Source organism: Orlajensenia flava, from assembly GCF_004801905.1.
Taxonomy (GTDB): Bacteria; Actinomycetota; Actinomycetes; order Actinomycetales; family Microbacteriaceae; genus Orlajensenia; species Orlajensenia flava.
Genome location: NZ_SSSN01000011.1, coordinates 1 through 111,757, shown reverse-complemented (window position 1 = coordinate 111,757; position 111,757 = coordinate 1). Strand labels below are relative to the sequence as shown.

The following is a 111,757-nucleotide window of genomic DNA, read 5'->3' as shown; positions in this document are numbered from 1 at the left end:
GGGCCTTCGGCACCACTCGTGGGTCGGCCGTGAAGACGCCGTCGACATCCGTGTAGATCTCGCAGACGTCGGCGCCGAGGGCCGCGGCGAGCGCGACGGCGGTGGTGTCGGATCCGCCGCGACCGAGCGTGGTGATGTCACGAGACTCGCGACTGAAGCCCTGGAAGCCGGCCACGATCGCGATGGCGCCTTGGTCGAGCGCCTCCCGCAGCCGGCCCGGCGTCACGTCGACGATGCGGGCGGCGCCATGCTGGGCATCCGTGATCATGCCGGCCTGGCTGCCGGTGAACGAGCGCGCGTCGTAGCCGAGCGAGCGGATCGCCATGGCCAGCAGGGCCATCGAGATGCGCTCACCGGCAGTCAGCAGCATGTCCAGCTCGCGCGGCGCGGGGATGGGGGTCACCTCATGGGCGAGGTCGAGCAATTCATCCGTCGTGTCACCCATGGCGGAGACGGCCACGACCACCTCGTTGCCCGCACGGCGGGTCTCGACGATGCGCTTGGCGACGCGCTTGATGCTCTCGGCGTCGGCGACGGACGACCCGCCGAACTTCTGCACGATCAAGCTCACGTGTACTCCTGAGGGGTGGGGGCAGCAGATGCCCGAATGCCCATCATAATTCGGGGTGCATGCGGATTACGGCACGTGCGCCGCCGCCTCCGCCGTGCGGGACGGCGCCTCCTCCCGGCGCCGCAACCAACGCAACTGGACGAATCGCACCACCTCGATGCAGGCACAACCGATCCCCGCGACGACCAGCGTCGTCGTCAACAGGGCGGCATCCGGCGTCACGAGCACGAAGAAGTCCCGGGCCAGTGGGACGACGAAGAGCAGGCCGAGACCCGCGTACATGGCGGCGACGACTGCCGCCTTGAGCCACGTGAACGGTCGGCTGAGCACCACCAGGACCCACAGTCCGATGATGGCCAGCGCGATGGTGGATGCGGTGCGATACTCGGCCGGATCGGCACCGAGGGTGCGCGCGTAGCCGTTCACGACGACGAGTGCCAGTGCCACCACGACGCCGGCGGGGACGGCGAAGCTGAGCGAACGGCGGAGGAAGCCCGGCACGTAGCGTCGGGTGTTGGGCATGAGGGCCAGGAAGAACGCCGGGATGCCGATGGTGAGGCCATCCGTCGCCGAGAGCTGGCGGGGGAGGAAGGGGAAGCCCCACAGCAGCACGCCGAAGACCACCGACAGCGCGATGGCGTAGGCGGTCTTGGTGAGGAAGAGCATGGAGACGCGCTCGATGTTGGCGATCACCTGGCGCCCCTCGTCGACGACCCCGGGCAGGTGCGAGAAGCGGCCGTCGAGCAGCACCAGCCGGGCGACCGCCTTAGTCGCCGCTGAGCCGGACTCCATGGCGATGCCGATGTCCGCCGTCTTGATGGCGAGAGCGTCGTTCACCCCATCGCCCGTCATCGCCACCGTGTGCCCTCTGCTCTGAAGTGCGAGCACGATGGACTTCTTCTGCGTGGGGGTGACCCGGCCGAGGACGAACTCGCGATCGAGTACCTCCGCCATCCCCTCGATGTCGTCGGGCAGCTGCCGGGCGTCGTAACCGGCTGCGTCCACTCCGGCGTCGCGGGCCACGGCAGCGACGGTGAGGGGATTGTCGCCCGAGATGATGCGGATGCCGACGCCCTGCGCGGTGAAGTAGGCGAGGGTCTCGGCGGCATCCGGCCGGAGGTTCTCGCGGAAGGTCAGCAGCACCACGGGGACTAGTGCATCCGGCCGGTCGCCGGCCTCCGCCTGCGCGTCGGTCAACACCGTGTCGGCATGGGCCAGGACCAGCGTGCGCCTGCCCTGTGCGGCGAGCGCGGCGGCTCGGGAGAGGACGGGCGACGACGGGTCGTCGAGCACCATCTCGGGAGCGCCGAGCACCCACGTTCCGCGGGCTTGGTGCTCGAAGGCGATGGCGCTCCACTTGCGGGCGGAGGAGAACTCCACGCTCGCGACGGGCGCCTCGCTCGGCGGTTCGGTGAACCGGGCGGTGAGGCAGCGAGCGGTGGCGTTGGCCCGCGGATCGGCGCCGCACGCCGCGAGCACGCTCTGCCAGCCGGGCTGCGGCGCATCCGTCACCGAGTGCACGTCGTCGAACACGATCTCGCCGTCGGTGAGGGTTCCGGTCTTGTCGAGACAGATCACGTCGACGCGGGCGAGACCCTCGACGGCGGGCAGTTCCTGCACGAGCACCTGACGGCGGGCGAGCTTCACGGCGCCGACGGCGAAGGCGATGCTCGTCATGAGCACGAGGCCGAGCGGGATCATCGCGATGACCGCCGCGACGGCGCCGACGGCAGCCTGACGCCACGACCCCGACTCGATCGCCTTCTGCCAGCCGCCGACGACCTGGATCTGCGAGTTCACGACCAGCAGCATGATGGGGAAGATGGCCCAGGTGATCCACTTCAGGATGCGGTTGACGGATGCGCGCAGTTCGCTCGAGACCAGCGAGAAGCGGCGGGCCTCGCCGGTCAGGCGGTTGGCGAACGAGTCGGCTCCGACGTTCGTGACGCGTGCGCGCCCCTCGCCGCCCACCACGATGGAGCCCGACAGGACGTGATCGTCCACGCCCTTCTCCACCGGATCGGACTCGCCGGTCAGCAGCGACTCGTCCACCTCCATGCGGCGGGCGTCGACGAGAGTCCCATCCGCCGTCACCTGATCGCCGGCCACGAGCACGAGGAGGTCGCCCTGCACGACGCCTGCCACCTCGATGAGCTGCTCGGAGCCGTCGCGCAGTACGCGCGCTCGAGGAGCGTGCAGCAGCGCGAGCCTGTCGAGTGCCCGCTTGGCGCGGTACTCCTGAACGGTGCCGATGACCGCGTTGGCAATGGCGGTGAGACCGAACAGGGCGTCCTGCCACTGGCCGAGGAGGAGCAGCAGCAGGAAGGCGCCGAGGACGATCGCGTTGAACAGCGTCAGCACGTTGGCGCGAACGATGCTCCAGATGCTGCGGCTGGAACTGTCATCGACGCGATTACTGAGACCGCGGCGCGTCAGGTCCGCCACGTCCGCCGCGGTGAGCCCCTGTTCGGATGCCACCGTGTCCGTCATCGCCGCCCCGTCATGTCGATCCGCCTGTCAGTCACGCTAGTGCAGCACTAGAGTGCGGCCTATGGGTCTCGAGGGATGGAGCGACTTCAATGTCGCCACTGCGGGGGCGACTGCCGCCCTGGCCGGACTGATCATCGTCGCGATGTCGGTCAACATCAAGGAGGCGATCCAAGCGGAGACCATCCCATCGCGCGTCGCCGCGGCCATCGCCGGACTCGTGCTGGCGCTGGTCGCGAGCCTCGCTGCGCTCGCTCCCGCACAGCCGGTATGGGCGCTCGGACTCGAGCTGCTGGTGCCCACGCTGGCGGCCGGTACCCTTCAGTGGCGGGCGAGCGGGCACATCATGGCCGAGACGACGGCGCCCCCCGGGTGGCGACTGCCGAAGGTGGCGCTCGGATGGTTGCCGATCGCCGCGTACCTGGTGGCCTCCGTCACGCTGATGGCCGGCGCCCCGTGGGGCTACGGGTTCGCCGCTGCCGGGGGCATCCTGGCGATCATCAGTTCGGTGCTGCTCGCGTGGGTGGTGCTGGTCGAGATCCTGCGCTGAGGCGCGCAGGCGCGCGCAGCTCAGCCTCAGCCGACGACGCGGCGCCCCTCGAACGCGCGGCCGAGGGTGACCTCATCGGCGTACTCGAGGTCGCCGCCGACCGGGAGGCCGGAGGCGAGCCGGGTCACCCGGATCTCGAGGGTGGTCAGCATTCGCGAGAGGTAGGTGGCGGTGGCCTCGCCCTCGAGGTTCGGATCGGTGGCGATGATCACCTCCTGAACGGTCCCGTCAGCGAGACGCTGCATGAGCTGACGGATGCGCAGCTGGTCGGGGCCGATGCCGTCGATGGGCGAGATGGCGCCGCCGAGCACGTGGTAGAGGCCCCGGAACTCGCGCGTGCGCTCGATGGCGACGACATCCTTGGCCTCCTCGACCACGCAGATGAGCGCGGGATCGCGTCGCGGGTCGCGGCAGATGCTGCAGGTCTCCTGTTCGCTGATGTTGCCGCAGATGCTGCAGAACCTCACGCGCTCGCGCACTGTGGTGAGGATCTCGGCGAGCCGGGCGACATCGAACGACTCGGTCTGCAGGATGTGGAACGCGATGCGCTGGGCCGACTTGGGCCCGATGCCCGGCAGGCGACCGAGTTCGTCGATGAGGTCTTGAACGATTCCTTCGTACATGGGCTAGGGCCGGAACCCCGTCTTCGGCGTATGCGGCTGCTCCTCGAGGAACGTCGCGCCGAGTACCTCGCGCACGACGGATTCGCCGTAGCGCTGCGGGCCGCCGGATGCCGTCGCAGTGCGTGGAACCGGTCGCCGGGCCGGCTGCGAGCGCTCCGGCGCGCCTCCCTGAGGTTCGGGCGACGTGGTCGGCGTGGTCTGGGCGGTCAGGCTGCCCGTCGTCGAAGGGCGCGCAGGTGCCGATCGCTGGCCCCGCGGGAGCTGGGACCCGGACGTCGCACGCTCACGTGCCGGCGGTGGGCCGGACGCGGCGGGATCGCGACGGTCGGGTGGCTCGGGCGGCGCATCGTCGGGCGGCGGAGCGTCGTCGTCCGACGGGATGCCGAAGTCGTCAGGCTCGGCATCCTGCACGACACTCCGCGTGGCCTCGGGCCCGGAGTCGAGCGAAGCAGATCCCTCGACATCGGGTGCGGCAGCCGCTGTGCCAGCTGACACGGGGTTCTCCGCGACACCGGGTGCGGCGTTCGTCTCCGGCGCGGCAGCCTCGTCCTCCACGGCGGTCGAGCCATCGTCGGCGGGACCGCCCGGGATCGTGATGGTCGCCCATCCGTCGTACTTCTCTGGGGCGTTCTGCACCGCGGCATTCTGCCCGGGAGCATTGCCCGACCCGCGCGGCGACGAGGAACGTGCGGCTGACGACGGTCCACGGCCGACGCCGGCCGCTGCCCCCGTCGACCGGGCTGGAGCAGGCTCCTCTGCCCGGGCGGAGGCGGTCTCGCCCGCCGCAGCCGAGGGGGCTTCGCGGCTCGATTCGGTCGCTCCCTGCGGCGTATCGACGCGGGCGACGAGCTTGGGCGTGAACCCGAGGATGTCGGAGACGGCGCGCTTGAGGATGTCGCCGACGCCCTGCCCGGGGGCAGCCTGCTGCTTGAGGTCGGCGACGTCCTTCTGGCTCGGGAAGCCGAGCACGAGCACGTCCCCATCGCGCAGTTCGCGGACCTGGGCCGTGAAGACGACCATCCAGGCGTTCATCTTGGCGGCCCGCACGGCCTCGAGCACCTCGGGCCAGGCGTCCTTCACCTGTTGCAGGCTGACGGGGCCGACGGGAAGCACGCGTGCGGCGGGCGCGGCCGGCGCGGACTCTGTTGAAGCGTTCGGCGCCGTGCGGGACGACCCGGCAGGAGCATCCGGCGCATGCGGGGCGGATTCCGCGGACGCGTCGGGTGAGGAAGCCGAAGACGCTCGCGTCTGCGTCGGCGCCCCAGACGCCGCCCCGCCGGCGGGTGCGGCGGGGGATGACTCCTTCGGCCGCGTCGATGTCACGGGCGCAGATCCGCCGGAGGGTGCGGACGCTGCAGGCGCGGGTTCGCGGGCCGGAGTTGCCTTCTGCCCGGAGACCTCCGTCGGCGCTCCGGCGGCGGCGGCTGGGGAGGTCGCGACGGGCGCTGCGCCGATGCCGCCCGCGACATCCGTCACGCCGACGCGGCGCTCGAGCCGTTCGACGCGGGCGAGCGCGCCACGATCGGTGGTGTCGGCGGATGGCACGAGCGCCCGCGCAACGAGGAGTTCGAGGTGCAGACGCGGCGACGTGGCACCGGTCATCTCGGTGAGCGCGGTGTTGACGATGTCGGCGGTGCGCGACAGCTCGGCCTGGCCGAAGCTTGCGGCCTGCTGCGCCATCCGGTCTATCTCGTCCTGGGGAACTCCCCGCAGCACTGCAGCGGCACCCTGAGCCGACGTCGCGCCGACGACGATGAGGTCGCGCAGCCGCTCGAGCAGGTCCTCCACGAAACGGCGGGGGTCCTGCCCGGTCTGAATCACCCGGTCGACGCCGGCGAAGGCGGCCGAGGCATCGCGGATGGCGATCGCGTCGATCACCTCGTCGAGCAGAGCGCCATGCGTGTAGCCCAGCAGCGAGACGGCGCGCTCGTAGTCGACCGTCGAGTCCTCCGAGCCGGCCATGAGCTGGTCGAGCAGGCTGAGGGTGTCTCGCGGCGACCCTCCTCCGGCGCGGACGACGAGCGGCAGGACGCCGGGTGCGACCGACACGCCCTCGGCGTCGCACAGCTGCTGAACGTATTCGAGCATCTGGCCGGGCGGGACGAGGCGGAACGGGTAGTGGTGCGTGCGCGAGCGGATGGTGCCGAGCACCTTCTCGGGCTCCGTCGTGGCGAAGATGAACTTGACGTGGTCGGGCGGCTCCTCCACGAGCTTGAGCAACGCGTTGAACCCCTGCGGGGTGACCATGTGCGCCTCGTCGAGGATGAAGATCTTGTAGCGGTCGCGTGCCGGGGCGAAGATGGCGCGCTCGCGCAGGTCGCGGGCATCGTCGACACCGTTGTGGCTCGCGGCGTCGATCTCCACGACGTCGAGCGATCCTCCGCCGCCGCGCCCGAGCTCGATGCAGCTGTCGCACTTTCCACATGGCGTGTCGGTGGGGCCTTCGGCGCAGTTGAGGCAGCGGGCGAGGATGCGGGCGCTCGTGGTCTTGCCGCAGCCGCGCGGGCCGCTGAACAGGTAGGCGTGATTCACCCGGTCGGCGCGCAGGGCCGTCATGAGCGGATCGGTCACCTGCGACTGGCCGATCATCTCGGCGAACGACTCGGGCCGATAACGGCGATAGAGGGCTGTGACCACGCACCAATCGTAATGGCCGCCCCTGACACGATCGCCCTCTCGCGCAGGGCCACGACCGCGGCTCAGGCGATGGTGCGCTGGTCAGGACGGAACCCGGGATTCGCGCCTGAATCCACGCCGATCGCCTGAGCGGCGCGCTATCGCCCGGGCGCGTGCTGTCGCCCGGGCGCGTGTTGTCACCCAGGCGCGTGCTGTCGCCCCGGCGCGTGCTGGCACCCGGGCGCGTGCTGTCACCCGAGCCGCACCCTATGTCGTACGCCGCGCTACCGATTCACACCGAGCCCAGCACGCTCAGGCCGGCGCGGGCGTGCCGGGCGAGCGTGCCTCGGAGAGCTGTTGGAACGACCGGTCGAGGAGCGGCGTGAGGGTGAGGCATCCGTACAGCACGGCGGCTCCGACCAGCGTCAAGTGGAGGCCGACCGCCGAGACGGCCAGCCCCGCCAGCAGGGCGCCCAGCGGCATCGACGCCGCGGTGCCGGCGAAGGTCGCGCCCAGGACGCGCGCGCGCATCCGCTCGGGAACCTGCCCGTACATGACGGTCGCGATCATCGGGTTGAGCGCTCCCGCCGCGAACCCCGACACCACCAGCCCGCCGACGAGCGCCGCGAAGGGAACAGCGAGCGCCATCGCCGCATACGGAAGCACCCCAGCGAGCACGAAGCAGGCGACGAACATCGCCCGGCCCGAGAAGCGGTGGCCGATGCCGGCGAAGATCACGGACCCGGTGAGGGCTCCCCCGGCGAAGCAGGCGACCATCGCGCCGAGCGCCGACGGATCGCCCACGACGCTGGTCGCATAGACCGGCTTGAGTACGCTCATGCCGGCCGCGTCGATGGCGTTCGTCGCGGTCACGAGCAGCACGATGCCGCGCAACAGGCGGTTGTTCCAGACGTAGCGGATGCCGGCCGCGAGACCGGCGAAGTAGTGCTCCGGCTGGGCCTCGACGGATGCGCGCGGCGCCCGCCGGGGCACGAACAGCGCGATGACGATCGCCGATATCCCGAACGTGGCAGCGTCGACGACGAGCGCGGCGATCGGCCCGGTGAGTGCGACGAGGCCACCTGCAATGGCGGCACCGAGCATGCCGGCCGACCTGCTGATCGCGGCCTGCGCCCCGGCAGCACGGGCGAGCGGAGTGCGGGCCAGCTCGGCGAGGTCGGGCACGAAAGCCGCACGCGCGGTGTCGCCGGGAGTGTCGAGGAGTCCGCTCACGAAGACGAGCAGCAGCAGCGCCCAGAACGGGAGGCCGACCGTGGCGGCGAGCACCGGGATGGCGAGCACGGTGACGCAGCTCGCGAGGTCGGCGATGATGCTCGACGTCCGGTAGCCCAGCCGGTCGACGATCACTCCCCCGAGGGCGCCGCCGATGACCACCGGAACGGTCGCGAACACGCCCGCGACACCGGCGGCGAGCGGCGAGCGGGTCGTCGCGAGCACGTAGAGGGGAACCGCGATCAGCGTGATCGCGTTGCCGGCGAGCGAAATCAGCTGCGCGGTCAGCAGGGCGACGAGGGGCATCCGTCGACGTTCGACCACCTCAGCAGGCGCGCCGTCCATCACGGCCTCGGGAAGCTGCTGAACAGGACCCGGGTGACACGCGTCCCCTCGCGCGGCTCCCGGCGATCGGTCGTCCACTTCTCGACGAGCGCTTCGAGCTCCTCCCCGAACCGAGCGAACTCCTCGAGCGTGAGGTGGGCGAACGCATCGCCGCCCGTCGATGCGCCCAGCCAGGCGGCGTCGAGCGTCGACTCCGCGTCGAGTGCCGCGAGCTGCTCGGCCAGGTAGGACTGCAGGATCGACTGCCTCAGAGCGACGGATGCGCCGCGTCGCGCCGGGTCGTCGCGCAGCTCGGCGGGGTCGAAGTGCGTCTGCTCGTGAGCGGCCCGCCACCAGCGCTCCCGTCCGTCGTTGGCGAGCTCGGGTGCCTCGACGACGAAGCCGGACTTCGCGAGCGTGCCGAGGTGGTAGCTCACGGTTCCGGGCGCCTCGTCCACCAGATCGGCGAGCTGCCCCACCGATCGCGGACCCTCGACGCGGAGAAGGCCGAGCAACTTGAGCCTCAGCGGGTGCGCGAGCGCGCGGAGGGAGGTGGGCTCGGTGACCGTGACGCTGCGCGCCTGGGCGGTGCTTTCGTCGTGTGGCATGTCTCGAGCGTATATACACAATAGTTGTTGTGCAATAACCCTTGTGCTCCTGAGCGAGGCGACCCGATCTCGTTTACAGGACCAGCGCCTAGCCGGCCTCCCCACAGAGGCTGGCGACGCTCTCGTCCTGTGAACGAAGAGGGGAGAGGGTCCAGGAAACGAAAGCGGGAAGGCGAAGAGCGGGGAGGGCGAAGATTGGGTAGGGGCGAAGAGAAGGGGTGGGGCGAAGAGAAGGGGTGGGGCGAAGAGAAGGCGTGGGGCGAAGAGAGGATCAGGCGCGCGTGACAGCCAGCGTCTGCCGGGCGATCTCGAGCTCCTCGTTCGTCGGAACCACGAGCACGGTGACGCGCGAGGCATCCGTCGAGATCACCCGCGCCTCCCGCGAACGCTCGGCATTGCGGGCCTCGTCGAGTTCGATGCCGAGGCCCTCCATACCGACGAGCGCGCGGGACCGCACCATCGCGTCGTTCTCCCCCACCCCGGCGGTGAAGACGATCGTGTCGACCCGTCCCAGCCCGACGTAGTAGGCGCCGATGTAACTCCGCAGCCGATGCGTGTAGACGTCCAACGCGAGCGCCGCGGCGGCATCCCCGTGTTCCGCCGCCTTCTCGACGTCGCGCATGTCGGACTGTCCGGCGAGGCCGAGCATGCCGCTGCGCTTGTTGAGCAGCGCGTCGACATCGTCGACCGAGAGGGATGCCCGGCGTTGCAGGTGCAGCAGTACGGCGGGGTCGATGTCGCCCGACCGGGTGCCCATCACCAGCCCTTCGAGCGGCGTCATGCCCATCGAGGTGTCGACCGACCGACCCCCGGCCACGGCGCACGCCGATGCCCCATTGCCTAGGTGCAAGATGATCTGGTTCAGTTCCTCGACCGGCCGACCGAGGAACTCCGCGGTCGCTCGCGACACGAACCGGTGCGAGGTGCCGTGGAATCCGTACCGCCGCACTCGATGCTTGGCGGCCAGTTCAGCGTCGATCGCGTACGTGTACGCCGCCGGTGGCAGTGTCTGATGGAACGCCGTGTCGAAGACCGCGACGTGCGGCACGTCGGGGAACGCCTTCTGAGCAGCGACGATGCCCTCGAGGTTGGCGGGATTGTGCAGCGGCGCCAGCGACGAGAGCTCGTCGATGTTGATGCGCACGAGGTCGGTGATGATGGTCGGCTCGAAGAAGCGCGCGCCGCCCTGCACGACCCGGTGGCCGACGGCGATGACCGGATGCTTCTCGAGCGACGGGCCGGACGCCGCGAACGCGTCGAGCATGACCTGGAAGCCCGCGGTGTGATCGGCGATCGGCAGGGTGCGCTCGGTCGTGTCACCGTGGACGGTGTGGCTGGCGCGGCCCTCCGGCTCGCCGATGCGTTCCACGACGCCGGCTGCGAGCATCTGTTCGCTGTCGGAATCGATCAGCTGGTACTTGAACGACGACGATCCGGAGTTGACGACGAGCACGGAGCTCATGGGCGCCTTTCGATTCGGTGGCGGATGCGCGGAGCTCAGGCTCCGGCCGCTTGGATGGCGGTGATGGCGATGGTGTTCACGATGTCCTGTACCGTCGCACCGCGGGAGAGGTCGTTGATGGGCTTGTTGAGACCCTGCAGCACGGGGCCGATGGCCACGGCGCCCGCCGAGCGCTGCACCGCCTTATACGTGTTGTTGCCGGTGTTGAGGTCGGGGAAGATGAACACCGTCGCCCGGCCCGCCACCGCAGAGCCGGGCGCCTTGGCTGCCCCGACTGCAGCATCCGCGGCCGCGTCGTACTGGATCGGACCTTCGACCGGCAGCTCGGGACGACGCTCCCGGACGAGCGCCGTGGCCGCGCGCACCTTCTCGACCTCGGCGCCAGAGCCCGACGTCCCGGTGGAGTAGGAGAGCATGGCCACGCGCGGGTCGATTCCGAACTGCTCGGCGGTCTCCGCCGACGACACTGCGATGTCCGCCAGCTGCGTCTCGGTCGGCTCGGGGATGACGGCGCAGTCGCCGTAGACCAGCACGCGGTCGGCGAGCGCCATGAGGAACACGCTCGACACGACCGACACCTGGGGGCGCGTCTTGATGATCTCGAAGGCGGGACGGATGGTGTGCGCCGTCGTGTGGGCAGCGCCCGAGACCATGCCGTCGGCGAGTCCCGAGTGCACCATCATCGTGCCGAAGTAGGACACGTCGGTCACGGTGTCGCGCGCCTGCTCGATGGTCGGCGCCGCCTTGCCCTTGTAGGCGCGCAAGGCCGCGTAGGCGTCGGCGAACTTGAACCGCAGCACATCGTCGAAGGGGCTGATGACGTCGGCGGCCTGGATGTCGAGCCCGAGCTCGATGGCCCGGGCGCGCACCTCGAACGGCTCGCCGAGGATGGTGATGTCGGCGATGCCTCGCGTCAGGGCGGTCGCAGCGGCGCGAAGGATGCGATCGTCATCGCCCTCGGGGAGCACGATGCGACGCCGGTCGGCCCGGGCACGCTCGATGAGCTGGTACTCGAACATGAGCGGCGTCACCACGGACGTGGTGCCGAGCTCGAGCAGTCCGATGAGCTCGTCGGCGTCGACGTACTGGTCGAACAGGGCTCGCGCGGTGTCGAACTTGCGGGTCGACTCGGCGGCGAGCCGCCCCCGGGTGTGCGTGATGCGCACCGCGGTCTCGAACGTCGAGAGCCCCGTCTGCACGATGGGCAGCGGCGAGCGCAGACCGTCGAGCAGGCGCTCGACCTGCTCGGGCAGCTCGAACCCGCCGTTGATGATGAGGCCCGTGAGCGAGGGGAAGGTGCCCGACGCGTTCGCCATCAGCACGGCGAGCAGCACCTCGGTGCGGTCGCCGGGCACGATGACCACTCCGCTCTCGACGAGGCGGGTCAGCACGTTGTCCATGCTCATCGCCGCGACGACGACTCCGAGAGCCTCGCGGGTGAGCAGTTCGGCGTCGCCCTTGATGAGCGTCGCCTCGGTGGCCTCCATGATCGCGCCCATAGTGGGGGCGACGAGCACCGGGTCCTCGGGGATCGACCAGACGGGAACAGGATCGCCCGACCGGGCGACGGATGCCGCGACCGCCGCCGTGATCTCGTCGAGAGCGGACGGGTCGGCGCGGTTGACGATGACGGCCAGCAGGCTGGCGTGCTCGCGACGCAGTTCGCTGAGGGTGAGGTCGGCGAACTCGTGCATGTCCTCCGGCGTGCGCGGCTCCCCCTGCCCGAGCCGCTCCCCCTCGCCGGTGGTGAGGCGTCCGCCGAGGGCGAGGATGACGGGCGCTCCGAGGTTGGCGGCGATGCGGGCGTTGTACGCCAGCTCGGTCGGGCTGCCGACATCCGTGTAATCGCTGCCGATGATGACAACAGCGTCGCAGGCGGCCTCGACCGCCTTGAAACGCTCGACGATGCGGGAGAGGGCGGCATCCGGGTCCTCGTGCACGTCGTCGTAGCTGACGCCGATGCAGTCGTCGTAGTCGAGCTTGGCTGTCGCGGAACCGAGCAGCAGGTCGAGCACGTAGTCGCGCTCGTTGACGGAGCGGGCGATGGGGCGGAACACACCCACCCGCGCCGCGTTGCGCGTGAGAGTGGCGATCAGCCCGAGGGCGATGCTCGACTTGCCGGTATGCCCCTCCGCGGAGCTGAGATAGATGCTGCGCGCCACACGTCCAGCCTATGGGCACGGGATGAGCATTCGCCCGGTTCTTCCCTGCGGCGCTTCCCGCCCGGCGCTGCTGCCAGCGGCGTGCGACCGCGGGCTCCTCCGACATGACGAAAACTGTCGGCACCGGCCCGGACCGCCGACCGTTTGCGTCATCTCGACGGCGAACCACGCTGCGGCGAGCCGATGCAATGCCGGTTAACGACGAGGACCCCTCGCGCACCCGCCAGAGCCCGGTTACCCTTGCTGCGTTTCCGCCCTGGGGGAGTTGGCCTGGATGGCGCCACGCGAGGAGCCGTCGATCAGTTTACGCGACGAACGGATGCGCCCCGACCACCGCGTGCGCGCGGCCCGACGGCGGCGCGGCGTGCGGCAGTCGATCCGTCGGGTAGGATTCTCTAGGTCCTGCCAGTGATGGCATCCAGGAGAATTCGCCTAGTGGCCTATGGCGCACGCTTGGAAAGCGTGTTGGGTGAAAGCCCTCGGGGGTTCGAATCCCCCATTCTCCGCCGATTTCTCATCCCGATGGTGCCCGTACGGTGTTGCCCGCACTCGATCTCGAGCGGCTCAGCCGGCGGGACGCGAGAACAGGTTGACAAGATTTCCGTCTGGGTCACGGAACAGGGTCGACCGGTTTCCCCACGGCATCGTGGTCGGTTCGAGCACGACGTCGTCCAGGGCGTCGCGGAGGCGTGCGAACTCGGCATCGACGTCTTCGACGAGGAACTCGATGATGACCGAGTCGTTCATGCCGGGCTTCGGCGCGCGGTCGCCCAGCATTGCGACGGTGGCCGTGCTTCCGATCGCCAAGACGCCTGCCGTGGTGCGGACCTCCGCGAACACGGGCGCCGGCCTCACGGCGATCGTACCGGTGACGGTCTCGTAGAACCGGGCGAGCCGGTCGACGTCGTCGGTGATGATGCGGATGGACGCGAATTCCATGGTGCTCCGATCTGTCGGGCTCCTGCCTCGACGGATCCATCTTCGGCCGACCTACCGACATTGTCGGCCGGGTCGCGTGCGGCTCGCCTGCGCCGGGCTCTGGGGGCCCCGTTCGAACTAGTGCAGGACCCGGTAGTGGAGGTGGGTGACGCCGCCCCCGCCGAGAAGGACCCGAGTGCGTTCGAGGGGGATCTGCTCCGGGGAGAGGTTGTCGAACAGACGCCGCCCCTGCCCCAGCAGGACCGGGACGACATGCAGTTCGAGTTCGTCGAGGATTCCGGCCGTCAGTGCCAGTTGCGCGACCGCCGCGCCATGAACGAGGACGTTCTTGTCACCCGCGGCCTCCTTCGCGTTCCGGAAGGCGACGTCGACGTCGTCGACGTATGTGACGAGGGGCCAGGAATCGATGTCGATCGAGGGCGCTTCGCGACTGAGGATGAAGATGGGAACCCCGTCGTGGTGGTCCCCGCCCCATCCGTTCGCCGGTTCGAAGGTCCCTCGACCGGCGACAACCGCTCCTGTCGCCATGAACTCCGAGATGACTTCGCTGTTGACGCCGGTCGACACCATCGGCCTGCTGCGATCGGGATCGTGCTCCTCATCCGTCCAGAGCCAGTCGTGGAGCAGTTCGCCGCCATCACCGAGGGCATTGGCGGGGCCCTCGTTAGGTCCGGCGATGAACCCGTCGAGGGACAGTGACATGTAGAGGACGGTGGCGCTCATTCTTGCTCCGCTTCTTTCGGTGTCGTGGCACGAGAGGCTCAGTGAATCTCCTGAGCCTGGCCACGCGTGAGAAATGCGAGTTCCGTCTCCCAGCGGGTCTTGCGCGGCTCGGTGCGGGGGTCGGTGATGTAGATCTCGAGGCGTCCTGCCCAGGCGGCTCCCGCATCCGTCTCCGAGACGTCGAAGTCGATCTGCTGCTCATCCTCCCAGCCGAACAGGAGTCGGTGAGCACGCATGGAGTGGTTGATGTAGCGCAGGACGACGTAGCTGCCTGCGGGCACGACGCCCTCGGTCACCATCCCGTCGCCGGTCCCTGTCGCGAAGACGCCGACTTCGATGTCCATGTCGCCGGCCATGTCCACGGTGTGCAGCCGGAGGAAGAAGGGCCCGTCGGGCTCGACGCGGTTGTCCCGCATCCAGTCGATGAGCGATTCGAGCAGCCGATCGCGTTCGGCGAGCATCCCGCGAAAGGGCGTGCGCTCACGGATGCCGAGCGTCGAGCGCGAATCGCGATACTCGACCCGCGGGCCGTCGATCACCTCCATGTTGCGTCCTTCCCGATCGAACGCCCCAAGATCACCAGCACGCCCGCGAGAAGGAATTCCATGTGCTGCACGCTATCGGCTGTCGGGTGTCCGGCGGATCGCCGCTTGGATCGCGCGGATGTTCGCGCCGAGCTGCCCTGACGCGAGGAGACCGGCGCCCAGCGGACCAGACGAGTCCTCACCGAGCTGAGGCAGGCGGGCGAGCGCCTGCCGGACAGGCTCGCTCATCTGCGCGAGCTGCCAGTCGATCTCCTCGGCGGAAGATCTCCCGTGGGTGGCCGACGCAACAGCCTTGGCCGCATAAGCAGCCGCGCCGAGCGCGTGAGCTCCCATGTGCGCCACCCCTGCAGCCTGACCGGCGGACCGCGCCGCCGCTCGGGCAGCCGGTGAATGAACAGCCTGCGCGGCCCGTCCCGCAACGAATCGCCTGCGAATCTCCCCTGCCGCCTCGAGTTCACCCCGCGCGAAGGCACGGGCACGGGCGATACCGTCCCTCGGCCGGTCGTCGGTGGGTGCTTCCGCCTCGAAGATCGGCAGCACCCTCTCGGCGCAATCCGCAGCCCACGCGGCCGTCAGCCGGCGGTCTTCGATGCTGAGGGTCTGCGGCGAGAGCATGACGTCAACCCTCCCACGGCCCGCGCTCATCCGCTTCGTGGTCCGGCGCCGACCGTCGACCCGAGCAGCCCTCGTCGATAGTCTGGCGACGAATGGAGGCGGCAGTGGCGACCACCGATCAACGAATTCCGACTCTGGCCTGGGACCAGCGCCGCAATTGGGCTGCGCTCGGCATCGCCACGATCGTCTCGCTCATCGCGTTCTTCACCTACAACGCGTTCATCCCCATCCGGTTCACCTTCGACAGCGTGATCGTGACCGCCTTCGTGTTCTGGATCGGGTATTCGCTCGGGCACATGATCCTCACCCAAGTCGTGTTCGGACGCCGGGACACCGAGACGCTCCGGCGCTGGATCACCGCCACCACTCCGAGGCGGCGGGTGGCGAAGATCGAAGCCGTCATCGCCGGGGCCGGGCCCACCGCGAACGCCCAGTGGTCGGTTCTGGCGATCGCAGCGGTCGGGCTCGTGCTCATCTCGCCGGGTCTGCTCGACAGCCCGCTGGCGAATGCGCTGAGCTTCGGCGTCGTCGTCTCGGCATGGGCGGTCACCGTGTCCGCCTACGCGGTGCACTATGCCCGACTGGACGCCGGGGAGCCGAGCCTGGCCTTTCCCGGCACCGCGGCCGGGCCCGTCTTCATGGACTACATCTACCTCTCGGCGCAGATCGCCACGACGTTCTCGTCGTCGGATGTGTCCATCCTCACGACCCGCGCTCGCGCCGTGGTGACGGGCCAGACGATCATCGCGTTCGTCTTCAGCACCTTCATCATCGCGATGCTCATCTCGGTGCTCTTCCTCACCACCGGTGCGGCCGGGAACTGAGCGCGACAACGCGAGCCAGGCAACGGATGCCGGCGCCCGACGCCACGAGCGCTCAGCGGCGCTTGCGGGTTCCGAAGATGCCCGCGAGCACGCCCGTCAGGATGGTGCGGGTGGCGCGCGAACCGAGCACGTCGGTGATGACCTTCGTGTTCGACTTGGACCGCGCAGCAGCCTCGCGCTGATCGCGCCCTGCCGCGGCATCCGCCTCCTTGCGCGCCTTCTGACGCGCCTTCTCCTCGGCATCGAGCTGCTTCTGAACGGCGGCCTGCTGCTTGGCCAGCTCGGCGTCCGCCTTCTTCTGCGCCTCGGCGGCGTCGGCCGCCTGCACGACGGCAGCGGCAGCGTTCATCTTGGCGGTGAGGATCTCGGAGGCGGACTCCCGGTCGATGGCGGTGCCGTAGGTCGCGAGCAAAGGCGATGCCGCGACGGTCGCGTCGATAGAGGCATCGGACGACGGCGACATCAGGCCTTGAGGAGCGCGCAGGCGCGTCCACGCGACGGGACTCGGCGCACCCTTCTCGTTCATCACCGTGACGATGGCCTCGCCGGTACCGAGAGTCGTCAGCACCTCCTCGAGCTCGTAACCCGAGTTGGGGAACGTCGACACGGTCGCCCGCAGCGCCTTGGCGTCGTCGGGGGTGAAGGCGCGCAGCTGGTGCTGCACGCGCGAGCCGAGCTGGGCGAGCACGTCGCCGGGCACGTCCTTCGGCGTCTGGGTGACGAAGAAGATGCCGACGCCCTTGGAACGGATGAGGCGCACCGTCCGCACGATCTGGGCCAGGAAGTCCTTCGATGCATCGGCGAACAGCAGGTGAGCCTCGTCGAAGAAGAACACCAGCTTGGGCTTGTCGAGGTCGCCGACCTCGGGCAGGTCGTTGAACAGGTCGGCGAGCAGCCACATCAGGAAGGTGGAGTAGAGCGCCGGCTTGTCGGCGACGCCGGGGACCTCGAGCAGGCTGATGATGCCGCGACCGTCGGATGCGGTGCGCAGGAACTCGGCGGTGTCGATCTCGGGCTCGCCGAAGAACACGTCGGCTCCCCCGTCGGCGAAGACGATGAGCTCGCGGAGGATGACGCCGACCGTCGAACTCGAGAGGCCGCCGAGGTTGACCAGCTCGGCCTTGCCCTCGTCGCCGATGAGGTAGGTCAGCACGCTGCGGAGGTCGGCCAGGTCGAGCAGTGCGAGCCCCTGCTGCTCGGCGAAGTGGAAGACCAGGCCGAGGCTGGACTCCTGGGTGGGGTTGAGGCCCAGCGCCTTGGACAGCAGCAGCGGTCCGAAACCGGCGAGGGTGGCACGGATGGGCACGCCCTTGCCCACGCCGCCGAGGGAGTAGTACTCCACCGGGAAGCTGGCCGGCGTCCAATCCTGGCCGATGCCGGCGGTGCGCTTCAGCAGCTTGTCATTGCCCTCGCCGGGGGTGGCGACACCCGAGAGGTCGCCCTTGATGTCGGCGGCGAACACCGCGACACCGTTGGCGCTGAGCTGCTCGGCGAGTCCCTGCAGGGTGCGCGTCTTGCCGGTTCCCGTGGCTCCTGCGACGAGGCCGTGCCGGTTGGTCATGGCCAGGGGAATGCGGATCTGCACGTCGGGCACGGGGTCGCCGTTGACGAGAGCGCCCATCTCGAGAGCGGCGCCATCCATCTGGTAGCCGACGCGGATGGCGTCGACATGCTTCTGGTCCAGCGGACCGGCGGCAGGCGCAGCCTCGGCGGCCGGCGGAGCCTCGGCCGGAGGAGCCTCGGCTGGCGGAGCCGCGGCTGGCGCGGCAGCGGTCGGCGGGGCAGCGGGGGTCTCGGACGGTGCGGATGCCGGCGTCTCGGCGGCTGCGGCATCCGTCACGGGAACGGATGCGGCCTGAGCCGCTGCCACCGCCTTCTCGGCGGCCTCCTGTGCCCGAAGCACGGCCGCCTGCGCCTCGGCCTGCAGCCGCTCGGCCTCGGCGGCCGCCGCGCTCGCCGCTGCCGTCGCCTGAGCGGCCGCATCCTGAGCACTCTGAACCGATCCATCGCTCATGGCTCGATCCTAGCCACGGCCGACACCGGAGGGCGGGGTATGCCGATGACCCCGCACTGTCCCCCTTAATGCGGATGCCCGCGCGCAGACGTACCCGACACAATGGACATCGGGGGATGACAGATGGTGATGGTGCGGGAGCAGGTGGGGGTGACGCTCCGACCACGGGGTCACCTGTTCGCCCGCTCCCTCACCGCTGTCGCCATCGCGGTGCTGCCGGTCTTCGGGGTGCTCTACTGGCTCTCGCTCGGCAGCGGACTGTGGCCGCTGGTGGCGTTGGCCCAGCTCATCGTCATCGCGCTCTATATCGTCGCTTTGCTGGCCACGCGCAGCGTGTTCTTCCGCCAGCACCCGTGGGGCGTCGAGGACCACGTGCCGTTCGGACTGACCAGGCACATCCGCAGCGACGACGTCGACACCGTGCTGTTGATCGACCTGTACTCGGGATCGGGCATGGAGAGTTGGCCTCACCTGTTCGCCGTCGATGCCGAGGACCGGCTGCTGCTGCGCATGCACGGCCAGATCTGGAGTCGCTCCTCCATCCAGCAGGTGGCGTCCCGACTGCAGGCACCCGTGGTGCACGCACCGACGCCGATGACCTTGACGGAGTTCACGAGCATCGAGCCGCAACTGCTCGCCTGGTGGGAACGCCGTCCGTTCTGGCGGCGCGTCGCACGCTGAGCGGACGCGCGACCTCGGCGGCGGAATACTGGAGGGGTGCTGAACCCTCTATGCTCCGCGTCGGCGCGATGACACCGGATGCCGGCCCGGTCGACCCCGGTCACGCCGCCGAGTCGGAATGGCTGCCGCGCTGGGGGCTGACCCCCGTCGGCGACGCTGTCACGACGGCATCGAGCACCCTGACTCCCGTTCGGACGCGCGACGGGGCTCCCGCGATGATCAAGCTCTCGCACTCGGAGGAGGAGACCCGAGGCGCCGCCCTGCTCGATGCCTGGGACGGCCACGGCGCGGTGCGAGTGCTTCGGCGTCAGGGCGACGCCGTGCTCATCGAACGCGCAGAGGATCCGTATGCTCTCGTGACGCTCGTCGAGACCGGCGATGATGACGCGGCGACGCGCATTCTGTGCCGCACAGCCGACACACTGCACGCGGCGTCCGATGCGGTGATGATCACCGACGCCCGTCTTCGTCCCGTGCCGCTCGAGCAGTGGTTCCGCGACCTGTTCGCGCACGAGGACGACAGCGACCTGCAACGGCGCGGCGCGACCATCGCACGGCGCCTGCTGGGAGAACAGCGCGAGGTTCGCGTGCTGCACGGGGACCTGCATCACGGCAACGTGCTGCACTTCGGCGACCGCGGCTGGCTCGCGATCGACCCCAAGGGACTCGTCGGCGACCGGGCGTTCGACTTCTGCAACCTGCTGTGCAATCCGTCGCACGAGGTGGCGCTGCGGCCGGGCCGGCTCGAGCGGCAATTCCGCGTGGTGACGGAGGCGGCGAGCCTGGACGCGAAGCGCCTCGCCGACTGGCTCGTGGCCTGGTGCGCGCTGTCGTCGACGTGGTTCGCGATCGACGGCGCGGACGCCCTCGCTGCATCCGCGGCACGCATCGGCGAGCGCGCCATGACCCTCGTGCCCTGACGCTCGCAACCTCCTCACGCGGTGGGATGGATCGCCACCTCGGCGGCCTTGACGGCCAGCCAGACAGGAGATCCGACCGCGAGGCTTAGCTCAGCCACGGTGGCGGGGGTCACGTCGGCGGCGACCGGGATCGGACCCGTCCTCACACGGATGCCCGACTCCGTCGGCTCGAGCGCCTCGATGACGGCCTGCCACTGGTTGCGCACGCTCGAACCCTCGGCGCGGGTCAGCGAGACGATGACCGAGGACGGACGGAACACCGCGGCCGACGGGCCACCGTCGAGGATCGGCGTGGCATCCGCCGGCGCGGAGAACAGCACGTCGGCGACGCGCACCCGCCCCCGGTCGCCCACGCCGATCACGAGGTTGACGCCCGCGATCCGCGCGGTGAACGGCGTGGTCGGCGCGCTCAGCAGCTGGGCGGTCGTGCCCTCCTGCGCGATGCGCCCGGACTCGAGCACGGCCGTGCGCCCGGCCAGGACGATGGCGTCGAGCACGTCGTGGGTGACGATGACGGCGGTCGTTCCCGCCTCGCGGAGGGTGGTGCGCAGCAGCTCGCGGATGGCCGGGGCCGTCTGCACGTCGAGCGAGGCGAGCGGCTCATCGAGCAGCAGCACCTCTGGCCGGGCGGCGAGGGCGCGGGCGATGGCCGCCCGCTGCTGCTGACCACCCGAGAGCTGGGCCGGCATCCGTCCGCCAGCGTCTGCCAACCCGACCCGCTCGAGCCACTCCCGCGCGGTATCGGCGGCCTGAACGGCCGACGCGCCCTGCGAGCGCGGACCGAACGCGACATTCGCGGCGACGTCGAGGTGCGGGAACAGGCGCGGGTCCTGCCCGAGCAGGCCGATGCCGCGCTTCTCGGGCGGCACGACGATCGACCTCTCTCCGGGACGGATGCGGGTGAGCGTTCGATCCCCCACCTGCACGTAGCCCAATTCCGGAGCGCGCAGACCGGCCAGGAGGGCCAGCACGGTCGACTTGCCAGCGCCGTTCGGTCCGAGGAGCGCGAGCACCTCGCCGTCTCGGACGTTCAGCGCCGCGTCGAGCGTGAAGCTGCCGCGAACGGCTCGCAGGCTCGCGGCCAGAGCGCTCATCGGGTCGCACCCGGTCGCCATCCGCGCACGAAGACGAGCAGCAGGAGCGCGACGATGAGGAGGAGCAGCGAGAGCGCGATCGCACTGCCCTGGCTCACGCCTGCTCCGTTGAATGCCGTGTAGATGGCCAGCGGCATCGTGCGCGTCACCCCCTCCGCGTTGCCGGCGAAGATCGCGGTGGCGCCGAACTCGCCGAGAGCGCGCGCGAAGCACAGCACGGTTCCGGCGACGAGTCCGGGAGCCGCCAGTGGGAGGGTCACACGCCGGAACGTCGTCCAGCGGCCGGCGCCGAGGGTTCCGGCCACCTGCTCGTAGTCGGTGCCGACGGAGCGCATCGTGCCCTCGATCGTCAGCACCAGGAAGGGGAGGGCGACGAACGCCTGCGCGATGACCACGGCCGCCGTCGTGAACGGGAGCTGGATGCCGAGGGCGGTGAGCGCTCCTCCGAGGGCCCCGTTCCGGCCGAGCAGGAAGAGCAGGGCGATCCCGCCGACCATGGGCGGCAGCACGAGGGGCACCGTCACGACCGCTCGCAGCGCCCCGGCGAGACGCGGTCCGGACCGGGCGATGACGAGAGCCAGCGGCACGCCCACCAGCAGGCACACCGCGGTGGCGACGGTCGCGGTCAGCAGCGAGAGCCCGAGCGCGGACAGGGCGGAGGGGGAGGTGGCATCCGTCACCACCGTGCCCCATTGCACGCGCGCGACGAGCCCGACCAGCGGCAGCACGAGCAGGGCGATCGCGAGCGCCGCCGCGACGTAGAGCGCCCGAGGCACCCGAGCTGGGCTCACGGCGCCTCGAAGCCCGCGGCCTTCAGCACCGCCTGACCCCGGTCGCCGACCACGAACGCGATGAACGCCGTCGCGACCTCCGGGCTCGTCGAGCTCTTGAGGGCGACGATCGGGTAGGTGTTCACCACGGCGTCAGCCCCGTCGGGCTTGATGGAGGCGACGGCATCGCCTGCGGCCTGGACGTCGGTCACGTAGACGAGGCCCGCATCCGCCTCACCCGATTCGACCTTGGTGAGCACGGCGGTCACGTTCTGCTCCTGGCTGACCGGCGTGACGGAGATCTTGGCGTTGCTCAGCAGGGTCGCCGACGCGGCGCCGCAGGGAACCTCGGGCGCACACACCACCACCTTGAGCCCCGGCTTGGCGAGGTCGGCGAGCGTCTTGATGCCGCCAGGATTGCTCGGCGGCGTGACGATGCGCAGCGTGTTGGTCGCGAAGTCCTTCGGCGTGCCGTCGACGAGGCCGGCATCGACGACCTTCTGCATGTTCTTCTCGTCGGCGGAGGCGAACACGTCGGCGGGGGCACCGGCGATGATCTGGGTCGCCAGCACGCTCGAGCCGTCGTAGACGGCCGGCTTGACGTCGACGTCAGGATGCTGCGCCTCGAACTCGGTGGCGAGCTCGTCGAACGCGAGCTTGAGGGACGCGGCGGCGTAGACCGTGAGCGAGCCCTTGAGCGCGGGGGCGATGCTGGCCGTCGGTGTCGGAGACGACGCGCTCCCTCCGGATGCGCAGCCGGCCAAGGCTGCGGCGAGTGCCATGGCGACGGCGGCTGCGACGAGGCGGGCGCGAGGGGCAGGACGATTCATCGAGGGGTCTCCACAATCACGTTGGTGGCTTTGACGACGGCGACGGCGAGAGAGCCGATCTGTAGGTCGAGTTCTCGGACGGCCTCGCTGGATAGCAGCGACACGACCCGATGCGGCCCGGCCTGGATCTCGACCTGCGCCATGACGGTGTCGGTAATGACGTTCGTCACGATGCCCACGAAACGGTTCCGGGCGCTGCGGCCGACGGTGCTCGGGTCATCCGGCGCACTGGCCAGAGCGACCGCGTGAGCGGCGAGGACGTCGCCGGCGACGACCTGCCGGCCGCTGCCATCCAGCGCCACGGGCACGTTCTCGGCCTCGATCCACCGGCGCACGGTGTCGTCGCTGACTCCGAGCAGGGAGGCTGCCTCCGAGATCCGATACTGCGTCATGGATCGGAGACTATCACCGCATCTGCGGCGATGCGCCGGAGACAGCGAAAGGCCCGCCGCACCGGGTTCGGTGCGACGGGCCTGTCGTCCGGTCGTTACTTGGCGACCTGGGCGGTGATGGTGGCAACGCCCACGAGGAGGCCTTCCTTGACCGCATCGGTCTTGAAGGTCTGGTTCAGCAGACCGGCGGCGTCAGCCGAGATGTGCACGGTGGTGCCGGTGAGGATGGCGTTGTTTCCGTCCATCGACAGGGGCTTGAGGGTCTTGCCGTGCAGTTCGAAGATGTACGCCTGCGTGGCAGCGACCTGGCCGTTGACCGAGACGTCACCGTAGAGCTTGGAGTTGCCCGGGTTGACGGTGAAGTTGCTCAGCGTGACGGTGGTGTCGCCGGCGGTCAGGTTCAGGCCCGATCCGTCGTGCTCGAGGATGCCCTGAACGTAGGGACGGTACTTGGCCTTCGGGTCCCAGTAGGCGACGCTTCCACCGGTGATCGGGAAGTGCAGCGATCCGTCGGTGAGGGTGGCGGTGCCGTAGGTCGAGGGGGTCAGGCCGAGCGTGGTCAGCGCGTCCGTGAATCCGCTGTCCAGAGCGACGCCGGTGTTGCCACCGAAGACCTCGGGGACGGCCGCGAGAGGGCCGGGGATCTTGGTCGACGTCGCGGTGGCGACGTGTGCCGGTGCCGCGTTGGTCGCGGTGTCGGCGTTGGCGGCGGATGCTCCGACGCCGGCAATGCCGACGACGAGGAGTCCCGCTGCCGCGAGGCTGATGCTGGCTGTGGAGAACTTGCGCATGATGTGATCCTTATCTGGATGATGGTTTGGGCTCTCGCCCGTTGTGAGGTGTTCGCTCCCCTCGCCCGAACGGATTGGTGCCCGCGCTCGATTGCCCACGAGGAGCGGTTAGTTTGGTCGCATGCCCCTTCCTCCGCTCGTGGACGTCGGCCCGGAACTGACGCCAGACGAGGTGCGTCGCACGTCTCGGCAATGGATGCTCTCCGAGCTCGGTGAGGCCGGCCAGCGCCGGCTCGCGGCCGCCCGCGTCCTCGTGATCGGAGCCGGCGGCATCGGCTCGCCCGTGCTGCTCTACCTCGCGGCAGCCGGGGTCGGAACCATCGGCATCGTCGACGACGACCGGGTGGAGCCGAGCAACCTGCAGCGTCAGGTGATCCACGCGATGGCGGATGTCGGCGCGCTCAAGGTCGACAGCGCCGCGTCGACGCTCGCGGGGCTGCATCCCCACGTCTCGGTGCAGACGCACCCCGTCCGCTTCGACGTCGTCAACGGTGAGAGCATCGCCGCCGGGTACGACCTCGTCATCGACGGCAGCGACAACTTCGACACCCGCTACGCCGCCGACGACGTCTGTGCGGCTCTCGGCATCCCCCTCATCTGGGGAGCGGTGCTGCGCTTCGATGCCCAGGTCTCGGTGTTCTGGGCGCATCCGCCCGTCGGCGTCGGCGTACGCCTGCGCGACCTCTTTCCTGTTCCCCCTGCGCCCGGCGAGGTCCCGTCGTGCAGCGAGGCCGGAGTGCTCGGCGCCCTCTGCGGCCAGGCGGGGTCGATCATGGCCGCGGAGGCCGTCAAGCTCATCACGGGCGTCGGCGAGAGCCTGCTCGGCCGCGTGCTCGTGATCGACGCCCTCAGCGCCCGGACCCGAGAGGTCGCGCTCACCGCGTCACCGGTCGGTGCGGGGCGACCACGGGCGGAGGCGCCAGCATCGACGAGTGCGCACATCGACACGGATGCGCTCGCCGCGCGGTTGGCGGCTCGCGACCGCGGCGAGGACTCCTTCCTGCTGCTCGACGTTCGCGAACCCTCCGAGCACGCCGAGCGCGCCATCCCGGGTTCCGTGCTCCATCCGCTCGGCGAGGTCCTGCGCGACCCGTCGACGATCGACATCGCTCTGCCCGTCATCGTGCACTGCCTCGTCGAAGCGCGTGCCGAACGCGCTGCGGCCGTCCTTTCGGCCGCCGGAGCCGACGTGACCGTGCTCCGCGGCGGCATCACCGCGTGGGGACAACGGTCGTGACCGCGCCTGCCATGATCACAGTCGAGGAGCACCTGGCGCATGTCCTCGACACCGTCGCTCCCCTCCCGTCGCAGACCCTGCCGCTGGCCGAAGCCCTGGGCGCGACGCTCGCCGAGGACGCCGCCGGTCGCCACGACATCCCCGTGTTCGACAACTCCGGGATGGACGGCTACGCGGTTCGCGGAGTCGATGTGGCGACGGCATCGACGAGCTCGCCCGTGACGCTCCGGGTGGTCGCCGACATCCCCGCCGGCTCCCCGGAGGATCCGCCACTCGCGCCGGGCGAGGCCGCCCGCATCATGACCGGGGCGCCGCTGCCCACGGATGCCGACACCATCGTTCCGGTCGAGCAGACCGTCGGAGGCGGCTGGAGCGACTCCCCCGAGGTCGTCGTGCTCGACGCGCCCCTTCCCGGAGCCCATGTGCGTCGGGCCGCGGCGGATCTCGCTGCCGGGGACACCGTGCTGTCGGCCGGCGAACGCCTGACCGCGCGCCACCTCGCCGCCGCGGCCGCGGCCGGCATCACGGAGCTCGTCGTCCGTCGAGCGCCGCGCGTGGCGATCATCTCCACTGGAACCGAACTCGTCGCGCCCGGGCACCCGCTCGAACGCGGCCAGATCCCCGAGTCGAACAGTGTGCTGCTGGCGGGCCTCGTGGCCGAGACGGATGCGCGGGTGGCGAGCGTCGAGACCGTGCCGGACGACGCAGACGCTCTCCGTGCCGCTCTCGGTCGCGCCGAGCACATCGCAGACCTCGTCGTGCTCTCGGGTGGGGTGAGCGTCGGAGCGTACGACGTCGTGAAGGAAGTGCTGGCGGGAACGGTCGACACCGTCTCCGTCGCGATGCAGCCCGGCAAGCCGCAGGCGTTCGGGGTGCTCGCGGGTGGCACCCCCGTCTTCGGCCTGCCCGGCAACCCCGTGAGTGTGGCCGTGTCGTTCGAGGTGTTCGTGCGGCCGGCGCTGCTGCGCATGCTCGGTCGCACCGGGGTCATCCGCCCGGAGCAGAACGCGATCGTGGCCATGGGCTGGCGGACGCCGCCCGGTCGTCGCCAGTACATGCCCGTCGCGGTCGATCACACGGATGGCGCGCTGAGCATATCGCCGGCCACCCGCGGCGGCTCGGGCTCGCACCTGGCCGGTGGCCTCGCCCGCGCGCACGGCTACGCGGTGGTCGCGGCGGACGTCGACGAGGTGCGCCCCGGCGACGTGCTGCCTGTCATGCTGGTGTGATGGAGCAGCCCTTCACGCACCTCGACGACGCCGGTCAGGCGCGCATGGTCGACGTCACCCTCAAGCTTCCGACCGTGCGCAGCGCGACCGCCACCGGGTTCGTGCGCTGCTCCCCCGAGGTCATCGCGGCCCTCCGGAGCGGCTCCGCGCCGAAGGGCGACGTGCTCGCCGTCGCGCGCATCGCGGGCATCCAAGCCGCCAAGCGGACCGCCGAGTTGATTCCCCTCGCGCACGTGATCGGTGTGCACGGGGCATCCGTCGACCTGGCCGTGCGCGATGAGGGCATCGACGTGAGCGCCACGGTGCGCACCGCCGACCGGACCGGCGTCGAGATGGAGGCCTTCACGGCTGTCTCGGTGGCCGCGCTCGCGATCGTGGACATGGTCAAGGGCATCGACAAGGCGGTCACGATCACCGACATCCGGCTCGTCGCGAAGTCGGGCGGGAAGTCCGGCGACTGGTTGCGGGCGTGACGTGGCGCTCGACGCGCTGATCCTCGCTGGCGGCCGGGCCACCCGGCTCGACGGGTTCGACAAGGCCGAGCTGTCGATCGAGGGGTCGAGCCTGCTCGCGATCGCGCTGCGGGCTACGGATGCCGCCGACGCCCGCACCCGGGTGGTGGTGGGGCCGGATCGCGCTCTTCCGGCATCCGTTCGACGCGCGCGGGAGGATCCGCCGTTCGGTGGACCGGTCGCCGCCATCGCAGCGGGTCTGGCCGCGCTCGACCCCGCGACGGATGATGCCGCAGGAGCCGACCTCGTGCTGGTGCTCGCCGCCGACATGCCTCGGGCCGAGGATGCCGTCCGTCTGCTGCTGACGGGTTGGTCGGGTGCCGGCGACGGCGCCCATCTCATCGACGCCGATGGACGCGAGCAGTGGTTGTGCGGCGTCTACCGTCGCGCGCCCCTCGGGGCCGCCGTCGCCGTGGTCGCCGACACGAGCGGCGACATCGAGCGTGGCGAGACACGGGGACTCTCGGTGCGCCGGCTGCTGGCGCCCCTCACACTGGAGAGGGTGGACGACCCCGACGGCGTCGCCGCCGATATCGACACCTGGAGCGACGTCGAGTGCGCTCGAGCGAAGGGAACGCCATGACCGCCGACCGAGACCCGCTGCCTCCGGAGGCGCTCGATGAATGGTCGGCGGCACTCGCCGACGCCCTCCACCTCGAGCCGGCCGACATCCGCACCGCCCTCGTGCTCGACCTCGCACGCGACGTCGCCCATGGCGTCGCCCGTCCGGCGGCACCGCTGAGCGCCTTCCTCGCCGGCCTCGCGGCAGGGAAGACCGGCGGTGACGCGGCATCCGTCGACGCGGCCATCCGCACCACCGTCGCCCTGGCCGCCGACTGGGCGGAGCACTGATGGCCACGGTGCGCTACTTCGCCGCTGCCGCCGAGGCCGCCGGAGCCGACGAGGAGGTCGTCGACGCCACATCCGTGGGCGCGCTGCTCGACGCGGTGACCTCCGCTCACGGCGCCGCCCTCGAACGCGTCATCGCGCGCTGCTCACTCGTGCTGCGCGGCCAACGAGTCGACGATCTGACAACGCCGCTGACGGATGCCGACACCCTCGACGTGCTCCCGCCGTTCGCCGGCGGTTGAGTGCGCCGACTCGGCTCGTTGTTCGGCGCCACCGCCACCTCACGGTTCACGCCGCCGCCTCGCCGTTCACGCCCCCCCGCCGCCTCGCGGTTCACGCCGCCTCGCCGTTTACGCCGCCGCCGCCTCGCCGTTTACAGGACGAGAGGCGAGCGAGGCCCCCCACGGCGGGCCGGTCGCCTCTCATCCTGTGAACGACGGACAGAATCTCACGACGGACAGAATCCACGACGGCCGGCGTCGATGGAGGTCAGCGATGGAGGTCAACGCAGAACGACAGACCGCGCCGGACGCCCGACAGCGCCAGAACGGCGGACCGCGCCCTACGACCAATAGCGGCGAACGATCGAAGCACCGCCGAGCGTCAGCCGCCGATGGCGCTCATCGGCCGGTCGGGCTGCAGGAAGCCCTCGTCGTCGATGCCGTGCCCGGCGCGCTTGCCCGTGATGCACAGCCGCAGCATCGCCTCGATGGCGTCGTCGTCGGCTCCCCCGCGCAGCAAGGCGAGCAGGTCGGACTCCTCGCGCGCGAACAGGCAGTTGCGCAACTGGCCGTCGGCCGTGAGACGCACGCGATCGCAGGCACCGCAGAACGGAGCGGTGACGGATGCGATCACGCCCACCGTCGCCGGTCCGCCGTCGATCGCCCAGATCTCGGCCGGGGCAGCGCCGCGCTCACCCACCGGGGTGAGGTCGAACACCTCGCGCAGCCGGTCGAGGATCTCCTCGCCGCGCACCATCTGCACGCGCGACCAGACGTGTCCGGCATCGAGCGGCATCTGCTCGATGAACCGCATCTGGGCGTCGTTGTCGACGGCGAAGCGCACGAGGTCGACGATCTCGTCCTCGTTGGTGCCGCGCATGGCGACCGCGTTGATCTTGATGGGGTCGAACCCCGCAGCGCGCGAGGCCGCGATTCCCGCGAGCACGTCGTCGAGGCGGTCACGGCGCGTGAGTTCGAGGAAGCGGTCGGGCCGCAGGGTGTCGAGGCTGATGTTGACGCGGGTGAGGCCCGCTGCGGCGAGGGGCGCGGCCAGTTCCGGCATCCGCAGCCCGTTGGTGGTCATGGAGATCTCGAGCGGTCCCTGCTCGCCCTCGATGCGGGCGAGGCGCCCGACCAGGTCGACGACGTCGCGCCGCAGCAGCGGCTCTCCTCCCGTGAGGCGGACCTCGACGATGCCCACGGATGCGGCCACCCGCGCCACCCGCTCGATCTCGGCGCTCGTGAGGATGTTGTCCTTCGCGAGCCAGGGAACGCCCTCCGCGGGCATGCAGTACGTGCAGCGCAACGAGCACCGGTCGGTCAGTGAGATGCGGAGGTCGCGGTGCACGCGGCCGAAGGCGTCGACGAGCGGCTCGCCCCTCATGCGATACCCACCCAGCTGTGCGATCCGTCGCGTTCGAGCTGTCGCTTCCAGACCGGCAGCTCGGCCTTGACGGCCTCCACCAGCGCGCGGCAGACGTCGAACGCCTCGGCCCGGTGAGCTGTCGACACGCACGCGACGAGCGCGACGCCGCCCACCTCGAGGTGGCCGATGCGGTGGCTGACGGCGATGCGCACCCCGTCGCCGTCAAATCGCTCGGCGATGGCGCCGAGAGCGACGATGGCATCCGGATGGGCGGTGTAATCGAGGGCGACGACCTCGCCGTCTGCGCCGGGATCGTGGTCGCGCACCCGGCCGATGAAGCTCGCGACGGCGCCGGCGGACGGATGCTCGACCGCCGCGAGGTGCTCCGCCACGTCGATGGGGCGATCGGAGAGATCGGCGATGACGACCGGCATCAGTGGTCCCGTCCGTCGAGCTGGTCGATGACGTGGGCCGCGAGTGGAAGCATGACGGCGATGCCCTCCTCGACGGCATCCACCGAGCCGGGGAGGTTGACGACGAGCGCCTCACCGGCCGATCCCGCGGCGATGCCCGCGAGTCCGCGGGAGAGCACGGCCGTCGGAACGGTCTCGGCGCCCCGCCGGCGGAGCTCCTCGGCGATTCCCGGCAGCTCGCGAACGAGCAGAGGGCGGGTGCCTTCCGGGGTCTCATCGCGCGGCGCGATGCCGGTTCCGCCGGACGTCACGATCAGCCGGGCACCGTCGGCGAGCGCCGCAGAGAGCGCTTCGCGGACGGATGCCTCACCATCGGGCACCACCCGCGGCTCATCGGCCATCCATCCGGCCGCCCGCAGCAGTTCGACGGCACGCGGCCCGGAGACATCCGCCCGCCGTCCGCGGGCGCTGCGATCCGACACCGTGATGACCACGGCGCGTCGCTCGCGCTCTGCGTCCATGCGTCCAGCCTAGGCGTCGCGCTGTCGGCATCTGCCGCGCGCGGCATCCCTTCGCCACGGGTCAGAGTCCCAGCACGCGCTCCAGGTAGCGGTTGACGAACACCCGACGCGGGTCGAACTGCCGGGTCAGAGCACGCGCGTCGTCGAAGCGCGGGTAGAGCCCGGAGATCGTGTCGACATCCGCGGCGAACAGCTTGCCCCAGTGCGGACGGGCGTCCATCGGCGCCAGTGCCTGCTCGAGCACGGGGAGCAGAGCCTCGACCGCGGGCTGGTCGGGCTTCCAGGTGAAGTGGATGGCGACGACGTCCCGCCCGAATGCCGGGCTGAGCCACAGGGAATCCGCAGCGACCGTGCGGATCTCGCTCACCATGACCAGCGGATGGATGCGCGACGCGAGGTCGCGCATCGTGTTCAGCGCATCCGTCGCCCGAGCTCGGGGAACGAGGTACTCCGTCTGCAGCTCGTCCCCATTGGACGGCGTGAAGCCGAGCTTGAAGTGCGGCAGCCGATCCAGCCACAAGCCGACGCGGCCGCCCTGCTGGGTGGCGTTATCGGGCGGAGCCTCGGCCAGCGGATGCCCGTCGTCGACGCGAGCCGGCGAACCCAGCAGGGTATCGGGCGGCACGTCGTGCTCGGTGCGCCGCTTCACCCAGGCGGCGTCGACGCGGTCGGCATCCGCCCAGCTCGTGAACATGCTGACGCTGTAGCCCGCACCGGTGACGGCCGAGAGGTCGGCGAGCACCTCGTCGAAGGCGAGGTCGGGATAGGCGGTCTGCGCGACGCTGTAGCGGGGCTCGATGTCCAGCTCGACCGCTGTGACCACCCCGAGGCTGCCGAGCGCCACGACGGCGCCGTCGAAGGTCGCGTCCCCCCGGGCGAGGCGCACCTCGTCTCCGTCCGCGGTGACCAGCTCGATTGCGCGGACGGATGCGGCGAGCGACCCGACGCGATCGCCCGAACCGTGGGTTCCCGTCGCGACGCCTCCCGCCACGGAGATGTGCGGGAGCGACGCGAGGTTCGCCAGCGCCCAGCCCGCGGCATCCAGGCGCTGGGCGACATCGCCGTACCGCAGGCCGGAGGCGACACGGGCGACCCGTTCGCCGGAATCGATCGACACCTCGGCGGGAAGCGCTGCCGTGGTGATCAGGACGCCGGGCGTGTCGGCGATGTCGTTGAAGGAGTGCCTCGTGCCCAGCGCGCGCACCCGGTCTGCGCCGCGGAGGATGCCGCGCAGGTCGTCGATGGACCGCGGCGCAGCGACCTCGCGCGCCGAGAACGCGAGGTTGCCCGCCCAGTTGGTTCCGGCATCCGTCGTCATCAGCGCTCCGTGGGCTCGGTCGTGGCGGTCTCGGCTTGCGTGGTGTGGGCATCCGTCGTCTCGGCGCCCGTCCCGGTCGACGGCGGCCCCCGTCGCTCCGCCGTCAGCGACGCGGCGAACGGCAGCCACAGCAGCAGGGCGACGCCGATTCCGACGAGCGCGCCGCCGAGCGTGTCGGTGAGCCAGTGCGCGCCCAGGTAGGTGCGGCTGAGCGCCATCATGATGCTCCAGGCCGCGCCGGCGATCCACACCCACACGACCGGGAAGATCACGGACAGGGTGACGGCCATCGTCACCGCGTTGGCCACGTGGCCGGACGGGAACGAGCCGAAGTCCGACGTGACGAGCATGTCCTCGGGTCGGGCTCGGCCGAACAGGTGCTTCAGGATCTGCACACCGAGGGCGCTCGCGAGCGTCGTGACGAGAAAGTAGAACGCCGCCCAGCGGCGCTTGAACACGAACAGAAGGATGGTGATGACCGCCGGAACGACATACGTTCCGACGAGGTGGCCTCCCGCCGTGTCGAAGAACAACGCGAGGGCCGTGCCGACCGGCCCCCGGATGTCGAGCATCTCCTCGGCCCATTCCTCGTCGAGGCCGATGAGCCCGGACTGCTGCCGCACCACGATGAGAACCCCGAGAAGAACGGCGAGAACCAGCGCGCCGCCGCCGAGATACAGCGGCCACCGGCGCAGGACGGCACGGGGAGGCTCGATTGATGCGGGACGGTGCATCCGTCAACGCTAGCGTCAGCCCTCTTCCCACTCGACAAATAGCGAACTAGGTTAGGCGAACGGGCACCTCGGCGCCCCGCTGCATCCACCAGGGTCTCCCGCTCGTCGGGGGACCCTCACCCGGAGGGGACGGCGCATGAGCAGACGCGTTCGATCCTTCCTCGCGGCCATCGCGGCGCTGGCGACGGCCCTCGTCCTCGTGGGGCTGACCCAGTCGGCCACCGGCCTGTCGATCACGCCGTTCGGCGTGCGTTTCCAGACCAATGACAACGGTGCGATAGCGGTGATCGGCAACCAGCTGCAGACCTGCCCGACGGATGCCCCGAACTGCGTGGGCGCTCGAGCGGGTTCGGCGCGTTACAACAACAACTCGTTCGTCATGACGAACCTCGACGTCGACGCTGACCCGACCACGTTCAACTCGTCCAGCGCTCAGCTCGATGTTCCTTCGGGCGGAACGGTGTTGTGGGCGGGCCTTTACTGGGGCGCACGGCTCTCGGCGGGCACCGGCGGCACGGCAGCCACAGGTGACCGGCGGACGATGTCGTTCAAGGTGCCGGGGGCCGCCGGCTACCAGTCGATTTCATCGCAGGTGACGTTCGGGCCGACGACATCCTCCGACCGGGCCTATCAGGAGTTCGCCGATGTGACAGCGCTGGTGCGCGGTGGAGGTGGTGGGGACTACTGGGGCGCGAACGTGCGCGGCGGAACAGGCGAGGACCGCTATGCCGGCTGGTCGCTCGCCGTCGTCTACCGCTCGCCCGACCTGCCGCTGCGCAACCTCACCGTGTTCGACGGCTTCGCGGATGTCGGCCAGGGCGAACCGCAGACGGTCACCGCGAGTGGATTCCTGGCGCCGCTCTCCGGCCCGGTCGACACCCAGATCGGCATGGTGGCCTACGAGGGCGACTTCTCGGCGTCGGGAGACAGCGTCGCCCTGAACACGACGCAGCTCGGCACGGCGATCTCTCCCGGGACCAACTTCTTCAACGGCTCGAACGACCGGAACGGCGTCTCGGTCACCACGCGCAATCCGGCGGACCGCAACATGCTCGGCTTCGACGTGAAGCAGCTCGGTGCATCGGGGGTCATCCCGAACGGGGCAACCTCGGCGGACTTCCGCTTCACGAGCAGCGGCGACCGCTACTTCCCGGGTGTCCTGACGACCGCGATCAACCTGTTCGCCCCCGATTTCACGCCGTCGAGCAAGTCGGTCGTCGACCTCACCGGCAACTCACCCGCGCAGCCCGGCGACCGGCTGCAGTACACCGTGAACGTCACGAACGTCGGCCAGGATCCGGCCGATCGGTCGGTGCTCTCCGATCCGCTCCCGCCGAACATCACCTATGTTCCAGGCAGCCTGCAAGTGCTCTCGGGCGCGGGGACGGGTCGGAAGACGGATGCCGCGGGTGACGACCAAGCCGAGTACGACCCGGGCGGCCGACTCGTGCGCTTCCGGGTCGGAACCGGCGCGACCAGCGCGCGCGGCGGCGTGCTCGCGCCCAACGGGCTGGCGACCGTGCGATTCGAAGCCACGGTCGATGCCGCCGCCGGTGGCGCCACGGTGACGAACGGGGCGCAGCTCGACTACGTCGCGCAGACGACGGGCAGCGCCCTGACCTACCAGGTGCGGCCCGTCTCGACGCCCGTCACCGCGCTCGCCGACCTCGCCATCACCAAGACGGTGGCACCCGACCCGGCGCTCGCCGGGGGCCCGACGACGTTCACCATCACCGTGGTCAACAACGGCCCCAACGCCGCGAGCAACGTCGTCGTCGCCGATCCGACACCCGCCGGCGTGACGGTGAGCGGAGCCACCTCCACACAGGGCGACTGCGCGATCAGTACCACCCCGGACCGGGTGAACTGCGCCATCGGCACTCTCGCCAACGGCGCCTCCGCGACGATCACCGTCTCCGGAAGCACCGACCCGAGCTCGACGGACCCCTCCGTGACGGATATCGCCACGGTCGGCTCGGACACCGCGGATCCGCGCCCGGGCGATAACACCGCGGGAGCCACCGCCCAGCTGATGCAGTCGGCCGACCTCGTCGTGACCAAGACCGCGGATCCGACGACGGTGGTGCCGGGCGGAACGACTGCCTACACCGTCACGGTGAGCAACCGCGGCCCATCCACGGCCACCAACGTGACGGTGAACGATGCGGTGTCCGACCCGTCGACGCTCGTGCTCACCGGCGCCTCGACGGTGACACCGGGCGCGACCTGCGCGCCCCCTAGTCCGAACGCCACGTGCGCGCTGCCCCAGCTGCTGCCCGGCCAGTCCATGACGGTCGACCTGACGGCACTGCTCTCCTCTGCCGCCACGCCGGGATCGTCCATCGACAACGTCGCGACGGTGAGCTCGGCGACCCCCGATCCGAGGCCGGACGACGATCGGGCGGTCGCGCCGATCACCGTGGCCGCCGCTCAGGTCGACCTCGTCGTGAGCAAGGCGGCGCCCGCGACCGTCGTCGCCGGCCGCACTCTCGCCTACTCCATCACCGTCGCCAACGCCGGTCTGTCCGACGCGACGGACGTCGTCGTCTCCGACAAGCTGCCGGCCGGGATAGTCGCGACCTCGGTCGCGAGCACGCGCGGCTCGTGCACCAGCGGCGCCACCGTCACGTGCAGCATCGACGCTCTCCCTGCGGGGATCGCCGGGTCGCCCGGCGCATCCGTCACCGTCACCATCCAGGCGACCGTCGACGGCGATGTCCCGGCCGGCCCGATCGAGAACACAGCCAGTGCCACCGCCTCGCAGACGGATGTCAACGCCTCGAACAACGCGGACACCGCCACCACAACGGTGTCCGCCGTCGCCGATCTCGCCGTGACCAAGACTGCGACGCCGAACCCGGCTGTCGCCGGTCGATCGATCACCTACACCGTCACCGTGGGCAACGACGGGCCATCGACTGCGAGGGGCGTCACCCTCCGCGACCTCCTCCCGCCTCAATTCGCCTTCACGTCGGCGACACCCAGCACCGGAACGTGCTCGCCCGCGGACGCGACCGGGCTCGATTGCGCCTTGGGCGACGTGCCGAACGGCGAGACGCGCACGCTCGTCGTCGTCATGCGCGTACCGCCGGGCTACTCGGGCACTCCAGCCGCCGTTGAGACCGTCACCGTCGCGAGCACCACCGATGACCCCAACGGTACGAACAACACCGCATCGTGGACGGCGACCACTCGAGCATCGGCCGACCTCTCGCTCGACAAGGACGCTCCCGCGTCGGCAGCTTCGGGCTCGCAGTTCTCGTACACGATCCACCCGACCAACCTCGGCCCGTCCAGCGCGTCCGACGTGGTGGTGACCGATCCGCTGCCGAGCGGGGTCACGTTCGTTTCGGCGAGCCCACTGTGCACCGAGAATGCAGGCACCGTCACGTGCCCCCTCGGCGTGCTCGCCCCCGGTGCGGCGCCGGAGATCACCATCACGGTCCGGGTCGGAGGCAACGTCGACATCGGCACGCTGCTCACCAACACCGCCACGGTCGCGTCGAGCACGCCGGACCCCACCCTCGCCGACAACTCGGCGACGGCGGTGACGGAGACCACGGCGCTCGTCGACCTCTCGGTGACGAAGGCAGCCACGCTCGGATCCACCGCACCCGGAGGCGAGGAGCTGTTCACCATCACGGTCGGCAACGCCGGGCCGTCCACCGCGAGGGCGGTCTCCATCGTCGACTCGTTCGAAGCCTCCGCGCTGGTCGCCTACATCGACGGCGCCGATTGCTCCGGATCCAGCGGCGACCTGACCTGCACGCTGCCCGCCGCATTAGGACCGGGACAGAGCGCGACCATCCAGATCGGTGTCATCGTCTCGTCCTCCCTGCAGCCCGGGTCCTACGCCAACACCGTCCAGGTCTCGACATCCACTCCGGAGTCGGACCCCGACAACAACGTCGCAAGCATCACCGAGACGATCACCGCGCCGACAGCCGACCTCGCGATCGCCAAGACCAGCCTCACCGATCCGCTCGTCGCCGGAGCTCCGTTCTCGTACCGAATCGACGTCACCAACACCCCGCAGACCTTCTTCGGCTCCGACGCGTCGGACGTGGTCGTCACCGACCGCGTCCCCGCGGGCCTCACGGTCACCTCCGCCTCCCCGAGCCAGGGCACCTGCACGGTGACCGCAGGGGAGGTGCGCTGCGACCTCGGCGTCGTGCGGGGACTGGTGTCCACCGATGAACCGCCTCCCGTCGTCATCACCATCAACGGCATGGTCGCCTCGAACGGCAGCCAGCCGATCACGAACAGCGCGTCGGTGAAGAGCACGACGAACGACCCAGAGCTCGCCAACAACACGGCCGAGGTCACCACGAGGGTCGAGCAGCAGGCCGCCCTCTCCATCGTGAAGACGGCGGACACCGACCCGATCGTGGCGGGCAGCACGGCGGGGTACACCATCGCGGTCACCAACAGCGGGCCATCGGATGCCGCCGGCGTCGTGGTCGCCGACCTGCTCGACCCGGCGATCGCCTTCCGCGCGGGCGACTCCGATCCGTCCTGCACGCCCGGAGCGACCGGACCCTCGTGCACCCTGGGCACCGTCCCGGCCGGCCAGACCGTGACCGTGCGAGTCGCCGGCATCCTCAGCGCGGCATCGACCATCACCGCGCTGACCAATACGGCCTCGGTCACCTCCGAGACGACGGACCCCGACCCCGGCGACAACTCCTCGACGATCTCCACGGCCGTCGTACGGAACGCCGACCTCCGATTGAGCAAGACGTCGGACAGCAGCACGCCGTCGGCGGGCACCGAGGTGACCTACGCTCTCACCCTGACGAACGCCGGCCCCTCCGACGCCGCGAACACGACCATCGTCGATCCGCTCCCCGCCGGCGTCGACCTCGTCGGCCTGCAGCCATTCGGCGTGACGTGCACGTCCTCGCCCGCGCCCGTCGTGGTCACCTGCGCCGCGAGCGGGCTGGTGGCCGGCCGCGCTCAGGGCGTCGCGATCACGGTGCGGCTGCCCGACGGCCTGTCCCCGGGCCCCGTCCTGAACACCGCGACCGCGGCATCCGCCACTCCCGATTCGAACCCGGCCGACGACACCGCATCCAACACGGTCGACGTGCAGGTGGTGGCCGACACTGCCATCACGAAGTCGGTCGTCACGGACGACCCGCGCGCGGGACAGCCGGTGGCCTTCCTGCTGCAGGCCGTCAACAACGGTCCGGCGACGGCGCCCGACACCGTGTTCACCGACACGCTCCCCGTTGGCACGCGCCTGATCTCGGCCGAGGTCACCGGCGGAGGCGCGAAATGCACCACGACCGAGCAGGAGGGCAACATCGTGGTGGACTGCCCGGTCGGCCCGCTCGCGGTGGGCGCGTCGGCGAGTGTCGTGATCACGCTCGACACGTCGGCGCTGACCGTCACCGCCTTCAGCAACACCGGCTACGTCGGCTCGGGCGCGCTCGACGACTCGTTGTCGGACAACGACGCCACGGCAAGGGTCGAGCTCGGGCCTCCCCTCGTGTCTCCGCCCCCACCCCCGCCGCCCGGTGGCGGAGTCCTGCCCGGTGGTGGAGTCGTGCCCGGCGGTGGGGCGAGTCCGGCCGCCCCGTCCCCCGCCGGCACTGGCTCGAGCGGGCTGAGTGAGACCGGGGTGGACGTCGGCGTCTCGGTGCTGGCGGCACTGGCCGCCGTCCTGCTGGGCGCCTGGGCGTTGATCGAGGCGCGCCGGCGACGTCTCGTCAGTGTGCCAGGGCGGGCACGGTCCTCGGCCGCACGACGAACCAGAGCAGAACGATGGAGATGAGTGCCGTCGTCGCCATGACGCCGGCCATCGGCAGGGCGCTGCCGACGCCGAGCACGCCGACGATGGGCGAGAGAACGCCCGCGAGACCGAAGTTGAGGGCTCCCAGAACGGATGCGGCCGTGCCGGCCTCCTTGCCGTGGTTGGCGAGCGCGAGCACCTGGATGCAGGGGAAAGTGAACCCGCACGCGGTGATGAAGAACCAGAGCGGCACGATGGTGCCCCAGAGCCCGGCGCCGGTGACGGAGAGCACACCGATGGTGGTCGCCAAGCAGACCAGCGCAATGGTGGTCGTCGCGATGATCCACTGAGGTCCGACGCCGCGGCGCATCAGGAGCGAGCTGGTCTGCACGCCGATGATGATGCCGACGGAGTTGACGGCGAACAGCAGCCCGAACTGCTGCGCCGTGAAGCCGTACACCTCCTGGAACAGGAACGAGGAGCTGGAGAGGTAGGCGAACAGGCCCGTGAAGGTCATTCCTCCGATGAGGGCGACGCCGACGAAGACGCGGTCGCTGAACAACGCTCGGTAGCGCTGGCCGACGGTGCTGTGGCCGGCCACCCGGCGGTCGACGGCGGGCAGGGTCTCGACGATGAAGAGGGCGACGGCGGCGATGACGAGCGCTCCGTAGGCCGCCAGCACCCAGAAGATGCCGCGCCAGTCGACGACGCGCAGGAGCTGCGAGCCGATCACCGGGGCGAGCACGGGCGCAAGACCGCTGATGAGCGCCAACCTCGAGAGCATCTTGACGAGCGGCCGGCCGCCGAACAGGTCGCGCACCATGGCCATCGCCACCACGCCGCCTGCGGCTGCCCCGAAGCCCATGAGCACGCGGAACGCGCCGAGCCAGTAGATGTCGGGAGACAGGGCCGCTCCGATACACGAGGCGATGTGCATGCTCGTCGCGAGCATCAGGGGGAGGCGACGTCCGACCTTGTCGCTCCACGGGCCGACGATGAGCTGACCGAGGCCGAAGCCGACCATGGTTCCCGTCAGGGTGAGCTGGATGACGGCCGGGCTCACGTCGAACTCGCTTTGCAGCGCCGGAAAGGCCGGCAGGTAGGTGTCGATCGTGAACGGCCCGAGCGCGGTCAGCGCGCCGAGCACGACGATGTACACCAGCCGCTGGCGCGCGGTTAGTCGGTCACCGGGGTGGGTGTGGCTGACGGCGGCGTCGGGAGTGATGGCGGGAATGGAGCCGGTGTACGTCACGAGGGGTCCTTCGAAAGTGGGGCGGCGCGGAGGGCGCACGGGTGCCCGGTCCGACGGATGCAGGCGCGTCGCATCACGGGAGAACCGAGCAGGGGCCGACGAGCGATCGGCCGACGGGATCGAATCGATTCGAACCCGTACATCCAGCTTAGCGCGTCACGCGCGCCGAGCCTGCTCCCAGGCTGAGAAGGCACCCGGATCGGCGAGCAGAGGCTCGAAGGCGAGTTCTGCGGCGCCGATCATGAGCAGGTCGCCGCCGAGCTCCGCCGTCGTGATGCGCGTATTCCGCCACGGCGCATCGAGTGTCTGCCGGGCGACCCGCTTCTCGAGGTAGTCGGGGTCGGCTGAGTGGATCGACGCGAGGAAGCCGCCGAGCACCACCAACTGCGGGTTGAGCACATCGATCGCGTTGCGCAGGGCGACGGCCAGATGGTCGAGTTGGCGGTGCACGAGAGCAGAGAGCGCATCCGGCCGCTCCTGTGGATCGCACGATACAGGAGCGGAGTCGTGTCGAGCCGGCGTCCGCGTGGGCGATGGAGGCCTGACGCGCGCCGACTCCGCAGTTCTCGTGGGTGCAGAGCCGCGCGCACCCGCGAAAACTGCGGCGTGGGGAGAAGGTGGCGGCGGTCTCGCCGACGCGGCAGGCAGCGTCAGCCGTGCACGACATCGTCGAACCCGCAACAATTGCGGGTGCAGAGCCGCGCATACCCGCAAAAGCTGCGACCTCGCGTCATGTCGCTCTCGAACCGGTCAGATGCGCGCGTCGCGGGCCAGCCGAGCGCCCGCCTCGCGCAGCCACCGTGCGGGATGAGTCATCGCCTCGGCGGTGCCCCCGGCTAGATCGGTGAGGGCGATCGTCAGGGCGAAATCATCCACATCTGCGGCGATCGAGCCAGCCACGAGGGCGACCGGAACCGACCCGGCCCCCTCGAGCACGGAGGACGGAACCTTCCCGACGCGTGACTGATCGTCGAACCGACCCTCGCCGGTGATGACGAGCGACGCCCAGGCGAACGCCTCTCGCGCCCCCACTGCCTCTCCGACGGCGCGCGAACCTGCCTCGATCGTCGCGCCCCACGCCAGCATCCCGAATCCGGTACCGCCGGCCGCCCCTGCCCCCGCCGCATCGGCGTCCACCCGACCGGGCGCAGCCGCCCGCTCCAGCAGCCGAGCCCAGCGCGCGAGGTTCGACTCGAGCCCTTCCGCGACAGCCGGGTCCGCTCCCTTCTGCGGTCCGAACACAGCAGCGGCACCGCTCGGGCCCAGCAGCGGACTGGTGACGTCGCTGTGTTCGCGCACCCAGACGAGCGGATGCCGCAGCCCGCCATGCTCATGTTCCGCTACGACCTCGCTCTCGCCGACCAGCTGGAGGAAGCAGTAGCGTTCGTCGACGAGCGTGAACGAGTCGATACCGTCGACGAGCGGATGCGAGAGCGCCTCGACGTGGGCCTCCCCGCGCGGCGGGTGCATGGAGATCTCGGGCAGCCACACGGCGCCGATCGCCGCCGCCCAGTCCGGGTAGTCGCGCAGACTCGCGGTGGCGGAGTGCACGCCGAGCACGCCCATGCCGCGATCGAGCGTGGCGCGCAGGCCGGAAAGGGACTCGGATGGCGCTCCGTGCCCGGTCGCACCGTTCGCCCAAGGGTCCCCGGCGCAGACGACGAGCAGGTCCACGCCATCGAGCGCGGCGGGCGCCCCGTCGAGGTCGTCGTCGATGCGCACGTCGAACCCGTCCGAGCGAAGAATCGCTCCCAGAGCTGCGGCGTTCTCGGCGAACGGATGCCACGGGTCCGCGTAGCGCCCCGTTCCGACGGCGATGAGAGCGCGGGGTTCGGCGGTGCGCCGCATCCGTCCTCCTCCCGCGATTCCGCGAGGCGTGCCGATCAGCGCGGTATCTCGATGGCGCTCACGCCCTTGAGGCTCACCCACCGGCGACCGTCGCCGTCCATCACCGTCGCGAGCACGGCGTCGCAACTCGCGCAACGAACGACGAATGCCGATCCGTCGACGTAGACCATCGCCCGGGCCAGCACGTCGACCGAGTAGCAGTTGGCGCAGCGCGCCCGAGCGAGCGTCGGGTCGAACGTGAAGACCTCGCTGAGCACTCCCGCGAGCGCATTTCCGTCGAGGTGACTCATCAGGTGCCTCCGAACCTCTCCGTGCGGATCATCCGCGGGTCGTGGCCGAGTTCGACCAGCCACGCGGCCACGGTCTCGACGAATCCCGTCGATCCGCACAGGAACACGCGCGGCTTCTCGGCGGCTGCGAAAACGGATGCGGCGAGCACGTCCTTGGTCAAGCGGCCGGCCGGCGTCGGCCAGCCGTCGGGCGCCCGTCGCGTGTAGACGTAGTCGACGTCGGCATCCTTCAGCACCTCCGGGAAGAAGGTGTCCTCGGGGGTGCGCAGCGAGTACAACAGCCGGAACGGCGTCGCGTCGGCAGTGTCGTGATGGGAGCGCAGCATGGCGATGAGCGGGACGACGCCCGACCCCCCGCCGATCAGCTGCACCGGGGAGCTCGCGGCATCCGGCCTCCACACGAACCAGCCGCCGAGCGGACCGTGCACCTCGAGCTTGTCGCCCGCCATCACGTCGTCGACGAGGAAGGGCGAGACCTCCCCGTCCGGGAGCTTGTCGACCGCGAGGTCGACGACCATTCCCGGGCCGGCCGACGCAATCGAGTACGAGCGAGTGGCGGTGTACCCGTCGGGAGCAGTCAGTCGGATGTCGAGGTGCTGGCCGGCATCGTTGCCGGGCCAGCCGTCGACGTCCAGCACGATACGCGCGGCACTCGGCGTCTCCTTGCTGATGCGCGACACGCTTCCCACCCGCCACGCGGTGTCGGCGGGACCGCTCACCAGTAGCGTTCCTCTTTCCACGGATCACCGTGGATGTGGTAGCCCGACTGCTCCCAGAACCCCGGGTCGTCGTTCGGCATGGTCACCAGGCCGCGCACCCATTTGGCGCTCTTCCAGAAGTAGAGGTGCGGCACGATGAGACGGGCAGGCCCGCCGTGTTCGGCCTCCAGCGGCTCGCCGTCGAATTCGAAGGCGATCCAGGCCTGGCCGTTCAGCAGCTCGTCGAGCGGGACGTTGGTCGTGTAGCCGCCGTAGCTGTGGGCCATCACGAAGTCGTGGGAGGTCTCGATGCCCTCGAACAGGGTGTCGATCGAGACGCCGCGCCAGCTCGTTCCGAGCTTCGACCAGTGCGTGACGCAGTGGATGTCCGTCGAGACGTCGTCGATCTTGAGCGCCATGAACTGGTCCCACGTCCAGGTGTGGGCACCGTTCTCGGTGCGGATGCTGAACTCCCACTCCTCCGTGTCGACCCGGGGCGTCGGACCGGCGGAGAGCACCGGCCAATCGGACACCTCGGTCTGGCCCGGTGGCAGTCGTGGATCGCGATCGTGCGACCTCCCCGAGAAGCCCCTCGTGATGAACGACATATCCGCTCCCTCCGCCTCCGCCAACCCTACCGACGGTCCGAGGGATCCAACAGGTCACTCGTCGCGCAGGGCCGCCGGGCCGATCTCCACCCTCACCGACTCGCGCACCCACCGGTCCCCGCTCGACCGCAGTTCCGCTCTCGTCGAGAACCGGTAGCGATAGGTGCGCACCCGGACGAATCGCGGCCGCACGCTTCCGAACGGGGTGTGGCGGAGCATCCGCAGCGTCGCGGCATCCGCCTCCAGCAGCTTGCCGAGCAGGGCGTACAGCCAGTCCTCGTGCACGCTGCCGAGCGGGAGGAACCACATCAGCCAGTCGAGCCGCAGGTGGTAGGGAGCCCACTGCCGCGGGATGCGACGCACGTCGCCCGGCTTGCCCTTGAAGGCGTACTCCTGCCAGGTGGCCTCTCGCGGATCCTCGTCGAGCGTCGCCTCGATCACCACCTCGATGCGCTCACGGGTGACGGTGCCGAACGCCCCGTAGGCGTTGGCCAGCTGCCAGCGGTTGAAACTCGCGTTCATCAGCTGGCGCCGCGAGAACAGGTTGCGCAGCGGCCACCAGCTCAGCACGACGAGCAGAGCGGATGCCGCTCCCACCACGACGATCCACCACACCGGCGAGGTGGTGGCATCCGTCCACCGCTCGGGAATAGCCGGCACCACAGCGTGCGCGATCGGATCGCTGACGCGGCTGAACGCGAGCACCACCGTGAGCCAGTTGAGCCAGGCGAAGTTGCCCGTGATGATCAGCCAGAGCTGGGTGAGGATGACGATCATCGCCGCGACGTCCGCGACCGGAGCTGGGGCGAACAGGAAGAAGGGCACGACGAGCTGCGCGACGTGGTTGCCGAGCACCTCGCCGCGATGCATCCACTTCGGCAGCAGGTGAGCCTGACGCGAGAGCGGATTCGGCATCGGCTGCGTCTCGTGGTGGTAGTACAGCGCGGTGAGGTCGCGCCACTCGCTGCCGCCGCGCATCTTGATCATGCCGGCGCCGAACTCGAGGCGGAACACGAGCCACGCGACGAGCAGCAGCACGGGAGTCGGCGGGGGCACCTGATGCGAGCCGAGGAAGCCCACCGTGAAACCCGCTTCGAGCAGCAGCATTTCCCAACCGAAGCCGTAGAAGGTTCCGCCGGCGTTGACGATCGACATGTACAGCAACCAGAGCACGAGAAAGACCAGCAACGGCACCCACGGCGGACCGGCCTGCGGAATTCCGACGACGACGGATGCGGCCAGCACCACTCCGGCGACGCACACGGCGACGAGCAGCCGGTCGGAGTACCAGTGCCGGAACAGGGTCGGCCGCGCGCGGCGTCGGGAAGCGGCTCGCAGGCGACGGATGCGGAGCGGTCGAGCCGCCCGTGGAATCAGCCCGTGCTCACCCACCAGCACCCGGAACTGGCCGAGGCTGGACAGGAACGCGACGAGGAAGATCGCGGCGGTCCCCCGCTGCAGCACCTCCCGGGCGAACTCGTAGTCCGGTGCGTCGAACCACCCCATCCGCTCACGCTACGCCGCCCCCGCTAGTCGAGTACCGCCTCCGCTGCTGCCATCGCATCGTGCTGCTCGTTCGGACACGCGACCGCGTCGCGCTGCTCGCTCGGACAGAAGCGTCCGCCGCGGCGCCCACATCTGTCCGTCGGAGCAGCCCAACCGAGCAGGAGGCCGGTCAGCCGGACGTGCGGGTGTAGGTCCAGGGGCAGGCGCGCATGTCGAGGCGGTGGCGGCCGCCCTCGTCGTCCAGCACGGCGTCATCGGCATACGCGACGTCGCCGTCCCAGAACACCACCTTTCCCCCGACGCCGAACCGCGCGGCGAACTCCTGTGCTCCCCGGGTCCGCGCCGCGTCGAGGGTGTCGTCGACGCCTCCCGCACCGACGAGCGTGTGCAGCGTCACCCACGTCGGCGGGTAGAGCAGCATCTCCCCGGCCGCGTGGCGCTCGAGCGCGTCGCTCGGCGAGATCCACTCGTAGCCGACGGCCTCATGCGGGCTCACCACCACGTCGCCCGCCGGCGCCTCCGCGGCGAAGAACGAGGTCAGCAGTCGCTTGGGGGCCTGAACCGGCGGATGCCAGCGCGCGAGCGCGACGAGGTCCCCCTCGGCCAGCACGAGTCCCGTCTCCTCGAGGGTCTCCCGCACCGCCGCGCGCCGCAGGGCCCCGTCGTCCCGAGTCTCGCGAACTCCGGCCGACACGTCCGCCGGAGCGGAGTAGTCCTCCAGATCGACGCTGCCGCCCGGAAAGACCCACGCCCCTGCGAACGACCCACGGTCCGGCCGCTCGAGCATGAGAACCTCGGGGGCCCCGGCATCCGTCGACGCGCGCAGCAGCACCACCGTCGCCGCCAGTCCATCGGCCGCAGGCGCCTGGTTCGTCATCGATGCCTCCTGCTGCCACGATAACGCCGCGACCGGGGCCACTCCCGCCGCCGCCCGCCTAGGCTGGCGACGTGACCGAGACCACCAGCCCCCTCACCCGGCGGGTGCTCGCGCCGAACGCCGGCCCGATGACCCTCGACGGCACCAACAGCTACCTCATCGGAGCCGACCCCGTCGAGATGGGCGTCGTCGTCGTCGACCCCGGGCCGGATGACGGGGCGCACCTCGAGGCACTCGCCGCCGACGCCGTCGCGCTCATCCTCATCACCCACCACCACGCCGACCATGTCGATGGGGTTCGAGCCTTCGCCGAACTCACCGGCGCACCCGTCCGTGCGGTGGACCCGGACTGGTGCATCGGCGCGGAGCCGCTCCGCGACGGGGAGATCATCGAGGGGGGAGGCGCGCAGATCCACGTCCTCCTGACGCCCGGCCACACGGCCGACTCGGCCTGCTTCCTGCTGCCCGACGACGGTCCGAACGGATCCGTGCTCACGGGCGACACGGTCCTCGGCCGCGGAACGAGCATCATCGCCGATCCCGACGGGGCTCTCGGCGCCTACCTCGACACCCTGCGTCGACTTCGCGACCTCGGCCCGGCCACCGTCCTGCCGGGCCACGGCCCCTCCCTGCCCGACCTCGTCGCCATCTGCGACGCCTACCTCGCTCACCGCGCTGAACGACTCGACGAGTTACGCGCCGCGCTCGAGTCCCTCGGGGCGGATGCGTCGCCGGCATCCGTCACAGACATCGTCTATGCCGAGACGGATGCCGCCGTCCGTCCAGCTGCGGAGGCGTCGGTGCGCGCTCAGCTCGCCTACCTGAGAGCCGAGCAATAGCCCTCCGGCACTAGCCGCTCGACTGGCGGAGCGCAAACCCCACCTCGCCATCGAACACGGGAGTAGATTCGCACCGACGGCAGAAGTTCCGCCGCCCACCGACCCGGAGAGCACAGGCGCCCCGGCTCGCGTAGCGTCGAAGGAGACCATCGTGTCGAATGCGAACCCCTCAGCCACCGACACCGGCACAGCCGTTCCCGAACCGACCGGAGCGATGAAGCGGAAGGTCGTGGGCCTCGCCATCGCCGCCGCCGTTGGCGGCTTCCTGTTCGGCTTCGACTCCTCCGTGGTCAACGGTGCCGTCGACGCCATCCAGCACGGTTTCGCGCTCAACGCCGTCGTGACCGGCTTCGTCGTCGCGATCGCGCTGCTCGGCTGCGCCCTCGGCGCCTACCTCGCCGGCCGGCTCGCGGACCGCTTCGGGCGCCTGCGGGTGATGCTGGTCGGGGCGATCATGTTCCTCGCGAGTTCGATCGGAGCGGGTCTCGCCTTCTCCGTCTGGGACCTCGGCTTCTGGCGCGTCATCGGCGGTATCGGCATCGGCATCGCCTCCGTCGTCGCCCCCGCCTACATCGCCGAGATCGCACCCAAGCAGTCCCGCGGAAGCCTCGCTTCGCTGCAGCAGCTCGCCATCACCATCGGCATCTTCGTGGCGCTGCTCTCCGACGCGCTCCTCGCCGGCATCGCGGGCTCGGCCTCGAAGGAACTCTGGTTCGGCGCCGAGGCCTGGCGGTGGATGTTCATCGTCGGCGCCATCCCGGCGATCATCTACGGCATCCTCTCGTTCACGCTGCCCGAGTCACCCCGTTACCTCATCGCGACGGGCCGGCGCGACGAGGCGCGGCAGATCTTCTCGACGCTCGTTCCCGAGGAGGCCATCGACACCCAGATCTCCGACATCGAGAAGTCCATCAAGGAGGACGAGGCCGGCGAGAAGTCCACCCTGCGCGGAGATCGCTTCGGCCTGAAGCCCATCGTCTGGATCGGCATCATCCTGTCGGTTTTCCAGCAGTTCGTGGGCATCAACGTGATCTTCTACTACTCCACGACGCTGTGGAGGGCGGTCGGCTTCACCGAGAAGGACTCCCTGACGATCACGGTGATCACCTCGGTCACGAACGTTCTCGTCACGGTGGTCGCCATCGTTCTCGTCGACCGCATCGGTCGCAGGCCCATCCTGCTGACGGGCTCGATCGGCATGGCAATCTCGCTGGCCGTCATGGCGATCGCCTTCAGTTTCTCCGTGAAGAATTCGGATGGCGTCGTCACTCTGCCCGGCGCCTGGGGACCGATAGCGCTGGTCGCCGCGAACATCTTCGTGGTCTGCTTCGGGGCGTCGTGGGGTCCGCTGGTCTGGGTGCTCCTCGGCGAGATCTTCCCGACCAAGATCCGCGCGAAGGCGCTGGGACTCGCGGCATCCGCTCAGTGGATCGCCAACTTCCTCATCACCGTGAGCTTCCCGGCGCTGGCGGACTTCTCGCTCACCTTCACGTATGGCATGTACGCCGCGTTCGCCGTGCTCTCGTTCTTCTTCGTCATGTGGAAGATCCCCGAGACCAAGGGCATGGCGCTGGAGGATGCCAAGAGCACCTTCGAGACCAAGCCCGCACGGCCCACGAAGGCGCACGCGTCCTGACTGCCTGACGCGCTCGCGCGGTTCGCGAGAGTGTCCATCGGCTGAGCAATCATCTGCTGACACTCAGCGCGCGTACACCTTGCGCCCAGTCGGACTGGCATGATCGAGGCATGACATCGCGCCGCCGGCGCCGCTCCGCCGGCCTCGTGATCCTCCTCGCCGGTCTGGGGCTGGCCGTGCTGTTCGCGTTCCACGACGTCGCGCCCGGTTTCGGCGGCGCGCTCTCGATGCTCGAGTCCGTGTTCCCGTGGTTGGCCATCGCTCTCGTCGCCCTCCTCATCGGCGCGGCCTATTCGCGCACGCGCGGGGCGTGGATCGGCGTGCTCGCCGCGGCACTGGTGTGGGGCATCACGGTCCTTCCGGCCGCACTGCCCGCATCCGCGAGCACGTCGACGGACTTCACGATCGTCAGTGAGAACGTCGAGGCCGGCAACGTGGACGCTGACGCACTCGTGACATCGCTGTCCGAGCGGAATCCCGACGTGATCGTGCTGCAGGAGTTGAGCGGCGACATCCGCGACTCCATCGCCGCGACCCTCGACGACCGCTACCCGCATTCCTACATCGTCGGGACGGTCGGCGTCTGGAGCCGCACGGCACTCTCGGGCGGCCAACGCCTCGATCTCGGTCTCGGCTGGAATCGCGCCCTGACTGTCGATGTCGACACCCCGAACGGCCCGACGACGATCGTCGCGGTGCACATCGCCTCGTTCCGTCCCGGCGAACACGAGGATCGCGACCGGATGCTGGGCAACCTCGCCACCGACCTCGCCGAGACGAAGGCGAAGCGCCTCGTGGTGATCGGCGACTTCAATGCGGCCACCGACGACCACGTGCTCGCCCCGGTGATGGCTCAGGCGCGCGCCGTGCAGACCTCCGGTTTCGGATTCGCGTTCACCTGGCCGTCAGCAGCGCCGTTCGTGACACTCGACCACGCCCTCGTGCGGGGCATCTCCGATGCGTCGCTGCGCGTGCTGGACGCCAATGGCTCCGACCATCGCGGCATCGCGCTCACGATCGGTCGCTGAGCCTCCGCCCTCGTTCACTCCTTTCACCGCCGAACCCCGATCTGGCGCACTTTCCGTGCACGGGCGCACGGTGCACGGTGCGCCGATGCACACAGAGTGCGCCAGACGCCCGATGCCGTCGGCATTCGCGTGGTGCGGGCACGCGCGTGACGCCGTGTTGCGCGGGCGTTCGCATCCGTTCGCAGCGATCGGGATGATGGCGGGCATGACATCCGAGCAAGCGCAGCCCCGCGAGATCCGTTTCAACGCGTTCGACATGAACTGCGTCGCGCACCAGTCGTCGGGCATGTGGCGGCATCCGCAGGACCAGTCCTACCGGTACAAGGAGATCGGCTACTGGACCGAGCTCGCAAAGCTGCTCGAGCGCGGCACCTTCGATGGCATCTTCATCGCGGATGTGCTCGGCACGTACGACGTCTACGCGGGCAGCAACGAGGCGGCGATCCGCAACGGAGCCCAGGTTCCCGTAGCCGACCCGTTGCTGCTCGTCTCGGCCATGGCCGCCGCCACCGAGCACCTCGGCTTCGGGGTGACCGCCGGCACCGCGTACGAGCACCCGTATCCGTTCGCCCGCCGCATGTCGACGCTCGACCACCTCACCAACGGGCGCGTCGGCTGGAACGTCGTGACCGGCTACCTGCCGAGCGCCGCCCGCAACATGGGCCATGACGACCAGCTCGAGCACGACGACCGCTACGACCACGCCGACGAGTACCTCGAGGTGCTCTACAAGCTGTGGGAGGGGTCGTGGGAGGACGACGCCGTGGTGCGCGACCGCGAGACCGGCGTGTTCACCGATCCGTCGAAGGTGCACGAGATCGGTCACAAGGGCAAGCACTTCACGGTGCCCGGCATCCACATCTCGGAGCCCAGCCCGCAGCGCTCCCCCGTCATCTACCAGGCCGGGGCCTCTCCGCGGGGCATCGGGTTCGCGGCCGAGAACGCCGAGGCGATCTTCGTGGCGGCGCCCACGAAGGAGGTGCTCAAGTCCACGGTCTCGCGCATCCGCGACGCCCTCGAGGCTGCCGGCCGCGACCGGTACGCCGCCCGCATCTACACGCTGCTGACGATCGTGACGGATGAGACCCCCGAGATGGCCCAGGCGAAGTACCAGGACTACCTCTCGTACGCGAGCGAAGAGGGTGCGCTGGTCTTCATGTCGGGCTGGATGGGCATCGACCTCTCGCAGTACGACCTCGACGAGCCGGTCGGCAATGTCAAGTCGAACGCCATCCGCTCGGTGATCGCCAACTACGAGGAGTCCGCGAAGAACGGCGAGGTCTTCACGGTGCGCGACATCGCCCGTGGCGGCGCCATCGGCGGCCTCGGCCCCACCATCGTCGGCTCCGGCGAGGAGATCGCAGACACCCTCCAGGAATGGGTGGACTACACGGATGTCGACGGCTTCAATCTCGCGTACGCCATCACTCCCGGCACGTTCGAGGACGTCGTGGAGCACGTCATCCCGGTCCTGCGCGCGCGGGGCGCCTACCCCACGGAGTACGTCGAGGGAACGCTGCGGCAGAAACTGCACGGCCGGGGCGACCGCCTGCCCGACGAGCACCGCGGCGCGCGGTACCGGGTCGGAGCGTCGGTCGCGGGGTAACACCGCGGCGCACAGCGGGCAGGCGCGACCGGCGCACAGCGGGCTGGGGCGGCCGGCACAGCAGGCTGGCGGGACCAGCCCGCCGCTCGGTCAGGCGGCCGAGCGCTCGGCGCCCGGCCGTCGGCGCTTGCCGGGATCGCCGACCTCGGCACCCCGATAGACCATGTCCATGGCGCCGATGCTCTCGCCAGGCGGGACGATCTCGTCGATGCGGTCGAGCACCTCGTCGGAGAGTGCGACGTCGACGCCGGCCAAGGTGTCCTCCAGCTGCTCCATCGTGCGCGGCCCGGCGATCGCCGAGGTGACGCCCGGATGCGCGATCACGAACGCCATCGCCAGGTGGGTGAGCGGAATGCCGACCTCGTCCGAGAGTGCGATGAGCTGCTCGACGGCGGCCAGCCGGCGCTCGTCGCGGAAGTGGTGCATGCCCGTTCTCGCCGAACGGAAGTTGTCGTTCTCCTGACCTGCCCGGTAGCGGCCGGTCAGCGTGCCTCCGGCGAGCGGACTGTAGACGAGGGTCCCCATCCCGTAGCGCTCGGCCACCGGAAGGATCTCGCGCTCGATCTCGCGGTCGAGGATCGAGTAGTTCGGCTGCTCGGTGCGGAAACGCTCGAACCCGCGTCGCTCCGACATCCACTGAGCCTCGACGATCTCGGACCCGCGCATCGATGACGAACCGATCGCACGCACCTTGCCCTGACGGACGAGGTCGGTGAGGGCGGAGAGCGTCTCGTCGATGTCCGTGTCGGGGTCGGGCCGGTGCAGCTGGTACAGGTCGATGTGGTCCGTCTGCAGGCGGCGGAGCGAGCGCTCGACCGCCTCCATGATCCAGCGGCGGGAGGCACCACGGTGATTCACGTCGTCGTCGACCGGGCCCCAGAACTTCGTGGCCAGCACCACCTCGTCGCGACGGCCCTTGATGGCCTCGCCCACGACCTCCTCGGAGTCTCCGTAGCGGTCGGCCGTGTCGACGAAGTTGATGCCGGCGTCGAGGGCCCGATGGATGATGGCGATGCCGTCCTTCCGGTCGGGATTGCCCATGGCCCCGAGCATCATCGCGCCCAGTGCGTAGGGAGTGACCTTGATGCCGGTTCGGCCGAGTGTGCGGTACTGCATGGCGTCTGCTCCTGGATCGTCCACGTGCGCCCGGTCGCATCGGTGTGCGATGCTTGCCGGAACACTGTTCCTGTTAGGATGGACTCTAACGGAACATTGTTCCGTTTCGCAAGGGAGAATTCGCATGTCAGCCACGGACACCACCGGCTCGGTGGCCGCGGAGCCGCGTCGGATGCGAGCCGACGCCCGGCTCAACGTCGACGCCTTGCTGGAGGCAGCCAAGGCGGTGTTCGCCGAATCGGGCGTCGATGCGCCCGTGCGCACCATCGCCGAACGGGCGGGCGTGGGTGTCGGCACGCTGTACCGGCACTTCCCGCTGCGCTCCGATCTGATCTCGGCGGTGTTCCGGCGCGAGATGGACGCCTGCGTGGATGCGGCGACCGGGATCGAGGCGGCGTACCCGCCCGGCGAGGCGCTCGATCGGTGGATCATGCGCTACACCGAATTCGTCGCGGCCAAGCGCGGTCTGGCCGCGGCGCTGCACTCCGGCGACGCCGCGTACGAACCGCTGGCGGAGTACTTCGCGACGCGGCTCGCGCCCACGCTCGAGCGCCTGCTCGCCGCGGCGCGGGCATTTGGAGAGGTCACCCAGGACGTCGATGCGGCGGAATTCCTCGGAGCGGTCGCGAACCTCTGCCATGGCTCCGGCCCTGACGCGACCGAACGCTCCGCCCCCGCTCAGCGGATGGTGCGGCTGCTGCTCGCCGGTCTGCGCACATCGGACGACGACTCCGCCGACTGAAACGGGTCAGGGAGCGGAACACTCACTCGACCCGTCCCGGCCACAGGTCGGCACCGAGCGCGCTCTCGAGCGTCGCGATCGTGTAGGCGTCCGGCCAGACGCGACCGGCGAGGATCGCCAGCAGCGTCGCGTGGTTCACTCCCGCGTGCGCGGCCACCGATCGGATGCTCCGTTCCCCGATCACGGAGCGCAGATTCGCGGCCAGCCGGCGGGCCACCTCGCCGGCGGCATCCGTCGCCGACTCGTCCGGCCAGCTCGGTGTCAGCTCGCGCGGACTGGGCCGGGTCGGACGTGGCACGGCTTCCTCCGGTTCTGCGCCCACCCTTCTCCGTCGGCGCGATGTGTGTCACGATACCCGCGGGATGCCCGCCATCCGTCGAAGGAGCTCTCATGGGAAACGTCGTCGTCAACTTGTTCATCACGCTCGACGGGGTCTATCAGGCCCCCGGCGGTCCGGACGAGGATCGCGAGGGCGACTTCCCGTTCGGCGGCTGGCAGGCGCCGCTCACAGGAGACGAGGGCGAGGCGATCCTGGCCGAGATCGAGAGCATGGACGCATTGCTGCTGGGCCGGAGGACCTACGACATCTTCGCGGGGTACTGGCCCAACCAGTCGACGGAAGACCCCATCTCGGCGAAGCTGAACAGTGCGCCCAAGTTCGTCGTCTCCCGCACCCTGCAGTCCGCCGATTGGGACGGCACGACGATACTCGCGGATGTCGCCGACGTGGCGGCGGTGCGCGACCGATACGACGAGGTGCATCTCATCGGCAGCGGCGCTCTCTCCGCAGCGCTTCTGGACGCGGGGCTCGTCGACCGCATCCACCTGTGGCTCTACCCCGTGACGCTCGGCACGGGAAAGCGATTCCTCACCGAAGGGCTCGTTCCGAAGACCTTCGCGCTCGCGGAGCAGCCGCGCGTGTTCTCGCAGGGCACCATCTCGCTCGTCTACGCCCCCGCCGGCGATGTGCAGACCGGCGACATGACGTAGGAGCGTTCCCGCCCTGGTGCATCCGCACTCAGCTGCGCGGCACCCGCACGGTCAACGCGCCCGGCTCGACCCAGGTGTTGAAGGCGGTCGCCTCACCGAAGGTGTCGCCGTCGAGTTCGATCTCCTCCGGACGTGACAGGCGCGCGACCAGCCGAGTGCCCGTCCGGTAATCGAGGTCGCCGTCGCTCTTCTGCTCTCCGGCGAGCTCCCTGCCGGTCTTGGTGCGTCGGATGACGCCGTTCGTCCAGGCGATCTTCGCCCACACCCGAATCCAGCCGAGGATGCCGCCGGGTCGCATGAGCAGGATGTCGAGGACGCCGTCATCGACGACGGCGTCGGGCAGCAGCAGGACGTTGGCGGGCAGCGACCCGCAGTTGCCGACGATCAGGGTGTGGGCGGTCGCCCGCTTGGGCTTCTGGTCATCGAGTTGGAAGTGCAGGTGCAGCTCGTTCGGGTCGCGCAGGGACTTGACGATGGCATCCACGTAGGCGGCCCATCCGGCCTTCGCCTTCAGGTCGTCGTCGGTGTTCTTGATCATCTTCGCGTCGAGGCCCATCCCGGCCATGACGACGTAGGCGTGGCGGTCTCGCGACCCGTCCTGTCGTTCGATGTCGATCACGCCGAGATCGATCGGCCGGTCGTCGCCGGTGAAGGCCGCGATCACTGACCCGGGAACGTCGTTGAGCGTCAACTTGAGGTTGCGGGCCAACAGGTTGCCGGTGCCGGACGGCAGCAGGGCGAGCGGGATGTCGCTGCCGCGCAGTGCCTCGGCGACCGCTCGGACCGTGCCATCTCCGCCGGCTGCGATCACGAGATCGACGCCGTGCTCCTTCGCCTTCTCCGTCGCCCCTTGGCCGGGGTCATCCTCGGAGGTCTCCAACCAGATCGACTCGTTCCAGCCGGCGTCGGCGGCGGCGGTCGTCACGGCATCGCGGAGTGCGTCGATATCGACGTTGATGGGGTTGTAGATGACCGCGGCTGTCTGGGGTGAGGGGGCAGGCATGCCCTTCATCGTAGGGTGCAAGGCGAGGCCCGACTCGCCTGTTCCCCCGTCCGCCGGGATACGACATACTGCGACAATGTCGGGCTCCAAGAACAAGAAGACGAAGAAGATCGCTCGGATGCCGAAGGGCGCATACGAGAAGGAACTGCAGCGGCTCCAGATCGAACTGGTCAGCATGCAGCAGTGGGTGATCGAGTCGGGCGCCCGCGTCGTAGTGATCTTCGAGGGACGGGACGCCGCCGGCAAGGGCGGCGCCATCAAGCGCATCATGCAGTACCTCAATCCCCGTGCGGCACGCGTGGTCGCACTGCCGACGCCCAGTGAGCGCGAGAAGGGGCAGTGGTACTTCCAGCGCTACATCGAGCGGATGCCGACCCACGGCGAGATCGTCCTGATGGATCGGTCCTGGTACAACCGCGCCGGAGTGGAGAAGGTGATGGGATACTGCACGCCCGAGCAGTACCGCCGCTTCCTCGACCAGGTGCCGACCGTGGAACGGATGCTCGTCGACGACGGCATCATCCTGGTCAAGTACTGGTTCTCCGTGTCGGATGCCGTCCAGGAGCAGCGATTCCGCTCCCGCCTGAACGACCCGATGCGCCGCTGGAAGCTGTCGGAGACGGACGTGCTCTCGATCAGCAAGTGGGAGGACTACTCCCGCGCCAAAGACGCGATGTTCGAGGCGACGGACAACGCCCACGCGCCGTGGTGGACGATCGAGAGCGACGACAAGCGCGCGTCGCGAATCAACACGATCAGTCACCTGCTCTCCCAGATCCCGTACGAGCCGAGAGAGCCCGAGGAGGTGAGCATTCCGGATCGCCCCGAAGCCGACGACTACGACCGACCCGACAAGGCGCTCTACCGCTACGTTCCCGATCGCGCCGCCACCGTGGCCGGGTGACAGCGGTCGGGTTCATCCTCCCAGGGCGTACTGTCCGTCGTCCCTTGCCGGCGCCGGGACGTAGGGCCTCAGCCGAGGCCACCAACAGCGGACCGCCGCGCGGTAGCGCCGGAACTCGTCTCCGAACCGCGCCTCGAGGTCGCGCTCCTCGTGGGGTCGTACCGCGTAGTTCCAGAGCAGTGCCCCGCTGATGGCGTAGAGCACCACCAGCCAGGAGGAGAGGAGCAGGCCGACGGCCACGCCTTGAGCGATGCTGGCGAGCGCCATCGGATTCCGCACGACACGGTACGGGCCGGCGATCACGAGGCGATTCGGCATCGCGGCGGGGAGGGGCGTGCCCCCTCCGATGCGCGACATGACCGCGGCCGACCACAGCCCGAGGGCGCTCGCGAACACGAGCACGACGACGCCGACGGGACGCGCAGCGGCCGGGAACGGGATGCCCAACCCCCAGCGCAGCTCGAGACCGCTGAGGACGAGGGGGATCACGCCGAGGAACAGACCCCAGAAGATCACGATCTCGAGGGCCGTCAGCATCAGATGGGCGGCGGGACGCGCCCGCATGTCGGCAGGCCGAAAGCCGAACGGGCCGGCGATGATCCACTCGGTCGGCACGCGGCCGATCAGTGTCAGGCTCAGCGCGAGGAGCGATCCGCCCGCCGATACCGACATCAACAGGACGCCCCATCCGGCCTCGCCCGTCATCGTCGCGTACACGCCGAGCGCGACAGTGACGATCAGCGTCCAGGCGGTGGTCGCGACGGCGGCCGCCTTCAGCCCCGAGGCGGCTAGAGCCGAACCGACGACGAACAGCGGGATGTCCAGGATCGCGATGACGACGGGATCGAGGCTCCCGAGGGTGGCCCCGCGGACAGGCGGGAAGACGAACACAGCCGCCCACCACGCGGCGCCTGCGATCGCCTGAATGGCGAAGTAGACGCGGCCCCAGGACATGAGCGAACACTATCGCCCGATGACGAACCGCTCCCTACGACGCAGGCGCGGATGGACTGGTGTCGCGGGCGAAGCTGGCGAACAACGCCCGTCCATCGGGCCACGCTCCGATTCCACTCCGCTCGTTGAGATGACCGACCGCTCCGGCATCCACGAATTCCGACCCCCAGTCCGCCGCCAGCGTGCGGTCGTACTCGATCGACGCGTACGGGTCCGAGCTGCTCGCGACCAGCACGCTCGGAAAGCGGAGCGGAGCGCGCGGCGCCCCTCCGAAGTCCGGCGCGGCGTCGGGGAAAGCCGGGCCGTCGGCGTCGGGCACGGCGACGAGGAACGCGCCGGCAACCAGCGCATCCGACCGGGCCGCCCAGTGCGCGACGAGCAGCGTCCCGAGGCTGTGCGCGAGCAGCAGCGGCGGCTCGTCAGTTGCATCCACGGCCGCGTCGAGGGCGTCCATCCAGTCCACCAGATCGGGTTCGTCCCACGACGCGGGAGCGAATCGGACGAAAGTCGGGTCGCCAGCCTCCCAGAGGCTCTGCCAGTGGCCGGGGCCGGATCCGCCGATGCCCGGCAGCACGATCGTTCGCATGCCTGCCATCCTCTCGCGCTCGAGCTCATCGAGACTCCATAGCACGTGCAGAGGTGACGAGCAGTCCGGGACGGCAGAGTGGGATGCACAACGCGGACGGAAGGCGGTCTCATCGTGGCACTCCCGTCGGCATCCTCAGCGTTGAGCCGCCGCCCGCCGCAGTCCGCCCCGACTCTCGAGCTCTCGGTTCGGCGCTCGCGGCTGCGGCGACGGATGCGTGCGGCCGACCTGCTGATCGTCGCGTGCAGCACGTCGGTGGCACTGGCAGTCGCCCTCTACCTCGCCTCGGGCGGAGCCGCGCAGGTCGTCGACGGTCCCTCTGCACTGAACGCGGTGGGCATCGTGGCGGGACTCGTCGGCACGGACCTCATCCTCGTCATGCTGGTGCTCGCCGCCCGCGTCCCGTTGATCGACCGCACCGTCGGCCAGGACGTCGCCATCCGCTTCCACCGCAGGCTCGGAAAGCCGGCGCTCTACCTGATCCTCGGCCACCTGCTGTTCCTCTCCGTCGGCTGGGCGCTGCAGGACGGCCACACCCTCGTCGACGAGACGGTCGTCCTGTTCACCACTCCCGACATGGCCATTGCCTACCTGGGGCTCGGCCTGCTCGTCGTGGTGGTCGTCAGCTCGATCGTCATCGTGCGGCGACGCCTGCCGTACGAGGCGTGGCACGCCATCCACCTGCTCACCTACGTCGCCGTGCTCGTCGCGGTGCCGCACCAGTTGAGCGTCGGAGGCGTGCTCACGGAGGGGTCAGCCGAGCGCGTCTACTGGATCGCGCTGTACGTCCTCGCGTTCGGCGCGGTGGCGTGGTTCCGCTTCGCGGTGCCGATCGCGCTCACCCTCCGGCACCGCATGCGTGTCAGTTCCGTCGAGACCGTCGCACCCGGCGTGATCTCCCTCCACTTCACCGGTCGCTCCCTCGACCGACTGCGCGCCCGAGGCGGCCAGTTCGCCATCTGGCGCTTCTGGAGTGCCGGCACGTGGTGGCACGCGCATCCGATCTCCTTCTCAGCGGTCCCGACGGCGACCACAGCTCGCATCACCGTCCGAGCCCTCGGCGCCGGCAGTGCTCGCCTGGCCGCACTCCGCCCGGGCACGCGCGTCTCCATCGAAGGGCCGTACGGCATCTTCACGGATGTCGCCCGCACCGCCTCGAGACTCGCCATGGTGGCAGCCGGCATCGGCGTAACGCCCGCTCGCGCCCTGCTCGAGAATCAGCGCCTGCGACCGGGTGAGACCACCGTGGTGCTGCGAGGCGCTGACGACACCGCTCGCTACCTCTGGACGGAGATCGTCGAGCTCACCCGGTCGAACGGCGGAGCGGTCTACTCGATGATCGGGCCACGTCCGCACGGCCAGGACAGCTGGATGAGCGGCGCCGACCTGCAACGGGGCGTGACCATCACCTCCGTGTTCCCGCACCTGCTCGAGTCGGACCTGTTCGTCTGCGGACCGGCCGTGTGGTCCGACGCGGTCATCCGCGACGCACGCGCGGTCGGCCTGCCCGAGGAGCAGATCCACATCGAGAGGTTCGACTGGTGAGGCGCCGCGCCGCCATCGCGAGCGCCCTGTCGGCGACCGTCGTGCTGATCGTGGGTTGGGAGCTCGGAGCGTCCGCGCGCACAAGCATTCCGACCGCGACCGATGTGTCCGCCCCGACGACGGGAGACGCTGCGTCGGGAGGATCCGCGTCGGGCGACGCCGGGTCGGGCGACAACTCGGCCGCCGCCTCTGCGGGCGCTGCGGCATCCGCCACCGCGACGCCCTCACCCGCCGTCACTGCGCCGGACAGCTCCACCGCCAGCGGAACGTACACAGGCTCGGACGTGCAGACCCGTTTCGGCGACGTGCAGGTGCAGGTGGTCGTGGCGAACGGCTCGATCACGGATGTCGTCGCCCTCGCGCTCACCGACGATGAGAACCGCTCACGTCAGATCAGCGCACGCGCCGCTCCGATCCTCCGCACCGAGGTGCTCGCCGCGCAGTCGTCGCAGGTGCAGATGGTCTCGGGCGCGACGTACACCAGCGAGGCCTACCTCACGTCGCTGCAGGCCGCACTCGACCAGGCCGGCCTCTCGTGAGCTCGGGCATCCACGTGTTCGAGACGATGGGAACCGTGGCCAGTCTCGTCATCCCCGGAGCGGATCGCGCACTGTTCGAGCAGATCGAGCGTGTCTTCGCCGATCACGACGCCCGGTTCAGCCTCTACCGCGCCGACTCCGAGATCAGCCGCATCGCCCGCGGCGAGCTCGTGCTCTCACGCTCGAGCGAGCCTCTCCGTGCCGCATACACGGAGGCCATCGGCTGGCGCACCTCGACGGCCGGCGCCTTCGACCCGTACCGGCCGGACGGCGTCCTGGACCTGTCGGGCGTCGTGAAGGCGCTCGCGATCCATGCAGCGCGTTCGGCCGTCGTGGGGGCAGGCCTCGACGACGCCCTCCTCTCGGTCGGTGGCGACGGGGTGGCTCTCGGGCGACGGAGGTCCCGAGCCGATTCCGGCCGAACGCCCGCCGATTCCGCTGCCTATGCACCCTGGATGGCCGGAATCGTGGACCCCGAGAATCGCGAGCACCTGCTGGGCGCCGTGCCCCTGCACCCGGGGCGCGCTGCGATCGCGACCTCCGGCACTGCCGAACGGGGCGAACACGTCTGGCGGCGAAGCGATCCGAGCAGCCGGACCGAGGCTCCCTACCGCCAGGTGACGGTGCGCGCCGCCGACATCGTGACGGCCGATGTGCTCGCAACGGCTATCCTTTCCGGCGGTGCCGAAACGCTCTCCGACGCCTGCTCGCAGTGGAACATCGATGTGCTCACGGTCGACGCGTCCAATGGGTTGACGGCGACGCCGGGCTTCCGCCGCGAGCTCACCGTCGGCGCTCGCCTTTCCGCCTGACCTGGCCCGCTCTGCGCCTATCCGACGCCGTCCGCGCCACGTCAACGGGCGCGGCCGCCGACGAAGTGGCGCAGCCGACCGGCGGGGGACGTCGGCGGGGCACCGGCAAGACAGCGGGCGGGTGGCGAGGCGAGGTGGCAGGGCGCGCCACCGCCCTCACCCCAGCGGCACGTACGGCAGCACGACCGGCGACGACGCCCTCCAATCGAGGATGGTGCTCTGCGACTGACCGGCCGGCGCCAGGATGTCGAGCGTGTTCGGGTCCCGTGAGTCGGTGTCGCGAGCGGCGTTGGCATCCGTGTACTCGCCCGCGCCCCCGCCGAAGCGGTACTCCTGGATCCACGACTGGCCGTTGGCCGGCGCGGAATCCCAGTACGCCCGGTCGTAGACGGGACGGATGCCGCCGACACCCTCTCCGTTGGGGTCGGCATGCGACATCATCGCCACCTGGTAGCCGGCGGCTGCGAGGTCGGTCGAACCGAACAGCGCCTTCGGTACGCTCAGCGCGATCTGGTGGGTGTCGGGCAGAACGAGCAGTCCCGCGTTGCCGAGCACGGCGCCCGACGCGTCCTTGATGGTCGGCGTGATGAAGCCCGACCCGCCGATGACGAAGGCGTACGGATGCGCGAGGTCGGCATTCGTACCCGCTTGAGCCGCGACCGGGGAGCCTGCGGCATCCGTCGAGACGTAGATGTCGAGGCGCTGCACCGAGAGCTGGTTGCCGCCCCACGGGTTCTGGATGTCGCCTGCGATGGTCGTGACGAGGTTGATCGACTGGCCATCGTCGTAGACGCCGAGACCGGTCACGTCGAACGCCCCGGCGTTGAAGGCGCTGTTGGTCGGGTAGACGTAGTCGCCGGGCCCGTTGTCGTCTCCGGTCGGGTCGGCGATGGTGCCGAGCGGTGTGCCGAAGTTGGTCGAGGTGATGCCGCGCTGCACGGTCGTGGTGCCGCCGTTCGCACCGACGGCCACCACCGTGATCGTGTTCGCGCCGAGCGCCAGCGGCACGTCGGCGGTGAAGGAGCCACCGGAGACGGATGCGGCGACCGTCGCTCCCCCCGCGCTCACCCAGACCGCTGCGGCATCCGTTGTGCCGGCGACGGTCACGGTCGCCTCACTCGTCACTGCACCCGTGGGGGCGGTGAGTGTCAGGGCTGGACCGGCGGGCAGAGAGCCCGACGCGTAGCGATCGGAGACGACGGATGGCGTCTCGACGGGCTTGCCCGCGTCGATGGACTGGGCCAGGCGCACGAACTGCGCCATCGACCAGGCCAGCGGGGTGGCGGAGCCGGTGCCCTCGCCGAAGCTGAATCCGCTCGAGGCAGGGTCGGCTTGATCCCAGACCTGCTCGGGGATGAGGTAGCCCTCGTTCGCCGACGCGGCCATCGTCTTCAGGTACGACGACGCGCTGCGTCCGTTCGCCAGCTCGTACTCGCCGCGCTCGCCCGACAGAAGGGGCCAGAGCCGACCCACGCCGGTGCCGTCGTACGGCGATCCGTCGGCCTTCTCGCCGTAGCCGTCGTGGTTGTAGCGGTACCACATGGCACCGTTCGGGGTGTCGACCTTGATGGTGGCGTCGACCTCGGGCAGCGATGAGGCCACCGCCGCGTCAGTGGGGGCCTTCACACCGAGGCGCACGAGGTCGAGGAAGCCGGCATCGACGATGGACCGCTCGTCGAAGGCTCCTCCACCGTTGTTGATGTCGACCGTGTGGCCGTCATTCGGGTTGCCGTTGTCGTCGATGCGCTCGTAGTAGTTGCCGTCGCCGATCGGTCCGGTGGTCGTGTACGTCCACGACTCGACGGAGCGCTGCCACTGGTCGGCAACGCCCTGGTAGACGGCGGCCGATCCGTCGTCTCCGTTGGCCTTGGCGAGGGCGGATGCCGCCGTCAGCCCCGCGATCTCCGCGGCGATCGTGCTCGGTGAGTAGCCGCCCTCCTCCTCCCAACGCTCCTGCGGGGTGGCCGGGCCGTGGGAGACGATGAAGTCGGCCGCCTTCTTGACGTGGTCGGTGTAGGTGGCGGCATCCGCTCGCTTCAGCTGCCACGCCAGCACGATCGGGAAGGCGACCTCGTCGAGTTGCAGGCTGCCCCAGTAGGGCGTGCCGTTCAGCAGCGAGTTCTGCGGGAAGGAGCCGTCGGGCTTCTGCTGCACGTCGAACAGGTAGTCGAGCGAGCGGTTGGCCGCTGCGGTGTCGCCGATCGCGATCTGCGCGGACGAGACCTGGTAGAGATCGCGCGCCCAGACCAGGTGATACCCGCCGACGCCCGCCTCGTTGGCGTTCTGCGCCTGGCCCCACGGAACCGTGAGGGAGGCGATGTTGGCGCCGCGGTAGGTCTTGTCCTCGTGCGCCTTGAGGGTCATCGCGGCGACGTTGTACTGCGTCGTCAGCGCGCTGCTCCCCTTCACGCTCGCGGGCGCCGGCTTGATGGAGCCGAGGTAGGAGTGCCATCCCGCGATGTAGGAGAGCGTGGTGGCGGCCGCACCGAGCAGGCCCTTCGACATGGTGGCCTTCGCGGTGGCGAGCGCCTCGGTGCCGGTAGCGCCGAAGCCGAGCGCGAGGGTGGAGGTGGAGAGCCTCGACGTGCCGAGCATGTTCAGCTTCGCGGTCTGCACGACGTTTCCGTCGAGCGCCTGCGTGTAGGTGTGGTCGAGGTGGAAGTCGCCGGCGAGGTCGCTCCAGCCGTCGCTCGCGCCCGCGAACCCGTTGGAGGTCGCCGCGAACGGCCGGTCGGCGATGAGGGCGCTGCCGACCTTGTCCGCTCCCGTGAGGTCTTCGGCGACAAGGGCTCCGCCGACCGTGCGAGCGGAGTCGTGCATGCCGCTGTTGGCGAGCGACGGGTCGTACTGGACGTAGACCTGGTACTTCCCGCCGTCGAGCGAGCGCAGCGTGACATTCTCGATCACGGTCGCGCGCTTGGGATCGGTGACGTAGGTCTTGATGAGTTGGTAGCGCTTGTCCTTATCGGTGTTGATCTGCGAGTAGAGCAGCACCTTCGGGTCGAGCAGCTTGACGGCGTGGGTCGTGTCCTTCGACTCCAGGTCGGCGAACGTCTTGCCGTCGGTCACGATGAGTTCGAGGCTGCGGGAGTTCGCCACGTCGACGCGGGGGTAGTAGACCTCCGACATGGTTCCGTCTGCAAGCGTGTACCAGACCTTCGACGCCGTGCTCGTGGCCGTGCCGAAGCCCTGCTTGGCGCCCGTCGACCAGGTGGCCTGCGCTCCCGGGGCGCCGGGCGCATCCGTTGGGGCTGCTGCTGCGCCGGAGCCGGCGACGAGAGCGGCCGCGATGAGCGCGGCCGTGCCCACGGATGCCGCAAGCCCCCGTATCCGCTCTCCGCCGGGGCGTGGCTGCTGGGGTCGAGCCGTCGTGGGGGTGATCGATCGCATGGCTACTCCTCGTCGAGCGCTGGCTTCTCGTGCCAGTCGCCAGCCTAGGAGTACCCCTCGAACGGGGTCAATGGCCGATGCAAACGTTTACCGGCGGATCACGCGGCGTGCTCGGGGATCCACTCCCGCGGATCGCCGAAGCCGAGATCCGTCACGCCGTGGCTCGTGAGCGCGCCGAGCACCTGCACTCGGCGATGGCCTCCGAAGGTGAGGACGTGGGCGATCAGTCCGCCGTAGGTGTACAGCTTCGGGCCGTCCTTCTCCACGAAGACGAAGGTGTCGTCGAGGCGACCCTCCGCCACCACCCGGCGCATCTCGTCGAGGAAGACCGGGCCCTCGCGGTCGAGCCGTGCGCTGATCGAGCCGACCGGCTCGTCCTGTTCGAGCGACCAGTCGTAGTCGCGCGACGCCATCACGTCGTTCCACATCTGCAGCTGTCCGACGATGCGCGAGAGCAGCGAACGGATGGTCGGTGCGTCGTCAACCAGTTCGGTCGACGGCACCGGCGCGTCGAGCGCCGCCTCCGGCAGCCTTCCCGCTCGGTGGGCGAGTTCGCCCGTCAACCAGAGGTGGTGCTCGACCATTCCGATGAGGACGTCCATGGTTCCGATCCTTTCCATTCCGGGAATCCGCAGCCCTGAGGGCGGCAGGAAGTGCACGCCGTTCGGCGAGGGCAGCGCCACGGGGCCGGGTGCGACCCGCCACCGGGAGGGCGCAGCCCCGTACGCGCGCTCGAACGCTCGCAGGAATCCCTCGTGCGAGTCGTAGCCCGCGTCGACGGCGACCTGCATGACGGTCGATTCCGATCGCAGCAGCGCGACGGCGGCTCGCTCGAGCAGGATGCGTCGCGTGAACCGTGCCGGCGTCTCGCCCGACGCCGCCAGCACCACCCGACCGAGTTGAGCGCGGGAGAGGTGCATCGCGCGGGCCAGATCGTCGATGCCGCCCGGTTCGTCGAGGGATGCGCCGAGAACGGTCACGAATTCGGCGAAGTCATCCGTCTCGAGGGTGCCGTCCGCTGCCATGCCCCCAGTCTGTCGACCGCGCGTGCGCTCGGCTTGACTTTCCTGCGCATCCTGCGCGGCCCGCCCTGCCTCTCCTCATCGACTGGGCAGCAGATGTCGCGCGAGCGAGGTCCAGGCGACATCTACTGCCCAGCGGATGAAACGCGGGCTAGAGGGTGGCGGCGAACGGGTCGAAGTCGTCGGCGACCAGGGGCACGGGGGCGACCGTGCTCGTCACGTCGACGGTGCTGCGCGAGCTGACCGCCTCGTCGATCGACACGAGCGTGTCGAGCACGTGATAGCCGAGCTCACCGGATGCCAGCGGCCGTGCGCCCGTGCGGATGGCGCGCGCGAGGTCGAGCGCGCCGAGCCCCCGCCCGGTCAGCACGCCCGTCGTCGGCACGATCTCCCATGCGGCCGGATCGTGCATCTGGTCGAGCGTTGGCGCCCGCGTGATCTTCACCTCACCGGTGAACATGTTCGGGTCGGGGATGACGAGCGTTCCCTCGGTGCCCGTGATCTCCACGACGCCCTGGCGCGTGAGCGGCGACTGGAAGCTGAACAGGCTCTGGCTCACTCCCCCGCCCTCGAACGCCGCGATGGCGCTCACGTGCGTCGGCACCTGCACCGGGAACTCGGTTCCGGCGCGGTCGCCCACCTTCACCGTGCGTGTCGCCAACCCCTGCGAGCCGACGGCCGCGACGGATGCCACGGGCCCGAACAGGTGCACGAGCGTCGTGACGTAATACGGCCCCATGTCGAACACCGGCCCGGCACCGATCGCGAACAGGAACTCGGGGTTCGGGTGGAACGTGTCCGGACCGGCGTACTGCATCACGGTCTGTGCGGACAGGGGGACGCCGATGTCGCCGCGGGCGATCGCGCGCCGGGCGGTCTGCACGCCCGGGCCGAGCACCGTGTCGGGCGCGACGCCGACGAGCAGTCCGGCATCCGTCGCCTGCTGCAGGAGGGCCTGCCCGCTGGCGCGGTCGACGCTGATGGGCTTCTCGGTCCAGACGTGCTTGCCGGCAGCGAGCGCGCGTGAGGCGACCTCGGCGTGCACGGCCGGGATGGTCAGGTTGACGACGAGCTCCACGTCGGGATGGGCGAGCACGTCATCCGCACTACCCGATTCGGCGATACCGTGCCGAGCCGCCTGGGCCGCCGCACGCTCGATGTCGAGGTCGCCGAGGATGACGACACGGATGTCGGGGAAGCTGGTCAGGTTCTCGAGGTAGGTGTCGCTGATCATCCCCGTGCCGATGAAGCCGACACCGACGGGTCCGCTGCGCGCCATCAGCGGATGCCCCGAGCGGTGAGGAAGTCGACGCTCTCGTTGACGGCGGCGAAGATGTCGCCGGGGTAGGTGTCGAACTCGATGATCGCGAAGCGGGCGGACGGCGCGGCCGCGAGGTAGTCGAGCAGTGGCACCTCGCCCTGCCCGGCGGGACGCTGGTCGAGGTCCTGCGCGTCGTGCGGACCGGTCTCGCCGACGAACGGATCGGGCCCGATGATGCCGTCCTTGACGTGCAGCGCCTGGACGCGTTCGCCCAATCGACCGAGGAGGCCGACGACATCCTGCTTGGCGGTGGCCGCCCAGAACAGGTCGACCTCGAGGGCGACGCTCTCGTCGAGCTGATCGGCGAACACCTCGAAGGCGCTCCGACCGCCGAACGACGCGGCGAACTCCTGCGTGTGGTTGTGGTACCCGACTCGCAGGCCGTGATCGGCCGCCCGCTCCGCCGCCCGGTTGAGGCGGGCAGCGGTGTCGGCCACCGCGTCCTCGTCGAGCCACCGCTCCGGCGCCACGAATGCGTCGATCACGATCTCGAGGCCGAGCGTCTTCGCGGCGGCGAACACCTCGTCCTGCGAGGCGACCGGGAAGACGTCGTCGCCCACGCGGATCTCGTCGGAGAGCATCGTCGCGTGGCCGGTGCGGGCGACCAGTCCGTTCGCCCGGAACGACTCGGCCAGCTCGGGCGCGCGCGACACGAAGTCGAATGCCTCGACGTTCGTCAGCCCCATCGCGGCGAGGCGCGCGAGCGTGCCGTCGAGGTCGGCCGCGAGCTGGTCGCGCACGGTGTAGAGCTGCACCGAGAGGGTCGGCGTGAGGGGGGTGGTGGCCATCGTGGGCGCCTTTCGCGGGTGGATGCTTGCGCCGGCCCGGAACGCGCCGTCGCGGATGCTGCTGGGTGCGGGATGACGGCGAGTGATCGCCGGCGAGACCCGCCGCGGTCGAACGTAGCACAAAACCCGACACGCCTGACTAATTTCGTGAGGGGCGCTGACCGGGAGATGATGGTGCCGTGATCCACCCGCAACCACCGTCGGCGCAGGGGCCCCGTGGGGCCTATGCCAAGACGGCGGCGCGGCGGAGGGAGATCGTCGAGGTGGCGACGGGCCTGTTCGCCCGGGAGGGCTACCGCTCGGTGACGATGCTGCAGGTCGCCAACGCGTGCGGCGTCTCCCGCACGGGCTTGCTGCACCACTTCCCGACCAAGGAGTCGCTGCTCGAGGAGGTGCTCCACGCCCGCGAGGAGACGGACGCCCATCGCCTCGATCACCTCGACCGATCGCGCATCGACGCCGTCACCGCGTTGGCCGACCTCGTGGCCCTCATCGAGCACAACACCACCATCCCCGCCATCATCAACCTCTACGCCGTCCTCTCCGCCGAGGCGGCCGACCCCACCCACCCCGCCCACGCCTACTTCGTCGAGCGGTACGCCGGATACTCGCGTGCGCTCACCGCCGACTTCGAACGAGCCCGCGCCGACGGCACTCTCGCCGCCGGCGTCGACCCGGCGCGGTTCGCCGTCGAGTTGATCGCCCTCATGGACGGCCTGCAGGTGCAGTGGTTGCTCGACCCGCGCATCGACATGGTCGGGATGGTGCGCGGGCGCATCCAGTCGGCCCTGACCGTTCCGCTCCCTAGAGCCTGACGGATGCGGGGCTGACGGATGCGGGGCCGCCGCCCGCGACCGCCCCGCCCGCGCCATCACCGAGTCCGTTGCGGAGCGCGTCGAACAATCGCTCGAATCGCTCGCGCGCGCCATCCGTCACGGTGCTCGGATCCTCGTCGTCGATGAGTCGACTCGCCGTTTCCACCAGAACGGATCCGTAGCCGGCGATGAACAGCGCGGCGAGCAGGCGCGCGTCGCCGGCGAAGATCGCGTCGCGCTCCAGTTCGTCGACCAGTGTGCGTTGGAGGTCGGCGGCGATCCCCCGCGCTCGAGCGATGAGCGCGGGCGACGCCGCCACCGTCCGGAAGAACGGGACCGATCGGTCGTTCACGCCGGAGAGCGGATGACGGTCGTCGAACAGGCGGATCGCGGTGGCGTGCAGAGACGTCAGCACGTCGACACCCGTCGGCCGGTCGCGCACCGCCGAACGCAGGTATCCGTCGGCGTCGACCGCGCGATCCAGGAACAGGTCCTCCTTGCGCGGGAAGTGATTGAACACCGTCACGCTCGACACGCCGGCCTCACGCGCGATCTCGGCGACGGTGACGGCGTCGTAGCCGCGCTCGAGGAAGAGCCGCGCTGCGACGTCCGCGATCTTCGCCCGCGTCCGGGGTCCGCCCCGCTCGGCGTTCCTGGGCATCCGCTTCTCCGTCCGTTCCTGATTAACTTGTGTCACTAAACTTAGTGAGCTAAGATAGTGCCATGTCCAGCGTTCCGTCCACCGCCATTGTGCCTCGCTCCCCCGCCTCCCTTCGCGAGGCGTGGGTGGCGCTGGTCGGCCTGTCCGCGGTGTTCCTGTTCGAGATGCTCGACAACTCGATCCTCAACGTCGCCCTCCCCACTATCGGGCGTGAGTTGCACGCCTCGACGGTCGCACTGCAATGGGTGACCGGGGCGTACGCCGTCGTCTTCGGCGGCCTGATGCTGGCCTTCGGCGCGCTCTCCGATCGGGTGGGGCGCCGTCGCGTCATGCTCGTCGGTCTCCTCCTCCTGGCGATGGCGAGCCTAGCCACCGCCTTCGTCACGACGGCGGAGCAACTCATCGCCGTCCGGGTGGCGATGGGCGTCGCGGCCGCCATGACGACTCCCGGATCGATGGCGCTCGCCTTCCGGCTCTTCGACGACGATGGCCTGCGAGTGCGGGCGATCACACTGATCTCGACCGTCGGCCTCGTGGGGCTCGCGATCGGCCCGACCGCGGGCGGCCTCGTACTGGCGATCGCGCCGTGGCAGGTGCTCCTACTGGTGAACGTGCCCATCGCGGCGCTCGCCTTCCTCTGCGTGCGCCTCGGCGTCCAGCGGGATGTCGCGAGCGACCTGCACCGCGACCCGGTCGACATCGCCGGCGCCCTGCTGGGAACCGCGACCATCGTCATGGCCCTGGTAGCGCCGACCCTGTTCGTCAGCGACGGGGCGTCATCGTGGCTGCCGTGGACCGTTACGGCCGGCGCCATCGCCGCCGCGACCCTCTTCGTCCTCCGCGAGCGCACGGCCCGGCATCCGCTGCTCGACCTCTCGCTGCTCGCCCTCCCGCTCGTCTCGAGCGGTCTCGCGTTCAAGGCGGCGACCGGCATCGCCACCGCCGGTCTCGGCTACCTCGTCACCCTGCAGCTTCAGCTCGCCTGGGGATGGCCGCCCGCACTCGCAGCCATCGGCCTGCTGCCCCAGGTGGTCGTACTGGTCGCATCCGGGCCGTTCGTGAATCCCTTCGTGCAGCGGGTCGGGTTCGACCGCGCCGCGTGGCTGAGCGCGTCGGCCGTCGTGGTGGGACTCGCCGTATACGGCCTGCTCGGCAGCTTCGGCTACGTCTGGGTGGCCATCGCCCTGGTTCTCGTCGCCGCCGGCATGCGCGTGGTCGGCGTCGTCGCGGGCACCAACGTGCTGCGCGGCCTGCCCAAGGAGCGCACCACGATCGGCGCCGCCCTCGTCGATACCGTGTCGGAGGTCGCGTCGGGGGTCGGCATCGCCGTCACCGGCACCATCCTCGCCGCCCTGTTCACCGGGAGCATCGCCACCGCGGACTGGAGCGCGCGCCAGGCCGCCGAGTTCCAGGAGTCCGTGACCATCGCGGGAGTCGTGCTCACGGTCGCGGCCGCCGCCCTCGTAGGCTGGGGCATCATCCGCGGCCGACGTGTACCCCGATGAGTCGACCCGGACTACCGCCTGTCTGCGGCGCCGGGTACGTTATGGCACATGTGTGGTCGGTTCACGAACAGCGCGTCGCAGGATGAGCTCATCCGCGACTTCATCGCCGACGGCGGCAGCTACGACGACTGGGAGGCGCAGTACTCGATAGCGCCCACCGAGGTGGTGCCGATCGTGCGCGAACGCCACTCCCGCGAGTCGGGCGAGCTCAGCCGCTCGGTGGATGCCGCAGTGTGGGACTTCCATCCGGCGTTCCTGCGCGAGAGCAAGCGACCGCAGTTCAATGCCCGCATCGAGACGGTGACAACGAGCGGGCTCTGGAAGGGCGCGTTCGCGTCCTCGCGCTGCCTCGTGCCGATGGACGGCTACTTCGAGTGGACGGGAGAGGCCGGCCACAAGGACGCCCACTACCTGCACGGCCAATCCGGACTCCTCGCCGCGGCGGGCATCTACACGGCCCGCAAGCTCGAGGATGGTGAGTGGCAGGTGTCGACCGCCATCATCACGCGCCCGGCGCGGGACGCCTCCGGTGAGGTTCACGACCGCATGCCGGTGTTCCTCGAGCGAGCCACGTGGGACGAGTACCTGAGCCCCGAGAAGCTCGACGACGCCGGCAAGGACGCCATGATCGACCTGCTCACGACCGAGTCGGAGCGCGTGGCGTCGACTATCACCACGTACCAGGTCGACCGTCGCGTCAACAACTCGCGCGGCATCGACCCGCACGACCCGACGCTCATCGACCCGCTCGACTGAGCTCGCGACGTGGACCGAAGCGACTGGATCGAGCACCGGCGGGCGGATGGCGAGCTCCTCGGTTGGATGACGCCGGATGGCGACGGGTTCGCGGTGGTCGACCTGCTGGGCCGCGAGGTCGGCGCGTCCCTCGACTGGCTCACGGCCGAGGAGCTGCTCGAGCAGCGCGGCCTCGGCTACCTCGCCGAGCCGTTCCTGCTGGAGCGCGCCGACGGCGAGCCGATCCGGGTGCGCATCGTCGAGGTGAACACCCGTCTCATCCGGCTCAAGAAGGACGACTACGGAGACATGAGCGCACCAGCCTACGAATACACGCTTTCGTGGCCGGCTCCGTCCGAGCTGCGACCGCTCGACGCGGGGCGCTGACAACGCTGACCCCCGGAGGGGTTGTGCTGTACCCCGAATGGTGGTCGGATGAGCGGGAGCGCGCCGTCACCCTACGACGACGCTGCCGCCCCGACCAGGGAGTCACGGTGTCGAAGACGATCCGCATCCGCAGCATCAGCATCCGTCTCGCCGTGGCCGTCGCCGCGGTGCTCGTCGCGGGGGTGATCGCTGGGCCGACGACCGCAACGCCCGCGCTGGCTGCGACCACCAACGCCACCATCCAGGGCGTCGGCTCAGGCCGGTGCATCGACGTGATCGGCGCCAGCACAGCGGTCGGCACGGGCATCAACCTCTACGACTGCGACACGCGCGTCAACCAGCAGTGGACGTACACGGCGGCGGGCGAGTTGCGCATCTACGGCGGCACGCGGTGCCTCGACGTCGCCGGCCGCTCGACCACTGCGGGCGCGACGGTGCAGATCTACACCTGCAACGGCGGCACCAACCAGAAGTGGACCCTCGGCAGCGACCAGACCATCAAGGGCGTGCAATCGGGCCTCTGCCTCGACGTGATGAAGGCCCTGACCGCCAACGGGTCCGCGATCGCGATGTGGACCTGCAACGGCGGGTCGAACCAGAAGTGGCGCACCGCCATCGGTGCTGCAGACACCACCCCGCCGAGCGTCCCGGGCAACCCGCGGGTGAGCAACCTCACCTGCAACTCGGTCACGTTCGCGTGGAACGCGGCGACGGATGACGTGGGCGTCGCGTTCTACGACGTCTACCACGACGGCCAGCTGATGACCTCCGTGAGCGGCAGCACGTTGTCGGCGAACCTCACCGTCGTGCCGAGCGCCAAGTGGGGCCTGTACGTCAATGCGCGCGACGCGGCAGGCAACGTGTCGCAGGCCAGCACGACGGTGCCCATCGACGTGCCGCCGTGCCAGGTGGACACCACGGCCCCGAGCACTCCGACCGGGCTGACGGCATCCGCATCCGGAACCACCGTCACCCTCGGCTGGACCGCGTCGACCGACAACGTGGCCGTCAAGGCGTATGACATCTACCGCGACGACGTGAAGGTGAGCTCGGTCACCACGACCGGATCGACCCCGCCGCCGACGACCTACATCGACAGCGGGCTGGCCGCCACCACGACCTACCGCTACCGCGTGGTCGCCCGCGACGCAGCCGGCAATGTCTCCTCGTCGAGCGCGACCGCCTCGGCCACGACCGGCACCGCGTGCAGCAACGCGGTGTGCGACGTCACCACGGTGACCACCGACACGGACATCCCGTGGGGACTGACCACGCTGCCCGACGGCTCTGTGCTCTACACCCGCCGTGACGCGCAGACCATCGTGCGACTCGACCCCGCGACGGGCGCGAAGACCACCGTCGGCACGGTGCCGAACGTGCAGAGCACCGACGGGGAGGGAGGGCTGCTCGGCCTCGCCATCTCGGCGAACTTCACGAGCGACCAGTGGCTCTACATCATGCACACGTCGCCGACCGACAACCGCATCGTGCGCATCAAGCTGGTCGGCAACTCCCTCGACCTCAGCACCGAACAGGTGCTGCTCTCGGGCATCCTGCGCAATAAGTTCCACAACGGCGGACGCCTGCGGTTCGGTCCGGACGGCAAGCTGTACGCCTCAACCGGCGACGCGCAGAACGGTGACAACGCGCAGAACCTCTCGAGCCTGAACGGCAAGGTGCTGCGCATCAACCCCGACGGCACCATCCCGTCCGACAACCCGTTCGGCAACGCGGTCTGGAGCTACGGCCACCGCAACCCGCAGGGCCTGGCCTTCGACTCGCAGGGGCGGCTCTGGGAGCAGGAGTTCGGCAACTCGGTGATGGACGAGACCAACCTCATCCAGAAGGGCGGAAACTACGGCTGGCCGGCCTGCGAAGGCACGACGGGCACCTGCGGCACGGCCGGCTTCATCGCGCCCAAGAACACCTACCCGACCTCGGAGGGTTCCTGCTCGGGCATCGCCATCGTCAAGGACGTGCTCTACGTCGCCTGCGAGCGCGGCACTCGGCTGTACCGCGAGGTCATCAGCGGAACCTCGCTGACCAACGTGCAGCAGTACTTCGTGGGCACCTACGGCCGGCTGCGCACCGTCGAGCCGGCACCGGGCGGCGCGCTGTGGCTGACGACGACGAACCAGGGCGACAAGGACAGCATCGCGAACAACAGCGACGAGAAGATCCTCCGGGTGCAGCTCGGCGGATGATGTCGCGGCCCGGGCCCGGTGCGTCAGTCGGCGCGCACGGGCCCGCTGGAACCGCGAACAACCAGTCGCGTCGCGAGCTCGGCGTGCAGTGAATCGATGGGGGCGCGCTCGATGAGTCGGGTGAGCTGAGCCACCGCCAGGCGACCCATCTCGGCGAGCGGCTGCCAGACGGTCGTGAGCTCGGGGGTCGACGCGCGGCTCACGTCGCTGTCGTCGAACCCCACGATCGACACGTCGCCGGGCACGCCCAGCCCCAGCTCCCGAGAGGCCCGGAGGGTGCCGACGGCCACCTTGTCGTTGAAGCACACCACCGCGGTCGGCCGTTCCGACACCGTGAGCAGTTCGAGCGCAGCGCGGTGGCCCTCCTCGGTCGTGGCCCCGATCGACCGCTGGAGAGCGGCATCCGGCAGCAACCCGACCGCGGCGAGCGCCGCGGCGTGTCCCGAGACCCGCTCACGGCTGACCAGCCAGTCGTCCGGGCCGGCCAGCACGGCGATGCGTCGATGCCCGAGCGCCGTGAGGTGCGCGGTGAGCGAGCGCGCGCCCTGGTGGTGAGCGGCCGAGACCACCACCGACCCCGTCGGCGACGCCGTCCGCGGGTCCACGATGACGAAGGGGAACCCGTGCCGCCGGAGGGCTCCCAGCTCGCTCGCGTCTTCGGGCGGAAGGATCAGGATGGCTCCCGCCGCCTGCGCGCGGATCGGCAGCTGGCCGAGCGGATGCCGAAGCTGCGACGACTCACCGGCGTCGAGAAGCATGGCCCGTCCGCGCGCAGCGAGCTCCTCCGCGATCGCCGAGACGATCAGGCCGAAGTAGTCGGTCAGCACGTACGGGCAGCGTACGAAGACCGGTCCGCCCGTCGGGCGGTCGTGGCCGCGGGCGACGGGTGCGGCCGATCCCAGCTCTTCGAGGACGTCGAGCACCAGTTCGCGGGTGTGCAGTCGGACGCCCTCGCTGCCGTTCATCACACGGGAGACCGTGGCGATCGAGAGGCCGGTCCGCGCGGCGACATCGCGGACGGATGCTCGTGTCGGTGAGCTCTCCGCCATCCGTTCCCCATCTCCGCTATTGACGCGTTCCCCATTCGGGGACATGATGTCTGCGCGTCGTTACAGTTTCGTTTCAATTGTTACATAAGGCGCCACGTCGTCCGTCTCGAGGAAGAGGCAGCAATGAAGATCCGCACCCTGTCCGTCGTGTCCGTGGCGGCGGTCCTCGCCCTCGTCGCCACGGGAAGTCCGGCCATCGCCTCGGTCCAGGGCACCATCGCGTCTCAGCAGGGCGCATCCGGGCAGGACGTCTCCGCGCCGCAGGCGAGCGTCTGGCTGACCACCCTCGACCGGCAGAACATGCTCACGCCCCAGGCGCCGGTCTCGTTCGGCGACGCCGCATCCAGCGCGCCGACCATCGTGATCGACCCGGAGACGACGTACCAGACCATGGACGGCTTCGGCGCCTCCATCACGGACTCGTCAGCAGCAGTGCTCTCCGCCCTGCCGACCGCGCAGCGGGACGAGACCATGCGCAGCCTGTTCGACCCGACCGAGGGCATCGGCGTCAGCTTCCTCCGCCAGCCGATCGGCTCCTCCGACTTCACGGCGGCACCAGAGCACTACACCTTCGACGATGTCGCGCCGGGCAAGACCGACTTCCTGCTCCGCCACTTCAGCATCGACCACGACAAGAAGCAGGTCATCCCGCTCCTGCTTCAGGCGAAGAAGCTCAACCCGGCGCTGAAGATCGTGGCGACCCCGTGGAGCCCGCCCGCGTGGATGAAGACCGGCGACTCGCTCGTGGGCGGACGCCTCAAGAGCGGCGTGCTGTACTCGGCGCTCTACGCCGCCTACCTCACCCGCTTCGTCGCCGCCTATCGGGCAGCCGGCGTGCCGATCGACTACATCACCGTGCAGAACGAGCCGCAGAACCGCACCCCGAAGGGCTACCCGGGCACCGACCTGCCGGTCGCGCAGGAGGCACAGGTCATCTCCATCCTCGGCCCGCTGCTCAAGCTGGCCAGCCCGAAGACGAAGATCCTCGGCTACGACCACAACTGGGCGACGCATCCCGACGACATCGCCAATACGCCGCCCGGTCAGAATCCCGAGACCGACTACCCGTCGAAGCTGCTCGCCACCTCGGCCGCGAAGTGGATCGCGGGCACCGCGTTCCACTGCTACTACGGCGACCCGAGTGCCCAGACTACGCTGCACGACCAGTACCCCGACAAGGGAATCTGGTTCACCGAGTGCTCCGGGTCGCACGGGCCGACCGACGCCCCCGCCCAGGTGTTCAGCGACACCCTCAAGTGGCACGCCCGCACGATCGCCATCGGCGTCACCCGCAACTGGGCCAAGAGCACCGCCAACTGGAACATCGCGCTCGACGAGAACGGCGGCCCGCACCTGGGCGGCTGCGACACCTGCACGGGTCTCGTCACCACTCACGCCGACGGCACCGTGAGCAAGGATGCCGAGTACTTCACCATCGGCCACCTCTCCAAGTTCGTGAAGCCCGGAGCGGTGCGCATCGCGAGCACCTCCTTCGGCACCACCGGCTGGAACGGCCAGATCATGGATGTCGCCTTCCGCAACCCCGACGGATCGACCGCGCTCGTGGTGCACAACGAGAACGACGACCCGCGCACGTTCGCCGTGTCGGAGGGCGCGAAGACCTTCGAGTACACGCTGCCCGGCGGATCGCTCGCCACCTTCACGTGGCCGGCATCCGCTGCGCTATCCGACGGCCTCACGCCCGTGGACATCAGCGGTGCGACGGCCACCGCGACGAGTGCGACGACGGATGCGGCACTCGCCGTCGACGCGGACGCCTCGACCCGGTGGTCGAGCGGCCAGGCACAGACGCCCGGGCAGAACCTCACGGTCGACCTCGGCTCCGCGAAGACCTTCACGCGGGTGGCGATCGACTCCGGCGGAAACGAGGGCGACTACGCGCGCAGCTGGCAGCTCGAGACCTCGATCGACGGCGTGACGTGGATCGCCGCGGCGAGCGGAGCCGGCACCGGTCAGCTGACGAACGTCGACCTCCCGGCGACGACCGCCCGCTACCTGCGCATCTCGTCGGCGGGCACCGCGGGCAACTGGTGGAGCATCTCCGACATCAGGCTGTACGTCTGAGCTCGGCGAGCAGCTCGTCGACCCAGGCGGGCACCAGCTCGCTCGCGCGCCCCATCCGCACCTCGTCGAAGACCGACGACACCTCGCTCACGGTGAGGTTCAGTTCGAGCGTCCGGGCTCCGGCCTCCAAGGCCGAGGCGACGAATCCGGCGGCCGGATAGACGGCGCCCGAGGTCCCGACGGCGACGAACAGGTCGCACTCCGCGAGTGCTCGGCCGATGAGGTCGAGGTCGTAGGGCAACTCGCCGAACCAGACGACGTCGGGACGCAGAGTGCGTCCCGCGCAGTGCGGGCACGGGGGACGGTCGAGCAGGGTGGCGGGCGCTGCGGACGGTCGCCCGCAGCTGCGGCAGAGGGCGATGCCGATGCGCCCGTGCATGTGGATGACCGTCCGCGACCCACCTCGCTCGTGCAGGTCGTCGATGTTCTGGGTGACGAGCAGGAGGTCGTCGCCGAGGGCATCCTCGAGGCGGGCCAAGGCACGTGCGCCGCGTTCGGCTGCACGGCGGCGATGGCTGCGCGGCGATCGTCGTAGAAGCGCTGCACGGTGTCGGGGTCGCGCGCGAAGCCCGTGGGCGTGGCGACATCCTCGACCCGATGTCCCTCCCACAGGCCGCCGGCGTCGCGGAAGGTCGCCACCCCGCTCTCGGCGGAGATGCCGGCCCCGGTCAGGACGACGACGCGGAAGCGTCCGTTCTGGCGCGTCACCGGGCCCCGGCTGCTCTCATCCGATGGCCTGCGCGATCGGCTCCTGACCCTCGTTGAAGCGGATGGTGCGGCCGATCGTCGAGTCGTCCGCCAGGACCGCGGCTATCACGGCGGCGACATCCGCGCGGTCGACGTTCCCGCTCTTCTCTGCCTCGACGTCGATGAGGCCGGTACCGGGACCATCCCGGAGTCCACTCGGTTGCAACACGGTCGCGTCGAGCCCGCTGGCCCGCAGGTGCTCGTCGGCCTCTGCCTTGGCGTCGGCATAAGCGAAAAACGGGTCATCCTGGGGCACGCCGTGCTCGGTCGATGCCCCGAAGTACGACACCATCACGTAACGCCCTACCCCGGCAGCGCGGGCGGCATCCATCGATCGGATGGCCGCATCCCGGTCGACGGCGTAGGTGCGCTCGGCGCTGCCGCCGCCCGCCCCCGCCGACCAGACCACGGCGTCGTACCCGGAGAGGACCTCCGCCAGGGTGTCGACATCGCTGCCCTCCATGTCGAGCACGACGGCGTTCGCGCCGGTCTCGAGCACGTCGGGCGCGTGAGCGGGATTGCGGATGACGGCATCGACCTCGTCGCCGCGCTCGGCGAGCAGCCGCTCGAGCTGCAGCGCCACCTTGCCGTGTCCTCCGAGGATCACGATGCGTGCCATGTCAGTTCCCTTCATCGGTGTTCTCAAGCAGCCAGTCCATGGCCGCGGGTACGGCGTCGAGCACGGAGACGTGACCGTCGCCCTCCCGAATCCAGAGCTGCGCTCTCGGGATGCGTGCCGCCATCCACCTGCCGTGCTGCGGGGGAACGACCCTGTCGAGGTCGCCCTGCACGACCAGGACCGGCGCCGTGATGTCGCCGGGATCGAAGCCCCACGCCGAGGTGAACGCCACGTCATCGTCGATGAGTCCGTCCGGCCCGTAGGCTTCCGACCGCCCGACGTCAGCACCGAGCGACTCCCACTGAGCCTGCAGGGCGGCGATGTCGACCGGTAGGAACTGGTCCGGGTCGAACTCGGCGGTCTCCTCGAATCGCGCGCGGGCGGCGCGTCCGTCGAAGGCCGAGCGGATGCCGGCGGGTGAGGCCATTCCGTCGAACCAGTCGTACTCGCGCGTGAACGGTGCGATGCCCGCGAGCGTCACGGCGCCCACCGCCCGATCGGGCAGGAGGGCCACGGCGGCGAGCGCGTGCGGGCCGCCACCTGACGCACCCATGGTCGCGAAAGTGTCGATGCCCAGTGCATCGGCCACCGCCGCCGTGTCCGTCGCCGCTGACGCGACGGTGCGGCCGGGGTTGGAGCTCGAGCCGCCGTAGCTCGGGCGCCCGTACGAGAACAGGCGGATGCCGCGCTCCGCCGCCGCCTCGACGAGCGGCTCGAGGGGCGCTCCGGTCTGAGGCGACCCGTGCTGCCAGAGCAGGGCGAGCCGGGCGCGGCTGCCGGTGCCGGTGTCGGTGTCGTAGGCGTGCAGCGAGCGGCCGTCGCCCAGGGTGACGTCGAGCTCGGTGGCTGTGGGGCTCATCGGGTGCGGCCGAGGCGGCTTCCGCGCAGGCTCACCAGCACCGCGGCTGTCGTGACCAAGCCGATCGCCAGTGGCAGCACGTTCGCGTCCACGCCCCGGTGCGAGGACATGACGGCGTTGGACGACGCGCTCGACATGACCGATCCGCTCGAGGCGAACGAGGCCATGCCGAGCGAGGTCAGTGCCGACGCGATCGAACCGATGGAGAGGAAGGACCCCACCGACCCGATGGAACCGAACGAACCGACGGACCCGACGGAGAGCACCGAGTTCGTCGACGCGATCGAGAGCACGGAATCGCGAGAGCGCCAGGACCAACGAGAAGCCATTTCTCCATCCTCCTCCCCACCCGGATGCAGGCAACGGGCTTGCGCCAGCGGTCGCGAACGTGAGTGGGGCCGCCACGTCCTTGCTCACTCGAGGCACGCGAGCTCCAGCGAGCGGGCCGAAGCGTCCGCGCTCACGGCGGGTTCGCAATACGCTGAACGGATGCTCGACAAGCCGCTTCACCCCGACACCACGGCCGTCGTGGCGGGCCGCCCTCCGCATGAGTCCGACCGGCCGCTCAATGTGCCCGTGACCCTCGCGTCCACCTACGTCGCGGGCGGCGAGCTCGAGTACGGCCGGTTCGCGAACCCGTCGTGGTCGGCGTTCGAGGATGCACTCGGCGCCCTCGAGGGCGGTTCCGCGGTCTCGTTCGCCTCGGGCATGGCGGCGATCGCCGCGGTGCTCTCGCTCGTGCCGACGGGCGGTCGCATCGTCGCACCTCGACACTCGTACACCGGCACGATCGGCCAGCTCGACGACCTCGCCGCGCGCGGCATGGTGTCTGTCGAGTTCGTCGACATCGCCGACACGGCAGCCGTGGCGTCGGCGGCCCACGGCTCCTCGATGGTGTGGATCGAGTCGCCGACGAACCCGGCGCTCGAGGTCGCCGACATCCGTTCGATCTCCGAGGCGGCCCACGCAGCAGGATCGATCGTCGTGGTCGACAACACTTTCGCCACTCCCCTGCTGCAGAGGCCGATCGAGCTGGGCGCCGACCTCGTCGTCCACTCGGCGACCAAATACATCGCGGGACACAGCGACGTGATCATGGGGGCCGTCGTCGCATCCGAACCCGAGCGCGCTGCATCCGTCCTCGCCCGCCGCACCCTCCACGGCGCGACGCCCTCTCCGCTCGACTCCTTCCTCGCCCTGCGCGGCCTGCGCACATTGCCGGTACGCCTCGATCGCGCACAGGCTAATGCGAGCGAGCTCGTCGCCAGGCTCACCGATCACCCCGCCCTCGCCGAGGTGCGCTACCCCGGGTTCGGCGCGATCATCTCGATCGTCTTCACCGGGGGCGCGGATGCCGCCGACGCCATCATCGGACGCACCGACGTCTGGGTGCACGCCACGAGTCTCGGCGGAGTGGAGTCGACCTTCGAGCGCCGCCGCCGGTGGTCCGCCGAGGCGCCCACGATCCCCGAGGGCCTCGTGCGGCTCTCGGTCGGCATCGAGCACGTCGATGACCTGTACGACGACCTCGTCTCAGCGATAGGCCAGCCCTGACGCCCGGGAAGCCCGAGCGACAGCATGGGGATCCTGCTGCGTGGGGCATCGAGGAGCGCACCGCGTCAGCGTGAGCCCGATTCCCCGAGCACATCGGCGTCGATGCGCTCCGGTCGGAACCCGTAGCCGACGAGACGGGCGATGAGCGGTCGCACGAGAGGAAGCACGAGGCGGATCGCCAACCGCTCGCCCATCGTGGGCGGATTGTGCAGCACGACCATGTCGCGCCCGCGCCCGATGACACCGTGCACGACCATCTGCACGCGCTGCATGAGCGTCGTCGGCATGCGGCGTCGTCGTTCGACCCGCACGAGGGCACGGTCGATGGCTGCGGGGCCAACACCCGACTCGCGCAGGACGGGCACCAGGATGTTCGCGGCGGCGACTGCATCCTGGACCGCGTAGTTGATGCCGACGCCGAACACCGGCGACATGGCGTGGGCTGCATCGCCGATGCACAGCGCCCCTCCGCGCGACCAGCGTTGAACCCGGTCGATCTGCACGGAGAGCAGCTTCACCTGGTCCCAGCTCCGCAGGCCATCGACGACCGAGCCCAGCCGCGGCGCCACCCGGCGGATGCGATCGCGGAACGCGTCCATCCCGGCTGCCTTCACGTCCGAGAAGCCGTCCTTCGGAATGAGCAGCCCGCACTGAAGGTATTCCGGTCGGGGAATGGTGATGAGCACGGATCCATCTCGCAGATAGCCCAGCGTGTCCGGCACGGGCGCGACCGGTCGATCCAGCCGGAACCAGGTGAGGTCGATCGGTACGCCGAACTGGTCTACGCCGAGGTCGAGCGCCTGCCGCACGGTCGAGTCGCGCCCGTCCGCCGCGACGGTCAGGTCGGCGCGAACCCGCAGTTCGCCATCCGGGGTCTGTGCCATCACGCCCGTCACGTGCTGGCCCGTCCACGTCACGCCGGTCACGTCGGCGTCCATCACGAGCCGGAACGACGGCGAGTGCCGCGCCTCCTCCGCGAGCAGGTCGAGCAGGTCCCACTGCGGCATGAAAGTGACATCGCGGTTCGGCTTCGGCAGGCTGCGGAAGTCGATGGCGTGCAGCCGGATGCCGTCGACCACCGCGTCCAGCCGAGGAAGGCGGGCGTGCGGGATGCGCTCGAAGGCGTCGCGGATGCCGAGCTGGTCGATGAGGTTCATCGTCGACGGGTGCACCGTGTCACCACGGAAGTCCCGGAAGAAGTCGGCGTGCTTCTCCAACACGACGACGTCGATGCCGGCACGCCCGAGCAGCAGGCCGAGCATCATGCCCGCCGGGCCCCCGCCGGCGATGCAGACCCGCGTGGAGATCTCCTCGATCATGACCCGAGCCTGCCACCGCTGCATGCTCACCGTCTACGGGTGGTTGATCAACCCCGCCCGCGGTCGCGCCGCGCGCACTAGCCTGAATTCCATGAGCGATCCGGTCGATGCAACCACCACGTCCGCCTGGGCGGAACTCACCGCACTCCACGCGGACTTCCACCCCGACCTCCGGAGCTGGTTCGCCGATGACCCCGAGCGCGTGCAGCGGATGAGTCTCACTCTCGCCGACCTGCATGTCGACCTGTCGAAGAGCCTCGTGACGAGCGAGATCGTCGCGGCGCTCGTGAAGCTCGCCGAGCAGACCGGCGTCGCGGAGCGGTTCCAGGCGATGCTCGCGGGTGCGCACCTCAACACCTCCGAGGATCGCGCCGTGCTGCACACGGCGCTCCGCCGACCGCCGGGCGTCGAGCCGGCCCTCGACGTCGACGGCCAGCACGTCGACGAGGACGTGCAAGGCGTACTGGACAAGATGACCGCCTTCGCCGACCGCGTGCGCTCGGGCGAGTGGGCCGGGGCGACCGGCAAGCAGGTGAAGCACGTGGTCAATATCGGCATCGGCGGCTCGGACCTCGGGCCGGTCATGGTCTACGACGCCCTCGAGCCCTACGCCGACGCCGGAATCGCAGCGCGCTTCGTCTCCAACATCGACCCCACCGACATCGCGCAGACGACGGCAGACCTCGACCCGGAGACCACGCTGTTCATCGTCGCGTCCAAGACCTTCACCACCCTCGAGACCCTCACCAACGCCCGCCTCGCCCGTGACTGGCTGCAGAGCGGGCTCGTCGCATCCGGGGCCATCGCCGACGACGATGACGCGAAGACGGATGCCGTTGCCCACCACTTCGTCGCGGTCTCGACGGCGCTCGACAAGGTGGAGGCGTTCGGCATCGATCCCCAGAATGCGTTCGGCTTCTGGGACTGGGTGGGCGGCCGCTACTCGGTGGACTCGGCCATCGGGCTCTCACTCGCCATCGCGCTCGGGCCGGAGGCGTTCCGCGAGCTCCTCGCGGGCTTTCACGCCGTCGATGAGCACGTCGCCACCACACCACTCGAGAAGAACGTTCCCGTCCTCATGGGGCTGCTCAACGTCTGGTACTCCAACTTCCTCGGCGCCCAGTCGCACGCCGTGCTGCCGTACGCGCAGCAGCTGAGCCGCTTCCCGGCCTACCTGCAGCAACTCACCATGGAGTCCAACGGCAAGTCGGTGCGCTGGGACGGCACCCCCGTGACGACCGACACCGCCGAGATCTTCTGGGGGGAGCCGGGCACCAACGGCCAGCACGCCTTCTACCAGCTCATTCACCAGGGCACTCGGCTCATCCCGGCCGACTTCATCGCCTTCGTGAATCCCGCGTATCCGCTGACGGATGGCGGCCGCGACGTGCACGGCCTGTTCCTGGCCAACTTCCTCGCGCAGACCAAGGCGCTCGCCTTCGGCAAGACGGCGGAGGAAGTGGAGGTCGAGGGCACCACCGGAGCACTCGTCGCCGCCCGCACCTTCCCGGGCAACCGCCCCACGACGTCGATCTTCGCGGATGCGCTGACGCCGCGCGTGCTGGGAGAACTCGTCGCGCTCTACGAGCACATCACCTTCACTCAAGGGACCGTCTGGGGCATCAACTCGTTCGACCAGTGGGGCGTCGAGCTCGGCAAGCAGCTCGCCCTGCAGATCGCCCCGGCCATCGAGGGGGATGACGACGCCGTTGCCCAGCAGGACGCGTCGACGCGCGCGCTGCTCGAGTACTACCACGCGCATCGGACGCCCTCGCCCGACGCATGAGCGTCATCCGCGGCGCCGACGCGTGAGGCTCCTCCGCGGCGCCGACGCTTGAGGGTCATGCGGCGCCGACGCGTGAGGGTCATCCGCGCCCGACGCTGCGCGTCATCCGCTGTGCGTGAGGGCCGCGAGCACCATCAGGGAACGATGTGCCCGGCGGTGCGGAACAGCTCGTACCACTCCGCGCGGGTCAGCGGGAGGTCCGACCCGAGCGCGGCCGCCGTTACGCGTTCCGGCGTGGTGGTGCCCAGCACGACCTGCATGTTCGCCGGGTGCCGGGTGATCCACGCCGTCGCCACCGCGATGGGGGGAACGTCGTAGGAAGCCGCGAGCCGGTCGATCACGGCGTTGAGCTCCGCGTACTGCGGGTTGTCGAGGAAGACGCCGGTGAAGAACGCCGCCTGGAACGGGGACCAGGCCTGCACCGTGATGTCGTTGAGCCGGCAGTAGTCGACGATCCCGCCGCCGTCGAGGGTGACGGACTGGGCCTCGTCGACCATGTTGGCCGAGACGCCCTGGGCGATGATCGGCGCGTGCGTGATGGAGAGCTGCAGCTGGTTGGCCACGATCGGCTGCGTCACGTACCTGCTGAGCAGGTCGATCTGGCGCGGCGTGTGGTTCGAGACGCCGAAGGCTCGCACCTTGCCGGCTGCCTCGAGCTCCTCGAATGCCCGCGCCACCTCCTCGGGCTCGACGAGCGCATCAGGCCGATGCAGCAGCAGGATGTCGATGTAGTCCGTCTCGAGCGCCTTCAGCGAGCCCTCGACGGACGCGATGATGTGGTCGTGACTGAAGTCGAAGTACGGTCCGTCCGGAACGATCCCGCACTTCGTCTGCAGGGTGAACTCGCTCCGCTCCGACGGCGAGAGCTGCATCGCCTCGGCGAACCGGGTCTCGCAGCCGTGCAGGTCTGAGCCGTACACGTCGGCGTGGTCGATGAAGTCGATGCCGGCGTCGCGCGCCGTGTTCACGAGTTCGCGCACCTCGTCATCCGTCTTGTCCTGGATGCGCATGACGCCGAGCACCACGTTCGGCGCCTCGATCTCCGTGCCCTTCAGGGTGATCCGCTTCATTCCTGCTCCCTCGCTCGATGCCGATTGTTCACTCACGCTGTCTCCACCTCGAGGGCGATCGGCTCCCCGCCGAAGGTCAGTAGCGCCCATCCGTCGTCCTGCAGGTGCAGTCGCGATGACGACCCGTTCTCGAGGTAGGGGTAGTGGGTGCGTTCGTGGCCGCTGATCTCCGCGAAGACCGCGCGGATGAGCGTGCCGTGGGCGACGACGATGACGTCGCGGTCACCGTGCTCATCGGCGATCTGCTGGAGTGCACGCAGCCCGCGCGGACCGACCGACTCATCGGGTTCGCGCCCCGGCGCCTGCCAGTCCGGCCACCGCTCGAGCACCGTGGCGACCTCCATGCCCTCGGCCTCGCCGAAGTGCTGCTCGACGAGCTCGTCGTAGCTGGCGCCGAGAGGCGCACCGACGCGCTCGGCGATGATCGCTGCGGTCTCCCGTGCGCGCACCAGCGGAGAACTGACCACCGCATCCCAGTGGTCGACGGAGAGCACGTCGCCCGCATCCCGAGCCTGCTCGCGGCCGAGCTCGTTGAGTGGGATGTCGCTGGTTCCCTGCATGCGGCGCTGCAGGTTCCAGTCGGTCTGACCGTGGCGGACGAAGGCGATGACCATGATTCCAGCCTAAGCGGGTGCGGTCGACCCTTCCGCCGTCGTGCTCAGGTCGCCGTCGCTGGGATCGACGCACTGCACGTCGCCGATCCAGGAGTAGTCGTAGTCGTTGCTGCCCCAGACCAGGATGACAGGTTCGAACGCGGCGGCTTCCGCCTGATCCGTCGTGCGGGTGTCGTCGGGAGTCACCGAGGTCTCGTCGTTCGAGAAGGCGTAGGTGACCTCGAGCAAAGTGCAGTCCTGCTCGGGGAACACCGCGGCCGACCAGCATCCGTCGACCAGGTCGCTCGAGCAGCGCTCGGTGTTGCGGCCGTCGTTGTAGTAGTCGAGGTTGGCCGGGAAGGTGAAGCCCGTCTCGCCCGAGGTGTAGTGACTGACGGCGTCGGCGGCGCCACTATCGGGCGGGGTCCCGGAGGCGCCGTCCGCCTTGCTCATCGCCTTGGTCGCGGCATCGATGCTGTGGCTGGCGTCGGCGAGATGCCGACCGAGGGAGACGCCTGCCGCGACCACCGGCGCGGCGAGCAGCGCGGTCGCGAGCACGGCGCCGGCCACGGTGGCGACGACCGCGCCTGGCGCCATCCGTCTGCGAGGAACAGGTTCATAGGTGGGCGCGGCGGCGGTAGGCGCGGGCGCGGCAGCGGGAGGCGGGCCGGACCGGAGCGCGGCGGGCGCGGGTGGCCCGGACAGCGGCGGACCACCCGGAGGCGCCCATCCGATCATCGCGGCGCGCTGCCGTTGCCGCGCCAGCTCAGCGTGCAGCTCCGCGCGCGCCTCACCGAGGTGACGCGCCCATTCCACGGCCGGAGCGCGCTCATCCTCGGGGTACTTGAGCGGATGCCACAGCTCGAGTTCGCGCTGGTAGGCGGCGTCGATCTGCTCGTCGAAGAGCGCGCCGCTGGCCGCGATCCCGAGCGCCGCACGGGCGTGTTCGATGTCCATCGCGCCGAGAATATCGAGCGCGCGGCGGCCGCCGCAATCGCCCGTTCGGGGTCGGTTGCGACTCCGGGTCGACCCACCCTCGACCGCGCCGCCGGCACCTGATTACGCTGAACCACATGACCGACGAGATCACGCTGTGCTGCCTGCTGTGGGCGCGCCCCGGGCGGGAGCGCGACCTCACCGCGTATGAGGATCGCGTGCTCGAACTCCTCGCCGATCATGGTGCGACGGTCGTCGAGCGGGTCATCCGGGACCAGCCGGTCGACACGACGGACCAGGGGTCAGCCGCATCGAGAACTACTGGCCGCGCGGTCGACCCTGCCGCGCGCACCGACGATCATCCGGTGGAGGTGCAGGTCTACCGCTTCCCCGACCAAGGCGCGCTCGAGCGATACCTCGCCGATCCCCACCGGGTGGCCCTCGCCGCTGAGCGCGACCGTGTCATCCGGCGCACGGAGCTGTTCCCGGTACGACCCCGCCCCCGCGCTGACGTTCTCAGCCGGCCGAACCGCCGCCCGTTCCCCGCGTTTACAGGATGAGAGCCCACCGGGGGGCCACACAGCGGGCGGCGCCGGTCTCACCCTGTAAACGAGGACGAACCCGCGCGCGATCGCCCGTCGAACCCCGCCCCCGCGCTGACGTCCCCAGCCGAGCCGAACCGCCGCCCCTTCCTCGCGTTTACAGGACGAGAGCCCACCGGGGGGCCATTCAGCGGCCGGCGGCGGTCTCATCCTGTAAACAAGGACGAACCCGCGCGCGGCCGCCCGTCGAACAGCAGCGTCGGCACCCTGAATGGCGTGCCGGGCACGGAGTACGTCCTCACGTCGGCCGCCTCGAACCTCGCGGACAGGGCGGGTTCGGGGTCGCGGTCCCAGTGGCATCCGTGGAACAGCCGCGTGGTGAACGGCGTGGCGACGTGCTGGAGCCCGCGCACCAGCGTGCCCGCGGGAGCGATGACGTGATCGACGAACAGCACCCTGCCCCCCGGCACGAGCACCCGTTCCACCTCCGCGAGCGCTGCGGCGATATCGGGCACGGTGCACAACACGTAGCTGGCGACGACGGTGTCGATCGATGCATCGGGCAGCGGGATGTGCCCGGCGACGGCGGCCAGAGGTGGCGTCGTGTGGCCCCACTCCCGGGCGCGCTGGGAGAGCTCGGCCAGCCGATCCCCGTCGGGCTCGAGCCCGATCCACTCGATGTCGAGCGGGAACGCGCCGAAGTTCTCTCCCCACCCCGCCCCGATCTCGAGCACGCGACCGTGAGCCCTGCCGAGCAGGTCGCGCTCGAGGCTGTCGAGTTCGTCGTCATCGATCTTCGGCGCTGCGCCGGGGCGTGCCATGACTTCAGGGTAACGAGAACACTCGCCTGAGCCCGAGCGGCGTCACCGGACGGTAGCGGTCCGCCGTGCTCTCGATGCCGGTCGTCGGCCTCCCGCGCCGGCGCTCGAGGCCCTACCGTGGACACATGGAGCCGCACCGCCTCTCGGCAGCCGACGCTCGACGGGTCGCCATCCGAGCGCAACGTCTCGACGCGCGCAGGCCGACGCAGCTCGTTCCACTCGTGCGCGACCTCACCCTGCTGCAGATCGATCCGACCGCGGCGATCGCCCCGAACGCCGACCTGGTCGCCTGGAGCAGGCTCGGCTCCACGTACGACCCCGACGAGCTCGTCCGAGCACTCGAGCTCGATCGGTCGCTCTTCGAGCTGAACGCGCTCATCCGTCCCATCGAAGATCTCGCGCTCTACCGCGCCGACATGGCGGGCGCGCCGTCGTACGAGACCTCGCGCGCGTGGCTGCGCGACAACGGCCCCTTCCATCGGGACGTGCTGGCGCTCCTCCGTGACACGGGCCCCCTGACGTCGCGGGAAATCCCCGACACGAGCGTCGTCGCCTGGCCATCGTCCGGCTGGACCAACAACCGCAACGTGACCCGGATGCTCGAGGTGCTCGCCCTCCGCGGTGAGGTCGCCATTGCGGGGCGCAGGCGACGAGAACGGATCTGGGACCTCGCCGAACGTGTCTACCCGCCCGATCTGCCCGCCATTCCCTCGGTCGAGGCTGCTCGCCTGCGCAACGAGCGTCGATTGGGCTCCCTCGGCATCGCCCGGGCGAAGTCGCCGGCGATGCCGATGGAGCCGGCCGACGTGGGGGAAGCCGGGGAGCCTGCCGTCGTCGAGGGGCTCGATGGGGTGTGGCGTGTCGATCCCCGGCTGCTCGACGGGGAGTTCGCGGGACGCACGGCTCTCCTTTCGCCGTTCGACCGGCTGTTGCACAATCGCGTCCGCACGCTCGAGCTGTTCGGCTTCGACTACACACTCGAGATGTACAAGCCGGCCGCCCAGCGCCGCTGGGGCTACTTCGCGCTGCCGATCCTGCACGGCGATCGCCTGGTGGGCAAACTGGACGCGCGAGCCGATCGGAAGGCCGGGGTGCTCGCGGTGACCGCCGTGCACGAGGACGAGGTCTTCTCGGCGAAGACCCGGCGAGCCGTCGACCATGAGATCGCGGACGTGGCGACGTGGCTGGGCCTCGAGGTCAGCTCTTGAGCAGCGCTCGCAGCGTCTGGATGGTGTCCGCGTCCTCCGCCCGCTTATCCTCCCGATAGCGCTTCACCCGGGCGAACCGCAGGGCGATCCCGCCGGGGTAGCGCGTCGAACGCTGCACGCCGTCGATTGCGATCTCGACGACCGTGATGGGCTCGACGTACACGGTGCCAGCCGTCCGTCGCACCTCGATCTCGGGAAAGCGCGCCGTCTGCCAGCGCAACAGCTCGTCGGTGAGTCCCTTGAACGTCTTGCCCACCATCACGAACTCGCCGGGCTCGCCGAACTCCCCGGCCGCGTCGAGCGCCCCGAGGTGCAGGTTGGACAGCAGCCCGGTACGCCGACCCGACCCCCACTCGCACGCCAGCACCACGAGGTCGTAGGTGTGCACCGGCTTCACCTTGATCCAGCTGGAGCCCCTCCGTCCGGCCGCATACGGGGCGTCGATCGCCTTGACGACCACGCCCTCCTGGCCGGCGGCGAGCGCCTCGGCGGCGATGCGCTCGGCGACGGCGGGGTCATCCGTCACCTCCCCCGGGATGCGCGACGACCCGGCGATGCGCTCGAGTTCCGCCATCCGCGTCGACAGCGGTTCATCGAGCAGGTCGCGTCCATCGACGTGAAGGACGTCGAAGAACCACGGATGCAGCACCGTCTCGCGAGCGGCATCGGCACCGAACCGCGACATCGTCTCCTGGAACGGACGCGGGGCGCCCTCCTCGTCGAGCGCGAGGGTCTCGCCGTCGAGGATCACGTCGTGCACCGGCATCGCCCGCACCACGTCCACCACGTCGGGGAGTCGGCGCGTGATGTCGGCGAGGTTGCGCGTGACGACGCGCACGTCATCGCCGCTCCGATGCACCTGGATGCGGGCTCCGTCGAGCTTGTATTCCACGGATGCCGTGCCCGTCGCCTCGACTGCTGCCGAGGCGGAGGATGCCGTCGCCGCGAGCATCGGCAGCACGGGCCGGCCGACGACGAGGCCCACGGCGTCGAGTTGCTCCGCGGACCCGGTCAGCGCCAGGCGGGCGGTCTCCCCGAGGTCGCCCGAGAGCATCGCCGCTCGTCGGACGCTCGCGATCGGGCGCTCCGAGGCGCGGGCGACGGCGTCCGTCAGCACACCTTCGAGGGCTCCGGTGCGCATCTCGCCGAGGAGCACGCGCGAGAGGAAGTCCTGTTCGGATGCCGTCGCCCGTGACATGAGGTCGGCCAGCTGGGCAGTGCGTTCAGCCGCCGAGCCGGCACCCGCCGTCGTGGACAGCCGTTCGAGCTCGGCGTCGACGTCCGTGATGGTGATGGACGGCTCCGTGGCAGCCTCGCCCGCCATCGCCGCGACGCTGCGCCACCCGACGCCCACCCGACCTTGGCGCGGCCGCCCGAGCAGCAGCCCGACGGCGATGGCGATCTCGTCGGGTTCCAGCCGGCGCAGCAGGTCGGCCGCCGCGTCGACCTTGGTCAGTCGCGAGCGCGTGGCGGTCACCGCATCGGTCGTCGTGACCAGCGCTTCGAGCAGCATGCGCTCAGTCTGGCATCGACCACCCACATGACCGCCGCGGGGAGGACCGCCGCGGGGTGACGGTCACGGTATAACGTCCCCTGCATTGCCTGGGCCGCATGCCGCCGACCCCTCGGCACCCCATCCGGGCGCGACCAGCACGAAGTCGTGGCACAGATAGCCGCCGAGATAGACCGCCGAGTACTTGGCGTCCTCGGCGTCGGGCTCGAACTGCATGACCTCGAAGTCCTTGCCGCCGTTCGAGATGCGCTCGGCCGTCTTGGCATCCCCATCCCACACCGTCATCTCGAGGTGCGTGCGGCACAGCGCGCCCTGTTCGACCGGGTTGAGGTCGACGACGACCACGATCTCCTCGTCGTGATCGAGCGTGATGGTGTGGTCGGGGAAGTACGGATGGTCATTGCCCGTCGCATCCACCTGGTAGGGCTCGCCGTCGACCCGCCCGATGTCGATGTTCACCCGGGTCGAGTCGACACCCCCGCCGCGCCCGGTGACGAGGCGGGCCAGCGTTCCACGCGGGGGCGCCCCGCAGGTCTCGACGGGTTCGAGGTCGGTGATGCGCACCTGGTGAGTGCGATTCCCGCGGAGGGTGAGCACGACGCTGCGGGTACCGGCGATGATGCCGTCATCGTGCTGTTCGAGGTAGCCGGCCTGCCGTTCGGGAGGCAGTTTGTCGAGCCGGGCGAGGTCCGCATCCGGGATGTCCTTCGCCGCGGGGAGCGTGACATCCTCGATGCCATCACGCACCTCGACCCGCGCCGCGACGGGAGGGCCGCTGGTCGTGACCGCTCCCGTCACCCAGTTCACCGCCTGGGTGAAGTAGCCGATCAACACCGCGGTCACGGCGGCGACGACGATGCCGCCCGCCCGCACGCCCGCTCTCCGCCACCACGGACGCACTTCGGTCACGTTCGCCGCACCCTGCGCCCGCCCACTGCCGCCTGCAGCCATGTCGCACCGGTCTCCCACTCGAACCGATCTCCATGCTAGAACCGAGCGATCCTCAATCGATCAGGGAACGCCCGGTGCCTGCTGGTGCTCAGCGCGGGTCGAGCTCCTCGAACAGCGTGAGTTGCAGCCCGGCCGGACCGGACAGTCGCGAGTTCACCGATCGCCACGGCGTCTCGCGGGGCGCGGCGATGAGATCGGCTCCGCCGTCGACGGCCGAGGCAGTGACGGATGCGGAGTCGTCCACCTCGAGCGCGACCCGCAGCGTCGCGCTCGGCACCCCATCCGCCTCGACCCGGTCGATGAAGCGCACCTGCGCCGCGTTCGAGAGTTCCAACGTCGCGCGGCCGGCACCGAGGATGACCACGCGGGCGTCATCCTCGCCCTCGTAGGCCTCCTGCTGCGGCATGCCCAGCACGTCGCGGTAAAAGGCGAGCGCCGACTCGAAGTCCTCGCCCTCCGGCACCGACACGACGAGCCTCAGCTGCCGAATACGACCGTTCGATTCCTGCGCGTCCATGCGCCGTCCCTTCGTCGTCCCACATGATCCAACAGCCGGATGCCGCCCGACATTCCGCTTGCCACCGTGCGGCGGCGGTCGTACGGTGGCCGCATGGACGCACGCAAGCAGGGTCTCGCGCGGCTCGAGGTGATCGGACCCGACCTGCTCGCCCTTCGCGACGCCGGCATCGGCCGCATGTTCGGCTCGGACAGCTACTCGGTCCGCGGCAAGCTGTTCGCCTTCGTCTCGTCCGATGGCGCGCTTGTGGTGAAGCTGCCGGCTGAGCGCATCGAGCAACTCGGGTTGAGCAACATGGTCATGCGCGGCAGTGTGATGCGCGAGTGGGCGACGGTTCCGCTCGACGACAGCGCGCGCTGGCGCGCCGTGGCTGTGGAGGCGCACGCGTTCGTGGATTCGATAACGCCGTGACGGCGCCGCGGCATCCGGCGATGACGGATGTCGGCGGACGGTGGCAGAGTGTGGATCGCGCCGGTCGAGGTCCGCTCGGCTGATGGTGGACGCATCGCAGGAGGTCTCGACGTGGACGTGACGCAGTGGTTGCTGGAATCCGATCCGTCGATCCGATGGCAGGTCATGCACGACCTTCAGGACGAGCCCGCCGAGGCCGTCGCAACGGAGCGTTCCCGGGTCGCGACCGAGGGGTGGGGCGCCCGACTGCTCACCCTGCAGGATGCCGACGGGTACTGGGGCGGTGACGAGTACGGCCGCGACCGCAAGAGCGTCACCTGGACGCTGCACAGCCTCCGTCGTCTCGGCGTCGACCCGACCGACCCGCGGGTGCGCTCCGCTGTGTCGCGCGTGCGCGAGAACGTCCTCTGGCGTGACTGGGGCGACCTGCCGTACTTCCACGGGGAGGTGGAGGAGTGCGTCAACGGCGGAGTCATCGCCTTGGCGGCCTACTTCGGCGAACTCGGCGCCGGCAGCGACCGCATGATCGGCATGCTGCTCGATCAGCAGCTCGACGACGGCGGGTGGAACTGCGAGCCCATCGAGGAGTCCAGGCACTCCTCGTTCGACTCCACGCTGTGCGTCCTCGAAGGCTTCCTCGCCTACGAACAGGCTCTCGGCCACGCGCCCGAGGCGGTTACGGATGCTCGCCGGCGCGGCGAGGAGTACCTGCTCGAGCGGAGCCTGTTCCGCCGCCGGTCCACCGGAGAGCTCATTCTCGCGCGCTATGCCGACTTCGCGTTCCCGCCCTACTGGTTCTACGACGTCCTGCGAGCGCTCGACTACTTCCGCTCGATCGGCGCCCGACCCGACCCGCGCATCGCCGACGCCGTCGATCTCCTTACGTCGAAACGAACAGATGACGGTCGCTGGCTCGCGGGCACACCCCACGGTGGGGACGTCTTCTTCGCGCTCGACGCTCCAGCGGGAGAACCCAGCCCGTGGAACACGCTGCGCGCCCTGCGCGTGCTGCGCTGGTACGAGGGGGCCGACGGCCGAGCGGGCTGAGCGTCAGGCGCGCAGCCAGACCGTCGTCGCTCCGGGCAGTCGTCCGTCTTCGAGGGGGCCACTGCTGAGGACCACATCACCGGCTGGTAGAGGGCAGGCGGTGTCGCCGAAATTGGTCGCCACCTCCCAGCCGTTCGGGCGCCGGAAGTGCGCCACCGCGTCGGGCGAGTCGACCCAGACGAGCTCCTCATCCGTCTCGAGTTCTCGGCGGAGGGCTAGTGCCGCGCGGTACATCGACAGCGTCGACGCGTCGTCGCGCTCCTCTGCTGCGACGGAGAGCTCCCCGAACCAGCTGGGCTGCGGCAGGTGCGCGGCAGCATCGCCGAATCCGAACGACTCGCCATCCGAGGTCCACGGAATCGGAACCCGACACCCATCCCGCCCGACATCGACTCCGGGATTGCGGAAGTAGGCGGGGTCCTGCCGCTCGTCGGGTGCGATGTCGACCACCTCCTGCAGTCCCAACTCCTCGCCCTGGTAGAGGTAGGCAGAACCGGGCAGGCCGAGCACGAAGAGCGTGGCGGCTCGGGCACGCCGGAGGCCGAGGTCGGCGTCCAGCACGGGATCTGCGCCACCCGACAGCAGCCACGCCGCCCCGCGCTTCTCGGCAGGATCGACCGGGTCGGGCAGGCCGTAACGCGTCGGGTGCCGCACGACGTCGTGGTTCGAGAGCACCCACGTCGTCGAGGACCCCGACTCTGCGGCGAGCGCGAGGTTCTCCTCCACGATCCGCCGGAACACCGAGGCGTCGAACGACGCCTCGAGCAGGTCGAAGTTGAACGCCTGCCCGAGACCTTGCGGACTGGCATACCGCGGACGCCGGGACGACTCGACCCAGGCCTCCGCCACGGCGGTCCTCGGCGGCGAGTAGCTGTCGAACACCTGGCGCCACTCCGCGTAGATCTCGTGCACCTCGTCGCGATCCCACAGCGGATGTCCGCCCGCTCGGGGAAGCGAGTCGAGTGTGGCCTGATCGGGAAGGTTCTCCCCGAGCTCCTTGGCCAGGCCGTGGGCGACGTCGATGCGGAAGCCGTCGACGCCCCGGTCGGCCCAGAACCTCAGCGTGGCGAGGAAGTCGTCGCGTACCTCGCGATTGTCCCAGTTGAGGTCGGGCTGTTCGATGGCGAAATAGTGCAGGTACCACTGCCCGTCGCCGACGGGCTCCCAGGACGGACCCCCGAATGCGCTCGTCCAGTCCGCCGGCGGCTCTTGGCCGTCGACGCCCGATCCGTCGCGGAAGATGTACCGGTCGCGGGCGGCGGAGCCGCGCGGCGACGCCAGGGCCTCGATGAACCAGACGTGCCGATTCGAGGTGTGGTTGGGCACGATGTCCACGATGATGCGGATGCCCGCGCCGTGCAGGGCGTCGACGAGCGCGTCGAAGTCGGCGAGCGTGCCGAGACGCGGATCGACGTCGCGGTAGTCGTCGACGTCGTAGCCGCCGTCGGCCAGCGCCGAGGGATAGAACGGGCTCAGCCAGACGGCGTCCACGCCGAGTCGCTGCAGGTACGGAACTCGCGAACGGATGCCGGCGAGGTCGCCGATCCCGTCCCCGTCGGCATCCGCGAAGCTGCGTGGATAGACCTGGTAGACCACCGCCTGCCGCCACCAGGTGGCGTCGTCCGACGAAGCGGCGACGTTGCTCGACGGGCCTTCGGCGTCGCCCGCCGTCCCGGTCGGGTCTTCGGACGGGCTGGCTGCGTCGCTTCGGAGGAGAGCGTCGGTCACGGTTCTCGTCCTTTCACGGGTGGAGTGCTCGCGCGGCGGTCCTCATCCCTTGACGGCGCCCTGCGTCACGCCCTCCATCACCCAGCGCTGCGTGAACAGGTAGGCGATGATGGCGGGCGCCATGGCCATGAGATACGACGCGAACGAGACGTTGTAGTTGTTGCTGAACTGGGTCTGGAAGATCTGCTGCACGACCGGCAGCGTCTGCATGCTCGAGTCGGCGATGATCAGCGACGGCATCATGAAGTCGTTCCACGAGGCGAGGAAGGCGAAGATGCCGACCGTCGCACTCATCGGTGCGAGCAGCGGGAACACCAGTCGCCAGAACGTCTGGCCGGTCGTGGCCCCGTCGATGCGCGCACTCTCCTCGAGCTCCAGCGGAATCGAGCGGAGGAACGCCGTGAACAGCAGGATGCTGAAAGAGAGCTGGAACATGATGTGCAGGATGATGACGCCCAGCGGGTTCGCCAGCCCGAGCAGGCCGGTCAGCTGGATCTGCGGCAGTGCCACCACGGGGAAGGGCAGGAACATCGCGGCCAGCAGGTAGAAGAACGAGTACCGGAAGAACTTGCGGTCCCAGTTGCGGGCGATGGCGTACGACGCGAGCGCGGCCAGCAGGACGGTGCCGATGACGGATGCCGCCGTGACGAGGATCGAGATGGTGAACGCGACCGGGAAGTTGGTCAGCGCCCACGCCTTCGAGAACCCGGAGAAGTCGATCGGAGACGGGAGCGAGAAGGCGTTGCCGTCCACCGCCTGCGCCGTCGACTTGAGCGACATCGAGATCGTCACGTACAGCGGAACGAGCACCGTGAGCGCGCACAGGAACAGGACGATCGTCGTGCCCCAGTTGGTGCGCTCCTGACCGACCCGGCCACGGCGTCGGCGGGTGACGCTGGCCTCTCGAGCGACGCGTCGTGCGTCGCCGAGGGGGATGCTTGCTGCTGCCTGGGTGCTCATGCGATTGCCGCCCTTCCGCGGGTGAGCCGGAGTTGAAGTACGGAGATGAGCACGGCGATGATGAAGAAGATCGTCGCGTTCGCCATCTGGTACGCGTAGTCGCCGCCGGTGAAGCCGGTGAAGATCGTCATGGCGATGCTGCGCGTCGCCGTGCCTGGGCCGCCGTTGGTGAGTCCGACGATCACGTCGTACACGTTCAGGAAGTTCTTGAACCCGAGGATCGTGTTGATCACCACGTAGCCCGCGACGAGCGGGAGGGTGACCGACCAGAGCTGCCGCAGCGGCTTGGCGCCGTCGATCGCTGAAGCCTCGTACACCTCGCCGGGGATGGAGAGCAGACCGGCGATGTAGATGAGCAGGGTGCCGGGAATGGACTGCCAGGCGGCGACGAGGACGATCGCCAGCCACGCCAGGTCGGGGTTGGCGAGGATCGACTCCTGCAGGGGCCCGAATCCGATCGAGGTGGCGAAGGCGGGCAGCGAGTTCGAGAACAGGAAGTTGAACACGTAGGCGATGACGATGCCCGAGATGACCATCGGGATGACGAAGACCGCCCGAAGCCCTGTCTTCACGCGGATCTGCGACGTCAGCCCGACCGCCAGGAGGAATGCGATGACGTTCACGATGATGACCGTCACGATGGCGAACCCGAACGTGAACAGGTAGCTCGAGAGCACGGCCGGGTCGGAGAACACGGCGATGTAGTTGGTCAGCCCGATGAACTTCCACTCACCGAAGCCGATGAAGTTGGTGAAGCTGTAGAAGATTCCGAGGATCGCGGGAACCGTGATGGCCAGCGTGAACAGCACGAGCGTCGGAACGAGGAACCAGAGGTAGATGCCCTCGGTTTTCAGCCTGGTGCGCGCGGCGGCCCGCGGCGGCGCTGTGGTGGTCGTCGCGCCATCCTCCGAGGTCGCGCTGCGCCCGGCCGGATGCGTCGAGGGAAGGGTCTCTGTCGTCATCGTGGTGTCCTCTCAGGTAACCGTCTCGTCACCCGCGAAGGGCGAGCCTGGCCCAGTCGGCGTCGAGTTGGGAGAGCGTCTTCTCGGCGTTCGCCCCCGTGACGATGGACTGCAGGTAGTTCTCGGTCGGGATGCTCAGTTGGATGAACTTCGAGGCTCCCTGGTAGAAGCGACCGTCGTCGTAGTACTTCTGCATGCCGGTGATGCGATCATCCGTCGCCGGTGCGGCATCCGTCGTCGTGCCGAAACCGAGATAGGCGGCGTTGTATGCGTCCATCACCTTCTGCTGCATCAGATACGAGACGAACTGGCGCGCAGCCGGCTTGTTGTCGCTCGCCTCGGGCACCCAGAGCGCCAGGTCGAGGTTGACGCGCACCTTGAGGTCGCCCGGATCGTTGGTCATCGGCAGCGGGAACGTGCCGAGCTTGAGGTCGGGATTGGTCTTGGCGATCTCGCCGAGTGCCCACGGCCCCTGCATGTACATGGCCGCCTCGCCCTTGGCGAACGCCACGTTGCCGTCGCCGTAGCCACGGCTGGGCGCGTCCTTGTTCGAGTAGGCGGCGAGCTGGTTCATGCGATCGACCGGCTTCTGCAGCGTCTTCTCGAACGAGACGCTCGAGTTCGGGCCGACCGCAGTGCCCTCCTTGTTCAGCTTCTTGTAGAAGCCGGCGACGTCGATCGAGCCGCCGACGGTGTAGTCGAACAGTCCTTGGGCGACGGTCCACGGGTCCTTGAACGTGCTGTAGATCGGTGTGACACCCGCGGCCTTCAGCTTGTCGCACGCCGCGATCAGCTCGTCCCAGGTGGTCGGCACCGCGATGTCGTTGTCGGCGAAGATCTTCTTGTTGTAGATGACCGACTCCGCCGCGACCGAGTAGGGCAGCACGCTCGTGCGGCCGGGGTAGGAGGGCAACTGGTCGACGAGCGCCTGGACATCCGGACGGATGCGCGACGCCTCCGGCATGTCGGAGAGATCCGAGAGCGCCCCGCGCTCCTGGAACCGCGCCATCTCCATGTTGTAGTTGAGCAGCCCGACGTCGGGCGGATTGCCGCGGAGGAAGCCCGCCGACAGGCTCGACGCCGAGTCGAGCGTGACGTGCACTCCGGTCTGCGAGGAGTTGAAGTCCTTCACGACGTTCTGGAAGTACGGGATCGCCTCGGGCTTGCTGAGGAAGAAGGTGATGTTCGCTGGGCCACCCGCTGCACTGGCGCACCCGCCGAGGGCGAGGGCCACGGCCGCGGCGGTTGCCACGGCGATGCCGATGCGTACGCGCCGGAAGCGCCCGGCTGTTCTCTGGGCCACGTCGTCGTCTCCCTGGTGAACGGACCTCCGTGGGCCGTCCTGAGTTTATTTAGAGCGTATATTTACTGCGTGTCGTAAATAATGCTCTTGGGTTGCGGAAAGGTCAAGGGTCTGGTGGATAACGAGGCAGCGCGGTCGCCGCAGGTACTGCGCGCGCTCAACGCCCGGCGCATGCTGGCGTATGCGTGGGAGACGAGTGCTTTCACCGCGTCGGATGCGATGACCGGCGTCGGCCTGACGCGCACCACCGTGATCGACGTGTGCGATGCCCTCGTCCGTGACGGCTGGCTCGAGGAGCTCAGCGATGCGCGCGCGGCCGGCGACTACGCGAAGGGCCGCCCGGCTCGCCGCTACGCGCTCCGTGACCGTGCCGGGATCGTGGTCGGCCTCGACGCCGGCTTCGATCGGATGTCGGCGGTGTCAGCCGACCTGCGCGGTCGGGTGGTCGCCGAGAGCTCGATGCGGATTCCGGCGCGTTTCCCTCCGCTCGGCGACGGGGCGGCGGATGCGGAAGAACGTCGCGCGCTCGCCCGACGTCTCGTCGACGACGTCATCGCGCGGTCGGGCGCAACGGATCGCGACGTGCTGGCGGTGTCGATAGCCGTGCCCGCCCCTGTGGACTCCGCGGGATTCTCGCCCGAGGACGAGACCGGCTTCTGGCGCATCATGAACCCTCGCCTCGCCGAGGCCGTCGCCGGAGTCGCCCCGATCGTGGCGATCGAGAACGACGCCAACCTCGCCGCGATCGCGGAACAGGCGGCGCTGACCGGGCTCGGCCATGACGTCGACTCGTTCATCGCCCTCCTGGTCGGCGAAGGCATCGGAGCGGGGTTGATGGTGGACCGAAGGCTCATCCGGGGTCGGCGGGGCGGCGCCGGCGAGATGCGCTTCCTCGACCACGTCGAGGGCGTGCGTTCGGCCGACGGCTTGGCACTCCTCGCCCGGCAGTGGGCTGCGGAGGCCGTCGCGGCCGGCGAGGGTGGCGCGCTCGCTCATCACGAGTCGCCCGACGAGAACGATGTCGCCACGGCCGCGCATGCCGGTGATGCCGTGGCCACACGCATCATCGACCGCCTCGCTGACCGACTCGCGCGCATCTGCCTCGTGCTCGGAGATCTGCTGGATGTCGACCGCATCGTCGTCGGCGGCGCCGTGGCGGAGACTCTTCCCGACGTCATAGACCGTGCCGCGGTGATCCTGGCCTCGAGCGACGATCCGACCGTTCCGCAGCTGCTCGCGTCGTCGTTGAAGCAGGATGCGGTGCGTATCGGGGCGGTCGAACACGCCCTGGCCCTCGTACGCGAGAACGCCCTCGACCTCCGCGGTGGAGTCGTCCGGGTGGCTTAGCGTCCGCACAGTGTTCACGCAACGAGAACGATGGCCTCGCTCGTTCTGCATAAGCTTGGCGCGATGAAGGTGATCAGTTACAACCTCCGCAAGCACCGGGCCGTCGGTGAACTCGTCGAACTCGACGAGCGCTACTCGCCCGATCTGATCTGCGTTCAGGAGATCGACACGGCTGATCTGCCACGGCACTTCGGACGGCTGGAGCTCGCCCGGTCGACGACGGCCAACCGTCTCGGTCTCGCCGTGTACTACCGAGCCGACAGCTACGAGCTGCGGGATGTCCGTGCCATCGCACTGAAAAAGTCCCTCCACGATCGAGTGGCCAAGCCCGCCCATGAGCGTCTCGTCGGTGTTCGCCTCCTTGATCGTCATGCCGACCGGGAACTCGTCGTCGCCTCCTTCCACGCCGCCCCTCTCACCGCTCTCAACTCGTTGCGTCGCCACCAGATCAAGGCGGCCCTCGGCGAGCTCCAGCTGCTCGGGCCGGGCCTGCCGACCCTCATGGTCGGCGACTACAACTACCCGATCTTCAAGGACAACCTGGCTGAGAAGGTGCGCGAGGTGGGATACGAGCTCACGCTGAGCGACAGCCGCACGTACACGCGCTACAAGGTGTTCCGCGGGCACTTCGATCTGGCCACTTCGGTGGGACTCGACATCGACAGCGTCGAGACGCTTCCCCGGGGTTCGTCGGACCATCTGCCGATCCTTGTCGACGCGAGCTATTCAACTGGCGCCGTTGCGGGTGAAACCCATCAGATCGACGAGATCGCCTGACACCCCTCACTGCCGCAGCCTCTCCGCGAGGGCTGCGATCCGTCGGGTGGCGGAGCCGCGAGTGGGCATCCACACCTGCGGTCCGAGCCACGGCGGTGGCATGACCTGCGGGCATCCCTCCACCATGCGGATGCGCCACCCCGAGGTGTCGATCGTGCGGTGATGAAACCAGCACAGCAGCACGCCATTGTCGACGTGAGTGCGTCTGTCTCGCGCCCACCCGATGTGATGGTGGACCTCGCAGGCCCATGCCGCCTCGCCGCAGATGATGCAGCCCCCGTCCCGGGCGATGATCGCTCGGCGCTGGCCCCGATTGAAGGTGCGCTCGGTAGTGCCGAGCGACATGATCTTGCCGTCGTGACGGATGACCACGCGCTGGATGCCGTTGGCGCACGACACGTGATCCACGGCGTCGGTGGGAAGTGACACAGCGAGAACGCCCGGTCCCCACAGGAGCCGGGCGTTCTCGAAGAGCCGATCAGGCGGCCTGCGCCAGGTCGACCGAAGCGGACTCGACGACGATCGCGCCGTCACGTGCGTCGACACGCACTGCGCCGCCATCCGTCACCGCACCGCTCACGAACAGGTCGGCGACGCGATCGTCGACCTCGCGCTGGATCAGCCGGCGCAGCGGACGAGCGCCGTAGAGCGGCTCGTAGCCGTGCTCGGCGAGCCACTCTACGGCGGCATCCGTCACCTCGATCGACACCTCGCGGATGGCGAGCCGCGCCGTGGTGGCCCCGAGCATGAGGCGCACGATGCGGGCCAACTGCGGCTTGTCGAGCTTGCTGAACAGCACGATCTCGTCGATGCGGTTGAGGAACTCCGGTCGCATCGCCTCACGCAGCCGGCCCATCACTCGATCGCGCAGGGCCTTCTCCGATCCGAAGCCGGTGGTGTCGCCATCCGTCTCCGCGATGAAGCCGAGCGCGCCCGACCGCGAGGCCAGGAACTCCGAGCCGATGTTCGAGGTCATCACGATCACCGCGTTGCGGAAGTCGACCGTGCGACCCTGACCGTCGGTGAGGCGTCCGTCGTCGAGCACCTGCAGCAGCAGGTTGAACACGTCGGGGTGCGCCTTCTCGATCTCGTCGAACAGCACGATCGAGTACGGGTTGCGCCGCACGCGCTCCGTGAGCTGCCCGGCCTCGTCGTAACCGACGTATCCGGGAGGCGATCCGACGAGACGCGACACCGTGTGCCGCTCGCCGAACTCGCTCATATCGAAGCGGATGACGGCGCTCTCGTCGTCGAACAGCGACCCCGCCAGCGCCTTGGCCAGCTCGGTCTTGCCGACTCCGGTCGGTCCGAGGAACAGGAACGAGCCGACGGGGCGGTTGCCGTCTCCCATGCCGGTGCGATTGCGGCGCACGGCCTTGGCGACAGCGGTCACCGCGTCATCCTGCCCGATCACGCGACCGTGCAGCTCGTCCTCGAGCACGGCGAGGCGCTCGCGCTCTCCTTCGGTGAGCCGGTTCACGGGGATGCCGGTCGCCCGCGAGATCACCGCGGCGATCTCGCCCTCGTCGATCACGGCCGCTGGAACGGATGCCGCGGCGCGACCGGTGGCCGACGCCTCGTCCAAGCGCGCCTGCACCTTCGAGATCTCGTCGCGCAGCCGCGAAGCCTCTTCGTAGTGCTCAGCACTTACGGCAGCGTTCTTGTCCGCCTCGAGCGACGCGAGCTGCTCGATGAGCGCGCTTACGTCGACCTTCGCGCCGAGCTTCAGGCGAAGCCGCGCACCGGCCTGGTCGATGAGGTCGATGGCCTTGTCGGGAAGTACCCGATCGGCGAGATAGCGCGCCGAGAGTTCGACGGATGCACGCAGCGCGGCATCCGTGTAGGTGACTCCGTGGTGCTCCTCGTAGGCACTGCGCAGGCCGTGCAGGATCAGCACGGCGTCCTCGATGGAGGGCTCGCCGACGCGCACCGGCTGGAAGCGGCGCTCGAGGGCCGGGTCCTTCTCGATGGTGCGGTACTCCTTGAGCGTCGTCGCCCCGACGAGGTGCAGGTCGCCGCGAGCGAGGCGGGGCTTGAGGATGTTGCCGGCATCCATCCCGCCATCTCCGGCCCCTCCGGCGCCGACCACGGTGTGCACCTCGTCGACGAACACGATCAACTCACCCTTGTGGGCGGAGATCTCGTCCATCGTCTTCGTGAGGCGCTCCTCGAAGTCGCCGCGGTACCGGGTGCCGGCGAGCATGGCGGGAAGGTCGAGTGAGAGCACGCGCTTGTCGCGCAACTGCTCGGGGACGGATCCGTCGACGATCGCGCGGGCGAGCCCCTCCACAATCGCCGTCTTGCCGACTCCGGCCTCGCCGACGAGAACCGGGTTGTTCTTGGTGCGCCGAGCGAGGATCTCGATGGTCTGCTCGATCTCGTCGAGTCGGCCGACGACCGGGTCGAGCTCACCGTCGCGCGCGAGAGCCGTGAGGTCGGTGCCGAAACGGTCGAGCATCGGGGTGTCTGACTCCTCCTCCGCCGCCTGCGACTCAGCGCCGTAGGAGGACCCGTCGCCCTCCGCGGCCTCGCGCATGCCCTGCGTCAGAGCATCCGCCGTGACGCCCGCAGTCGCGAGCACCTGTCCGGCGGGGGAATCCTGGTTGAGCACGAGCGCGAAGAAGAGGTGCTCGGGGTCGATGTAGGTCGATCCGCTCGCGCGCGCCACCTGGTAGGCGTGGAACAGCGCGCGCTGGGCCGACGAGGTGATGTTGGCCGCGTTGACGGATGCCTCGCCCGATGCCTGCGGAAGCCGCCGGTCCACGGCGAGGGCGATGGCGGCGGGGTCGACGCCGAGACGACGGACGGCGTCCTTCGCCGCATCCTCGTCGATGATCACGCGCAGGATATGCAGTGCATCCAGCTCGTTCTGGCCGCGCTCGAGGGCGAACCGGCCGGCGCGCTGCAGGATCTCCTGGGTGCGCGCGCTGAGGAACCGGCTGAGGTCGATCGACCGCGCCTCGCGGGCACGCTCGCCGGCCATGTAGCGGGCGAGGAAATCGTCGAACGAGTTGCCGTTCTCGGGGGTGAAGTCTTCGGGCACGAACGCCTCCTGGTTGAAACTTGAGTGTGTTGCACTCAAGTCCAACGCGGGCGCCGCGTTCGTATTCCCGGGTAGGGCGGCCTCGTCCGAAGTCGACGATCCGTTGGGCACTAGATGTCCGGTTCGCACGCTGGGAGGGCAACAACTGCCCAGCGGATGGCCGGGCTCGCGAACCGTTGGGCGCTAGATGTCCTGTTCGGGCGGCGCGAACGACAACAACTGTCCAGCGGTCTGCGGCATCCCCCATCCGCGGCCGACTCCACGCTTAGAATCGGGCCGTGCACACGGACGCGACCCACGGCAAGATCCGTTGAGTACCGACGACCGCGCGACCCGACGCGTCGACCTCACCCTTCACAAGCCGTGGTTCGCGCTGTACTGGGGCATCAAGCCGACCGTCGTGGTCGACGGGCGCGGTCATCCGGCGCAGTGGGGAGTCGGCACGTGGCAGGTCCCGGCGGATGAGACGGTCACGCTGGCCGTGTTCCTCTTCAACCGGATGTGGCGCTTCGGCCGAGCCGAACGGGCCGTCGAACCACACCAGGCCCCGGCACTCGTCTATCGAGCACCGGCGCTACCATTCCTACCCGGCAGCATCCGCGCCCCGCAGACGAAGCGGTCGCAGGCCTGAGCGGACGATCGAACTCGCTACCTCGGCGCGTAGCGTGCGGCGATGACGCCCGAGTCGTAGCTCTCCACGCCGAGCAGTCTCAGGCCGACCGGATGCGGCGTCGTCAGCCGAACCTCCGCGTCGCCGATGAGGAACGGATGGATGCCGGCGCGCACCTCATCGACCAGCCCCGCATCCATGAGCGTCGCAGCCAGTTCGCCATAACCATGCGAGATGAGCGACCCGTACCGGTCGCGCAGTCCGCGTACCGCATCGGCCACGTCCCCGTCGATGAGCGTCGCGTTCCAGTCGAGCGGGCCCGACAGCGTTCGCGAGGCGACGTACTTCGGCAGGGCGTTGTAGTGCGCGGCGAAGCCGCGATCATCCGTCTGCGTCGGCCAGTACTCGCGGAAGAACTCGTAGGTCTCCCGACCGATCAGCACCGCGTCGGCGCCGAAGACGAGCTCGTCGGAGGCGCGCTGCAGGCCCGGGTCGCCGGGATCGAACCACTTGTCCATCTGATCGAACACGCCGTCGAGGGTCATGTCGAACGAGATCTTCACTGTTCCCATGCCCACCAGACTCCTCTCATCGCCGCCGGATGTCACGGTCGTCGAAGCAGTCGACACCCGGATACCACGCCCATAGTCTCGAGGGCATGACCGTTCTGCGCCTGGACAATATCGCCATCGTTGTCGACGACCTCGACGCGGCGATCGCGTTCTTCACCGAGCTCGGCATGGAGTTGGAGGGCCGGTCTCACGTCGAGGGTGCCTTCGCGGACCGGACCGTCGGCATCGACGGAGTGCGCAGCGAGATCGCGATGATGCGCATCGCCGACGGACCCGGCCGGTTGGAGCTCACCCGAAACGATTTCCCCGAGGCGATCGCCGCGACGCCCCAGAACCCGGCGCCGAACACGCTCGGTCTTCATCGCGTGATGTTCGCCGTCGACGACATCGACGAGACCGTGGCCCGCCTGGAGTCGCATGGCGCCGAGCTCCTGGACGAGATCGCCCGATACGAGGACCAGTATCGGCTCTGTTATCTGCGCGGGCCAGCGGGCATCATCGTCGCCCTGGCTGAGCAGATCGGCGGACCGGAGGGGTGACGCGAGGATGAGTGAGCCGAAGCAATACAAGCCGTCGAGGGTCATGAACGCGGCCAACGCCGTGATGCGCGGGCTCGTGCGCATCGGTCTCGTCCCTCACGTGGTCGTGCTGACCGTGCGCGGACGCACGAGTGGCGAGCCGCGCTCTCTCCCCGTCACCCCGATCGAGCAGGGCGGGTCGATCTGGCTGGTCTCCCCCTACGGAACCGTCGCCTGGGTGCGCAATGTGCGTGCTGCCGGCGACATCACGCTCTCCCGAGGACGCACCATACGGCGGTTCACCACCCGTGAGGCGAGGCCGGATGAGGTGGGCCCCGTGCTCAAGCGATACGTCGCGGTGGTCCCGATCGTCCTGCCGTACTTCGCCGCGGGAGTGGCTGACCCGGCGGAGGCGTTCGCAGCCGAGGCGGACCGGCATCCGGTGTTCGAGCTGACGGCCGTCGACGGCTCGGGCTCGCTCGGCGGGCCGGGGCCCGCTCCTCGGAACGTCTAGGAACACCGCATGGATCTCGCGTTCACCGGCACCGTGTGGTTCTGGCGCGGCCCGGCGCCCTGGCACTTCGTCACGGTGCCCGATGGCGCATCCGACGGCCTGGCGGCCATCTCGCCGGCCGTGAGCTACGGATGGGGGATGATCCCCGCCACCGTGCGCATCGGAGCGAGCGAATGGCCGACCGCGCTCTGGCCGAAGGACGGCGGCTACATCGTGCCCGTCAAGGCGTGGGTACGCGAAGCCGAGGGCATCGATGTGGACGACGTGGTGACGGTGAGGGTCATGGTGGCGCCCCACGGACTATCGTCGGGCTCATGATCACCTGTGTGGTGTCGTACACCATCGACGCCGGCCAGATCGCGACGTTCGAGCGCTTCGCGCGGGCCTGGATGCGACTCGTCCGGTCGCATGGCGGAACACACCACGGCTACTTCCTTCCGGGTGAAGGGGCCAGCGACCAGGCGCTCGCGTTGTTCTCGTTCCCCTCCTTGGCCGAGTACGAGCGATATCGCGCACTCTTCGGCGTCGATCCCGAGTTCATCGAGGCCGACCGCATTCGCGATGAGAGCGGCTGTGTCCTGCGCTACGAACGCACTTTCATGCGGCCGCTCCTCGAGGACGGCGAGGTCGACCGCGGCGTCGAGGTGGACGACGACGGCGAGGTCGACCGCGACGTCGAGGTCGACCGCGACGGGGCCGCATCATGACGTCGGACGAGCCCAGCGAGGTCACCCCCATTTTCGATCGGCCACTCGAGGAGCGCATCCGTGCCTACAAGCGGCTGCCCGAGCATCCGTCCCTCCCTCGCACCGCTGAGCAACTCGTCCGCGACGAGATCATGCTCGACGGCAACGCTCGGCTGAACCTCGCCACCTTCGTCGGCACCTGGATGGAGCCCGAGGCCCGCGCCCTCTACAGCGACGCGTTCGACAAGAACATCGTCGACAAGGACGAGTACCCGCAGACAGCCGCCATCGAGGAGACCTGTTGGCGCATCCTCGCGGACCTGTGGAACGCTCCGGATGCCGCTGCCGCGATCGGCACCTCCACGATCGGCTCGAGCGAGGCGTGCATGCTCGGCGGCCTCGCGTTGAAGCGCCGCTGGCAGCACGCTCGCACAGCAGCGGGCCTCGACACCGAGCGGCCGAACCTGGTGATGTCAAGCGCCGTCCAGGTGTGCTGGGAGAAGTTCTGCAACTACTTCGACGTCGAGCCGCGCTTCGTGCCGATCTCCGAGGAGCATCCCACCCTCGACGGCCACGATCTCGCGTCGCACATCGACGAGCGCACCATCGGCGTCGTCGCCATCATGGGTGTCACCTATACCGGCATGTACGAGCCGGTCGCAGCCATCTCCGCGGCGCTCGACGACATCCACCAGAAGACCGGCCTCGATGTTCCGATCCACGTCGACGGAGCATCGGGGGCGATGGTGGCACCGTTCCTGCAACCCGATCTGGCGTGGGACTTCCGCCTTCCGCGGGTGCATTCCATCAACACCTCGGGGCACAAGTACGGTCTCGTCTACCCGGGTCTCGGGTGGGTGGTGTGGCGCAATGCCTCGCTGCTGCCCGACGACCTCATCTTCACCGTCAGCTACCTCGGCGGCGAGATGCCGACGTTCGCGCTCAACTTCTCGCGCCCCGGCGCTCAGGTGCTGCTGCAGTACTACCAGTTCCTGCGTCTCGGCCATGCGGGCTATACGGCGGTGCAGCGCGAGTCGCAGCGGGTGGCGCTGCACCTCGCGCACGGCATCGACGCGATGGACGCATTCGACCTGTGGAACGACGGCAGCGACATCCCCGTGTTCGCGTGGCGGCTGAAAGCGGGTCACACGAAGAACTGGACCCTCTACGACCTGCAGGATCGATTGCGGATGCACGGTTGGCTCGTTCCCGCATACGCCATGCCCGACGACCTGGCCGACGTCACCGTGCAGCGCATCGTGGTGCGCATCGGGCTCAGCATCGACCTCGCCGAGAAGCTGCTGGCCGAGATACGCACCCAGGTGAGGTACCTCGATCGGCTCGACTCGCCCCTGCCCGACGACGCGAACCGCTCAGGCTTCCACCACTGAACGGATGACGCGGCCTCGGCTCACTCGAACACCTCGACGGTGTACGAGACGATCTCGGTGACGAGCCCCTCGGCGAAGTCGTAGATGTCGCACGATGCCACGACGGACACCTTTCCCGACGGGTCCGTGTATCGGGCGAGACTGTCGACCGCCACGCTGTCCTCGCCGACGACGGTGCGGAATCGCTGGAACTCCGTGGTCGCGTTCGCGAGATCCTTCGCCGTGCTCGCGCAGACCGTCCTGACCGCGTCACGTCCGACCACCGGATCGCTCGCGCCCACGAGCGTCCAGATGACGTCGTCGGCGAAGTGCGACAGCGCGGCCTCGAAGCGATGGCTCGAGAATGCGCGGGCGATCTCCTCGGCGGATGTCGCGCCGGTCGTGTCGTCGCCGGTGGTGCCGCCTGTCGTGTCGCTGCCGGTCGCCATGAGCCTGCCCTTCGCGCGGCATCCCGCGTCTCTGCGGATGGTGGACAGGCCCAGCTTCGTGTGAACGACCGCCGCCGTCAAGGTCTGCCCGACGCAGCGGTGGCCTCTCCTACGATGGTGCACATGGACGATGGCGAGCCCGACACCGGAGGCCTGCACGCCGGACCTCATCGGCCGACGATGGTCGAGTCGACGTCGTGAGCGGTTTCCTGTCCGGCATCGGCCTGCTGTTCCGCGGCTTCGGGTACTGGCGACGTCGACCGGGCGTCATGCTCCTGGGCCTGGTTCCCGCGGTGATCGCGTTCGTCGTCATCGTCGCTGCGCTCGTCGGTCTCGGTTTCACCCTCGATGGCTTCGTGCACTGGGCGACGCCGTTCGCCGACAGCTGGGACGAGCAGTGGGCGAGCGCCCTGCGCCTCACCATCGACGTCGTCGTCTTCGGAGGAGCCGCCGTGCTCGCCGTGCTCACCTTCACCGCGCTCACCCTCGCGATCGGCGACCCGTTCTACGAACGCATCTGGCGCGCGGTCGAACTCGACCTCGGTGGGGAGGTTCCTGATGACGGTGCCGGCTTCTGGCGGGCCGCCCGCGATGGAGCCGTGCTGATCGCACTCGGCATCGTCACGGCCGTCGTCGTCACGGTCGTCGGGTTCATCCCCGTGGTCGGCGCCATCCTCGGGCCGGTGCTCGGCGTCGTCCTCTCTGGGCGGCTGCTCGCGCGAGAGCTGACCTCGCGAGCCTTCGAGGCGAGAGGCATCGACTCCGCCGGGCGCCGGGCGCTCATGCGGCCGCAGCGATCTCGGGCGCTCGGCTTCGGCATCGCGACCCAGCTGCTCTTCCTGATTCCCCTCGGAGCGATCATCACGATGCCGGCGGCCGTCGCCGGTTCGACACTCTTGGCGCGTTCCGCCTTGGACGCTGCCGCATCCGGCGCCCCAGCGGTCGGCCACACCAGCAGCCAAGTGAACTCCGCGGTCTGAGTACGGGGGCCACGGCGACGCCGTTACCCCGACGGGCGAGGCGGCCGGGTCGGCACGCCTCGCCTCGCGGTTGGGCCGGTCAGCCGCGCCAATAGCCGTTCGCGGCGGCGATGGTCTGAAATTCGATGGCGATGACCTGGCTGACCGCGACGAGGCTGTCGGGGTTCGTCGAGTAGTTCGGCCGGCCGCCCTTCAGGATGTCGAGGTCCGGTTGGATGTTGTGGATGCTGTGTCTGGCCATGGTGATGGCGAGGGCTCGACCGTCGTCGGGAGTGGCCGTGATGAGCGTGCCGCCGGGTACGAGCACGAGCTCTGAATCTGGGACTCTGTTCATTTCTGTTCTCCTTCTCGTGGCGGGGCGATGTGTCCCGGTGTGGTGGTTGGCCCCTTCCGGGCCGGCAGTACCTGCAGAACTGTTTTTCCCGGTCTTCGCGACTTCGGTCCGTCCTCGAAGGCCGCGCGGCCATCGGCGAGAGGGAACACCTGCGCCACGGTGGTGCGCAGGTCTCCTCGGTCGACGAGCCCAGCGATTCCCGCGAGCTCGTCCGGGTTGGCCTCGACGACGAAGAAGGAGCCCGTGATGTCGCGCCCGGCGAGCAGCTTCTGGTCGACGGGTTGGCTCAGTGTCACGAATCGGCCTCCGGGCCTGACCATGCCGATCGCCTCCGCCGTAGCGGGGCCGCCCACGGCATCGATCACGACGTCAGCCTGAATACGAGCGCTTGCCTCGGTCAGTGTCTCGTAGTTCACGACGACATCGGCACCCAGACCCGAAACGAACTCGAGGGCTCCCGCGCCGGCGGTCGCGGTCACGTGTGCGCGATGATGCTTCGCCAGTTGCACCGCGAAAGATCCGACGCCGCCCGCACCACCGAGCACGAGCACGTGTTCGTGGGGCTGAAGGTGAGCGTGATCGAAGAGAGCCTGCCAAGCTGTCAGCGCCGCCAGTGGGAGAGTCGCGCTCTCGAGATGGCTGACCGACAGGGGGCGGAGCGCGAGGTCTGAGGCTGGAGTCGCCACATACTCTGCAGCGGCGCCGTTCCGGTTGAAGCCGATGCGGCCGTAGACCTCGTCGCCTCGGGCGAAACGTGAGACGTCGTCGCCCACGTCCTCCACGACCCCTGAAACCTCGTGAGCGGGAATGATCGGTGTGCGATCGGCGCCGTCCGCCGTGCGCCACGTCTCATCCCAACCGAGTTCGGTGAAGGTGATCCCAGCCGCGTGGACCTTGACGAGCACTTCCCCAGCCCCCGGAACGGGCACGGGAGCGTCCTCGTAGACCAGCGTCTCAGCGCCACCACGATGGTGGGCTCGTAGTGCTTTCATGGTGTTCACAGCAATTCCGTCCCGTTCGAGTGGTTGCTACAGGCCCTGCGCCTTGAGCCAGGCCAGAACACTGTCGGCGACGTCTCTCCACCCGGCGTCGATGGCGAGTGAGTGGCCCCTGTCTTCGAAGTCCGTGAACTCGGTGACGGCGGTCGAGTGCCGATACAGATTGAATGCCGCCTTCGTGGTCACCTCGGGAGCGGTGTGATCCTTGCCTCCCGCGATCAGAAGCAACGGCCCGCGCCCTTCGTTGCGTGTGTCGGCCTTGTTCGCGGCGTGCGGGTTGAAGTTTCCCGCGGCGACTTCGAACAGTGGCTTCGCCGGCGAGGGGATGTTCCACGCGTTGTAGAGGGCGTCGGATTCCTCCTGACTGATCGCATTGCCGAATCCGAACCGGAATTGCTCACTCGTCAACGACACTGCCTTGTGGATATTCGCCGGATTGCCGAGGCCGGGGAACCCGGCGCGCAGCTGTGCGAGGGGGAGCGGCAACACGCCCTTGATCTGGGCGGGGTCGATCGCGACACCAGCGACGCCGAGACCCTCGCCCATGAGGAGCTCGGTGATCAGACCGCCGAAGGAGTGTCCGATGATGATCGGTTCACGCTCCAGGCCGGCGACGACGGTCTTCATGTAGTCGACGACCTCGGTGAGACTCTTGTCCGCGACGGCGTCAGGGGCGGCACGCGATTCTTCGACGGTCGTCGCCTCGCCCGGCCACCCGGGTGTGATCGGTTCGTAGCCGTTCTCGTGGAACAGCTCCACCCACGGCTGCCATGAGCTGGAGTGCAGCCAGAGGCCGTGGATGAAGACGACGGGTGTGCGTGAATCTGACATGACGAGCTCCCTGATGTGATCTACACGTCCGGTTGGACGTTCTTCAACACTGCCCGCACCGTCATCGGCGTCGAATCAGTCATCCGACTGGTCAGTGACTGCGCCGGTGTCTCAGTCGTTGTGGCTCTCAGGTCGGACATCCTCGAGGGCGCGACCGAGTGAGGATCGGCTGGAGATCCCGAGTTTGGGAAAGATCTTGTACAGATGGGAGCCGACGGTTCGTGCCGAGAGAAACAGTTGGGCACCGATCTGCTTGTTCGTCAGGCCCTGCGCGGCAAGCTCGGCGATCTCGGTCTCCTGCGGACTGAGCCGGGACACGGGTCGGTGTGAGTCAGTCTGTGGAACCTGGGTGGCCGCCACACCGGCCGCGCGGAGTTCTTGACGAGCGCGCTCCGCCCACGGCATCGCGCCGATCTGCTCGAAAGCCGTCAACGCCTGGCCCAGTTCGTCCCGGGCGAGCGTCAGCTCTCGATTGCGCCGGAGCCACGCTCCGTAATCGAGACGCACACGAGCGTGATCGAAGGCGAACTCGGAGGCGCCATCGACGGCGAGCGCCCGTCGATACAGGCTGCGAGGCGTTTCCGGAGCCTGACGACCCACGCCGTCATCCGTCGGGTCCGCGTTCTCGGAGGTGATCGCGAGAGCAGCCAGTGTCATGAGCTTGTAGCGGGCGGAGATCGACTCGAATCCGGCGTCGCGGGCGGCGAGCGCGTGGGCGCGCGCCTGATCCTTCCGCCCTGAGAACACCGCGGCTTCGACGAGATCGAGCACCATCCGGGGTGCTTGCTCGCTGTGCGGCGAGAATGTTCCGGGCGTGGTGACCGACGACGCATGGCGATAGGCGCCCTCCCAATCGCCTCGGCCGAGAGCGCTCACGGTACCGATCAGCGACGCGTATTGAACGAGCAGACCGACGGCGCGCTCCCGCCCCCACCGATCGACGGCCGCTCGATACCGTTCGGCTTCTCCCGTGTGCCCCCGAAGAGCTGCCGTCATACCCAGATACCCCATGAACTGATGGGCGAAGAGCGCATATCCGTGAGCCTCTGCGAGCTCCCGGCCTTGGAGTGCCGTGGCATCGGCCGAGTCGAGCTCGCCCATCGCGATATAGTCGAGCGCCAACACTTCGAGCCCGACCATCATGTTCGTGATAGCGCCTGTGGCACCTTCCTGGTCCACGATTCTGTGCACGTAATGCCGGTAGTCAGCGACGGCGTCCACATAGAACGCTGCCACCGCATACCGCACGGCAGTCCACGGTTCGCGGTTGGCTTCGACGTCGTCGAAATTCTCTGCCAACCGGGAACGAACCGAATGACCCGCGCGCGCAACATCGCCCCAGGCGTCCCGGAGCACATGCGAGATGGGGTCGACTCGAGAGCCGAACCGCTCGAGTTCAGCGTCGGTCGAGGCCCACACCCGGGCATCACCCGAGAACAGGCTGAAGGTGATCAGCACGTTCAGGGCACGTTGCAACGCCTCCGGAGAGGCGGCGTCGGTCGGTGCGGTTCGCAGCACCTTCAGGAGCCCACGGTGGGCGTCATTCACCTCGCCGTTGCGATACAACAGGATATACATCTCCGACACCGTGGTCGCATACGGGTCCACATCGTCGACAGGGCCGCGGCGTGACTCCTCGAGAAGCCGCGCCGATACCTCGAGCTGGGCGCTCTGGCCGGCGATGTAGGCGGCATCGGCGAGTCGTCGAGATCGATCCTTGATGTTCGGGCTCAACTCTGCGGCCCGAGTCAGAGCCGACACGGCTGAACTCGCTCCTCCTCGCAGGGTCACCAGTCGAGCCGCGCCGACGAGCGCGAGTGCAATGCCCTCATCCGGTTCCGTCGCTGCTGCGGCGAGATGCCAGGCTTGCCGTTCCGGATACGCGGCGGAGACCGCGGCGAGATCCGCATGCGCGGCGCGGCGTTCGGAGGCCGTCGACCCCTGCACGATGGCTGATCGAACCAGCGGATGCCGGAACCGGTGACCGATGCCACTCGAATCTCTCACCAGCAGGCCCAGAGCGACGGCCTCTT

107 protein-coding genes, 1 tRNA gene, 1 other RNA gene and 1 pseudogene are annotated in these 111,757 nt (G+C 69.4%); 43 read left to right on the top strand and 67 right to left on the bottom strand.

Annotated features, from left to right (window positions below; all coding sequences use genetic code 11):
* Both E6C70_RS13880 and E6C70_RS13875 read right to left on the bottom strand, forming a co-directional pair.
* Positions 1-571 (bottom strand): amino acid kinase family protein (locus tag E6C70_RS13880; protein ID WP_491044377.1); only part of this gene is annotated, 571 nt, incomplete at its 3' end.
* A gap of 66 nt (positions 572-637) precedes the next feature.
* The gene (locus E6C70_RS13875; protein ID WP_136425140.1) at positions 638-3,061 is read right to left on the bottom strand and encodes an HAD-IC family P-type ATPase; all 2,424 of its coding nucleotides are present in this window, start codon (positions 3,059-3,061) and stop codon (positions 638-640) included.
* Between the two features lie 61 nt (positions 3,062-3,122).
* On the opposite strand from E6C70_RS13875, the gene E6C70_RS13870 reads away from it, so the two are divergent.
* Positions 3,123-3,608 (top strand): hypothetical protein, encoded by a 486-nt coding sequence (locus tag E6C70_RS13870; RefSeq protein WP_136425139.1) that lies wholly within the window; start codon positions 3,123-3,125, stop codon positions 3,606-3,608.
* 26 nt (positions 3,609-3,634) lie between these two features.
* On the opposite strand, the gene recR is transcribed toward E6C70_RS13870, so the two are convergent.
* The 7 genes from recR to ffs all read right to left on the bottom strand — a co-directional run bounded on the left by recR (position 3,635) and on the right by ffs (position 12,933).
* Positions 3,635-4,231: a recombination mediator RecR gene (recR, locus tag E6C70_RS13865; protein ID WP_136425138.1), complete on the bottom strand. Its 597-nt coding sequence runs from the start codon at positions 4,229-4,231 to the stop codon at positions 3,635-3,637.
* 3 nt (positions 4,232-4,234) lie between these two features.
* The gene (locus E6C70_RS13860; RefSeq protein ID WP_136425137.1) at positions 4,235-6,868 is read right to left on the bottom strand and encodes a DNA polymerase III subunit gamma and tau; all 2,634 of its coding nucleotides are present in this window, start codon (positions 6,866-6,868) and stop codon (positions 4,235-4,237) included.
* Between the two features lie 291 nt (positions 6,869-7,159).
* Positions 7,160-8,386 carry an MFS transporter gene (locus E6C70_RS13855; RefSeq protein ID WP_168770965.1) on the bottom strand — a complete coding sequence of 409 codons (1,227 nt, stop codon included), beginning with the start codon at positions 8,384-8,386 and terminating at the stop codon, positions 7,160-7,162.
* Between the two features lie 38 nt (positions 8,387-8,424).
* Positions 8,425-9,012, bottom strand: coding sequence for a helix-turn-helix domain-containing protein (locus E6C70_RS13850; protein ID WP_136425135.1), 588 nt, complete (start codon positions 9,010-9,012; stop codon positions 8,425-8,427).
* 271 nt (positions 9,013-9,283) lie between these two features.
* Positions 9,284-10,474 (bottom strand): acetate/propionate family kinase, encoded by a 1,191-nt coding sequence (locus tag E6C70_RS13845; RefSeq protein WP_136425134.1) that lies wholly within the window; start codon positions 10,472-10,474, stop codon positions 9,284-9,286.
* A gap of 35 nt (positions 10,475-10,509) precedes the next feature.
* Entirely contained in the window at positions 10,510-12,636 is a 2,127-nt protein-coding gene (gene pta / locus E6C70_RS13840) for a phosphate acetyltransferase (protein WP_136425133.1), read from the bottom strand.
* A gap of 200 nt (positions 12,637-12,836) precedes the next feature.
* Positions 12,837-12,933: signal recognition particle sRNA small type (ffs, locus tag E6C70_RS13835), an RNA gene on the bottom strand.
* Between the two features lie 124 nt (positions 12,934-13,057).
* Between ffs and E6C70_RS13830 the strand changes: the two genes are divergently transcribed.
* Positions 13,058-13,142 (top strand) — tRNA-Ser (locus tag E6C70_RS13830).
* Between the two features lie 58 nt (positions 13,143-13,200).
* Here E6C70_RS13830 and E6C70_RS13825 read toward each other — a convergent pair.
* The 4 genes from E6C70_RS13825 to E6C70_RS13810 all read right to left on the bottom strand — a co-directional run bounded on the left by E6C70_RS13825 (position 13,201) and on the right by E6C70_RS13810 (position 15,458).
* The gene (locus E6C70_RS13825) at positions 13,201-13,575 is read right to left on the bottom strand and encodes a VOC family protein (protein WP_136425132.1); all 375 of its coding nucleotides are present in this window, start codon (positions 13,573-13,575) and stop codon (positions 13,201-13,203) included.
* A 117-nt stretch (positions 13,576-13,692) separates the two neighbouring features.
* A complete protein-coding gene (locus E6C70_RS13820) occupies positions 13,693-14,298 on the bottom strand; it encodes a dihydrofolate reductase family protein (protein WP_136425131.1) in 606 nt (201 codons plus the stop codon).
* A 38-nt stretch (positions 14,299-14,336) separates the two neighbouring features.
* Positions 14,337-14,843 (bottom strand): GyrI-like domain-containing protein, encoded by a 507-nt coding sequence (locus E6C70_RS13815; RefSeq protein WP_136425130.1) that lies wholly within the window; start codon positions 14,841-14,843, stop codon positions 14,337-14,339.
* 72 nt (positions 14,844-14,915) lie between these two features.
* The gene (locus E6C70_RS13810) at positions 14,916-15,458 is read right to left on the bottom strand and encodes a putative immunity protein (protein ID WP_136425129.1); all 543 of its coding nucleotides are present in this window, start codon (positions 15,456-15,458) and stop codon (positions 14,916-14,918) included.
* Positions 15,459-15,562: 104 nt separating this feature from the next.
* On the opposite strand from E6C70_RS13810, the gene E6C70_RS13805 reads away from it, so the two are divergent.
* Positions 15,563-16,282 carry a DUF1345 domain-containing protein gene (locus tag E6C70_RS13805; protein ID WP_168770964.1) on the top strand — a complete coding sequence of 240 codons (720 nt, stop codon included), beginning with the start codon at positions 15,563-15,565 and terminating at the stop codon, positions 16,280-16,282.
* 52 nt (positions 16,283-16,334) lie between these two features.
* On the opposite strand, the gene E6C70_RS13800 is transcribed toward E6C70_RS13805, so the two are convergent.
* Positions 16,335-18,296 carry a helicase HerA-like domain-containing protein gene (locus E6C70_RS13800; protein ID WP_136425127.1) on the bottom strand — a complete coding sequence of 654 codons (1,962 nt, stop codon included), beginning with the start codon at positions 18,294-18,296 and terminating at the stop codon, positions 16,335-16,337.
* Positions 18,297-18,419: 123 nt separating this feature from the next.
* On the opposite strand from E6C70_RS13800, the gene E6C70_RS13795 reads away from it, so the two are divergent.
* Positions 18,420-18,977: a hypothetical protein gene (locus tag E6C70_RS13795; protein ID WP_136425126.1), complete on the top strand. Its 558-nt coding sequence runs from the start codon at positions 18,420-18,422 to the stop codon at positions 18,975-18,977.
* Between the two features lie 50 nt (positions 18,978-19,027).
* Entirely contained in the window at positions 19,028-19,897 is an 870-nt protein-coding gene (locus E6C70_RS13790; RefSeq protein WP_207670146.1) for an aminoglycoside phosphotransferase family protein, read from the top strand.
* Between the two features lie 14 nt (positions 19,898-19,911).
* On the opposite strand, the gene E6C70_RS13785 is transcribed toward E6C70_RS13790, so the two are convergent.
* The 5 genes from E6C70_RS13785 to E6C70_RS13765 all read right to left on the bottom strand — a co-directional run bounded on the left by E6C70_RS13785 (position 19,912) and on the right by E6C70_RS13765 (position 23,774).
* Positions 19,912-21,012 carry a sulfate/molybdate ABC transporter ATP-binding protein gene (locus E6C70_RS13785; RefSeq protein WP_235833511.1) on the bottom strand — a complete coding sequence of 367 codons (1,101 nt, stop codon included), beginning with the start codon at positions 21,010-21,012 and terminating at the stop codon, positions 19,912-19,914.
* Positions 20,988-21,782, bottom strand: a complete 795-nt coding sequence (locus E6C70_RS13780) for an ABC transporter permease (protein ID WP_136425125.1) — start codon at positions 21,780-21,782, stop codon at positions 20,988-20,990. Before E6C70_RS13780 ends, E6C70_RS13785 begins: the two co-directional genes overlap by 25 nt.
* Positions 21,779-22,591 carry a molybdate ABC transporter substrate-binding protein gene (gene modA / locus E6C70_RS13775; protein ID WP_136425124.1) on the bottom strand — a complete coding sequence of 271 codons (813 nt, stop codon included), beginning with the start codon at positions 22,589-22,591 and terminating at the stop codon, positions 21,779-21,781. Before modA ends, E6C70_RS13780 begins: the two co-directional genes overlap by 4 nt.
* A complete protein-coding gene (locus E6C70_RS13770; RefSeq protein ID WP_136425123.1) occupies positions 22,588-22,983 on the bottom strand; it encodes a TOBE domain-containing protein in 396 nt (131 codons plus the stop codon). The genes modA and E6C70_RS13770 overlap by 4 nt, the downstream gene beginning before the upstream one ends.
* A gap of 95 nt (positions 22,984-23,078) precedes the next feature.
* Positions 23,079-23,774: an ABC transporter substrate-binding protein gene (locus E6C70_RS13765; RefSeq protein WP_136425122.1), complete on the bottom strand. Its 696-nt coding sequence runs from the start codon at positions 23,772-23,774 to the stop codon at positions 23,079-23,081.
* 121 nt (positions 23,775-23,895) lie between these two features.
* Between E6C70_RS13765 and E6C70_RS13760 the strand changes: the two genes are divergently transcribed.
* Genes E6C70_RS13760 through E6C70_RS13735 form a run of 6 tightly spaced genes read left to right on the top strand, consistent with a single transcriptional unit; the run spans position 23,896 to position 27,843 of the window.
* Positions 23,896-25,011 carry a ThiF family adenylyltransferase gene (locus E6C70_RS13760; RefSeq protein ID WP_136425121.1) on the top strand — a complete coding sequence of 372 codons (1,116 nt, stop codon included), beginning with the start codon at positions 23,896-23,898 and terminating at the stop codon, positions 25,009-25,011.
* An 11-nt stretch (positions 25,012-25,022) separates the two neighbouring features.
* Positions 25,023-26,240 (top strand): molybdopterin molybdotransferase MoeA, encoded by a 1,218-nt coding sequence (locus E6C70_RS13755; RefSeq protein WP_136425120.1) that lies wholly within the window; start codon positions 25,023-25,025, stop codon positions 26,238-26,240.
* Positions 26,240-26,713 carry a cyclic pyranopterin monophosphate synthase MoaC gene (gene moaC / locus E6C70_RS13750; RefSeq protein WP_136425119.1) on the top strand — a complete coding sequence of 158 codons (474 nt, stop codon included), beginning with the start codon at positions 26,240-26,242 and terminating at the stop codon, positions 26,711-26,713. Before E6C70_RS13755 ends, moaC begins: the two co-directional genes overlap by 1 nt.
* A gap of 1 nt (position 26,714) precedes the next feature.
* Complete coding sequence (mobA, locus tag E6C70_RS13745; protein WP_136425118.1) at positions 26,715-27,335, top strand: molybdenum cofactor guanylyltransferase; 621 nt, start codon at positions 26,715-26,717, stop codon at positions 27,333-27,335.
* The gene (locus tag E6C70_RS13740) at positions 27,332-27,604 is read left to right on the top strand and encodes a DUF6457 domain-containing protein (RefSeq protein WP_136425117.1); all 273 of its coding nucleotides are present in this window, start codon (positions 27,332-27,334) and stop codon (positions 27,602-27,604) included. Before mobA ends, E6C70_RS13740 begins: the two co-directional genes overlap by 4 nt.
* A complete protein-coding gene (locus tag E6C70_RS13735; RefSeq protein WP_136425116.1) occupies positions 27,604-27,843 on the top strand; it encodes a MoaD/ThiS family protein in 240 nt (79 codons plus the stop codon). Before E6C70_RS13740 ends, E6C70_RS13735 begins: the two co-directional genes overlap by 1 nt.
* A 361-nt stretch (positions 27,844-28,204) precedes the next feature.
* Here E6C70_RS13735 and moaA read toward each other — a convergent pair whose 3' ends face one another.
* From moaA to E6C70_RS13710, 5 genes are all read right to left on the bottom strand, one after another.
* Positions 28,205-29,206, bottom strand: a complete 1,002-nt coding sequence (gene moaA, locus E6C70_RS13730) for a GTP 3',8-cyclase MoaA (protein WP_136425115.1) — start codon at positions 29,204-29,206, stop codon at positions 28,205-28,207.
* Positions 29,203-29,622: a molybdenum cofactor biosynthesis protein MoaE gene (locus tag E6C70_RS13725; RefSeq protein WP_168770963.1), complete on the bottom strand. Its 420-nt coding sequence runs from the start codon at positions 29,620-29,622 to the stop codon at positions 29,203-29,205. Before E6C70_RS13725 ends, moaA begins: the two co-directional genes overlap by 4 nt.
* Positions 29,622-30,122 (bottom strand): MogA/MoaB family molybdenum cofactor biosynthesis protein, encoded by a 501-nt coding sequence (locus E6C70_RS13720; RefSeq protein WP_136425113.1) that lies wholly within the window; start codon positions 30,120-30,122, stop codon positions 29,622-29,624. Before E6C70_RS13720 ends, E6C70_RS13725 begins: the two co-directional genes overlap by 1 nt.
* A gap of 61 nt (positions 30,123-30,183) precedes the next feature.
* Positions 30,184-31,440 (bottom strand): D-arabinono-1,4-lactone oxidase, encoded by a 1,257-nt coding sequence (locus tag E6C70_RS13715; RefSeq protein WP_136425112.1) that lies wholly within the window; start codon positions 31,438-31,440, stop codon positions 30,184-30,186.
* Complete coding sequence (locus E6C70_RS13710) at positions 31,440-32,174, bottom strand: phosphatase PAP2 family protein (protein WP_136425111.1); 735 nt, start codon at positions 32,172-32,174, stop codon at positions 31,440-31,442. The genes E6C70_RS13715 and E6C70_RS13710 overlap by 1 nt, the downstream gene beginning before the upstream one ends.
* 136 nt (positions 32,175-32,310) lie before the next feature.
* Here E6C70_RS13710 and E6C70_RS13705 point away from each other — a divergent pair, with 136 nt between their 5' ends.
* On the top strand, positions 32,311-37,950 hold the full coding sequence (locus E6C70_RS13705; protein ID WP_136425110.1) for a DUF11 domain-containing protein: 5,640 nt from the start codon (positions 32,311-32,313) through the stop codon (positions 37,948-37,950).
* Here E6C70_RS13705 and E6C70_RS13700 read toward each other — a convergent pair.
* From E6C70_RS13700 to E6C70_RS13665, 8 genes are all read right to left on the bottom strand, one after another.
* Complete coding sequence (locus tag E6C70_RS13700) at positions 37,886-39,160, bottom strand: multidrug effflux MFS transporter (RefSeq protein WP_235833498.1); 1,275 nt, start codon at positions 39,158-39,160, stop codon at positions 37,886-37,888. The two genes, E6C70_RS13705 and E6C70_RS13700, sit on opposite strands and share 65 nt — an antisense overlap.
* A gap of 156 nt (positions 39,161-39,316) precedes the next feature.
* Positions 39,317-39,610 (bottom strand): ROK family protein, encoded by a 294-nt coding sequence (locus tag E6C70_RS16760; protein WP_168770962.1) that lies wholly within the window; start codon positions 39,608-39,610, stop codon positions 39,317-39,319.
* A 300-nt stretch (positions 39,611-39,910) separates the two neighbouring features.
* On the bottom strand, positions 39,911-41,008 hold the full coding sequence (locus E6C70_RS13690) for a glycerate kinase (protein ID WP_136425107.1): 1,098 nt from the start codon (positions 41,006-41,008) through the stop codon (positions 39,911-39,913).
* 35 nt (positions 41,009-41,043) lie between these two features.
* Positions 41,044-41,298 (bottom strand): DUF6510 family protein, encoded by a 255-nt coding sequence (locus E6C70_RS13685; RefSeq protein WP_235833497.1) that lies wholly within the window; start codon positions 41,296-41,298, stop codon positions 41,044-41,046.
* Positions 41,298-42,017, bottom strand: a complete 720-nt coding sequence (locus E6C70_RS13680) for an FAD-binding oxidoreductase (RefSeq protein WP_235833495.1) — start codon at positions 42,015-42,017, stop codon at positions 41,298-41,300. The genes E6C70_RS13685 and E6C70_RS13680 overlap by 1 nt, the downstream gene beginning before the upstream one ends.
* Positions 42,014-42,604, bottom strand: coding sequence for a molybdopterin-dependent oxidoreductase (locus tag E6C70_RS13675; RefSeq protein WP_136425106.1), 591 nt, complete (start codon positions 42,602-42,604; stop codon positions 42,014-42,016). The genes E6C70_RS13680 and E6C70_RS13675 overlap by 4 nt, the downstream gene beginning before the upstream one ends.
* A gap of 54 nt (positions 42,605-42,658) precedes the next feature.
* Positions 42,659-44,110, bottom strand: a complete 1,452-nt coding sequence (locus tag E6C70_RS13670; protein WP_136425105.1) for a lipase maturation factor family protein — start codon at positions 44,108-44,110, stop codon at positions 42,659-42,661.
* 169 nt (positions 44,111-44,279) lie between these two features.
* On the bottom strand, positions 44,280-44,987 hold the full coding sequence (locus tag E6C70_RS13665; protein WP_136425104.1) for an NUDIX hydrolase: 708 nt from the start codon (positions 44,985-44,987) through the stop codon (positions 44,280-44,282).
* A gap of 71 nt (positions 44,988-45,058) precedes the next feature.
* Between E6C70_RS13665 and E6C70_RS13660 the strand changes: the two genes are divergently transcribed.
* The 4 genes from E6C70_RS13660 to E6C70_RS13645 all read left to right on the top strand — a co-directional run bounded on the left by E6C70_RS13660 (position 45,059) and on the right by E6C70_RS13645 (position 50,096).
* Positions 45,059-45,826, top strand: coding sequence for an MBL fold metallo-hydrolase (locus E6C70_RS13660; RefSeq protein ID WP_235833484.1), 768 nt, complete (start codon positions 45,059-45,061; stop codon positions 45,824-45,826).
* Positions 45,827-46,040: 214 nt separating this feature from the next.
* Positions 46,041-47,462 carry a sugar porter family MFS transporter gene (locus E6C70_RS13655; protein ID WP_136425149.1) on the top strand — a complete coding sequence of 474 codons (1,422 nt, stop codon included), beginning with the start codon at positions 46,041-46,043 and terminating at the stop codon, positions 47,460-47,462.
* Positions 47,463-47,572: 110 nt separating this feature from the next.
* Positions 47,573-48,490, top strand: coding sequence for an endonuclease/exonuclease/phosphatase family protein (locus tag E6C70_RS13650; RefSeq protein ID WP_136425103.1), 918 nt, complete (start codon positions 47,573-47,575; stop codon positions 48,488-48,490).
* A 205-nt stretch (positions 48,491-48,695) separates the two neighbouring features.
* Positions 48,696-50,096: an LLM class flavin-dependent oxidoreductase gene (locus E6C70_RS13645; RefSeq protein ID WP_136425102.1), complete on the top strand. Its 1,401-nt coding sequence runs from the start codon at positions 48,696-48,698 to the stop codon at positions 50,094-50,096.
* A gap of 90 nt (positions 50,097-50,186) precedes the next feature.
* On the opposite strand, the gene E6C70_RS13640 is transcribed toward E6C70_RS13645, so the two are convergent.
* Complete coding sequence (locus tag E6C70_RS13640; protein WP_136425101.1) at positions 50,187-51,212, bottom strand: aldo/keto reductase; 1,026 nt, start codon at positions 51,210-51,212, stop codon at positions 50,187-50,189.
* A 124-nt stretch (positions 51,213-51,336) separates the two neighbouring features.
* Between E6C70_RS13640 and E6C70_RS13635 the strand changes: the two genes are divergently transcribed.
* Positions 51,337-51,954 (top strand): TetR/AcrR family transcriptional regulator, encoded by a 618-nt coding sequence (locus tag E6C70_RS13635; protein WP_136425100.1) that lies wholly within the window; start codon positions 51,337-51,339, stop codon positions 51,952-51,954.
* Between the two features lie 22 nt (positions 51,955-51,976).
* Here E6C70_RS13635 and E6C70_RS13630 read toward each other — a convergent pair whose 3' ends face one another.
* Positions 51,977-52,252: an XRE family transcriptional regulator gene (locus E6C70_RS13630; RefSeq protein WP_136425099.1), complete on the bottom strand. Its 276-nt coding sequence runs from the start codon at positions 52,250-52,252 to the stop codon at positions 51,977-51,979.
* A gap of 92 nt (positions 52,253-52,344) precedes the next feature.
* On the opposite strand from E6C70_RS13630, the gene E6C70_RS13625 reads away from it, so the two are divergent.
* Positions 52,345-52,944 carry a dihydrofolate reductase family protein gene (locus E6C70_RS13625; protein ID WP_136425098.1) on the top strand — a complete coding sequence of 200 codons (600 nt, stop codon included), beginning with the start codon at positions 52,345-52,347 and terminating at the stop codon, positions 52,942-52,944.
* A 28-nt stretch (positions 52,945-52,972) separates the two neighbouring features.
* Here E6C70_RS13625 and E6C70_RS13620 read toward each other — a convergent pair whose 3' ends face one another.
* Positions 52,973-53,947, bottom strand: a complete 975-nt coding sequence (locus tag E6C70_RS13620; RefSeq protein ID WP_168770961.1) for a diacylglycerol/lipid kinase family protein — start codon at positions 53,945-53,947, stop codon at positions 52,973-52,975.
* Positions 53,948-54,023: 76 nt separating this feature from the next.
* On the opposite strand from E6C70_RS13620, the gene ppk2 reads away from it, so the two are divergent.
* Positions 54,024-54,851 (top strand): polyphosphate kinase 2, encoded by an 828-nt coding sequence (gene ppk2, locus E6C70_RS13615; protein ID WP_235833479.1) that lies wholly within the window; start codon positions 54,024-54,026, stop codon positions 54,849-54,851.
* A 12-nt stretch (positions 54,852-54,863) separates the two neighbouring features.
* Here the strand turns inward: ppk2 and E6C70_RS13610 are convergent, their stop codons facing one another.
* Positions 54,864-55,805, bottom strand: coding sequence for a methyltransferase family protein (locus tag E6C70_RS13610; protein ID WP_136425096.1), 942 nt, complete (start codon positions 55,803-55,805; stop codon positions 54,864-54,866).
* Positions 55,806-55,839: 34 nt separating this feature from the next.
* Complete coding sequence (locus tag E6C70_RS13605; RefSeq protein ID WP_235833477.1) at positions 55,840-56,391, bottom strand: RBBP9/YdeN family alpha/beta hydrolase; 552 nt, start codon at positions 56,389-56,391, stop codon at positions 55,840-55,842.
* A gap of 114 nt (positions 56,392-56,505) precedes the next feature.
* On the opposite strand from E6C70_RS13605, the gene E6C70_RS13600 reads away from it, so the two are divergent.
* From E6C70_RS13600 to E6C70_RS13590, 3 genes are read left to right on the top strand one after another with little or no spacing between them, the layout of a single operon-like run.
* Positions 56,506-57,936 carry a ferredoxin reductase family protein gene (locus tag E6C70_RS13600; protein WP_136425094.1) on the top strand — a complete coding sequence of 477 codons (1,431 nt, stop codon included), beginning with the start codon at positions 56,506-56,508 and terminating at the stop codon, positions 57,934-57,936.
* Positions 57,933-58,475, top strand: a complete 543-nt coding sequence (locus E6C70_RS13595) for an FMN-binding protein (RefSeq protein ID WP_136425093.1) — start codon at positions 57,933-57,935, stop codon at positions 58,473-58,475. The genes E6C70_RS13600 and E6C70_RS13595 overlap by 4 nt, the downstream gene beginning before the upstream one ends.
* Positions 58,472-59,287, top strand: a complete 816-nt coding sequence (locus E6C70_RS13590; protein WP_235833475.1) for an FAD:protein FMN transferase — start codon at positions 58,472-58,474, stop codon at positions 59,285-59,287. The genes E6C70_RS13595 and E6C70_RS13590 overlap by 4 nt, the downstream gene beginning before the upstream one ends.
* A 156-nt stretch (positions 59,288-59,443) precedes the next feature.
* On the opposite strand, the gene E6C70_RS13585 is transcribed toward E6C70_RS13590, so the two are convergent.
* From E6C70_RS13585 to E6C70_RS13570, 4 genes are all read right to left on the bottom strand, one after another.
* Positions 59,444-62,677: a glucan 1,4-alpha-glucosidase gene (locus E6C70_RS13585; RefSeq protein WP_136425092.1), complete on the bottom strand. Its 3,234-nt coding sequence runs from the start codon at positions 62,675-62,677 to the stop codon at positions 59,444-59,446.
* Between the two features lie 98 nt (positions 62,678-62,775).
* On the bottom strand, positions 62,776-63,702 hold the full coding sequence (locus tag E6C70_RS13580) for a helix-turn-helix domain-containing protein (RefSeq protein ID WP_136425091.1): 927 nt from the start codon (positions 63,700-63,702) through the stop codon (positions 62,776-62,778).
* Between the two features lie 148 nt (positions 63,703-63,850).
* Complete coding sequence (locus E6C70_RS13575) at positions 63,851-64,978, bottom strand: Gfo/Idh/MocA family protein (RefSeq protein ID WP_136425090.1); 1,128 nt, start codon at positions 64,976-64,978, stop codon at positions 63,851-63,853.
* Positions 64,978-65,808, bottom strand: coding sequence for a sugar phosphate isomerase/epimerase family protein (locus E6C70_RS13570; RefSeq protein ID WP_136425089.1), 831 nt, complete (start codon positions 65,806-65,808; stop codon positions 64,978-64,980). Before E6C70_RS13570 ends, E6C70_RS13575 begins: the two co-directional genes overlap by 1 nt.
* Before the next feature lie 179 nt (positions 65,809-65,987).
* Here E6C70_RS13570 and E6C70_RS13565 point away from each other — a divergent pair, with 179 nt between their 5' ends.
* Positions 65,988-66,623 (top strand): TetR/AcrR family transcriptional regulator, encoded by a 636-nt coding sequence (locus E6C70_RS13565; protein WP_207670145.1) that lies wholly within the window; start codon positions 65,988-65,990, stop codon positions 66,621-66,623.
* Here the strand turns inward: E6C70_RS13565 and E6C70_RS13560 are convergent.
* The gene (locus E6C70_RS13560; protein ID WP_136425088.1) at positions 66,613-67,284 is read right to left on the bottom strand and encodes a TetR/AcrR family transcriptional regulator; all 672 of its coding nucleotides are present in this window, start codon (positions 67,282-67,284) and stop codon (positions 66,613-66,615) included. The genes E6C70_RS13565 and E6C70_RS13560 overlap by 11 nt on opposite strands.
* Positions 67,285-67,346: 62 nt before the next feature.
* On the opposite strand from E6C70_RS13560, the gene E6C70_RS13555 reads away from it, so the two are divergent.
* The 4 genes from E6C70_RS13555 (at position 67,347) to E6C70_RS13540 (ending at position 72,115) form a co-directional block, all read left to right on the top strand.
* Positions 67,347-68,789 carry an MFS transporter gene (locus tag E6C70_RS13555; RefSeq protein WP_136425087.1) on the top strand — a complete coding sequence of 481 codons (1,443 nt, stop codon included), beginning with the start codon at positions 67,347-67,349 and terminating at the stop codon, positions 68,787-68,789.
* A gap of 48 nt (positions 68,790-68,837) precedes the next feature.
* Positions 68,838-69,545, top strand: a complete 708-nt coding sequence (locus E6C70_RS13550; protein ID WP_136425086.1) for an SOS response-associated peptidase — start codon at positions 68,838-68,840, stop codon at positions 69,543-69,545.
* Between the two features lie 9 nt (positions 69,546-69,554).
* Positions 69,555-69,911: a hypothetical protein gene (locus E6C70_RS13545; protein WP_136425085.1), complete on the top strand. Its 357-nt coding sequence runs from the start codon at positions 69,555-69,557 to the stop codon at positions 69,909-69,911.
* A gap of 107 nt (positions 69,912-70,018) precedes the next feature.
* On the top strand, positions 70,019-72,115 hold the full coding sequence (locus E6C70_RS13540) for a PQQ-dependent sugar dehydrogenase (protein WP_207670144.1): 2,097 nt from the start codon (positions 70,019-70,021) through the stop codon (positions 72,113-72,115).
* Positions 72,116-72,138: 23 nt separating this feature from the next.
* On the opposite strand, the gene E6C70_RS13535 is transcribed toward E6C70_RS13540, so the two are convergent.
* Complete coding sequence (locus E6C70_RS13535; RefSeq protein WP_136425084.1) at positions 72,139-73,164, bottom strand: LacI family DNA-binding transcriptional regulator; 1,026 nt, start codon at positions 73,162-73,164, stop codon at positions 72,139-72,141.
* 123 nt (positions 73,165-73,287) lie between these two features.
* Between E6C70_RS13535 and E6C70_RS13530 the strand changes: the two genes are divergently transcribed.
* Positions 73,288-75,249: a discoidin domain-containing protein gene (locus tag E6C70_RS13530; RefSeq protein WP_136425083.1), complete on the top strand. Its 1,962-nt coding sequence runs from the start codon at positions 73,288-73,290 to the stop codon at positions 75,247-75,249.
* Here the strand turns inward: E6C70_RS13530 and E6C70_RS13525 are convergent.
* The 4 genes and pseudogenes from E6C70_RS13525 to E6C70_RS13510 all read right to left on the bottom strand — a co-directional run bounded on the left by E6C70_RS13525 (position 75,233) and on the right by E6C70_RS13510 (position 77,803).
* Positions 75,233-75,888: pseudogene (locus tag E6C70_RS13525) on the bottom strand (NAD-dependent deacylase). The gene E6C70_RS13530 and the pseudogene E6C70_RS13525 overlap by 17 nt on opposite strands.
* An 85-nt stretch (positions 75,889-75,973) precedes the next feature.
* Entirely contained in the window at positions 75,974-76,615 is a 642-nt protein-coding gene (locus E6C70_RS13520; protein WP_136425082.1) for an SDR family oxidoreductase, read from the bottom strand.
* Position 76,616: 1 nt separating this feature from the next.
* On the bottom strand, positions 76,617-77,474 hold the full coding sequence (locus E6C70_RS13515; RefSeq protein ID WP_136425081.1) for an alpha/beta fold hydrolase: 858 nt from the start codon (positions 77,472-77,474) through the stop codon (positions 76,617-76,619).
* Entirely contained in the window at positions 77,471-77,803 is a 333-nt protein-coding gene (locus E6C70_RS13510; protein WP_136425080.1) for a hypothetical protein, read from the bottom strand. The genes E6C70_RS13515 and E6C70_RS13510 overlap by 4 nt, the downstream gene beginning before the upstream one ends.
* 160 nt (positions 77,804-77,963) lie before the next feature.
* Here E6C70_RS13510 and E6C70_RS13505 point away from each other — a divergent pair, with 160 nt between their 5' ends.
* Positions 77,964-79,028, top strand: a complete 1,065-nt coding sequence (locus E6C70_RS13505; protein ID WP_136425079.1) for a trans-sulfuration enzyme family protein — start codon at positions 77,964-77,966, stop codon at positions 79,026-79,028.
* Positions 79,029-79,093: 65 nt separating this feature from the next.
* Here E6C70_RS13505 and E6C70_RS13500 read toward each other — a convergent pair whose 3' ends face one another.
* Complete coding sequence (locus E6C70_RS13500) at positions 79,094-80,347, bottom strand: FAD-dependent oxidoreductase (RefSeq protein WP_136425078.1); 1,254 nt, start codon at positions 80,345-80,347, stop codon at positions 79,094-79,096.
* A gap of 91 nt (positions 80,348-80,438) precedes the next feature.
* Between E6C70_RS13500 and pgi the strand changes: the two genes are divergently transcribed.
* The gene (gene pgi, locus E6C70_RS13495; protein ID WP_136425077.1) at positions 80,439-82,133 is read left to right on the top strand and encodes a glucose-6-phosphate isomerase; all 1,695 of its coding nucleotides are present in this window, start codon (positions 80,439-80,441) and stop codon (positions 82,131-82,133) included.
* 134 nt (positions 82,134-82,267) lie between these two features.
* On the opposite strand, the gene E6C70_RS13490 is transcribed toward pgi, so the two are convergent.
* The 3 genes from E6C70_RS13490 to E6C70_RS13480 are packed head-to-tail and all read right to left on the bottom strand — an operon-like array spanning position 82,268 to position 84,753.
* The gene (locus E6C70_RS13490) at positions 82,268-83,203 is read right to left on the bottom strand and encodes an aldo/keto reductase (protein ID WP_136425076.1); all 936 of its coding nucleotides are present in this window, start codon (positions 83,201-83,203) and stop codon (positions 82,268-82,270) included.
* Between the two features lie 32 nt (positions 83,204-83,235).
* Positions 83,236-83,817 carry a histidine phosphatase family protein gene (locus tag E6C70_RS13485; RefSeq protein WP_136425075.1) on the bottom strand — a complete coding sequence of 194 codons (582 nt, stop codon included), beginning with the start codon at positions 83,815-83,817 and terminating at the stop codon, positions 83,236-83,238.
* 9 nt (positions 83,818-83,826) lie between these two features.
* Positions 83,827-84,753, bottom strand: coding sequence for a hypothetical protein (locus tag E6C70_RS13480; RefSeq protein WP_136425074.1), 927 nt, complete (start codon positions 84,751-84,753; stop codon positions 83,827-83,829).
* A 116-nt stretch (positions 84,754-84,869) separates the two neighbouring features.
* Here E6C70_RS13480 and E6C70_RS13475 point away from each other — a divergent pair, with 116 nt between their 5' ends.
* Positions 84,870-85,292, top strand: a complete 423-nt coding sequence (locus E6C70_RS13475; RefSeq protein ID WP_136425073.1) for a hypothetical protein — start codon at positions 84,870-84,872, stop codon at positions 85,290-85,292.
* A 188-nt stretch (positions 85,293-85,480) separates the two neighbouring features.
* Here the strand turns inward: E6C70_RS13475 and E6C70_RS13470 are convergent, their stop codons facing one another.
* The gene (locus E6C70_RS13470; RefSeq protein ID WP_136425072.1) at positions 85,481-86,095 is read right to left on the bottom strand and encodes a class I SAM-dependent methyltransferase; all 615 of its coding nucleotides are present in this window, start codon (positions 86,093-86,095) and stop codon (positions 85,481-85,483) included.
* Positions 86,096-86,220: 125 nt separating this feature from the next.
* On the opposite strand from E6C70_RS13470, the gene E6C70_RS13465 reads away from it, so the two are divergent.
* On the top strand, positions 86,221-87,303 hold the full coding sequence (locus E6C70_RS13465) for a DNA glycosylase AlkZ-like family protein (RefSeq protein WP_136425071.1): 1,083 nt from the start codon (positions 86,221-86,223) through the stop codon (positions 87,301-87,303).
* Here the strand turns inward: E6C70_RS13465 and E6C70_RS13460 are convergent.
* From E6C70_RS13460 to E6C70_RS13450, 3 genes are all read right to left on the bottom strand, one after another.
* Positions 87,293-88,816, bottom strand: a complete 1,524-nt coding sequence (locus E6C70_RS13460) for an ATP-dependent DNA ligase (protein ID WP_136425070.1) — start codon at positions 88,814-88,816, stop codon at positions 87,293-87,295. The genes E6C70_RS13465 and E6C70_RS13460 overlap by 11 nt on opposite strands.
* Positions 88,817-88,879: 63 nt before the next feature.
* Positions 88,880-89,725 (bottom strand): hypothetical protein, encoded by an 846-nt coding sequence (locus tag E6C70_RS13455; RefSeq protein WP_136425069.1) that lies wholly within the window; start codon positions 89,723-89,725, stop codon positions 88,880-88,882.
* Positions 89,726-89,855: 130 nt separating this feature from the next.
* On the bottom strand, positions 89,856-90,284 hold the full coding sequence (locus tag E6C70_RS13450; RefSeq protein WP_136425068.1) for a VOC family protein: 429 nt from the start codon (positions 90,282-90,284) through the stop codon (positions 89,856-89,858).
* A gap of 93 nt (positions 90,285-90,377) precedes the next feature.
* On the opposite strand from E6C70_RS13450, the gene E6C70_RS13445 reads away from it, so the two are divergent.
* Positions 90,378-90,695, top strand: coding sequence for a hypothetical protein (locus E6C70_RS13445; RefSeq protein WP_136425067.1), 318 nt, complete (start codon positions 90,378-90,380; stop codon positions 90,693-90,695).
* Positions 90,696-90,722: 27 nt separating this feature from the next.
* The gene (locus tag E6C70_RS13440; RefSeq protein WP_235833473.1) at positions 90,723-91,742 is read left to right on the top strand and encodes a prenyltransferase/squalene oxidase repeat-containing protein; all 1,020 of its coding nucleotides are present in this window, start codon (positions 90,723-90,725) and stop codon (positions 91,740-91,742) included.
* Positions 91,743-91,745: 3 nt separating this feature from the next.
* Here E6C70_RS13440 and E6C70_RS13435 read toward each other — a convergent pair whose 3' ends face one another.
* The 4 genes from E6C70_RS13435 to E6C70_RS13420 are packed head-to-tail and all read right to left on the bottom strand — an operon-like array spanning position 91,746 to position 96,695.
* On the bottom strand, positions 91,746-93,470 hold the full coding sequence (locus E6C70_RS13435; RefSeq protein WP_136425065.1) for a glycoside hydrolase family 13 protein: 1,725 nt from the start codon (positions 93,468-93,470) through the stop codon (positions 91,746-91,748).
* A gap of 42 nt (positions 93,471-93,512) precedes the next feature.
* Entirely contained in the window at positions 93,513-94,430 is a 918-nt protein-coding gene (locus tag E6C70_RS13430; protein ID WP_136425064.1) for a carbohydrate ABC transporter permease, read from the bottom strand.
* Positions 94,427-95,392 carry a carbohydrate ABC transporter permease gene (locus E6C70_RS13425; RefSeq protein WP_136425063.1) on the bottom strand — a complete coding sequence of 322 codons (966 nt, stop codon included), beginning with the start codon at positions 95,390-95,392 and terminating at the stop codon, positions 94,427-94,429. The genes E6C70_RS13430 and E6C70_RS13425 overlap by 4 nt, the downstream gene beginning before the upstream one ends.
* 28 nt (positions 95,393-95,420) lie before the next feature.
* Positions 95,421-96,695 (bottom strand): ABC transporter substrate-binding protein, encoded by a 1,275-nt coding sequence (locus tag E6C70_RS13420; protein ID WP_136425062.1) that lies wholly within the window; start codon positions 96,693-96,695, stop codon positions 95,421-95,423.
* Between the two features lie 114 nt (positions 96,696-96,809).
* Here E6C70_RS13420 and E6C70_RS13415 point away from each other — a divergent pair, with 114 nt between their 5' ends.
* Positions 96,810-98,042 carry an ROK family protein gene (locus tag E6C70_RS13415; RefSeq protein ID WP_168770960.1) on the top strand — a complete coding sequence of 411 codons (1,233 nt, stop codon included), beginning with the start codon at positions 96,810-96,812 and terminating at the stop codon, positions 98,040-98,042.
* Positions 98,043-98,105: 63 nt separating this feature from the next.
* The gene (locus E6C70_RS13410; RefSeq protein ID WP_136425060.1) at positions 98,106-98,819 is read left to right on the top strand and encodes an endonuclease/exonuclease/phosphatase family protein; all 714 of its coding nucleotides are present in this window, start codon (positions 98,106-98,108) and stop codon (positions 98,817-98,819) included.
* Between the two features lie 6 nt (positions 98,820-98,825).
* Here E6C70_RS13410 and E6C70_RS13405 read toward each other — a convergent pair whose 3' ends face one another.
* The gene (locus tag E6C70_RS13405) at positions 98,826-99,248 is read right to left on the bottom strand and encodes an HNH endonuclease signature motif containing protein (RefSeq protein ID WP_136425059.1); all 423 of its coding nucleotides are present in this window, start codon (positions 99,246-99,248) and stop codon (positions 98,826-98,828) included.
* Positions 99,249-99,297: 49 nt separating this feature from the next.
* On the bottom strand, positions 99,298-101,862 hold the full coding sequence (locus E6C70_RS13400; protein WP_136425058.1) for an ATP-dependent Clp protease ATP-binding subunit: 2,565 nt from the start codon (positions 101,860-101,862) through the stop codon (positions 99,298-99,300).
* A gap of 310 nt (positions 101,863-102,172) precedes the next feature.
* Here E6C70_RS13400 and E6C70_RS13395 point away from each other — a divergent pair, with 310 nt between their 5' ends.
* Positions 102,173-102,493: a hypothetical protein gene (locus E6C70_RS13395; RefSeq protein ID WP_136425057.1), complete on the top strand. Its 321-nt coding sequence runs from the start codon at positions 102,173-102,175 to the stop codon at positions 102,491-102,493.
* A gap of 17 nt (positions 102,494-102,510) precedes the next feature.
* Here E6C70_RS13395 and E6C70_RS13390 read toward each other — a convergent pair whose 3' ends face one another.
* The gene (locus E6C70_RS13390) at positions 102,511-103,044 is read right to left on the bottom strand and encodes a dihydrofolate reductase family protein (RefSeq protein WP_136425056.1); all 534 of its coding nucleotides are present in this window, start codon (positions 103,042-103,044) and stop codon (positions 102,511-102,513) included.
* A gap of 86 nt (positions 103,045-103,130) precedes the next feature.
* Between E6C70_RS13390 and E6C70_RS13385 the strand changes: the two genes are divergently transcribed.
* From E6C70_RS13385 to gad, 5 genes are read left to right on the top strand one after another with little or no spacing between them, the layout of a single operon-like run.
* Positions 103,131-103,583, top strand: a complete 453-nt coding sequence (locus E6C70_RS13385) for a VOC family protein (RefSeq protein WP_207670143.1) — start codon at positions 103,131-103,133, stop codon at positions 103,581-103,583.
* 7 nt (positions 103,584-103,590) lie between these two features.
* On the top strand, positions 103,591-104,076 hold the full coding sequence (locus E6C70_RS13380; RefSeq protein ID WP_207670142.1) for a nitroreductase family deazaflavin-dependent oxidoreductase: 486 nt from the start codon (positions 103,591-103,593) through the stop codon (positions 104,074-104,076).
* A 9-nt stretch (positions 104,077-104,085) separates the two neighbouring features.
* Entirely contained in the window at positions 104,086-104,394 is a 309-nt protein-coding gene (locus tag E6C70_RS13375; protein WP_136425055.1) for a DUF1905 domain-containing protein, read from the top strand.
* Positions 104,391-104,783 (top strand): NIPSNAP family protein, encoded by a 393-nt coding sequence (locus E6C70_RS13370; RefSeq protein ID WP_136425054.1) that lies wholly within the window; start codon positions 104,391-104,393, stop codon positions 104,781-104,783. Before E6C70_RS13375 ends, E6C70_RS13370 begins: the two co-directional genes overlap by 4 nt.
* Positions 104,780-106,153 carry a glutamate decarboxylase gene (gad, locus tag E6C70_RS13365; protein WP_136425053.1) on the top strand — a complete coding sequence of 458 codons (1,374 nt, stop codon included), beginning with the start codon at positions 104,780-104,782 and terminating at the stop codon, positions 106,151-106,153. Before E6C70_RS13370 ends, gad begins: the two co-directional genes overlap by 4 nt.
* Before the next feature lie 20 nt (positions 106,154-106,173).
* On the opposite strand, the gene E6C70_RS13360 is transcribed toward gad, so the two are convergent.
* On the bottom strand, positions 106,174-106,752 hold the full coding sequence (locus E6C70_RS13360; RefSeq protein WP_207670141.1) for a nuclear transport factor 2 family protein: 579 nt from the start codon (positions 106,750-106,752) through the stop codon (positions 106,174-106,176).
* Positions 106,753-106,778: 26 nt separating this feature from the next.
* Between E6C70_RS13360 and E6C70_RS13355 the strand changes: the two genes are divergently transcribed.
* Positions 106,779-107,561 (top strand): EI24 domain-containing protein, encoded by a 783-nt coding sequence (locus tag E6C70_RS13355; RefSeq protein WP_235833471.1) that lies wholly within the window; start codon positions 106,779-106,781, stop codon positions 107,559-107,561.
* 79 nt (positions 107,562-107,640) lie between these two features.
* On the opposite strand, the gene E6C70_RS13350 is transcribed toward E6C70_RS13355, so the two are convergent.
* The 4 genes from E6C70_RS13350 to E6C70_RS13335 form a co-directional block, all read right to left on the bottom strand.
* Complete coding sequence (locus tag E6C70_RS13350; protein ID WP_136425052.1) at positions 107,641-107,895, bottom strand: hexameric tyrosine-coordinated heme protein; 255 nt, start codon at positions 107,893-107,895, stop codon at positions 107,641-107,643.
* Positions 107,892-108,887: an NADP-dependent oxidoreductase gene (locus E6C70_RS13345; RefSeq protein WP_136425141.1), complete on the bottom strand. Its 996-nt coding sequence runs from the start codon at positions 108,885-108,887 to the stop codon at positions 107,892-107,894. Before E6C70_RS13345 ends, E6C70_RS13350 begins: the two co-directional genes overlap by 4 nt.
* Positions 108,888-108,923: 36 nt before the next feature.
* A complete protein-coding gene (locus E6C70_RS13340; RefSeq protein WP_136425051.1) occupies positions 108,924-109,724 on the bottom strand; it encodes an alpha/beta hydrolase in 801 nt (266 codons plus the stop codon).
* 111 nt (positions 109,725-109,835) lie between these two features.
* Positions 109,836-111,757: helix-turn-helix domain-containing protein (locus E6C70_RS13335; RefSeq protein WP_136425050.1), on the bottom strand; the 1,922-nt coding region annotated here is incomplete at its 5' end.

What these genes read in the sequence shown, in the direction of transcription:
- E6C70_RS13485 (WP_136425075.1), bottom strand. Translation starts at nt 83,817, where the DNA reads ATGGTCATCGCCTTCGTCCGCCACGGTCAGACCGACTGGAACCTGCAG.
- E6C70_RS13715 (WP_136425112.1), bottom strand. Translation starts at nt 31,440, where the DNA reads ATGACGACGGATGCCGGAACCAACTGGGCGGGCAACCTCGCGTTCTCG.
- E6C70_RS13375 (WP_136425055.1), top strand. Translation starts at nt 104,086, where the DNA reads ATGGATCTCGCGTTCACCGGCACCGTGTGGTTCTGGCGCGGCCCGGCG.
- E6C70_RS13450 (WP_136425068.1), bottom strand. Translation starts at nt 90,284, where the DNA reads ATGGACGCGCAGGAATCGAACGGTCGTATTCGGCAGCTGAGGCTCGTC.
- E6C70_RS13535 (WP_136425084.1), bottom strand. Translation starts at nt 73,164, where the DNA reads ATGGCGGAGAGCTCACCGACACGAGCATCCGTCCGCGATGTCGCCGCG.
- moaC (WP_136425119.1), top strand. Translation starts at nt 26,240, where the DNA reads ATGGAGCAGCCCTTCACGCACCTCGACGACGCCGGTCAGGCGCGCATG.
- E6C70_RS13430 (WP_136425064.1), bottom strand. Translation starts at nt 94,430, where the DNA reads ATGAGCACCCAGGCAGCAGCAAGCATCCCCCTCGGCGACGCACGACGC.
- E6C70_RS13760 (WP_136425121.1), top strand. Translation starts at nt 23,896, where the DNA reads ATGCCCCTTCCTCCGCTCGTGGACGTCGGCCCGGAACTGACGCCAGAC.
- recR (WP_136425138.1), bottom strand. Translation starts at nt 4,231, where the DNA reads ATGTACGAAGGAATCGTTCAAGACCTCATCGACGAACTCGGTCGCCTG.
- E6C70_RS13410 (WP_136425060.1), top strand. Translation starts at nt 98,106, where the DNA reads ATGAAGGTGATCAGTTACAACCTCCGCAAGCACCGGGCCGTCGGTGAA.
- E6C70_RS13790 (WP_207670146.1), top strand. Translation starts at nt 19,028, where the DNA reads ATGCTCCGCGTCGGCGCGATGACACCGGATGCCGGCCCGGTCGACCCC.
- E6C70_RS13585 (WP_136425092.1), bottom strand. Translation starts at nt 62,677, where the DNA reads ATGCGATCGATCACCCCCACGACGGCTCGACCCCAGCAGCCACGCCCC.
- E6C70_RS13795 (WP_136425126.1), top strand. Translation starts at nt 18,420, where the DNA reads ATGGTGATGGTGCGGGAGCAGGTGGGGGTGACGCTCCGACCACGGGGT.
- E6C70_RS13640 (WP_136425101.1), bottom strand. Translation starts at nt 51,212, where the DNA reads ATGCAGTACCGCACACTCGGCCGAACCGGCATCAAGGTCACTCCCTAC.
- E6C70_RS13755 (WP_136425120.1), top strand. Translation starts at nt 25,023, where the DNA reads ATGATCACAGTCGAGGAGCACCTGGCGCATGTCCTCGACACCGTCGCT.
- E6C70_RS13710 (WP_136425111.1), bottom strand. Translation starts at nt 32,174, where the DNA reads ATGCACCGTCCCGCATCAATCGAGCCTCCCCGTGCCGTCCTGCGCCGG.
- E6C70_RS13610 (WP_136425096.1), bottom strand. Translation starts at nt 55,805, where the DNA reads ATGTCCTGGGGCCGCGTCTACTTCGCCATTCAGGCGATCGCAGGCGCC.
- E6C70_RS13340 (WP_136425051.1), bottom strand. Translation starts at nt 109,724, where the DNA reads ATGTCAGATTCACGCACACCCGTCGTCTTCATCCACGGCCTCTGGCTG.
- E6C70_RS13645 (WP_136425102.1), top strand. Translation starts at nt 48,696, where the DNA reads ATGACATCCGAGCAAGCGCAGCCCCGCGAGATCCGTTTCAACGCGTTC.
- E6C70_RS13725 (WP_168770963.1), bottom strand. Translation starts at nt 29,622, where the DNA reads ATGCCGGTCGTCATCGCCGATCTCTCCGATCGCCCCATCGACGTGGCG.
- E6C70_RS13530 (WP_136425083.1), top strand. Translation starts at nt 73,288, where the DNA reads ATGAAGATCCGCACCCTGTCCGTCGTGTCCGTGGCGGCGGTCCTCGCC.
- gad (WP_136425053.1), top strand. Translation starts at nt 104,780, where the DNA reads ATGACGTCGGACGAGCCCAGCGAGGTCACCCCCATTTTCGATCGGCCA.
- ppk2 (WP_235833479.1), top strand. Translation starts at nt 54,024, where the DNA reads ATGTCGGGCTCCAAGAACAAGAAGACGAAGAAGATCGCTCGGATGCCG.
- E6C70_RS13350 (WP_136425052.1), bottom strand. Translation starts at nt 107,895, where the DNA reads ATGAACAGAGTCCCAGATTCAGAGCTCGTGCTCGTACCCGGCGGCACG.
- E6C70_RS13360 (WP_207670141.1), bottom strand. Translation starts at nt 106,752, where the DNA reads ATGAGGTCCGGCGTGCAGGCCTCCGGTGTCGGGCTCGCCATCGTCCAT.
- E6C70_RS13490 (WP_136425076.1), bottom strand. Translation starts at nt 83,203, where the DNA reads ATGAAGCGGATCACCCTGAAGGGCACGGAGATCGAGGCGCCGAACGTG.
- E6C70_RS13515 (WP_136425081.1), bottom strand. Translation starts at nt 77,474, where the DNA reads ATGAGCCCCACAGCCACCGAGCTCGACGTCACCCTGGGCGACGGCCGC.
- E6C70_RS13820 (WP_136425131.1), bottom strand. Translation starts at nt 14,298, where the DNA reads ATGAGCGCCACCGTCCTCTACATGTCACTGTCCCTCGACGGGTTCATC.
- E6C70_RS13560 (WP_136425088.1), bottom strand. Translation starts at nt 67,284, where the DNA reads ATGCCCAGGAACGCCGAGCGGGGCGGACCCCGGACGCGGGCGAAGATC.
- E6C70_RS13370 (WP_136425054.1), top strand. Translation starts at nt 104,391, where the DNA reads ATGATCACCTGTGTGGTGTCGTACACCATCGACGCCGGCCAGATCGCG.
- E6C70_RS13785 (WP_235833511.1), bottom strand. Translation starts at nt 21,012, where the DNA reads ATGGCGACCGGGTGCGACCCGATGAGCGCTCTGGCCGCGAGCCTGCGA.
- E6C70_RS13445 (WP_136425067.1), top strand. Translation starts at nt 90,378, where the DNA reads ATGGACGCACGCAAGCAGGGTCTCGCGCGGCTCGAGGTGATCGGACCC.
- E6C70_RS13390 (WP_136425056.1), bottom strand. Translation starts at nt 103,044, where the DNA reads ATGGGAACAGTGAAGATCTCGTTCGACATGACCCTCGACGGCGTGTTC.
- E6C70_RS13800 (WP_136425127.1), bottom strand. Translation starts at nt 18,296, where the DNA reads ATGAGCGATGGATCGGTTCAGAGTGCTCAGGATGCGGCCGCTCAGGCG.
- E6C70_RS13580 (WP_136425091.1), bottom strand. Translation starts at nt 63,702, where the DNA reads ATGGCAGCGGACGGCACCCTCGAGACGGATGACTTCGCCGAATTCGTG.
- E6C70_RS13550 (WP_136425086.1), top strand. Translation starts at nt 68,838, where the DNA reads ATGTGTGGTCGGTTCACGAACAGCGCGTCGCAGGATGAGCTCATCCGC.
- E6C70_RS13470 (WP_136425072.1), bottom strand. Translation starts at nt 86,095, where the DNA reads ATGGCACGCCCCGGCGCAGCGCCGAAGATCGATGACGACGAACTCGAC.
- E6C70_RS13850 (WP_136425135.1), bottom strand. Translation starts at nt 9,012, where the DNA reads ATGCCACACGACGAAAGCACCGCCCAGGCGCGCAGCGTCACGGTCACC.
- E6C70_RS13345 (WP_136425141.1), bottom strand. Translation starts at nt 108,887, where the DNA reads ATGAAAGCACTACGAGCCCACCATCGTGGTGGCGCTGAGACGCTGGTC.
- E6C70_RS13385 (WP_207670143.1), top strand. Translation starts at nt 103,131, where the DNA reads ATGACCGTTCTGCGCCTGGACAATATCGCCATCGTTGTCGACGACCTC.
- E6C70_RS13825 (WP_136425132.1), bottom strand. Translation starts at nt 13,575, where the DNA reads ATGGAATTCGCGTCCATCCGCATCATCACCGACGACGTCGACCGGCTC.
- E6C70_RS13685 (WP_235833497.1), bottom strand. Translation starts at nt 41,298, where the DNA reads ATGAGTCACCTCGACGGAAATGCGCTCGCGGGAGTGCTCAGCGAGGTC.
- E6C70_RS13575 (WP_136425090.1), bottom strand. Translation starts at nt 64,978, where the DNA reads ATGGCGCGCAGCGGACCCGTCGGTGTCGGCTTCATCGGCACGGGGATG.
- E6C70_RS13675 (WP_136425106.1), bottom strand. Translation starts at nt 42,604, where the DNA reads ATGTCGTTCATCACGAGGGGCTTCTCGGGGAGGTCGCACGATCGCGAT.
- E6C70_RS13520 (WP_136425082.1), bottom strand. Translation starts at nt 76,615, where the DNA reads ATGGCACGCATCGTGATCCTCGGAGGACACGGCAAGGTGGCGCTGCAG.
- E6C70_RS13855 (WP_168770965.1), bottom strand. Translation starts at nt 8,386, where the DNA reads ATGCCCCTCGTCGCCCTGCTGACCGCGCAGCTGATTTCGCTCGCCGGC.
- modA (WP_136425124.1), bottom strand. Translation starts at nt 22,591, where the DNA reads ATGAATCGTCCTGCCCCTCGCGCCCGCCTCGTCGCAGCCGCCGTCGCC.
- E6C70_RS13625 (WP_136425098.1), top strand. Translation starts at nt 52,345, where the DNA reads ATGGGAAACGTCGTCGTCAACTTGTTCATCACGCTCGACGGGGTCTAT.
- E6C70_RS13570 (WP_136425089.1), bottom strand. Translation starts at nt 65,808, where the DNA reads ATGGCCACCACCCCCCTCACGCCGACCCTCTCGGTGCAGCTCTACACC.
- E6C70_RS13690 (WP_136425107.1), bottom strand. Translation starts at nt 41,008, where the DNA reads ATGCGGCGCACCGCCGAACCCCGCGCTCTCATCGCCGTCGGAACGGGG.
- E6C70_RS13810 (WP_136425129.1), bottom strand. Translation starts at nt 15,458, where the DNA reads ATGCTCTCGCCGCAGACCCTCAGCATCGAAGACCGCCGGCTGACGGCC.
- E6C70_RS13740 (WP_136425117.1), top strand. Translation starts at nt 27,332, where the DNA reads ATGACCGCCGACCGAGACCCGCTGCCTCCGGAGGCGCTCGATGAATGG.
- E6C70_RS13465 (WP_136425071.1), top strand. Translation starts at nt 86,221, where the DNA reads ATGGAGCCGCACCGCCTCTCGGCAGCCGACGCTCGACGGGTCGCCATC.
- E6C70_RS13670 (WP_136425105.1), bottom strand. Translation starts at nt 44,110, where the DNA reads ATGGGGTGGTTCGACGCACCGGACTACGAGTTCGCCCGGGAGGTGCTG.
- E6C70_RS13870 (WP_136425139.1), top strand. Translation starts at nt 3,123, where the DNA reads ATGGGTCTCGAGGGATGGAGCGACTTCAATGTCGCCACTGCGGGGGCG.
- E6C70_RS13605 (WP_235833477.1), bottom strand. Translation starts at nt 56,391, where the DNA reads ATGCGAACGATCGTGCTGCCGGGCATCGGCGGATCCGGCCCCGGCCAC.
- E6C70_RS13460 (WP_136425070.1), bottom strand. Translation starts at nt 88,816, where the DNA reads ATGCTGCTCGAAGCGCTGGTCACGACGACCGATGCGGTGACCGCCACG.
- E6C70_RS13555 (WP_136425087.1), top strand. Translation starts at nt 67,347, where the DNA reads ATGTCCAGCGTTCCGTCCACCGCCATTGTGCCTCGCTCCCCCGCCTCC.
- E6C70_RS13770 (WP_136425123.1), bottom strand. Translation starts at nt 22,983, where the DNA reads ATGACGCAGTATCGGATCTCGGAGGCAGCCTCCCTGCTCGGAGTCAGC.
- E6C70_RS13845 (WP_136425134.1), bottom strand. Translation starts at nt 10,474, where the DNA reads ATGAGCTCCGTGCTCGTCGTCAACTCCGGATCGTCGTCGTTCAAGTAC.
- E6C70_RS13380 (WP_207670142.1), top strand. Translation starts at nt 103,591, where the DNA reads ATGAGTGAGCCGAAGCAATACAAGCCGTCGAGGGTCATGAACGCGGCC.
- E6C70_RS13505 (WP_136425079.1), top strand. Translation starts at nt 77,964, where the DNA reads ATGCTCGACAAGCCGCTTCACCCCGACACCACGGCCGTCGTGGCGGGC.
- E6C70_RS13665 (WP_136425104.1), bottom strand. Translation starts at nt 44,987, where the DNA reads ATGACGAACCAGGCGCCTGCGGCCGATGGACTGGCGGCGACGGTGGTG.
- moaA (WP_136425115.1), bottom strand. Translation starts at nt 29,206, where the DNA reads ATGAGGGGCGAGCCGCTCGTCGACGCCTTCGGCCGCGTGCACCGCGAC.
- E6C70_RS13655 (WP_136425149.1), top strand. Translation starts at nt 46,041, where the DNA reads ATGAAGCGGAAGGTCGTGGGCCTCGCCATCGCCGCCGCCGTTGGCGGC.
- E6C70_RS13620 (WP_168770961.1), bottom strand. Translation starts at nt 53,947, where the DNA reads ATGCCTGCCCCCTCACCCCAGACAGCCGCGGTCATCTACAACCCCATC.
- E6C70_RS13815 (WP_136425130.1), bottom strand. Translation starts at nt 14,843, where the DNA reads ATGGAGGTGATCGACGGCCCGCGGGTCGAGTATCGCGATTCGCGCTCG.
- E6C70_RS13500 (WP_136425078.1), bottom strand. Translation starts at nt 80,347, where the DNA reads ATGATCGAGGAGATCTCCACGCGGGTCTGCATCGCCGGCGGGGGCCCG.
- E6C70_RS13650 (WP_136425103.1), top strand. Translation starts at nt 47,573, where the DNA reads ATGACATCGCGCCGCCGGCGCCGCTCCGCCGGCCTCGTGATCCTCCTC.
- E6C70_RS13475 (WP_136425073.1), top strand. Translation starts at nt 84,870, where the DNA reads ATGACCGACGAGATCACGCTGTGCTGCCTGCTGTGGGCGCGCCCCGGG.
- pgi (WP_136425077.1), top strand. Translation starts at nt 80,439, where the DNA reads ATGAGCGATCCGGTCGATGCAACCACCACGTCCGCCTGGGCGGAACTC.
- E6C70_RS13720 (WP_136425113.1), bottom strand. Translation starts at nt 30,122, where the DNA reads ATGGACGCAGAGCGCGAGCGACGCGCCGTGGTCATCACGGTGTCGGAT.
- E6C70_RS13425 (WP_136425063.1), bottom strand. Translation starts at nt 95,392, where the DNA reads ATGACGACAGAGACCCTTCCCTCGACGCATCCGGCCGGGCGCAGCGCG.
- E6C70_RS13765 (WP_136425122.1), bottom strand. Translation starts at nt 23,774, where the DNA reads ATGCGCAAGTTCTCCACAGCCAGCATCAGCCTCGCGGCAGCGGGACTC.
- E6C70_RS13440 (WP_235833473.1), top strand. Translation starts at nt 90,723, where the DNA reads ATGTCGGCGGACGGTGGCAGAGTGTGGATCGCGCCGGTCGAGGTCCGC.
- E6C70_RS13510 (WP_136425080.1), bottom strand. Translation starts at nt 77,803, where the DNA reads ATGGCTTCTCGTTGGTCCTGGCGCTCTCGCGATTCCGTGCTCTCGATC.
- E6C70_RS13635 (WP_136425100.1), top strand. Translation starts at nt 51,337, where the DNA reads ATGTCAGCCACGGACACCACCGGCTCGGTGGCCGCGGAGCCGCGTCGG.
- E6C70_RS13735 (WP_136425116.1), top strand. Translation starts at nt 27,604, where the DNA reads ATGGCCACGGTGCGCTACTTCGCCGCTGCCGCCGAGGCCGCCGGAGCC.
- E6C70_RS13705 (WP_136425110.1), top strand. Translation starts at nt 32,311, where the DNA reads ATGAGCAGACGCGTTCGATCCTTCCTCGCGGCCATCGCGGCGCTGGCG.
- E6C70_RS13875 (WP_136425140.1), bottom strand. Translation starts at nt 3,061, where the DNA reads ATGACGGACACGGTGGCATCCGAACAGGGGCTCACCGCGGCGGACGTG.
- E6C70_RS13480 (WP_136425074.1), bottom strand. Translation starts at nt 84,753, where the DNA reads ATGGACATCGAACACGCCCGTGCGGCGCTCGGGATCGCGGCCAGCGGC.